Genomic DNA, 115,343 nt, shown 5'->3' with positions numbered 1-115,343 from the left:
TGTCCGATCGCCGGGGCAGCGCTCTCGCTCGTTATGCCGACCTCGGTGCAAACATCCCGCGCGTTAATGCGCGTGGTCAATGAGTTCTTACCGCTCCCTCGCGATCGGCCGTTCGCATTAAGGATGCCCCGACGAAGTTCGGCAAGGTAAGGTTTTGCGGCGTATACTTCGTTCGACCTTCTGATCCAAAATCCATTTCGGGCAACTGGGGCGCCACCGCAATGTCTCGTACTCTCGCCGTTGTTTTCTCCACAGCCGTCGCCGCGATTTCCATGACGGGCGCAGCCTCCGCCGGCTGCTATAATTGCTATACGCCGCCGCCGTGCACGACCTGCTATCAGCAGCAATACGTGCCGCCGCAATACCGCACCGTCGACGAGACCGTGATGGTGTCGCCGGGCGCCGTGGTCGCGCACCGCACGCCGGCGCAGTATCGCACCGTGATGGTGCCGCAGACCGTGATGGTGGCGCCCCCGGGCGTCCAGTACGAGCGCATCCCGCCGCAATACGCCACACGCCAACGCGTCGAGATGGTCTCGCCCGGCTATTCCTATTACGCCCCGGTGCAGATGGGCTGCGCGTCCTGCGGCTACTGAGCTGACGCAAGAGACCAGCTTAGAGCGGCGCTCCTCGCGGGGCGCCGTTTTCGTTTGCGGGCAGCAAAACGAGGCCCGGGCATGGAGACCAATCCAACCGGGCCTCGCAACCAGCGACACCCTGGGAGATGTCGCCGGCATCAGGATTGCCAAGGGGCTAGACTAGAGGAACAGGCTGACGCCGGCCTGACAAGAGGCTAGGGCGCCCAACTTCGCGTTGCCTTGCGCTGGCGACTGGGTTAAGCGACAGCGCTCCGGGACTGGAAGGGTGGCCGAGTGGTTTAAGGCACCGGTCTTGAAAACCGGCGTGCCCGCAAGGGTACCGTGGGTTCGAATCCCACCCCTTCCGCCAGTCTGATGCCAAGTCGTTGATCTTCCCAAAATTCAGCAGTTCCAACGGCTTCCAGTCGACGGGTGCTACGGAGAGCTGCTGCAGCGAGCCCATGGAAGACGTGGACTTATGAGAGCGACGGTGCCTTTCGTCGCGCAGCCAGCACGAGCTGCGAGGGGGACAGCAGCTACCGGGAAGCGTCTTGGGCTGATAGGCTCAGGGGACTGAGGATCGTCATCATGACTGAATGCTGTAAACAGAACAGCTCGTGCTGCAGCCCACCACCGTTGAACCTCGAACCTATCAGGCGAACCGAGCGCGGGTCCCTAGGGGCGGCATGCGGTTGTTCCGGCGGTGTCCCTGTCTTCGACGGAATGGACCCTGCGTACAAGCGCGTTCTCTGGACCGTGATCGCCGTCAACGGCACGATGTTCTTGATCGAGATGCTTGCTGGGCAGTTGGCTGGTTCGCAGGCGTTGAAGGCGGACGCATTGGACTTCCTCGGCGACACTGTGACGTATGGTCTCAGCTTGGCCGTGATCGGTGCGAGCCTGCGGCGCCGAGCGACCGCCGCCCTTTTCAAAGGTCTCTCTCTCAGCGTGATGGCGCTCTGGGTTGTCGGGTCAACTGTCTACCAGACGCTCATTCTCGGTTTGCCAAAGGCAGAGGTCATGGGCGCGATCGGCTTTCTTGCTCTCGCGGCCAATCTCGGTTCGGTCTTGTTGCTCAGGCCGTACACGGATGGGGACGCGAACGTCCGGTCTGTTTGGCTCTGCTCGCGAAACGACGCAATCGGCAACGTGATCGTGGTGGTCGCCGCCTTGGGCGTCTGGGGTACCGGCACGGCTTGGCCCGATCTCCTCGTCGCCGCCGTAATGGGAGGCATCTTCCTGACATCCTCAATCCAGATACTCCGACAGGCTTGGAGCGAGTTCAATGCAGAGAACTCCGCAAGCCAACAAACCGCTGCCGCTCGTTGACACTCGTGCTCCGAGTGGCGAGGAGAGGCCACTGTCCTGGTCCAGAGCAGTGATCGTGGTGTTGGCCCGTAGGAGGGGGCGTGAGCTACGCTTGGCTCGCGGCCGTCGTCACACTCCACACCCCGTCTCTTTGGGCATGCGACCGAAACCAGCCTTCAGCTCTTCGTATCAGTGCCCTTCAGCGCGTCCCACGCGGCTTTGTTGGCTTGATCGAACGCCTTGCGGGATTCGGCGAGGGCGGCGCTCATCACCGACCAGGACTCGCTGCCCGCTTGCTTCAGCTTCTGCAGCCGCGCTTCTGCTTCGGAGGCATCGGACTTCATCTGTTTGAGCGCGGCATCGAGGTCCGCGGTGCGGGCTGCGGCCACCTTGCCTGCGGCCTCGCGGAATTTATCCGCGGCTTCCCGCCAGGCCTTGGCCTGTGCCGCCGCAAGTTCCTTGAAGGTGGCCTGCTGCTGCTCGAGCTGTTTGCCGGCGCCTTCGAAGTAGGTCTTCACCTGGGCTTCAAAGCCGTTCCATTGCCCTTCCATGTCGGCCTTGGCATCCGCCCAAGCGGCTTCACCCGCTTGCGTCTTGGCCTTGAGCAGTTCCTGAAACTCATCGCGGCGCGTGGTCAGATCGGACAGGAGCTGATCAGTCTTCACCTTGGACTCAGCCTTGGCCTGGCCGGCCTTGACCTCGAACGAGGCCAACGCGGCGTCCATCTCGTCGATCCGCTCCTTGGCCCAGTTGAGATAGAAATGCATGCTGCTCTGCTGTGACATGGCCGCCTCCGTTGATTTGTCGAGGTCAGAATTCCAGAGCTCGGGCTTGCCCGTATTGACCTGTCTCAATGACCTTGTATGAAGCGCTGGCGTGCTTGACCACAAGGACGAACGAAAGCGCGTGAGGAACGCTATCGAACTCGAGAGATTACCCCGACAGGGAGCTTCACAGCGGGGCGTTCATGTTCTTCTTTTTCTCGAACCGGCTGGGCTGTCTCGGCTCGCTGCTGATCTCCGGCCTCATCACCGTGGCGCTGCTCTTCCTGTTCGGGATCATTCGGTTCTGATCTTCACGGGTGCCGATCCATCATCTCCGCCTTTGATGTCGTTCGCTCCACGCCAGGAACTTGGCCCCAGCTCGCCCGTTGTTCGCACTCTCGACCACACGGAGAGCATCCTTGGAAAGCACGATCATCGGAGAATTCGACACGCGCCGCGGCGCCGAGCTTGCGGTTGAGCATGTCGTGCAGGAATGCGGCGTGCCGCGAGGCGACGTCTTCGTCCAGCCCGCCGGCGATGCGAACACGGTGGGAACACGGCCGGCAGGTAGCGACGTCAAGGCTGCGCCCGCGCCGCAGGGGCGGCAGAAGCTGGAAGGCGCGATCGAGGTCTCCGTGGATTTTCACGGCGATGCTCCGGAGAAGATTGCAGACGCGTTGAGAGGCGCCGGCGCAAAGACTGTTCGAACCAAATAGCTGCGATGTGCGATTGTGCCGACTAAGCCCAGTGGCTCCAGCATTCGCACGCGCAGAACATCGTCCCTGTCTCGGGCAGGGCTGTCGCATTTGAGAGCTTTTCGCTGCGGCCATCCTTCGAGACGCCCGCTTTAGGCGGGCTCCTCAGGATGAGGGCGGAGTGTGCGGCAGCAGTTTCAACGGGCACTGACGCTTATTAGCCTCATCCTGAGGAGGCGCGTAAGCGCCGTCTCGAAGGACGAGGCGTGCGCGCAGGCTGTCGCCACGAGTCATATGCGATAGCCCTACTGTCTCGGGGTACGTGGAACCCCTTGAGCATCCAGCGCGTTTAGATGCAAACGCGAATTGCGAGGTCCACCTGCTTCAGAGTTCATCGCCCCTGATGCCCGGCGACACCGTCTGGCGGCGGTGTGAAGCGCAGCGCGTGGCGGTTCTGAACGATGCTGCCGCTTATTTCGCGGCCCTACGGCAAGCGCTGCTGGAGGCGCAGGATCTCGTCTACATCATCGGATGGGATATCCATAGTGAAACCAGGCTGGTCGGCGCTTCCGGACGAGCGGATGACGGCTTGCCGGAACAACTCGGCGCATTCCTGCGCGCGCTCGTTCATCGCCGTCCCGCCTTGCGGATCGACATCCTCGTCTGGGACTTCGTATCGTTTTACGCCTCCGAGAGGGAATGGAACTCCGCGGCGAAATTGACCGCCGAAACTTGTGGCCGCGTCCGATTTCATCTGGACGCCACGCTTCCGTTTGGGTCGGCCCAACACCAGAAGATCGTCTGTATCGATGGTTCGCTGGCGTTCGTCGGCGGGCTCGATCTGACGATCAGGCGCTGGGACACGAGTGAACATCGCGCCGTTCACGAATTGCGCTGCGACCCCGAAGGCAAGCCATACCCGCCCTTTCACGATGTTCAATGCATGGTCGACGGGGAGGCTGCGGCGTCGCTATTCGACATTGCGGAGCAGCGCTGGCGTGCTGCAGGTCAAAAGGCCCATGACCGGCGCGCGCCGAAGAGCGGTCGGTGGCCGGCCAACGTACCGGTCGAGGCTGCGCATATGCCGGTGGGGATCGCCAGGACCGAGGTCGTCTGTCCTGCAGGCTCGAGCATCAATGAGGTCGAACGCTCGTTGATTGCAGCGATCCGGTCCGCAACGAGCTTCGTTTACATCGAGAACCAGTTTACCAGCGCCATCAAGATCGCGCGTGAACTGGCGGAACAGATGCTTCGCGTGCCTTCGCTTCGGGTTCTGGTCGTCGCTCCCAAGCTGCATTCCTCGTGGCTGGAATCCCAGGCCATGCAAAACGGCCGCGGGGCCTTCATCGACTGCTTCAGTGCGGCAGGAGTCACCGATCGCGTCCGCTTCGTCTACCCGGTCTCGCGCAGCGGGGACACGGAAGCTGCCGTGATGGTGCACAGCAAGCTCATGATCGTCGATAACAGGATCTTGAGGATCGGATCGGCCAACCTGAACAATCGGTCGATGGGTGCCGACTGCGAATGTGACCTGATTTTTGAAGCCGCAACCGAGGAGCATCGGGATTTCATCGCGTCGGTCCGCCACCGCCTGATCGCCCATTTCTGCGGTCTCGACGAACAGACCATAGGGCAAAACGCGGATCGTCTTTTTGCTTTGCTGGACGACGTGGCGAGGGCCGATGGGACGAAGACGCTGCGGGACGTGGAGTCCTCGGTCCTGACCAGTACCCTGGCCACAATGGTCCAGCCTGTGGCGGATCCTGAGCGGCCCCTTCATCTGGAACGGGCGGCATCGCGCATGTGGAGCACGAAGACGATCATCGGCATCGCGTCGATAACAGTGGGGCTTTTCGGACTGGCAATGGCTTGGTCGTACACGTCCCTGAGCGATCTTGCCGACGCCGCGCGCATCTCGACGCTACTGTCTGCCTATTCGCAGTCCATCTGGGGTCCACTGTTCGCGATCACAGCTTTTGTCGTCGGCGGGCTGGTCGTGTTTCCGGTTCTCGTGCTCATTGCAGCAACCGCTGCCGCGCTTGGGCCATGGTTGGGCTTCGTCACCGCAATGGCCGGCGTCTTGCTCAGCGCCTTCGTCGTTTTTGTGATCGGACGGTCACTTGGCCGAGAACGCCTCCAGAAGTTGCTCGGCCGACGTGCAGGGCGCATCCAGGAACGTGTCGTAGGCAAGGGCATTCTGGCTGTCGTCGTCATCCGGATGATTCCCGTAGCACCATTCTCGTTGGTGAATGTCGTGGCCGGGGCGAGCACGCTGCCGCTTCGCGACTTCCTGGTCGGGACTCTGCTGGGCATGATGCCCGGGATTCTCGCCATGGCCGTCCTGGGAGCTCAGATCGCGGATCTGGCCAGGAATGCCTCCTGGAGCAACATATCGCTGTTGGCCCTGGCGTTTATGGGCTGGCTCGGGATCTGCACCGGCGCACAATTCGTCGCGACGTGGCTCGCCGGGAGGCGCTGATGGCGCCGATGCGTTTCATGACGTGGAATGTGCACGGCACGTTCAATCTCAATCCGAAGTTCGATCTGGAGGGTGTTTGCTCCATCATTCGCAAGTGGTCGCCGGATGTCGTCGCGCTTCAGGAGGTGGATTCGCGCTCGCGATCGGACGATCCGTTCGCGAAGCTGGCGAGTGTCGTCGGCGATCACGGCGTTCACGCCAAGTCGATCGTCACTGAGGATGGCGACTACGGTCAGATGCTCCTGAGCCGCTTTCCGTTCGCCGGCGTGCCCGAGATCGTCGACGTGTCGTATCGTGAGCGGGAACCACGCAGAGCGATTGCCACGGGACTGCTGACACCGGCCGGCGATGTGCGCGTGGTGGCCACTCATCTCGGCCTGAGCATCCACGAGCGCTACGCACAAGCTCAGGCCCTGGCGAGCCTGGTGAAGCCCGGAAGGACCGTCGTCCTCGGCGATTTCAACGACTGGTTCTGGGTGAAGTCGGTGCGGCGCGTGCTCGCGCAGGTCTGCCCAAACCGCACGCGGCTGCGAACCTTCCCGGCGCGGTTGCCGGTTCTGCGACTTGATCGAATCTATGCGACGGCCGACAGCCGGTTCGGGAGAGTTTGGACCGACGCAGAGGCGAGGGCCTATTCGGACCATTTGCCGGTGCTCGCGGACATCGAGATCTAGCCGCCGCGATTTTCGTGGAGGCCCCTCCGCTTGCTTGACGATTTTCCGAAGATCGCAGAATGCCAATGTTTTGCCCGACGGAGCAAGGGGCTTTTGGCCAATCGAAAAAAACTTTGTGGCAGAGTGGCTTAGCTACTGTGCATGGGGTTGTTTTCACAAAACTTGATGTCATGGCCGATGCCTTTGAACGGGACCATGCGGAACTTTCTCCTCGCCGCCCGGTTGTTTCGCCATGACTGAAGACCTTTCCTTCCGACGCAAACCCTTGACCCCCGAACAGCGCCAGGCGCGCGACGCGGCACGCCGGGTCGAGGCGGAGAAGGCCATGCGCGATCATGAAGCGGCGCAGAAGGCGTTTTACGCCAACAAGGAACGGCTGAAGGCCGAGCGCCTGGCGCGTGAAGCGGCGGCGGCCAAGGGCTGAGCGAACGCGCGCGCCGCCCAATCCCCGAACCGGCCGCTAGTGCCGCTTGGACGTGCCCTTTGGCCTCAAGGCCAGCTTGAGCGCCTGGACGGCTTCCGCAAACGCCCCGCGGGGCGATTGCGCCTCGATCGCTTCAGCCGCAATGCGACAATCGTCGGCGACCTTCAGCAGCCCGCTTCGCGCGAGGTCCAGGGTGGAGAGGGCGGCCTGCTCCAGGCAGACCCGTTCAAGCCGTCGAAACTCCCGCAGCTCTCTGTTCATGCGTCAGCTCTCGATGTCTCTGCCCCATGCGGCGCTGAGTCTGCTTAACGAACGGTAAACATCCCAAGCTTAGCCGAATTGACTGGCGCGGGGCTGGTGCGTCCCGTGCTGCTCGCCTGGGGCGCATCGGCAGGCTTGACGGCATTCGGCTTCCGGGAGGAAGCTTCAAATGATCCTAAACTGACGTGAAGCACGGAGACGTTCGCTCCCAGCAGGTCCGATCCTCATCAGCGAATCAGAATGGAGCTGACCATGACCACGTTCGACAAGCGCGAGCAGGGCTTTGAGGCCAAATTCGCCCACGACGAGGAATTCATGTTCAAGGCCACCGCGCGGTCCAACAAGCTGCTCGGGCTGTGGGCCGCAAGCCAGCTCGGGCTCAGCGGCGATGCCGCGGCAAGCTACGCAACCGCGCTGGTGACAGATCATCTGGAGAGCCGGACGATCGACGATGTCCTCCGCAAGGTGTCAGGCGATCTCGCAGACAAGGGTATCGCGCGTGAGCAGGTCGCTCAGAAGCTTCAGGAATGTCTGCACCAGGCGCTGGCGCAGCTCGAAGCGGACAAGCAATGAGGCCGTCGGACGACGGCGACGAGCGGGAGGTGGGGCGTGTCTCGGAGCGGCTTGGGCAAGTGGTCCGGCGCAATCGCATGCGCGGGCGCCATCCTGGTTGGTGCAGGCGGCGCCGAGGTCTCGGCGACGCCGCTGACGCCGTTTCGCTACGAAGCGCAGGCGCAGCGTCATTGCCCGCAGGACAGGGTGGTCTGGCTCGATTTCAGGAAAGGCGTCTACTACCGCAAGGGTCAGAAGCGCTACGGCCAGGGCTTCGACGGCAGCTTCGTCTGCCTGAACGAGGCCCGCGACAGCTTCTATCGCCGTTCGCTGTTGGGTCTGCGCTGAGCGGCGCGTATCCCCGGCTTTCGGACGCGCCGGCTATTTTTGCGCCGGCAGCCTGACCGGCACGTGCGGGAAGGTGCTGATGACCCGGGGGCTTCCATCCGGATAGGTGCGGTCGCCGCGGTGGAGCTGTGTTGGAGAAGGGGAGGTGGGGCTCAGGCAAACGCAAGAGCGACGAGGCTCGAGCAGAGCAGCACCAAGCCGCCCGCGGTCAATGCCAGGAAGCCATCGGATACGAGGTCATGATTACGCATGGGACACCTGCCGCTCTCGTCTTCGATGCTCGATCGGATCGATCAAAATTGTCCGAACGCGCTGCCTTGAAAGAGGTGATGCTTGCCGCCCGCGCGAATGCCATCAGGCCCTCGTGCGATAACCTTCAAACGCATGGGCCAGGAAGATCCCCGCGCTTACCAGACCCATCAGTGCCGAAACCGTCTCGATCATCGTTAAATTCCAAATCCCGCCCTTGCATCCGAGAGAACGCGTGCGGCCTTGCACAGTCAAAAGAATTTCGGTGAGCGGGGTGACAATGGGGGTGGAGTGAGGATTTGGCGCAACAGAATGTCCAGCCTTGGCACAGAGCAGGGCACCCAGGTTCCGTAGATCAACGGGGAGAAGCGAACCTCGCGTTTACCATCCCGGCGTGATCGCTGCGGGCTCCCCATTTCCGCCGTGTTCGGGTTGCGTTATCCTTACCACTTCCGACGCGGTGGTGGGCCGTCTCGGAATCAGAAGGACCGGACAGCGCTTCCCCGTAGCCAAGGCGGGGTGGGTACGCCTCCGGCGAAGTGGTATTTGGGGCACATGGGGATCCGACAGTCAGATTCGGTTTTGCGGGCCGCGCGCGGTGTTGCGGCGGTCGCGACGTGCGTTGTCCTCGCCAATTGCGCCTCCTCCAACAAGTTCGCCAGCCGCGTCGATCCGAAATACGGCGTGTCCTCGAGCCCCCGGGTCGTCGCCTGGGGCGATCCGGTCCCGAAGGGCGGCGGCACCTATCGCGTCGGCAAGCCCTATGTCGTGGCCGGTAAGACCTACGTGCCGGAGGAGGACGTCAACTACCGCGCCGAGGGCATGGCGTCCTGGTACGGTGATGATTTCCACGGCCGCCTGACCGCCAACGGCGAAGTGTTCGACATGACCTCGCTGACCGCGGCGCATCCGACCCTGCCGATGCCGTCCTACGCGCGGGTGACCAACACCTCGAACGGCAAGTCGCTGATCGTCCGTGTCAATGATCGCGGGCCCTATCACGGCAACCGCCTCATTGATGTCTCGAACAAGGCCGCCGAACTGCTTGAATTCAAAGGCAATGGCGTCGCCAGGGTCCGGGTCGAATATGTCGGCCGGGCGCCGCTTGAGGGTTCCGACGACCGCCAGCTTCTGGCGACCTTGCGCACCGGCGTTCCGGCGCCATCGCCCTCGATGGTCCGGGTCGCCTCGGCCAAGCCGTTCGTGCCGGAGCTGCCGTCCTCGACCCGTGGCGCCATTCGCGGCGAGGTGCCGATGCCGGAAGGGCGGCCCTATAATCTCGGCAACAGCTCGGCCGATATGGCCTCGCTCAACGCGACCTCGGAAATGTCGGCCTCGAGCCGCAGTCGGGGCCGGGCGCTGCAGAACGCCCGCGCGGTGTCCTATGACGAGGACGGCCGCTATGCGAGCGAGAGCGCTCCCTCGTCGGGCGATGGCGCCGCCGAGGCCCGCAGCATCCTGAGCGGCCGTGGGCTCTACTGAGCCGCGCTCGCCTTCAAGAACGTTATCAGCGCCGCGTTCACCTCGTCGTGCCGCTCCTGCTGCACCCAATGGCCGGCGCCGTCGAGGATCAGCTTACCCTTGAGATTGGGCAGCACCCGCTCGAGCTCGTTGACGCGCTTGGCCCCGATCAGGCCGGTGATCACTGCGTCTTTTGAGCCTGCGATGAACAGGGAAGGCTGGTGAATCTGCGCGTCCTGCCAGGGCGCGGTCAGCTCCCAATTGCGGTCGATGTTGCGGTACCAGTTCAGCCCGCCGCGGAAGCCGGACTTGCGGAAGCTTTCGGTGAAATAGGCCAGATCAGCCTCGCTCAGCCAGCCGGGCAGCGGCTCCTCGGCGCCCGCATGGCTGAGAAAGCCCTTGCCCTCCTGCACGAACATGGCCGCGGTGGGATCGGCGAGGCCCCGTCCGCCAAGGATGACGCGCATGGTGCGGGCGACGTCACGCTCGAGCTCGGCCTCGGCGACGCCGGGTATCTGAAAATACTGCCAGTAGAAATTGGTGACGCCGCCCTGGCGCAACAGGTCGAGCGGCCTGCCGCGGCCGCGGAACGGCGGCGGCACGCTCAAGCCCGCGACTGCGGTGAAGATGTCGGGCCGGAACAGCGCCGCGTGCCAGGCGACCGGCGCGCCCCAGTCGTGGCCGACCACCATTGCCTTGGTTTCGCCCAGCGCCTGGACGAGGCCGACGACGTCGCCGACCGTGTCGAAGATCGAGTAAGCGTTCACATCGGGTGGCGCCGCGCTCTGGCCGTAGCCGCGCATGTCGGGGGCGACGACGTGAAACCCGGCCCCGGCGAGCGCGGGGATCTGGTGACGCCAGGAGTAGGACAGTTCCGGCCAGCCATGGCACAGCACCACCAGCGGACCCTGGCCGGCTTCGCGGACGAACAGCTCGACCCCGTTGGTCTTGATCATGCGGGTTGAGGACATTCGCTTTTCCGCCTTGTTTCAGGGGTTTGGTCGGGAAACATGAGGCGCTACGATAGGGGCGCGGCGAGAATCGTGCAATCTCAGGGGCAGGCGTCGAACCGCGTGTTGTTCGCATCTGTTCCAACTGTTAGAAGGCCTCTCTCAGGGCTTCGCCATGGCATTTCGTCTTCCTTTGCTTCGTCGCAACTGGCTCCGCGCCGGCGCGCTGGCGCGCGGGCTGATCGCAACGGTTTTGGTGGCTGGCATCGGCTGGGGCGGGGCGCTCTATGCTGCCAACCAGAGCGTCCAGGGCGCCAAGAAGGCGGAAGATGTCGGCTTCGATGGCGATGCCCCGACCGCGATCCTGATCGAAGCCTCCTCAGGCAGCGTGCTGTTCGAGAAGAACGCCGACGAGCTGCGCGCGCCCTCCAGCATGATGAAGCTGATGACGGCAGAGGTCGTCTTCAACGCCATCAAGAAGGGCGACATCAAGCTGACCGATGAGTACCGGATCAGCGAGAACGCCTGGCGCCGGGGCGGGGCGCCCTCGGGCGGCTCCACCATGTTCGCCGCCATCAACAGCAAGGTCTCGGTCGACGACCTCCTCCACGGCGCGATCATCCAGAGCGGTAACGACGCCTGCATTGCACTGGCCGAAGCCATGGCGGGCAATGAGCGGATCTTTGCCGCCGATTTCATGACCAAGCGTGCGCGCGAGCTCGGCCTCACCAGATCGACCTTCGCCAATTCCAATGGCTTGCCCGACCCCGGCAACAAGATGACGGTGCGCGAGCTCGGCATCCTCGCCCGGCATATCATTCTCGACTTCCCCGAATACTACAAACTGTTCGGCGAGAAGGAGTTCACCTGGAACAAGATCCGCCAGCCCAACCGCAATCCGCTGCTCAATTCGATGGAAGGCGCTGACGGTCTCAAGACCGGCTACACCAAGGAAGGCGGCTATGGCATGGTGGGCTCGGCCGTGCAGAACGGCACGCGGCTGATCGTCGTCGTCAACGGTCTCGATGACCCCGAGGATCGCGCCACGGAAGCCAAGAAGATGCTGGAATGGGGCTTCCGCAATTTCGAGACCCGCACCTTGATCGCGGCCGAGCAGCCGGTCGGCTACGCCAAGGTGTTCGGCGGCGAGAGCCGCTCGGTCAAGCTCGTCGCCAAGACGCCGGTGAAGGTGATGGTGCACAAGAATGGCAGCGACAAGCTGATTGCGCGCATCGTATATAGCGGCCCGGTGCGCGCGCCGGTCGAGGCCGGCCAGCGGGTCGGCGTGGTCAAGGTCTGGCGCAGCGGCAACATCGCGGTCGAAACGCCGGTCTATGCCGCCGAAGCGATCGGTACCGGCTCGACCATGCGCCGCGCGATCGACGGCGCCAGCGAGCTCGTGATCGGCATGTTCCGAGCGGGCGCCGAGAAGCTCTGATCATGAGTGAGAGCGCGGCACAGCGGCCGTCCGGACGCGGACGCTTCATCACCTTTGAAGGCGGCGAGGGCACGGGCAAGTCGACCCAGATCAAGAAGCTCGCTGACCGCCTCAAGGCGGCAAAGCTGCGCATCCGGGTCACCCGTGAGCCGGGCGGCTCGCCGGGCGCCGAGATCATGCGTCATCTGGTGCTGTCGGGCATGGGCAAGCTGCTCGGCCCCGAGGCCGAGACGCTGCTGTTTGCCGCCGCGCGCGATGACCATGTCCGCACCGTGATCCAGCCGGCGCTGAGCCAGGGCGTCTGGGTGCTGTGCGACCGCTTCGCCGACTCGACGCGGGCCTATCAGGGCAGCCTTGGCCGCGTGCCCGAGGGCCTGATCAACGCCATGCAAAGGGTCACCATCGGCGATCTCAAGCCCGATCTCACCATCATCCTCGATTTGCCGGTCGAGATCGGCCTGCAGCGCGCCGCCGCGCGCCGCGGCAGCGGAGCGCCCGACAGGTTCGAGGCCGAGAAGCTCAGCTTCCACCAGGGCCTGCGCGAGGCCTATCGCAAGATCGCGGCGGAGGATCCCGCGCGCTGCGTGCTGATCGACGCCAATTCCGACCCGGACACGGTCGCCGGGCGCGTCTGGACCGCGCTGCGCGAGCGTCTGCTCCCCACGCCTGCGTCGGTGATTTCCGCATGAGGGCGCGTCAGGCCGACCGCGAAACCGCCATTCCGCATCCGCGCGAGACGTCGCGGCTGTTCGGCCATCGTGAGGCCGAGGCCGCGCTGCTTGCGGCCTATCGCAGCGGGCGCATTCCGCATGCCTGGCTGATCGGCGGACCGCAAGGGATCGGCAAGGCGACGCTGGCTTATCGCATGGCGCGCTTCGTGCTCGCCCATCCTCAGCCGCTTTCGCCGGCCGTGCAGCGCGCCGGAGACCTCGCGATCGATCCAGACGACGCCGTGGCGCGGCAGGTGGCGGCCGGCTCGCATGGCGGCCTGCTGACGCTGGAGCGTACCGCCAACGATCGCGGCGTGATGCGCACCGTGATCACCGTGGACGAGACGCGCGAGACGATCGCGTTCTTCGGCTCGACCGCGGCGGCCGAAGGCTGGCGCGTCTGCATCGTCGACACGGTCGACGAGCTCAATCCAAACGCGGCCAACGCACTTCTGAAAATTCTCGAAGAGCCGCCGCAGCAATCGCTGTTCCTGCTGGTGAGCCACGCGCCCGCGCGGGTGCTCGCCACGATCCAGTCGCGCTGCCGCAAGCTGCGCCTGCGGCCGCTCGCCACGGATGATGTGATCGGGGCTGCCGCTTCGGCGGCCGAGCTCGATCCGAACGATCCCGCGCTGGGCGAGGCGGCCGAGGCCTCCGAGGGGAGCGTTGCACGGGCCCTGACGCTGCTCGGTGGCGACGCCTTGAAGCTTCAGCAGCGCACGGCGGCGCTGCTCGCGCGCCTGCCGCAGGTCGATCCGCGCGAATTGCACACGCTCGGCGATTCGCTCGGCGGCAGCGATCGCGTCGCGCTTGCCGCCTTCATCGACGGCATCGACCGCTGGATCGCGGAGCGCCTGCATGCGGATGAGGCCAATGCCAACCAGAACCTGCCGCGCCTTGCGCGCCTAGCTGAGGTATGGGAAAAGATCGTCCGCGCCGCGCGCGACACCGAAACCTACAATCTGGAGCGAAAGCCCTTGGTTTTCTCGGTGTTCGGCTGGCTGGCGGACGCAACGCGCTAGAGCATGATCCGGAAAAGTGCGGAGCGGTTTTCCGAAGGGATCATGCTCAAGACAATAACCTAACGCAGGTTCGTTTCCAGATTTCGAGAAAGCCGGTAAAGGAATTCGTGGTGGCAACGCGAGCTAAGAAGACCGTCAAACGCAAGAGCGGCAAGCAGGCTGCCAAGAACGCTGCCAGGAAGGCTGCGAAGAAGGCCGTGAAGACGCGCGCGAGCAAAGCCGCCAAGAAGGTCAAGAAGACCAAGAAGGCTGCCGCCAAGAAGAGCGTGAAGAAGGGCGCCGCAAAGAAGGCCGGCAAGAGGGCTGCGAAGAAGCAGGTCGTCGCCAAGAAGGCTTCGACGAAATCGGCTGCTAAGAAGCCGGCCAAGGCTCCGGCGAAGAAGGTCGCGAAAAAGCCGGCTGCGCCTGCCGTGACCGCCGCACCGGCTCCTGTCGTAACGCCGCCGAAGGCTGTGAAGCCCAAGGTATCGAAACCCAAGACCCCGCGTGCGCAAAAGCCCGTCACGGCTCCGCAAGCCGCCGCGCCCGTTGTCGCTCCCGCGCGCGACAACGTCTTCTACATCACGACCGCGATCGCCTATCCCAACGGTAGCCCGCATATCGGTCACGCCTATGAGGCGATCGCGACCGACGTGCTGGCGCGCTTTGCGCGGCTCGACGGCAAGGACGTGTTCTTCCTGACCGGCACCGACGAGCACGGTCAGAAGATGGTTCAGACGGCGGCCAGTGAAGGCATGTCCGCCTCCGCGCTCGCCGCTCGCAATGCCGGCCGCTTCAAGGAGATGGACGAGCGTCTGAACGTGTCGTTCGACCGCTTCATCCGCACCACAGAGGAGCAGCATCACCGCTCCAGCCAGGAGATCTGGCGGCGCATGGAAGCGAACGGCGACATCTATGCCGACATCTATGCCGGCTGGTACTCCGTGCGCGACGAAGCGTATTACGCCGAGGACGAGACGCGCCTGAACGAGGACGGCGTGCGGCTCGGACCGCAGGGCACGCCGGTTGAGTGGGTCGAGGAGAAGAGCTATTTCTTCCGTCTCTCGGCGTACCAGGACAAGCTGCTCAAGCTCTATGCGGATCACCCTGATTTCATCGGGCCGGACTCCCGCAAGAACGAGGTGGTGAGCTTCGTCAGAGGCGGCCTGCGCGATCTCTCGATCTCGCGCACCACCTTCGATTGGGGCGTGAAGGTGCCTGGCGATGAAGAGCACGTCATGTATGTCTGGGTCGACGCGCTGACCAACTACATCACCGGCGTCGGCTTCCCCGATGAGAGCGACGAGAACTGGCGCTATTGGCCTGCCGACGTGCACATCATCGGCAAGGACATCATCCGCTTCCATGCGGTGTATTGGCCGGCCTTCCTTCTGTCGGCCGGGATTCCGTTGCCGAAGCGGGTCTATGCCCACGGCTTCCTGTTCAACAGGGGCGAGAAGATGTCGAAGTCGGTCGGCAACGTCGTCGATCCCTTCAACCTCGCCGACCAGTATGGCGTCGACCAGATGCGCTATTTCTTCCTGCGCGAGGTGCCGTTCGGCCAGGACGGCAATTACAATCACGAGGCGATCGTCGCGCGCATCAACGCCGATCTCGCCAACGATCTCGGCAACCTCGCGCAGCGCTCGCTGTCGATGATCGCAAAGCAGCTCGGCGGCGTGCTGCCGGAGCCCGGCGACTTCAGCGACAACGACAAGGCGATCCTGGCGATGGCCGACGGCATGATCGCAGCGTCCCGTGAGGCCATGGCGACGCAGCAGATCCATCAATGGCTGAACGCCGTCTGGGCCGTGGTCGCGGAGGCCAACCGCTATTTTGCGGGCGAGGCGCCGTGGGCGCTCGCCAAGACGGATCCTGCGAGGCAGAAGACGGTGCTCTACGTCACCGCCGAAGTCGTGCGCCAGATCGCGATCCTGGCTCAGCCCGCGATGCCGACAGCCTCGGGATTGCTGCTCGACAGCCTCGGCATTCCTGCGGACGAGCGCAGCTTTGCGGCGCTCGGCGGCGCCAAGCGCATCGCGCCCGGTTCGACGCTGCCGGCGCCGACGCCGGCGTTCCCGCGCTACGTCGAGCCGGCGGCCTGAAGGCGCTCGCGCGATGCTGGTCGACAGCCACTGCCACCTGGATTTTCCAGACTTCGCGGACGATCTCGATGGGATCGTGTCGCGGGCGCGAGCGGCCGGCATCGCACGCATGGTCACGATCTCGACGCGGGTGCGGCGGCTGAAGGACCTGCTCGCGATCGCCGAACGCTACGACGACGTCTATTGCTCGGTCGGCACCCATCCGCACAATGCGGACGAGGAGGACGGCATCGCGCCGGACGAGTTGATCGCGCTGACGCAGCACCCCAAGGTCGTCGCGCTCGGCGAAGCCGGGCTCGATTATTTCTACGACAACGGCTCGCCGGAAGCGCAGGCGAGGGGCTTTCGCGCTCATATCGCCGCCGCCCGCGCCACCGGCCTGCCGCTGGTGATCCATACCCGCGAGGCCGACGAGGACTGCGCGCGCATTCTGGAAGACGAGGTGGCAAAGGGATCGTTTCGTGCCGTGCTGCATTGTTACACGGGCGGGCGTGAGCTTGCGCTGAAGGCCGTGTCGCTCGGGCTCTATATCGGTTTCACGGGAATCCTGACCTTCAAGAAATCGGACGCCCTGCGTGCGCTTGCGGCCGAACTGCCATCCGATCGTATCCTGGTTGAAACGGACTCGCCCTATCTTGCGCCGGGCAAGTTCCGGGGCAAGCGCAACGAACCCGCTTATGTGATCGAGGTCGCAAAGGTGCTCGCCGAGACTCGCGGCGTGTCGCTTGACGAAATCTCGCGCCAAACAAGCGAAAACTTCTTCCGCCTGTTCTCGAAGGTGAGAGCTTGAGACTGGGGACCACATGACGTTGACGCTGACGATCCTGGGCTGCGGCTCCTCCGCCGGCGTGCCGCGCCCGGCGCTCGGCTGGGGCGCCTGCGATCCCAACAATCCCAAGAACCGCCGTCGCCGCTGCTCGCTGCTGGTCGAACGGACCTCCGAGCACGGCACGACACGCATCGTGATCGACACCTCGCCGGACCTGCGCGAGCAATTGCTCTCGACCAATGTCGACCACATCGACGCGGTGTTCCTGACGCATGAGCACGCCGATCAGACCCACGGCATGGACGATCTACGCTCGGTCGTCATGCACATGCGCCGGCGCATCCCGACCTATTTCAACCAGTCGACCGCCAAGGACATCATGGCGCGGTTCTCCTATTGCTTCATCTCGCCGGAGGGCAGCGACTATCCGCCGATCCTGACGCGGCATTCGATCGAGGCGGGGGAGAGCCAGACCATCCTGGGGAAGGGCGGCGCGGTGACGATGACGGCCTTCCTGGTGCAGCACGGCGCCATTCCCGCGCTCGGCTACCGCATTGGGGATGCCGCCTACACGCCAGATCTCAACGACATCCCGCGCGAGAGCTGGGGCGCGCTGGAAAATCTCGAGCTCTGGATCGTCGACGGGTTGCGCTACACCGGTCATGTCAGCCATTTCAGCATCAACGACGCGCTGTCGTGGATCGAACGTTTCAAGCCGAAGCGCGCGGTCATCACGAACATGACCGCCGACGTCGACTACGAGGTCATCAGGCAGTCGCTGCCCGCTGGCGTGGTGCCGGCCTATGATGGGCTGCGGCTGGAGACGCGCTGAACCTGCGGTGGAAATTCCGGCGCCAGCCGGCATACTCCTTGCTTGCACGGGCCCCATCGTGTTGATCTAACGTCTGAAAGACAGGCGCTGGGCAGGACGATATTCAAGCTGGACCGGCACCTGATGCGCAATCGCGGGGTCGGTTGAAACGCCTCGTGTGAGGATGGGGATCGCGTTGGCAGCGGATGATGTAGCGGCTCGGGGACTGGTGCGACGCGCTCTGGATCTCCTTTATCTCGGCGCGGGCTACGCCGCCGGCATCTTCCTGGTTGCGATCTTTGCAATCATGATGGTCATGTCGGTTGGGCGTCAGTTTGCGATCAACATTCCCGCCGGCGATGATTTCGCGTCCTGGTGCATGGCTGCGATGGCTTTCCTCGGTCTCGCTCACACCTTCAAGCGCGGAGAGATGATCCGCGTCGGTCTGCTGCTGGAACGCCTGCACGGGCGGACCAAGCAGATCGCGGAGATCGTGGCGCTCGGTATTGCCACCGCCTTCATCCTCTATTTCACCCGCTATGCCGTGCAGATGACCTACGACTCCTGGCGCTTCAACGATGTGGCGCAGGGCGTCGTCGCGCTTCCGCTCTGGATTCCGCAGCTCGGCTTTGCCGGCGGCCTTGCGATCCTGTCGATTGGGCTCATCGACGAAATGGTCAATGTCGTCGGCGGCAACCGGCCGAGCTACGAGAAGGGCTCGCCGGACGAGACGCCGGAAGAATTCGTCGAGCGCATCTCGCAAGGCGGCGGAGGTTGACCATGGCCAATCTCGGCATGATCGAGCTGTCGTTCGTCCTGCTCGGCGTCATGATCCTGCTGCTGGGAAGTGGCGTCTGGATCGCGGTTTCGCTCGGCCTCGTCGGCTTCGTGGCGATGGCGCTGACGACGAGCCTGCCACTCGGCGCCGTGCTCGCCACCACCACCTGGAGCGCCAGCTCCTCGTGGACGCTGGCCGCGCTGCCGCTGTTCATCTGGATGGGCGAGATCCTGTTCCGCACCAAATTGTCGGAAGAGATGTTCCGCGGGCTGTCGCCCTGGGTTCAGTGGCTGCCCGGGCGCCTCACCCATGTCAATGTGATCGGCTGCGGCATCTTCGCGGCGGTCTCGGGCTCTTCGGCGGCGACCTGTGCGACGATCGGCAAGATCGCGCTGCCCGAGCTCGACAAGCGCGGCTACGACAAGGGCCTGAGCCTCGGCTCGCTCGCGGGCTCCGGCACGCTCGGCCTGCTGATTCCACCCTCGATCCCGATGGTGGTCTATGCTGTCACGGCGAACGTCTCCGTGCTTCAAGTATTTCTCGGCGGCTTCCTGCCGGGCGTGCTCGTGATCGTGCTCTATTCCGGCTACATCATCATCTGGTCGCTGCTCAACCCGAAGAAGATTCCGCCGCGCGATCCGCCGATGCCGTTCCGGCAGAAGCTCCGCGAGTCCGCCAAGCTCGCGCCCTGCCTGCTGCTGATCCTGGCCGTGTTTCTGTCACTGGTGTTGGGCTTCGCGACCGCCACGGAATGCGCTGCATGGGGCGTTACGGGCGCGCTGCTGCTGGCGTGGTGGAGCGGCACGCTCACGCGCAAGAATTTCCTCGAGAGCATCATGAGCGCGACGCGCCTGACCTGCATGATCATGCTGATCCTGGCAGGCGCGGCCTACACCACGGCCGCGATGGCCTATACGGGCATTCCGGCCGCGCTCGCCACCTGGGTCCAGGGGCAGCAGCTCACGCCGAGCATGCTCGCGCTGTATCTGAGCATCATGTACATCATCCTCGGCTGCCTGATCGACGGCATCTCGATGATCGTCCTGACCGCCGTCATCGTGCTGCCGATGGTCAAGCAGGCCGGGCTCGACCTGGTCTGGTTCGGCGTCTATCTCATCATTCACGTCGAGATGGCCCAGATCACGCCGCCGGTCGGATTCAATCTGTTCGTGCTCCAGAACATGAGCGGCCGCGATACGTTCACTGTTGCACGGGCGGCGTTCCCGTTCTTCGTGCTGTTGCTCGCTGCGGTCTTCATCATCACGGAGTATCCGCAGATCGTGATGTTCCTGCCAAAGCTCGCCTTCCCAGACTGAGCGTAACGAATTTCAAATTGACTGTGAGGAGAAGCCCGATGATCTCTCGTCTATTCTGCGCATCCTTGATCGCAGGCCTCGCGATGGCCGCGACACCCGCTTTGGCCCAGACCAAATGGAATCTGCCGGCGGCCTATCCTGCCGACAATCCGCACTCCGAGAATCTCGTCGCCTTCGCCAAGGACGTCGAAGCCGCCACGTCCGGCAAGCTCCAGATCACGGTTCATCCCGGTGCCTCGCTGTTCAAGGCACCCGACATCAAGCGCGCGGTGGTGACCGGGCAGGCGCAGATGGGCGAGGTGCTGCTGTCGATCCACGAGAACGAGGACCCGCTCTTCGGCGTCGACGTCGTGCCGTTCCTCGCCACCAGCTTCCCCGACGCGATGAAGCTGTATCAGGCCTCCAAGCCCGCGATCACCAAGAAGCTCGATGCGCAGGGTCTCAAGCTGCTGTTCGTCGTGCCTTGGGCGCCCCAAGGCGTCTATGTCAATAAGCCGCTGGCGACGATCGAGGACATGAAGGGCCTGAAATGGCGCGCCTACAATGTCGGGACCGCGCGCATCGGCGAGCTGGTCGGCGCCCAGTCGGTCACGATCCAGGCGGCCGAATTGCCGCAGGCGTTGGCGACCGGCGTGGTGAACTCCTTCATGTCGTCCGGCGGCACCGGCTACGATGCGAAGGCCTGGGAGTCGCTCAAGTATTTCTACGACGTGCAGGCCTGGATTCCGAAGGACTACACCTTCGTCAACAAGGCCGCGTTCGAGGCGCTCGACAAGCCGACCCAGGAGGCCATCCTCAAAGCCGCGGCGACGGCGGAAACCCGTGGCTGGAAGGCCTGGCAGGACAAGAGCACCTGGTACATCGATCAGCTCAAGGCGAAAGGCATGACCGTCGAGCCGCCGAGCCCGGCACTCAAGGCCGGCTTCCAGAAGATCGGCGAGCAGCTCACGGCCGACTGGCTCAAGAAGGCGGGGGCCGACGGCCAGGCGGTCGTCGACGCCTACAAGAAGATGTGACGACGGAGAGAGGCTTCCGCTCGCTGCATTCGGCGTGCGGGCGGAAGACTCTCCAGACTGCTCTCAGGCCGAGATCGCCTTCGCCGAGCCCACCTCGTTGCGCAGCAGGAATTTCTGGATCTTGCCGGTGGACGTCTTCGGGATCGGCCCGAACACCACCGCCTTCGGCGTCTTGAAGCCGCTCATGTGCGAACGACAGAAGGCGATGATGTCGGCCTCGCTTGCGCTTGCGCCGTCTTTCAGTTCGACGAAGGCGCAGGGCACTTCACCCCATTTCGGATCGGGTTTTGCGACCACGGCTGCGAACAGCACGGCCGGGTGCTTGTAGAGGATGTCCTCGACCTCGACGGAGGAGATGTTCTCGCCGCCGGAAATGATGATGTCCTTGGAGCGGTCCTTGATGATGACGTAGCCGTGCTCGTCGAGCACCCCGAGATCGCCGGTGTGAAACCAGCCGCCTTCGAAGGCTTCCTTGGTCGCCTTCTCGTTCTTGAGATAACCCTTCATCACGATGTTGCCGCGGAACATGACCTCGCCGATGGTCTCGCCGTCGCGCGGCACCTCCTGCATCGTTTGCGGGTTGATGACGGTGACGCTTTCCTCGAGCGGGTAGGGCACGCCCTGCCGGCGCTTCATGCGCGCGCGCTCGGCAGGCGGAAGGTCGTCCCAGCCCGGCTGCTCGGCGCAGACGGAGGCGGGGCCGTAGACCTCGGTCAGGCCGTACACATGCGTCAGCTTGATGCCGATGCTTTCGGCGCCTTCGAGCACGGCGACCGGCGGCGCGGCGCCGGCGATCAGGCCGACGACGCGGCGGGCGGCATTGCCTTTGGGCGCATCCGGCGCGTTGATCAGCGTGTTGTAGACGATCGGCGCGCCGCACATGTGGGTGACGCCGTGCTGTTTGATCAGCTCGAAGATCTTGGTCGGCTCCACCTTGCGCAGGCAGACATTGATGCCGGCAGCGGCCGCGATGGTCCACGGGAAGCACCAGCCGTTGCAGTGGAACATCGGCAGCGTCCAGAGATAGACCGGATGCTGGCCGAGATTGCCGGCGAGGATGTTGCTGACCGCGTTCAGATACGCGCCGCGATGATGGGTGACGACGCCCTTGGGATTTCCCGTCGTGCCCGAGGTGTAGCTCAGCGCGATCGCGTCCCATTCGTCCTGCGGCGTGACCGCGGCGAAGCCGGGATCGCCTTGGGCAACGGCAGCCTCATACTCGATCTCGCCGATCCGCTTGCCGCCCTTGAAGGCGGCGTCGTCGACATCGATCACGAATGGCTTTGGCCCGCTCATCTGCGCCAGTGCGTCGGTGATCACGCTGGAAAATTCGGGATCGACAAGAATGATTTTCGCCCCGCCGTGATCGAGCTGGAACGCGATCGAGGGCGCATCGAGGCGGATGTTGAGGGCGTTGAGCACGGCGCCGATCATCGGCACGGCAAAATGCGCCTCGTTCATCGCCGGGATGTTCGGCAGCATCGCCGCCACGGTGTCGCCGACGCCGATGCCCTTGCCCGCCAGATAAGAGGCAAAGCGTCGGCAGCGCTCGTGGGTCTGCGCCCAGGTGAAGCTGCGCCCCTCGTAGACCGTGCTGACGTGATCGGGATACACCGCGGCGCTGCGGGCAAGGAAGCTCAGCGGGCTCAGGGGCACGTAGTTGGCGGGAGTCTTGCCGAGGCCGATATTGTATGGGTTCTGCCGCTCACTCATCGACACCCTCCTCAAATGCGTCTCAAAGGAATCCGATCGATATCCAGGGGAAGATCGCGACGATGATCAATCCCACCAGCAGCGCCAGCAGATAGCCCCAGATCGGCCTGATGCCTTCGGCCGGATCGACGCGTCCGATGGCGCATGCGGCATAATAGCCGACGCCGAAGGGCGGGGCGAATAGCCCGATACCCATGGCCAGAATGATCACCATGGCGTAGTGCACCTCGTGCACGCCGACGGCGCGGGCGATCGGGAACAGCAGCGGTCCGAACAGCACAATGGCCGGAATGCCCTCCAGCACGCTGCCGAGGATGGTGAAGGCCAGGATCGACACGGCGATGAAGCTCGCCGCGCCGCCCGGCAATCCGGTCATGGCCGCAGCCAGCGAGCGCGAGAAGCCGGATTGGGTCAGGCCCCAGGCCATACCGGTCGCCGTGCCGATGATCAGGAGGATCGCACCCGACAGCGCCGCCGTCTCGACCAGCATCGGAAACAGCCGCTGCCAGTCGAAGCGGCGGTAGACCAGCAGGCCGACGAGAGCGCCATAGACGATGCCGATGGTGGAGACCTCGGTCGCGGTCGCGATGCCCTCGACCACGGCGTAGCGGATCACGAAGGGCAGCGCGAGCGCGGGCAGGGCGACGATGAAGGTCTTGCCGATCTCGGATGAAGTGGCGCGGCGGACATGGCTCATGTCCTCGTGGCGGTAGCGCCACCACACCAGCATGCACAGCGTGATCGCGAGCACGACGCCGGGCAGCAGGCCGCCGGTGAACAGCGCCGCGATGGAGACGCCGGTGACCGAGCCGATCGTGATCAGCACGAGGCTGGGCGGAATGGTCTCGGTTTGGGCGCCCGTCGCCGCGAGAAGCGCGACGAGATCGCCGGGCTTGGCGCCGCGCTCTTTCATCTCGGGAAAGAGCACGGGCGCAACTGCGGCCATGTCGGCGGCCTTGGCGCCGGAAATGCCGGAGACCAGGTACATGGCGCCGACCAGCACGTAATGCAGGCCACCCCTGACATGGCCGAGCAGGCTCGCCAGGAACGCCACCATGGCCCGCGCCATGCCAGTCATCTCGATCAGGAGCCCCAGGAACACGAACAGCGGCACCGAGAGCAGGATAAGGTGGCTCATGCCCTCGTCCATCCGCCCGACCAGCACCATGACGGGCGTCCGCGTGGTCAGCGCGAGATAACCGAAGATGGCGAGGCCAAAGCCGAACGCAATGGGAACACCGGCAAAGACGCAGAAGCCGGCGACGCCGACGAAGAAGATGACGAGGTTGAGATTGCCAAGCGGCCGCAGCAACGGCTGCGCCAGCCAGAACAGGCCGATCACGACCGCAACCGACAGCACGGCGGCTGCAACCATTCGGTAGTCGGCTGCGCGCAGCAGCCGGAGCAACGCAAAGGCCGCCATCAGGCCGATGCCGGCCGGCAGTGCGGCGGCGCGCCACATGTTGGAGATCTGCAGCGCCGGCGTCGTGATGTAGCTCTCTTCGTACGCATAGTCGCAGGACGGCCAGACGATCAGCGCCAGGAACGCCAGCGCCGCTGAGGTCGCGACCAGATCGAGATAGGCCCGCATCGCAGGCCTGGCGCTGGCCACGACGGCGGTCATGCGCATGTGCTCGGAGCGGCGGAATGCGACCGCCGCGCCCAGCATCGCGAGCCACAGGAACAGGATCGAGGCGAGCTCGTCCGACCAGATCAGCGGCCGGTGCAGGCCGTAGCGTGCGACCACGCCGGCAAACAGGATCACGATCTCGGCGACGACCAGGATCGCCGCCGGGATCTCGACGATGAGACCAAGCACGCGCTCGGCCGAAGCCAGCAACGAAGGTCGGCGAGGGGACTGAAACGCCGCCTCACCCACCACTTCGGTCACCTCGACATGAGCCATCCTGATACTGACCTCGGCGGCCCCAACGCGTTACGACAGCTTGCCGACGGCCTTTTCCAGGAGATCCCAGGCCTGATCGCCATACTTGCCCTTCCACTCGGCATAGAAGCCGGCGGTGCGCAGCTTGTCGCGGAATGGCGCAACAGCCGGCTGGTTGAAGGTCAGGCCCTTGCCCGCGAGCTCCTGCTGCAGGTTGGCGTTGAGCTTGGCGGTGTCCTCTCGCTCCTTGACGGCGGCGGCGTTGATGTTCTTGGCGACGACGGTGCGCACGTCCTGCGGCAGCTTCTCCCAGGCTCTGCGGTTGGCCAGGAACCAGAAGCCGTCCCACATGTGGTTGGTCAGCGAGCAGTATTTCTGCACCTCGTAGAGTTTTGCCGTCGAGATGATCGCCAGCGGGTTCTCCTGGCCCTCGACGATCTTGGTCTGCAGCGCCGAATAGACCTCGCTGAAATTAATCGAGGCGGGCGCCGCATCGAACGCCTTGAACATCGAGGTCCACAGCGGCGACACCGGCACGCGGATCTTGAAGCCCTTGAGGTCGTCAGGGCCGGTGATGGGCTTGGTCGACGACGTGGTCTGGCGGAAGCCGTTGTCCCAGATCTTGTCCATGACCTCGAGCCCGGCCTTCTTGATCTCGCCGCGGACATGGGCGCCGAGATCGCCGTCCATGGCCTTCCAGACCGTGTCGTAGTCCGGGAAGGCAAAGCCGATGCCGTTGATGGACGCCGCCGGCACCAGCGTCGACAGGATCAGGCCGGACAGCGTGAAGAACTCGACGCCGCCGGAGCGGATCTGGCTCAGCATGTCGGTGTCGGAGCCGAGCTGGTTGTTCGGGAAGATCTGGAGGTCGAACTTGCCGTTCGTCTCGCTCTTGATCGCCGCCGCCATCTCCTTGGCGCGCACGTTCAGCGGATGGGTGTCGGGCAGGTTGTTGGCGTATTTGTAGGTGAACTCGGCGCTCTGGGCGCGGGCCACATGGGGCGCACCGAGGCCGCCCAGGACCGCGGTCGCGGCGGAGGCCTTGAGAAGCGTGCGTCGGGAAAAGCGCGTTGAAAAGACCATGGGTCTGCTTCCTCGGAAGGTTTGTTGTTGTTCTGAGATGCAAACCTATACGGACGGTCGGCCTTAAGGTCATCTGCGATCTCGCGAGGCCTCGCTTATTGCAGCCGGACAAGGTCACGGCAATATCGGCTTTTGGAGAGATGGGCTGGATGCGGAATCTGCAAAACAACCCCATGCACAGTAGCCGTCAAGAGCTGAGACGACGAACCGAAAGCGGCACTCAAGTGGAGGTGCAGCAGCAGGAGTTTCGTCTAAACAATTGATCGAATTGAAGATAAAGATATTCCATAATATACCTTATGCGAATTACGGGTATGGACCTGGCGGGCAGTTCGCCAAGCTGTTTCGAACCCTACTTCAGGCCTAACATCGGGAGCCAACCGACCATCCGACTGTTAGTCGGATGGCCGCTGACAGGAATTGCAGGAGATCAAACCGCCGCAGCCATTGGAGGTTCGCCATGCAGGAGACCGTTGCCCGCGCCGCTGCCTCGCGTGCCATTCCGTTTGATGCCGCCAAGCTCGACCGTCTCATGGAGGCGGCCGGATTTGATATCCTGATCGCGACCTCCAAGCACAACGTGCAGTACCTCCTGGGCGCCGAGCGTGCGATCTTCTTCGATTATATGGATGCCTTGGGAGTCAGCCGCTATCTGCCGGTGCTGGTGTATCCCAAGGGTGCGCCCGAGAAATCCGTCTATGTCGGCCACCGGCTCGAAGCCCATCAGCGCGCCCTTGCGCCGCCCTGGGTGCCGCAGGTCCGGACCGAATCCAACGGTTCGGTGGACGCCGTCACGCGGGCTGCAGACCTGATTCGGCAATCCGGCGTGCCAATGAAGCAGATCGGGATCGAGTTTCCGTTCATGCCGATGGATGCAGGGAAGGCGCTGGCCGACGCCCTGCCCGGCGCAGAGCTCAAGGACGCCGTGCTGGTGCTGGAGCGGCTGCGGGCGGTCAAGTCGGCGGAGGAGTTGGCGAAGTTGAAGACGGCGTCTGAGCTCGTCATCGCATCCATGCTGGCGGTGATCGCCGGGCACGGTCGGGGCACGACCAAGCGGCAATTGTCTGACGCATTGCGCCTTGCGGAAGCCAATCGCGGCCTGACCTTCGAATACTGCCTGCTCGCCTGCGGCAGCAGCCACAACCGGGCGCCATCAGCGCAGCGCTGGGAGCAAGGCGAGGTGCTGTCGCTGGATTCCGGAGGCAATTATCAGGGCTATATCGGCGACCTCGCGCGCATGGCCGTGCTGGGCGAGCCCGACGGCGAACTGAAGGATTGTCTGGCCGAGATCGAGGCGGTGCAGCGCGCCGCCTTCGCCGCGGTCCGGCCAGGTGTGCTGGGCGGCGACATCTACGTCGCGGCCGAGCGGCAGCTTGCCCAGATCGGCCAGCGCGACTGCACTGAGTTCCTGGCTCACGGCATGGGTCTCGTCAGCCACGAGGCCCCGCGCCTGACCGCCAAGGGTCCCGTCCCCTACGATGACACCGACGCGCACCAGCCGCTCGAACCCGGCATGGTGGTCTCGATAGAGACCACGATGAAGCATCCGAAGCGCGGCTTCATCAAGCTCGAGGACACCGTCGCAGTCACGGCGACAGGATACGAGATCTTTGGCGAACGTGGCCGCGGGTGGAATTTGGGCGGGAGCGCCAGCGCCGTCAGCGTCGATGCAAGCACTCGTGCGGAAAGTCGTTGAATCATTGTGTCTTGGCCGGGAGCAGCTAGCGCGTCTCGGTAGGCGATCAGAAGCCGCCGTGCACTCGGCGCCGCAAGAATCTAGTCCGCCAAGAGCGAGCGCAGCCAGGCCAACCTCGAGATCGCCTGCTCGGCAAGTCGCTGCAGACTTTCGACAAGGGCCGCGTCGCCGGCACGCTCGGCGCCGTCGAGGTAACCGTCCACGAGCGCTTCGGCGATCTCCAGGGGATCCTTTTGTTCCATGGAAGCCGGAAAGCTGCCCAGACCGGCTGCGGCGTCAGCCATCTCGCTTGCCTGCTGGCGAATGTCCCGGGTCCGGACGGCAGCAGGCCCGCTCAGACGTTGTTCGAGCTCGACAAGTTGCGCAGCCAGACGAAGCTCGAGCTTTCGCGCATCGATGGGCGCCTGAGGCGCAGCGGCGGCCCCGGCGCTGCTGTGGTCGTGTTGATGATGATAGGCGCGGCGCCTCTCCTTCCGCAGAGTGGCGACATGGGCGAGTTCTTCCTGGGCCATGGCCTCGGACGCCTTCTTGACCTCGGGATCGTGCGAGTAGGCTGCGAGATAGGACCAGAAGGCGAAGGCGCGTTCCTCGTTGCGGACTGCCATGGCGAGCGCGCGATACGGCGTCATCAAGCGGGATGTCTTGACTTCAGCGGCCGATTCCGGATCGAGGGGTTCGGGCGCTTCCCAGCGCACCAGAGCGGGATCCGGGCGCTTGCCGCGGCGCGATTGAGACCACTGCGTGACGCTATCCACGTGCTCGCGCTCGGCGGCAGCTAGTCGCGTGAACACGTCCGCAAGATCAATCTTGCCCTGCCCGCGCATGTCTTCGGCAAGAGCATCATACCTATTTGCGGCCTCCTGCTCCATTGCATGCGCTAGCGCAAAGAGCTCGTCGAGAGACTCCAATACACCCGCAGGCTCAGCACTGAGCAATGAAGTGCGTAGAAATGGCATGGCAAGGTCTCCAAATGCAGACGTCTGGCTTGGTTCTGCGCGAACACAATCCTTGCGCGGGGCTTGACAGATGCGGTTGCGCGCGATGAGTTTGGCACGTCAGCGGCGACAAATCATCGACGAAGAATTTCAAGGCACGCGCGTCCCGGTTGGTCGTGCAAATCGCATTTGAAGCGACATGTCGAAGCGGTCGAACGATACCGTCGCCGGGAGGCGTGCAGCGCTAGCACGAGCGTTTGCAGGCTTGCTGCTGATGTGTCTGACTTATATTTCGCCCGCATGCGCCGCCGGTGATTTGTCGACATACCTGCCGAAGGTCGCGCCCGCCGAGTTTTTCCCGGGTGCGGATCGTTTTGGTCCACCTCAAGGCGATCCGCCGATCATTCCAGCCTACCGTGGCGACCAGCGCCAGGGATTTATCTTTCTCAACTCCGATTTCGCGAATTCAGTCGGCTACTCCGGTAAGCCGATTCACATTCTGGCCGGCATCGACCCGAATGGCGTCATCACCGGCCTCAAGCTCGTCGATCACAAGGAGCCGATCGTGCTGGTCGGTATTCCGGAAGCTCGCATCGTCGCTGCCGTGAATTCCCTGATCGGCAAGGACATGAAGCCGGTTGCAAGTGGCAGCGAGAAGCCGCCGCAGGTGGACATCGTGAGTGGCGCAACCGTCACCGTGCTGGTGATGGGCGACAGTATCGTCCGCGCGGCGTCCAAGCTCATCCGGAGCGGTCGCGTCGGTGGCGGCGACAGCGCTGCGGCTTCGGCAGCCCTGCCCCCGGTCGTCAAGACGCTCGATCTCGAGCACAGCGACGTCCGCGACTGGGAGAGCCTCGTCGGCGACGGTTCGATACGTCGGCTTCATCTCGGTATCGGCGACATCAACGACGCCTTTGCGAAGTCCGGCAGCGCGGCGGCGAGCCAATATCCCGAACCAGGTGACGCGAGCGACAGCTTCATCGATCTCTATGTGGCGCTCGTGACCGCTCCCACGATCGGCCGCAGCCTGCTCGGTGAGGACGGCTATCAACGGCTGAAGCACAGCCTGAAGCCCGGGCAGCAGGCGATCGTCGTCGCCGGCAACGGCCCCTACTCGTTCAAGGGTTCGGCCTATGTGCGCGGCGGCATCTTCGATCGCATCGAGATCCTGCAGGAAGGCAACAGCACCCGCTTCCGCGATCGCAACCACACCCGGCTTGGTGCGCTGGAGGCGGTCGGCGCGCCGGAGTTCAAGGAAATCGGGCTGTTCGTCACGCCGCCCGAATTCACCCTGGATCCGACGCAGCCGTGGCAGCTTCAGCTGCTGGTGCAACGGAGCCTCGGCGGCCGCGACAAGGCGTTCCTGACCTTCGACCTCAACTACGCCCTGCCCGACGGCTACATACGCCGCGAGCAGCGCACGGTGACGGTGCCGGAGAGCGCGGCGCCCCCGCCCTCGCAGACAAAAGCTGCGGCTGCGCCGCCAGCGGAGACAGATGAGCCGCTTTGGATACGGATCTGGCGGTCGAGCACGGTCTCGATCGGCATCACCGCTTTCATGCTGGCCGCCCTCACCGGCATCTTCTTCTTTCAGAACCTGCTGGTGCGCCGGCCCGTCTTATACACCTGGGTGCGACGAGGCTATCTCGCCTTCGTTCTGGTCTGGCTCGGCTGGTACGCCAACGCGCAACTCTCCGTCGTCAATGTCGTCACCTTCACCAATGCGCTGGTGACGGGCTTCCGCTGGGAGTTCTTCCTGGCCGCTCCCCTGATCTTCATCCTGTGGGCCGCGACGGCCGGCGGGCTTTTGTTCTGGGGCCGGGGCCCGTTCTGCGGCTGGCTGTGTCCCTTTGGCGCATTGCAGGAGCTCACCAACACGGCCGCGAAATGGCTGAAGGTGCCACAAATAACAGTGCCATGGGGACTGCATGAGCGGCTGTGGCCGATCAAGTACATCATCTTTCTCGGACTGTTCGGCCTGTCGCTCTACTCGGTCGACATGGCCGAGCGATATGCCGAGGTCGAACCGTTCAAGACGGCGATCATCCTGAAGTTTTCGCGGGGCTGGCCATTCGTGGCCTACGCAGTCGCCCTGCTCGTCATCGGCCTCTTCATCGAGCGCTTCTTCTGCCGCTACCTCTGTCCGCTCGGCGCGGCGCTTGCAATTCCCGGCCGCATGAGGACGTTCGAATGGCTCCGCCGCTGGGAAGAATGCGGGTCACCCTGCCAGCGCTGCGCCAAGGAATGCCCGGTGCAGTCGATCCACCCCGAGGGGCACATCAACGTCAATGAGTGCATCTACTGCATGCACTGCCAGGAACTCTATTACGACGATCACCGCTGCCCGCACATGATTCAGGTGCGGCTCAAACGCGAGAAGTTCGCGGCCATGTCCTCGCCCTCGATGCGCTCGGGCGGCAAGGCTGGCGGCAAGGGTCCTGCGACCGTCATCACCGCCGGCGGCAAGCCTGTCGGGGCCGCAGCCGCCATCTCTCCACCACCAAACTGAACCGCAAGCCGAGGAGGTAATCATGAGCGAGAACGAAAAGACCAAGGGCGTCAGCCGACGAACAGTGCTGGGAACGACAGCGGCCGCGGCGGGCGTGGGCCTTGCCGGCGGAGCCGTGATGAAGGACGGCTTCGTCTCGTCCGCAGACGCGCAGACCAAGACCGCTGCTCCGAAAGCGCCGGCGGCCCGGCCGGCGGTGCAGAAGACCGAAGTGGCGCCCGGTGAGCTCGACGAATATTACGTGTTCTTCTCGAGCGGCCAATCCGGTGAGATGCGAGTCGTCGGCCTGCCCTCGATGCGCGAGCTGATGCGCGTGCCGGTGTTCAACCGCTGCAGTGCGACCGGCTGGGGGCAGACCAATGAAAGCATCAAGGTTCTGACAGAAGGGATGCAGCCCGCCACCCGCGAATTCCTCAAGAACCGCGGTGGCACCTACCTGAACGGCGACCTCCACCACCCGCACATTTCGTTCACGGAGGGCACCTATGACGGTCGCTATGCCTTCATGAACGACAAGGCCAACAGCCGCGTCGCGCGGGTGCGGCTCGACATCATGAAGTGCGACAAGATCGTCGAACTGCCGAACCAGCATACCGTCCACGGTTTGCGCCTGCAGAAGTATCCACGCACCGGTTATGTGTTCGCGAACGGCGAGGATGGGGTGCCCCTGCCCAACGACGGCAAGGTCCTCAACGATCCCAAACAGTATCGCTCCATCTTCAGTGCGATCGACGGCGACACGATGAAGGTGGCCTGGCAGGTGATCGTCAGCGGCAACCTCGACAATGTCGACGCCGACTACCAGGGCAAGTATTGCTTTGCGACCTGCTACAACGGTGAGGAAGGCGTCACTCTCGCGGAAATGACCGCCAGCGAGCAGGACTGGGTCGTCATCTTCAACCTTAAGCGGATCGAGGAGGCCGTGAAGAAGGGCGACTTCAAGGAGATGAACGGCGTGCCCGTGCTCGACGGCCGCAAGGGATCGCCCTACACCCGCTACGTTCCGGTCTCGAACAACCCGCACGGCATGAACACGGCCCCGGACGGCATCCACGTCGTGGCGGCCGGAAAGCTTTCGCCCACCGTGACCGTGATGGACGTGCGCCTGTTCGACCAATTGTTCGATGACAAGATCAAACCGCGCGACGTCGTCGTCGCAGAACCGGAGCTCGGCCTCGGCCCGCTGCATACCGCTTACGACGGCAAGGGCAACGCCTATACGACCCTGTTCCTCGACAGCCAAGTCTGCAAGTGGAACATCGATCTCGCCAAGCGGGCCTTCAAGGGTGAGAAGGTCAATCCCATCCTTCAGAAGCTCGACGTGCACTATCAGCCGGGCCACAACCATACTTCGATGGGACAGACCAAGGAGGCCGATGGAAAATGGCTCATCTCGCTGAACAAGTTCTCGAAGGACCGTTTCCTCAACGTCGGCCCGCTCAAGCCCGAGAACGATCAGCTGATCGACATTTCGGGCGATCAGATGAAGCTGGTGCATGACGGTCCGAGCTTCGCCGAGCCGCATGACGCCACCATCGTCCACCGCTCCAAGATCAATCCGATCTCGATCTGGGACCGCGCGGATCCGATGTTTGCGGATGCGGTCAAGCAGGCCAAGGCCGACGGCATCAACCTCGAGGCGGATTCGAAGGTCATTCGCGACGGCAACAAGGTGCGGGTCTACATGACGTCGACCGCGCCGGCCTATGGCCTCGACCAGTTCCAGGTCAAGCAAGGTGACGAAGTGACCGTCTTCATCACCAATATCGATGCGGTGGAAGACCTGACGCACGGCTTCTGTATCGTCAATTACGGCATCAACATGGAGATCGGACCGATGGCCACCTCGTCGGTGACCTTCACGGCCGACAAGCCGGGCGTCTACTGGTACTACTGCTCCTGGTTCTGCCACGCCATGCATATGGAGATGAAGGGCCGGATGTTCGTCGAACCGAAGTTGGTGTGATCGGAGCGACTCGTGGGTCTCCTGTCACGCATGTTTCCGGCGGCGCTGGTCGCCGCCGGAATGTCCGGCTTCGCCGAAGCGGAGACCTTGACGGCTGCGCCTGGGCAGCCGTTGCAGGCGTTGCTGGATGGCGCGCGCGCTGGCGATGTCGTCAAGCTTGCACCGGGTGACTATCACGGCTCGATCCGGATCGACCGCCCCCTGCAGCTGGTCGGGACCGAGGGCGCGGTGCTCGACGGCGACGGCGCCGACAACGTCATCACCGTCAGCGCGCCCGACGTCACCATCCGCGGCGTGACCATTCGCGGGTCCGGCCGTGATCTGCAGGCGATGAATTCCGGGATCTTCCTGCAGAAGACCGCCGAGCGCGCGACGATCGAGGACAACCGGCTGGTGGGAAACCTGTTCGGAATCTACGTGCACGGCGCTCGGGGCTCCCGGGTCGCCCGCAACGAGGTCGAGGGACTACGCGGTGGCCGTCTCAGCGAGGCGGGCAACGGCGTCTCGCTGTGGAATGCGCCCGACGTCACCATCGCGAACAACACGTTCCGCTACGGTCGCGACGGCATCTTCTCGATCTCCAGCAGCAAGGATCGCTTCGTCGACAACCGCTTCGAGCAGGTTCGCTTCGCGGTCCACTACATGTACACCAACGACAGCGAAGTCAGCGGCAACGTTTCGATCGGCAACCATGTCGGTTACGCGATCATGTATTCGAACCGCCTGGTGATCCGCGGCAACAGCTCCGATCGCGATCGCGACTATGGACTTCTCTTCAATTACGCGAACTACGCCCAGATCGAAGGCAACCGGGTCACGGGCGGCCCGCTGACCCCGATAATGCAGAAGACGGAGGATGGTCCGGACGACGAGCGAGGCATGCTGCCGCAGCCGAAGCGGGAGAGCACGCTCGGGACCGGCCCGGAGAAATGCGTATTCATCTACAACACCAATCACAACAAGTTCCGCAACAACTGGTTCGAACGCTGCGCCATCGGCGTCCACTTCACGGCCGGCTCCGAAGGCAACGAAATCACGGGCAATGCCTTCGTCGGCAACGCCAACCAGGTGAAATATGTCGGCACCCGGCATCTGGACTGGTCGATCGGGGGGCGCGGCAATTACTGGAGCGACAACCCCGCGTTCGACCTGAACGGGGATGGAGTAGCCGACACGGCGTACCGGCCGAACGACCTGATCGATCGTGTGCTGTGGACGGCGCCCGCTGCGAAGGTCCTGATCAACAGCCCTGCCGTCCAGGTGATCCGCTGGGCGCAAGCACAGTTTCCGGCACTGCTGCCGGGCGGCGTGGTCGACAGCCATCCGCTGGTGGCGCCACCGAAGAGCCGCGCCTCGAAGGAAACGCGATGACCGGCACGGTACGCGTCAGCGACGTCAGCAAGGCATATGGCCAGGTCAAGGCCGTGTGCGATGCCTCGTTCACACTTGGCCAAGGCGAGCTGGTCGCCTTGATCGGCCACAACGGCGCCGGCAAGACCACGCTGATGAAGCTCATGCTCGGCTTGATCCGGCCGACCAGCGGCTCCATCGAGGTTCTTGGAGACAATCCCGCCGCCGGCGAGTTCGCGGGCCGACGACAGCTCGGCTACCTGCCCGAGAACGTCTCCTTCGACCCTGCCCTGACCGGCCGCGAGACGCAGGCCTTCTACGCCAGGCTGAAGCGGGAGCCGGTCGCCAAGGCCCTGGAGCTGCTCGACGCCGTCGGCCTGGGCGCCGCCAGCCGCCGCCGGGTCAGCACATATTCGAAAGGCATGCGCCAGCGGCTCGGGCTCGCGCAGGCGCTGCTGGGTCAGCCGCGCGTGCTGCTGCTGGATGAGCCGACCACCGGTCTCGATCCGGAGCTGCGGCAGACCTTTTACGACATCATCGCGCGGCTCGCCGCCGGGGGCGCGACCGTGCTGCTGTCGTCGCACGCGCTGACCGAGCTCGAGGAACGCGCCGGCCGGGTGATCATCATGAACCGCGGCATCAAGGTCGCGGATGGATCGATCGACGAGCTGCGTCGCCTTGCCCGGCTACCCACCAGGATCCGCCTCAGGGTCGCGGGGCTCGCTCCGAGCGAGATGCCGGGCTGGGCGCCCAAGGACGCGACCTGCCGCCGTTTGAACGGCCACATCGTCGAGATCGACGCCGCGCCGGAGCGCAAGCTCGAGCTTCTGCATCGCGCCACCGCCGCCGGCAATTCTGTCGAGGACGTCGACGTGGTCCCTCCGACCCTCGACGAGCTCTACGCTCACTTCCTTCGGCAATCGGAGCAGGCGCCATGAACGTCCTGATCATTGTCGCCAAGGAAATCCACCAGGCCATCCGCAATCGCTGGGTGCTGGCGGCAACGCTCCTGCTCGCAGGGCTCGCTTTGTCACTGACCTTTCTCGGCAGCGCGCCAACCGGGAACGTCGGCGTCCGCGCGCTGGACGTGGTCATCGTCAGCCTGTCGAGCCTGACGATCTTTCTCGTCCCGCTCATTGCGCTTCTGATCTCCCACGACGCCATCGTCGGCGAGATGGAGCGAGGGACGATGCTGTTGCTGCTGAGCTATCCGGTCGCGCGCTGGCAGGTGCTGCTCGGCAAGTTCCTGGGGCACCTCGCCGTCCTCGGCTTTGCGACCTGCCTCGGCTATGGCGCGGCCGTCGGAGCGCTGGCAGCGACGGGCAGCGACATCGACAGCGATAGTCTCCTGGCCTTTGCAGCGATGGTCGGCTCCTCGGTGCTGTTCGGAGCTGCGTTCGTCGCCATTGGCTATCTGGTCAGCGCGCTCGTGCGCGACCGCGGAACGGCAGCAGGCATCTGCATCGGGCTATGGCTGCTGCTGGTGCTGATCTATGACATGGCGCTGCTGGGCGTGCTTGCGCTCGACCAGGGACGCAGCATCTCGGCGACCGTGCTCAACGCCCTGCTGCTGTCGAACCCGACCGACGCTTACCGGCTGATCAACCTGACGGGGTTCGCCAATGTCAGCACCTTTGCCGGCATGGCCGGCCTTGCTCAAAGCACGTCGCTGACCGTGCCGGTCCTTCTGACCGCCCTGCTCTGCTGGACGCTGCTGCCGCTGGGGCTGGCCGCGCTCGCCTTCTCGCGGAGGGAGCTATGAGGCGGCTGGCTATCGCCTGCGCCTTGCTGCTGCCGCTGGCGCTCGCGGGCTGCAACGAGAAGCAGGTTGCGAAGATCCCGCCGCCGCATCGGATGACGGCGGAGGACATCGGCCATTACTGCGGCATGAACGTGCTCGAGCACCCGGGGCCGAAGGGCCAGATCTTCGCCGTGAGCCTCATTCAGCCGGTCTGGTTCTCGTCCGTACGCGACACGATCGCCTTCACCATGCTGCCGGACGAGCCCAAAGACATTCAGGCGATCTACGTGTCCGACATGGGCAACACACCGAACTGGGACAAGCCCGGGGCCGACAACTGGGTCGAGGCGCGCAAGGCGTTGTTCGTGATCGAGAGCCGGGTCAAGAGCGGCATGGGCGGGGACGAGGCCGTTCCGTTCTCGGACCGGGCGGCGGCGGAGAAGTTCGCCGGTGAAAACGGGGGCAGGATCGTCGGCTTCGACGAGGTGCCCCGCGATTATGTCCTGACATCGGCGAATGTCGCCGGCGGCGCTGCGTCCGACGAAGCGACTGAAGGCCCGCCGGGCGACCGGTCGAGGAGAACGCCATGACACAGGCGCTGACGCGACGACGCTTCATCCGGATCAGCGCCGCGGCGGCGGGGCTCGGCTCCCTGTCCCTCGGACGTCCCGTTCGTGCCGAGGTCGCGCCGGTCACCTGGCGGGGCACGATGCTGGGTGCGGTCGCGACGATGGAGATCCACCACGACGACCGCCGCCGGGCCGAGCTGCTGATATCGCTGGCATGCGCCGAGGCGCGCCGGCTCGAGCGGCTGTTCAGCCTTTACCTCGACGACTCCGCCCTGGTCGAGCTGAACCGGAAGGGCATCCTGATCGATCCCGCCGCCGAAATGGTCGATCTGCTCTCGACCTCGCAGCATTATTCCACGCTGACGGGCGGTGTGTTCGATGTCACGGTGCAGCCGCTGTGGGAGCTCTATGCCGGCCACTTCGCGCAGGACGATGCCAATCCGGCCGGTCCTGCGGCAGCCGAGATCCAGGCGGCGCTCGCGCGCATCGACAGCGGCCGGCTGTCGATCAGCCGCGATCGGATCGTGATGCCCAAGGGCATGGCCGTCACCTTGAACGGGATCGCGCAAGGTTACGTCACGGACAAGGTGGTCGACCTGTTGCGGGCGCACGGCATCTCTCGCAGCCTGGTCGACATGGGCGAGACCCGCGCGATCGGCCCGCGTCCGGACGGACGCCCCTGGGAGATCGGCATCGCCGATCCGGACATCGTGGACCATACGAAAACGGTGCTGCCGATCGTCGACCGCGCTGTGTCCACCTCGGGCGGCTATGGCTTCCGGTTCGATTCCAAGGCGCGCTTCAACCACCTGTTCGATCCGCGAACAGGCGGCTGCGCGCTGCGCTATCGCAGCGTGACGACGGTGTCCCGCAGCGCGACGGCCGCGGACGCCTTGTCGACGGCGTTCAGCCTGATGCAGGAAGACGAGATTCGATCGTTGCTGCCGCGCGTCGACATCGACCGCGTGCATCTGATCGATGAGGCCGGAAAGTCGGTCGAGTTGGTCGCTTAGTCTGTCCGGATGGGCCGCGTTGTCTGGATCGACTTGCCGACGTTTCCGCAAGTCTCAGTCCCCATCCCCTTCCGCGCCTTTGCCGCGCTGCAGGCGAACGACGTTGACCTCCGACGTTCCTGGTACGGCGCGAACGGTCACAGCGATGCTCGGGATGTCTTGGCCGACGCCGGCGACAATCTCAAACGTGTAGGTCGTGCCGCCATCGGCTGTGTGCCGCAAGGACACGGAATTGACCCGTTCGGCAACGCGTCTCAGGGCGGTTTCATACTGTGCGAATGCATCTTCGGCGCCCGTCGCCCTGACGCGCAGCGAGGGCGCGCGCGGTGTGCCGAACTTTATGCGCTCCAAAACGATCAGGAGGATCAGCACGAATACGCATCCGCCGGCGGTCAGAACGAACTGGCCGCCTCCGATGCCAACGCCTGTCACGATCGATATGAAGACGAAGGTGAACTCTCGCGTGTCGCGGACGATCGTTCGGAATCGGATGAGGCCCAGAAGACCGATCAACGCGAAGGCAAACCCCTCGCCCATGGCCCGGTTGGCGTTGTCGAACGCCGTGGCCGAGCGGATCGTGTGCATCACCAACGCTGTCAGCGGCACAATGACGACGCAGGCGTGAACGAACGAGGCCGAGAGCAACATCCCGCGGTAACCGCGCGCGTAGGCAAAGCCGATCAGCAGACCAAGCGCGATCGACAGGACCGTGGCGCCGAGAACGTACTCGATCTGTGGTGTCATCGCCGCTTATGCTCCCAAATCGACGGCCATCGATTGCAACACGGGGGATGATTGCTCCCTGGAAAAACTAGCGATAAAGTTGCAAGGCGAAAGATCCTTTATAGGGCGTGCAGGAGCCCTGCGTCGATGCCGCGCTGGCTGATCTGGCGGCACCGTGCTTTCGTAATTGTTCGAGCGTGATTTCGTCGTGAAATTGGTCTTCACTTGGCTGACGCCACCCGGCCCGGTACAGACCCTAGCGCGAAATGGCTTTAGGTTGAATCGATTGTCGCGGCTCGTTCACCTCTCCTGCTTGCGGAAGAGGCGTAGGCCGCCTCCGGCGGCCGTCATCTTAAGAAACGCCGAGGCAAAGCCTCGGCTATGGCGAAGCGCCGGGTGAGGGCTTTCTCCTCTTGGGGATTGTCCCATTGCGGAAGCACCCTCTCCCCACCCCTCTCCCGCAAGCGGGAGAGGGAGCGCACCTCCGTCGTTGCGCGATCAAAGCCTCATTTCATCGCGCTTTAGCGCAGCGGCAGCAGATCCAGCTGGCTCTGTGCCTTCTTGACGGCAGCCGCGAACCAGCTCTGGCTCGGCGCTTCCCTGGCAAAGCACTTGGTGTAGGCGTCCATCGCCTGGTCTTCGCGGGCCATGGCGTCCTGCGGGGTCTTCCTGGCCATCATCTGCTTCCAGACCTTCTCGCAGGCCGGGATTTCGGCCGTCTTCACGGCGTCGGTTGCGGCAAGATAGAAGACCTTGTCGCCCTGGATCGCAACCACGCCAATCTCGCTCGGCGGCCCCTTGAGGCCGCCATTGCCACGCACGCCGAGCACCGCGGCCGAGGCGCTCGCGCCGGCGGGCTTGGTGACCGGCAGGTCCGCATATTTCGCGAAGGCGGCGTCCTGAATGGCGTAGTAGTAGAAGCGGTCCGACCTGAGCGCCGCGCCGATCTCCTGTGGCATGCCGTCCTCGCGGTGCTCGGCAAGCCAGTGCTTGAGCAACCCGGTCGTGGTCACCACCGCTTGCAGCTTGTCACCTTCGGTGGCGAAACCGAGGCCGTCGAGATGACCAAAGCCGACGTCGTCCTTGAACAGCGTATCGACGTTCGACTTGCCGTCGGCCGGAAGCCCCTTGATCGTGACCGGGCCCACCAGCGTGCGCAGCGCGGCGGCGAGCTCCCTGAGTGCCGCGTCATGCTGCTTCGAGGTATCCTCGCTCTCCTTGGCCTTCGAGAATTTGACGATGTAGCGGTCGCGCAGGTCGAGATAGTGCTGCTCGGGCGCGGCCGCATGTGCGCAGGACCCGAAGACGAGCAGGCAGAGCAAGGCGAGCGATCTCATTGCAATTCCGGAAGACTGGGAGCGATCTCCAGTCTTTGTGCCGGCGCCGGGGGCGAAGGTTCATCCCTTGAATGCGGGTGCCCTACTCTGCCGGCGTGAGTTGCTGCCGGGTCAGGCGCATCGCGGCGGTCTCGCGCACGCGGACGCGGGCGCGGCGCTTGCGCCACCAGATCACGACGCCGGTGACCGAGAGCGCGGCCACCACGAGCCCCATGACCGAGATCAGGATCCGTCCGAACAATCCGACGATGCGGCCCGAATGCAGCGGAAACTGCGCCTGCACGAAGATGTCCGCGGCGGTGCCGACCCAGGGCAGCCGCTCGCCAATGGGGCGGCCGTCCTCGCTGTCGTAATAGAGCTGAGCCGGGCCGACGCCGCCGGCGCCGTGGTCGTCGCCGGGGTGGAAGAAGGCGGCGGCATAGACGCCATGGGCCGGGCCGTAATTGATCGAACCGACCGGGGTGGACCACCCGCGCGCCTTGCCGTCCGCGGCAGCGCGCGCGGCAATGTCGGCGAAGGTGACCTTGGGCTCGATGGGATCGTCGAGATCGCGATACGGCCGCTGCTCATAAGGCGTCGGCGTGTAATTCGACACCATCTTCATCAGCGGTGAGAACACCTCGAAATAGAGGTTCAGCGAGAACGCCGTGAAGGCGATGATGAACAGCACGCTCCAGGTCCAGAGGCTGAAGGCGCGATGGATGTCGAAATTGATCCGGTAAGCGCTGCCCGAGGTCTTGATGGTCCAGGCCGGCGCCCAGCGCGCCCAGAAGCCACGCTCGAGCTGGCGCGTGACGGCGGGCGCCCGCGCCGCTTTGGCGCGCCGGCGCGAGGGCAGCGTCAGGTAGAAGCCGACGAAGCAATCGATGGTCCAGATGATGGCGATGATGCCGAGCACGCGCATGCCCCAGCGGTCGCTACCCCAGAATTCGGGGATGTGCATCGTGTAGTGCAGCTTGTAAAGGAACGAGACGAAGTTCTCGCGCGTGACGGGCCACACTGCGCCCCAATAGCGCCGGCCTAACTCCGCACCGGTGTTGGGATCGAGGAAGACCTGATTGTAGTCGAGCGGGTAACGCTTGCCGGTTGCGGGATCGATCCGCGGCATGACGAAGAACCACAGCGAGTGGCCCTGCTCCGGCGTCATGAAGAGATAAACGACGCGCGCACGGGGATCGCGCTGCTCGATCATCTTGGCGAGCTCGATCGAGGGAATCGCCGGCCCCTTGCTGCTGACGTCGAACAGATGGCTGTTCAGGACGTCGTCGATCTCGTGATCCCAGGAGATGATCGCGCCGGTGATGCCGGAGAAGAACAGGAATCCGGCCGTGAGCAGTCCCGCCCAGCGATGCAGCCTGCCGAATATCGCTCTCATCGTCTTCCACTCTCATCCAGCGGATCCGGCCCCCCAGTGCCGGACCGTCTTCCGTTCGAACTCACCAGCGATAGGTCAGCTTGCCGATCGCCTTGCGCCCCTCGGCATAGAAACAGCCCGCCAGGCTGTAGCAGGCAGCGACATAGCGCGTGTCGGCAAGGTTGGTCACGTTCAGCGACAGCCGCCAATTGTCATGGGTGTAGGCCAAGAGCGCATCCAGCACGGTCGAGGCGCCCACCTTGAAGGTGTTGGCGTCGTCGCCCCAGGTCGCGCCGACATAGCGGATGCCGCCGCCGAACTGCAGGCCGGCGAGCGGCCCGTTCTGCAGCGTATAGTCGCTCCACAGCGAGGCGCGGTTGAGCGGCACGGTGACCGGCGCCTTGCCGACATTCACCGGATCCTGCGTGACCATGGCGTCGACATAGGCATAGGCCGCGCGCAGGTTCCAGCCGTCGGCGAGCGACATTGTGCCTTCGAGCTCGATGCCGCGCGACTTCACCTGCCCGGTCTGTTCGGCAAAGGTGGCCGCAGGCACGTAGGTGACGACGTTGTCGCGCGTCAGGTCGAACGCGGCGAAGGTGAACAGCGCGTTCCAGCCGAGCGGCTGGTACTTGACGCCGACCTCGTACTGGACGCCGGTCTCGGGATTGAGCATCTGTCCGCCAAAACCGGTCGCGAGCACCGGCAGGAACGATTCCGAGTAGCTGAAATAGGGCGCGACGCCATTGTCGAAATTGTACATCACGGCGGCGCGGCCGGTGAAAGCCGAGGCGTCCTTCGCGACCGTGGTGTTGGCGATGCCGTTGTCGACCTGCGTCGTCACGAAATCCTGGCGGCCGCCGAGCTGGAATGAGAGCCGGCCGAGCTTGATCTGATCCTGCGCATAGAGACCCACCTGCGACTGCTTGACGCCGGTGTTGTCGTTCATGCCGCCGATGGTCCAGTCGTAGCTGTAGACCGGATTGAAGACGTTGATCTCGGGCGCCGACGTCGTGACGCCGAAGGCGGTGTCGCGAAACCTGGTGTTGCGGTAGTCGATGCCAACCAGCGTGGTGTGGCTGAGAATGCCGGTGTTGAACTTGCCCTGGAGCTGGTTATCCACCGCGAAGGAGTTGATGTAGGAGTTGCTGTAGCTGCCATAGCGCGCGAGCTGTCCCGCGGCTTCGTCGGTATAACCGCCGCCGTAAAACACCTTTTCCTCGTTGTGCTGGTAGGCATAGCGCAGGTTCTGGCGGAACGTGAGGTAGTCGGTGAAATCGTGCGAGAGCTGGTAGCCGGCGGTCGCGATCTCGGTATTGAACGCGTCGAAGCTCGGCACGCCCGCGAAGAACGAGACCGGGATGGTGCGGCCGTTGTTCGGCCACACCGTACCCGAGGCCGGCAGGAACTGGAGGCCCCACCCTGCCCGGTCCTTCTGGTAGTTGGCGAGCAAGGTGATTGTGGTGTCCTCGTTCGGCTTGAAGGTGACGGCGGGCGCGATGAAGACGCGATTGTCCTTGCTGAAGTCGACCTGGGTCTCGCCGTCGCGCACGACGCCGGTCAGGCGCCACAGCACGGTGCCTTCCTTGTTGGCAGGGCCGCCCATGTCGAACTGGCCCTGATAGCGGTTGAAGCTGCCACCGGAGATCGACACCTCGCCGAACTGCTGCGCGGTCGGCAGCTTGGTCACGTAGTTGAGGATGCCGCCGGTGCCGCTGCCGCCATACATGGCAGAGGACGGGCCCTTGAGTACCTCGATGCGCTCGGCACCATAGGGATCGAGGCCATTGAAGTGCACGTAGTTGCTGGAGGGAATCCGCAAGCCGTCGACGTAAAGGCCCGGCATGGTCATGTCGAAGCCGCGGATCTGGAGGCCGCCGAAGCGGGTGTCCGAGCCGCCATTGACGTCGCCGCTGACCCCGGCGGTGTAGCGCAGGGCCTCGCCGATCGAGACCGCGCCCTGGTTCCTGATCTGATCGGTGGTGATGACGGATACCGACTGCGGCGTTTCGATCAGCGGCGTATCGGTCTTGGTGGCGGTGCCGCTCCGCGTCGCGACGAAACCGCGCACCGGACCATTGGCGCGTTCGCCCGTGGTGCCATTCGATGATGCCGACTGATTCGGCGTGGCCTGCTGCGCCGGGGCGCGACGATTGGCGCGGGCGGTGCGTGTCGCTGCCGCCCTTCGCGACGAAGCAATCGCCGCCGGACGGGCGCGCTGCGCCGGCGCTTCCACGGTGACTTCAGGAATTTGCGTCTGCGCCTCCACGGAACCGAAGGGAACGACGAGGGAGAATGTGCTGACCGCCCCGAGGAAAAACACCTGAATCTGTCGACGACGCGTGTCGCCACGCGAAGAAAATTGGAAGTCGGTCACGTCTTTCGAGGCCCCACGCACTGCCGGCTTCGCCGGTATCGTTTTTGATGCCCCGCCCTAACTCAGGCGGTTTCCGAGTGCGATAGGAACGACGTTAGAATCTCTCCAGACGTGTGCGCAGCGCGTGCGGCGAATGCGCTCAGGCGTGCTTCGGAGTTTGGAATGTTTCCAGACAGGCAAAAACACAACTGCCTGTCGGCAACATCTGGAAACGGGTCAGCGATGCCGCAGCCGGCGATTGACCCGGCGCGCCAGATAATCGCCGGCGCTCTGGACGAGCTGGACCAGCGCGATCAGCACGACCACGACGGCCAGCATCATCTCCGGCATGAAGCGCTGGTAGCCGTAGCGGATGCCGAGATCGCCTAAGCCCCCGCCGCCGACCGCGCCGACCATCGCGGAGTAGCCGAGCAGACTGACGACAGCGAGCGTCAGCGCCAGCAGCAGACCCGGCAGCGCCTCGGGGATCAGCACCTTCAGCACGATCTGCATCGGCGAGGCCCCGAACGACGACGCTGTCTCGATCAGACCGCCATCCACCTCGCGGATCGCAGCTTCGACCAAGCGCGCGATGAACGGCGTCGAGGCGATGGTCAGCGGCACGATCGCAGCGGTCGATCCGATCGAGGTGCCGGCAATGAGGCGCGTGAACGGGATGATGGCGACGACCAGGATGATGAAGGGCGTCGACCGCGTCGCATTGACGATGATGCCGAGCACGCGATTGACGAGCGGCGCCGCGAACAGCTCCCCCTTCCGGCTGGTGGCAAGGAAGACGCCGAGCGGCAGGCCGAAGGCGGTGCCGAGCAGCGCCGCGATGCCGACCATGTACAGGCTCTCAAAGGTGGCCTGGATGATCAGGTTGATGAGTTCAGGCGACATAGCCGATGCGCTCCGCCGAGAATTGATATTGAGAGAGCCAGGCGAGAACCCGCGCCTGCATGTCCTCGCTGCCGGGTACACCGAGAACGAGCGAACCCACATGCCGGCCGCCGATCTCGTCGATGCGGGCCGACAGCAACGCGACGTCGAGGCCAAGCTCGCGGGCGAGCCGGGCCACCACCGTGTCGCCGGCCCCTGCCCCACGCACCTGGACGCGGATCACGGCCTGTCCGCCCGCGGACGGCTCTGAAACGATCCGGCTCGCAAGCGAGACCGGCAAGCTGTCGCCGATCACCTCGGCCAGGAAGGACTGCGTGATCGGATGCTTCGGGTGGGTGAAGATGTCGGCGACATGACCGCTCTCCACGACATGGCCGGCATCCAACACCACGACTTCCTTGGCGAGCTGGCGCACCACGGACATTTCGTGGGTGATCAGCACGATGGTCACCCCGAGCTCGCGGTTGATGTTGGCGAGCAGATCGAGGATCGCGCGCGTGGTTTGCGGATCGAGCGCCGAGGTCGCCTCGTCCGACAGCAGCACGCTCGGCCGCGTCGCCAGCGCCCGCGCGATGCCGACCCGCTGCTTCTGGCCGCCGGAGAGCTCTGACGGATAGCGATCGTGCTTGTCGGCGATACCGACCAGCGCCAGCAGCTCGGCGACACGCGCCTTGATGTCCGCCTTGGTCCAGCCGGCGATCTCGAGCGGCAGCGCGATGTTGTCGGCCGCGGTGCGCGACGACAGCAGGTTGAAGTGCTGGAAGATCATGCCGATCGAGCGCTGCGCCAGCCGAAGCTCGCGGCCAGTCAGTGCCGAGATGTCTTTGTTGTCGACCATCACGCGGCCCGTGGTCGGCTTCTCCAGCCCATTGATCAGTCGCACCAGGCTCGACTTGCCGGCGCCGGAGCGGCCGATCACACCGGTGATGGAACCGCGCGGAATCGCGAAGTCGATGCTTTGCAGCGCGTTGACGCCGGGCTTGCCGCGATAGGCCGGATAGGTCTTTGAGAGGCGCTCGAAACGCACCATGGCATCCGCCTCAGCCGCGGCGGGTGAAATCGCTTCCAGCTTGGCGATCGGCTGTCCGATGGCGAGCGATTGATGGGCATTCATGGAGGCGGCCTTCATGCACAATAGTTCGCGTTCCCGCGCCCCGGGGGGCACATGGGAACCAGGTCGCATCGAGCGACGGGGAGAGAGACAGCGGTGAGGATCCGGAACGAACGCGCTGCACCGCAGCACGCACCATCGCCTTTTCCCGTCTTTCTTGCAATTTCAGATATTTGGCAGGAGTTGGACGAAGATTTCCCGATCCGTTCCCGGAGAAGAATATTCCTTCGTCGGGTATCAGCCTCCAGCCTGGCTCAGGAGACCTTCAACCAGGGCAGCACGATCAGCAGGAGCCCCGCGAAATAGAGCAGCCCGAAGATCAGCCCAAAGGCCCAGAACTGCCCCTTCCCGATATAGCCGCTGCCGAAATACATCGGCGCAGGTCCGGTGGCGTAGGGCGAGATCACGCCCATTAGGCCGAGCGAATACATGCAGAGCATGGCAAGCGTCGTGACCGGCAGGTCGGCAATGCCCGAGCCGACCGCGAGCACCACCGGCAGCACCGCGGCGGCATGCGAGGTGATGCTCGAGAAGAAATAGTGGATCCAGAAGAACAGCGCGACCAGCAGCAGCATCGCGGTCGACGGCGACAGCCCCGCGAGCGGCTTGGCGTACTCGGTCGCGAACCATTTGATGAAGCCGATCTCGTTGAGGCCCGAGGCCAGCGTCAAGAGCGAGGTGAAATAGAAGAACACCTCCCAGGCGCTCTTCTCGCTGACGATGTCGGCGAATTCGATCACGCCGGTGACCAGCATCAAGGAGATCACGATGAAGACGACCGTGGTGGCGTTGACGAAGTTCGAGCCGAGCACGGGCACGTGGATGTCGGGGCTGGACCCCGCGATCCACAGGAACATTGCGAGCACGATCAGGCCGAGCATGATCCACTCGTTGCGCGACATCGGCCCCATGGCCGTCAGCTCCTTCGCCGCCCATTCGGAGATCTCCGGGCTGCGCTTCACCTCGGGACGGCAAACCAGGTAACTGAGCAGCGGAACGAGAACCATCAGGAGGATGCCGAGCGGCGCAAAGCCTAGGAACCACTGGCCCCAGCTGACCTCGACCCCGACGGTCTTCTTGGCGATCGCCAGCGCCGCCGCATTGGGCGCGAGCGCGGTGAAGAACAGTGAGCTCGTGACCGCAGTCGCGGCGAACGCGGTCCACATCACGTAGGTGCCGATCCTGCCGGCGGTCGGCCCCGGCTCGGAGCCATAGATGCGCGGGATGTTGCTGATGATGGGATAGACGATGCCGCCGCTGCGTGCGGTGTTCGAGGGCGTCGCTGGCGCGAGCAGGAAATCCGACATCGCCACCGCATAGCCGAGGCCGAGCGTGTTGCGGCCGAGCCGCTGCACCAGCACCAGTGCGATGCGCCGGCCGAGTTGGCTCTTGCGATAGCCGATCGAGAACACGAAGGCGCCGACGATCAGCCACACCGTGCTCTCGGCAAAGCCCGCCAGCATCCAGCGCAGCGACTTTCCGGGATCCGCGTCGATATAGCCGGCGACGCCGGCGACCGTCAGGCCGATAAAGCCGACCGCGCCGACCGGCATCGATTCCAGGATGAGCCCGGTGATGACGGCCGCGAATACGGCGAAATAGTGCCACTGATTGACGTTGAGCCCTGATGGCACCGGCCACAGATAGATGGCCAGCCACACCACAAGCGGCGCGACCAGCTTCCAGCGAAACCCTCTTGCTTCAGGCGCCTGCGAACCAGCGGCCATGGGCCCTCCCCCTCGAATTGTCGTCGCATGTGCGGCCCGTGGGCACAGCCAGTTTTGTCCCTGATCGGCGTATACGGATTGTCCGTGAGGCGATCAATGGCCAGTTCATTGCCGTCTTGAAGACGATTTCGTCAGGCCACCGGTACAGATGCTAGCGTACAAACGCCGTCACGAACACGTGGCCGGATTGCACTGCAACGAACGCTCGACAGAAACCGACCGTTGCGCCTATGTTTGCCGCCATGAGCCACGATCACGACCATCACCACGATCACGACCATTCCGAGCTGTCCGAGACCGAGCTGCGCGTGCGCGCGCTCGAGACGATCCTGACCGAAAAAGGCTATGTCGAGCCGGCCGCGCTCGACGCCATCATCCAGGCCTACGAGACCAAGATCGGCCCGCACAACGGCGCGCGCGTCGTCGCCAAGGCCTGGACCGATCCGGCGTTCAAGAAGGCGCTGCTGGAGGACGGCAGCAAGGCGATCAGTAAGCTCGGCCATGTTAGCCGCGTCGGCGATCATCTCGTCGTGGTCGAGAACACGCCGCAGCGACACAACATGGTCGTGTGCACGCTGTGCTCCTGCTACCCCTGGGAAATGCTGGGGCTGCCGCCGGTCTGGTACAAGGCCGCGCCTTATCGCTCGCGCGCGGTGAAGGATCCGCGCGGCGTGCTCGCCGATTTCGACGTCAGCCTGCCGAAGGACATGGAGATCCGTGTCTGGGACTCCACCGCCGAGACGCGCTTCCTGGTGCTGCCGATGCGTCCCGCGGGCACCGAGGGCTGGAGCGAGGAGCAGCTCGCCGAGCTCGTCACCCGCGATTCCATGATCGGGACCGGATTCCCCAAGACGCCGGGAGCGCCGTCATGAACGGCGTGCACGACATGGGCGGCATGGACGGGTTCGGCAAGGTCGAGCCCGAGCCGAACGAGCCGATGTTTCACGCCGATTGGGAAGCGCGTGTCCTCGCCATGGTGCGCGCGATGGGCGCGGCCGGCGCTTTCAACATCGACACCTCGCGCTTCTATCGCGAGACCTTGCCGCCGCACGTGTATCTGGCGAGCTCCTATTACAAGAAATGGTTTCTCGGCCTGGAGGAGATGCTGATCGACAAGGGCTACCTCACTCGGGAGGAAGTCGCCGCCGGCCATGCGATGCAGCCGGCAAAGGCGCTCAAGCGCGGCAAGTTCGACCTCGCCAATGTCGAGCGTGTGATGGTGCGCGGCAAGTTTGACCGCCCTGCCCCGGCTCCGGCGAAGTTCAACATCGGCGATCGGGTGCGCGCCAAGAACATGCATCCGGCGACGCACACAAGGCTGCCACGTTACGTGCGCGGCCATGTCGGCGTGGTCGAGCTGAACCATGGCTGCCACGTGTTTCCGGATTCGGCGGCGATGGAGCGCGGCGAGAATCCGCAATGGCTCTACACCGTGGTGTTCGAAGGCCGCGATCTCTGGGGCGAGGATGGTGATCCCACGCTGAAGGTGTCGATCGACGCGTTCGAGCCCTACCTGGAGCCGGCGTGATGAGCAGCGCGCTTGCCGCCGCGGCGACGGCGGCGATCCCGAGCATTCCGCGCGATGACGACGGCCCGGTGTTCCGCGCACCCTGGGAGGCGCATGCCTTCGCGATGGCCTTGACCCTGCACGAGCACGGCGTGTTCACCTGGCCCGAATGGGCCGCAGCGCTCGCCGACGAGATCAAGCGCGCGCAGGCCGCCGGCGACCCAGACACCGGCGAGACCTATTACCTGCACTGGCTCGCCACGCTGGAAGGCCTCGTCGCGCGGAAAGGCGTCGCCTCGATGGAGACCCTGCACCGCTACCGCGACGCCTGGGACCACGCGGCGGACAGGACGCCGCACGGCAAGCCGATCGAGCTGCGGGAAGAGGATTTTGGCTAGCTCGGTAATTGGCGCGCTAGTGCCAAGCCCACCGCTGTCATTCCCCGCGAAGGCGGGGAATCCAGTCCGCCGCGGCCTCTCGGCTCAAGCACGGTCTCTGGGATACTGGATCGCCCGCCTGCGCGGGCGATGACATCGAACTTGTAGCACTACCTTCCCGCCACATACTCCCGCCACCCCTTCGCCCGCAGGCTGCACGCCGGGCACTCGCCGCAGCCATAACCCCAATCATGCTGCGCGCCGCGTTCGCCGAGATAGCAGGTGTGCGACTGCTCGCGGATGAGATCGACCAGCCCCTCGCCGCCGAGATCATGCGCCAGTCGCCAGGTCGCGGCCTTGTCGATCCACATCAGCGGCGTATGCAGCTCGAAGGGCCTCGCCATGCCGAGCGAAAGCGCCGTCTGCATGGCGCGGATGGTCTCATCGCGGCAATCGGGATAGCCGGAATAGTCGGTCTCGCACATGCCGCCGACGATGTGGGTGATGCCGCGCCGATAGGCCAGCGCCGCGGCGAAGGTCAGGAACACGAGGTTGCGGCCGGGCACGAAGGTGTTGGGCAGCCCATCCGCGCCCATCGCGATCGCGACATCGCGCGTCAGCGCGGTCTCGGACACGGCCGCGAGCGTCGGGATCGACAGCGTGTGGCTCTCGCCGAGTTTCGCGGCCCAATCCGCGCGCAGCCCCTTGATGCCGTCGAGCAGGCGGTCGCGGCAGGCGAGCTCGATGGCATGGCGCTGGCCGTAGTCGAACCCCAGCGTCTCCACCCGCGCGAAGCGGCTCAGCGCCCAGGCGAGGCAGGTGGTGGAATCCTGGCCGCCGGAGAACAGCACCAGCGCGGTTTCGGGGGAAAATGCGTCACTCATGGCCCGCGCTTTAGCACTGCGCGACCTGCCCGCCAATTGGTGGAAATCGGTCTGTTCCGCAGCGCCCCGCTGGGAACGGCGGCCAGCTTTTGGCATAAGGCTTTTGACCCTAGGAGACTGCCCCGCAATGACCCCTTCCCGCGACATTTCCCGCCTGATCGAGATCATGGCGGCGCTGCGCACGCCGGTGACCGGCTGCCCCTGGGACCTCGAGCAGAATTTTGCGACCATCGCGCCCTACACGATCGAGGAAGCCTACGAGGTGGTCGATGCCATCACCCGTGGCGATCTCGATGATCTGCGCGAGGAACTCGGCGACCTGCTGCTCCAGGTCGTGTTCCACGCCCAGATGGCGTCGGAGCAGAACGCGTTTGACTTTGGTGGCGTGGTCGAGGCCATCACGCGAAAAATGATCCGCCGCCATCCCCACGTCTTCGCCGACAAGGACGGCAACCTCGCCTCCTCCCACGTCAAGGAGGTCTGGGATCGTATCAAGGCCGAGGAGAAGGCCGAGCGCGCCGCGCGCCGGCCGCCGGAAGATTTGCCGGCGCACAAATCGCTGCTGTCGGGCGTGAAGGCCGGCCAGCCCGCTTTGACGCGCGCCATGGAGCTGCAGCGCAAGGCCTCCACCGTCGGCTTCGACTGGAACGACCCACGCGCGGTGCTGCAAAAGATCCGCGAGGAGGCCGACGAGATCGAGGCGGCACTCGATCGCAACGACAAGCAGGAGATTGCGGAAGAGACCGGCGACCTGATGTTCGCCCTCGTCAACCTCGCCCGCCATGTCGATGCCGATCCGGAAGCCGCCCTGCGTGCGACTAACGCAAAATTCGAGCGGCGCTTTGCGTTCATCGAGCGCGCGCTGGAGGCGCAGGGGCGGACGCTTGGGCAGGCGTCACTTGCGGAGATGGACGCGCTGTGGAATGCGGCGAAGGGTGATGAGACGCCGGTGTCAGAAGGACGCAAGGAAGCCCGCCGCTAATTCCGCCGTCATCCCGGACAAGCGCGCCTCAAGCGCGCGCAGATCCGGGACCCATAGCCCCAGGGAGAAGTGTGGCGCGAGCTGGCAACCACAGGTCTTCGCCAAACGGTGTCCTGTGGCTATGCGCTTCGCTGCGCTGGTCCGGGACGACAGCGGTTTATGTGGAAAGTGCGATGCGGGCTACGATGCTTTCTAAGAGATACATTCAGTGACGAGGGCACGAAGTGGAAATCAGACAGGACGATCCCAAGGCGCCGCACGTCGCCGATCTGCTTGCACATCATCTGGAGGAGCTCCGCAGCGTCATGGGTGAGCACGCGCAGGCGCTGGATGCGAGCGGTCTTTCCGCTCCGTCTGTGACGTTCTGGACGGTTTGGCACGGCGACGTGCTGGCTGGCTTCGGTGCCCTGAAGCAGCTGGATGAGGCACTGGGCGAAGTAAAGTCGATGCGCGCCGCGCCGGCCGCGCGTGGGACCGGGGTCGGTCGCGTTATCCTGCTCCACATCATTGCCGAAGCCCGCAAGCGAGGCTATTCGCGTCTCAGCCTCGAGACCGGCACGGCGCCGCTGCACGTTCCCGCCGTTGCGCTTTACCGCAGCGTCGGCTTCGTATCCTGCGAGCCGTTCGCGGACTACCAGGCGAGCCCGCACAACCAGTTCATGAGCCTCGACCTGGCCGAGTGAACCCCTGATCTGCTACCCGCTCTCCTACTCCGCCGCAATTAGCTGGCGGAGCCAGTCTGCGAATGAGCCGGCGATGAATTTCGGGGTTTGATCCGGACCTGCCTCGTGGTTCCAGAAAACGATGCGCTGCTCGCCATCAACAACGTAGCGGGTATCGAGACAGTGCTGGTTGCCAAAACCGTCATTGTAAAAGGCAACGAGGTATGACGGCAGCGGAGGGTACATCTCCGTTCGCTCGCTCAGCGTCATTTCTTTGAGCCGGCGCCACAACCCAATCTCTGCGCCGAGGCCGTAAATCTCGTTCGTACCAACGCTTAGCCAGCCATACGATTGCAGGTAATCGGCAAAGCTTCCGGCAAAACGAACGCCGAGCTGGCGCTCGCAATCGGCAATCTCTTCCGTTGTTGCCCCCGATCCGTGCTCAATCTGACCATGGAAGTCCTGCAAGATGGTGCGGATCACGCCTGCGGACATCATCACTCCGTTTTGCCGGATCTCTGCTGCCTAAGCCGACAGACGCGGCACCGCATCGAACCTGGACATCACGATATCCCGCTTGGTCTCGTCCACCCGCACCGTCATGTCGAAGCGGCCGTCGTGCAGCTCCTTGGCCAGCACCTCGGCATTGCGGTGCAGCCAGGAGATGCCGGCGCCGTCGGCGGCGTCGATGGAGAGATCGAGCGTGGTGCGCTTGGCGGCCAGGCGCTGCTCGATCGCGGCGAGCAGAGCATCGATTCCCTCGCCTGATGCGGCGGACACCAGCATCGCCGGATGATCCTCCGGCCTGCGCGCGGCGATATTGAGCAGCTCTTCGCGTTGCTCGGGGTCGAAACGGTCGATCTTGTTCCAGACTTCGATGATGCGGCCGGAATCGTCGGGGTTGATGCCGAGCTGGCGCAGCACCGCGTCGACGTCGCTCTGCTGCGCCTCGGCGTCTTCGTGCGAGATATCGCGCACATGCAGGATGACGTCGGCCTCCAGCACCTCCTCCAGCGTAGCGCGGAACGCGGCGACGAGTTGCGTCGGCAGATTGGAGATGAAGCCGACGGTGTCGGACAGCATCGCCTTGCCGCCATGCGGCAGGTTGAGTGCGCGCAAAGTGGGATCGAGCGTCGCGAACAGCATGTCGGCCGCCTGCACGTCGGCGCGGGTCAGGCGATTGAACAGCGTCGACTTGCCGGCATTGGTGTAGCCGACCAGCGCGACGACGCGATACGGCACGCGCTGGCGGCCGGCGCGATGTAGACGCCGCGTCGCCTGCACCTTCTTCAATTCGCTCTCGAGCTTGGAGATGCGCTCCTGAATCAGGCGGCGGTCCGCTTCGATCTGCGTCTCGCCGGGACCGCCCATGAAGCCGAAACCGCCGCGCTGGCGTTCGAGATGGGTCCAGGAGCGCACCAGGCGCGAGCGCTGGTAGTTGAGATGCGCAAGCTCGACCTGGAGCGCACCCTCCCTGGTCTTGGCGCGCCGGCCGAAGATTTCCAGAATGAGCCCGGTGCGGTCGAGCACCTTGGCTTGCCATTCCTTCTCGAGATTGCGCTGCTGGATCGGCGCCAGCGCGCAATCCATCACCACGAGCTCAACCTCCAGGCTCTTGATCAGCCCGGCGATCTCCTCGACCTTGCCCTTGCCGATATAGGTCGCGGGCCGGATCTGGCTGACCGGAGCGACGATGGCGTCGGCAATCACGAGATCGATCGCACGCGCGAGGCCCGCGGCCTCGTCGAGCCGGGCCTCAACGTCACGCAGGACATAGCCTTCCGATTGCGCGTCGGCACTGCCCGTGCGCAATCGCAAATAGGGGCCGATGACAAGCCCCCGCCCCGTCTGCGTAGCCCCTGCCGACCGCGGACGGTCGGCATCCCCGTCGAAATTCCGGGGTTCCAATCAGATCACTCTCAAGCCGGCTGGTCCTCGCCGCCTTCGAACAGCTGAATCGGAGCGCCCGGCATGATGGTCGAGATCGCATGCTTGTAGACAAGCTGCGAGTGACCGTCGCGCCGAAGCAGCAAACAGAAATTGTCGAACCAGGTCACGATGCCCTGGAGCTTCACTCCGTTGACCAGAAAGATCGTCAGTGGCGTCTTGGTTTTGCGAACGTGATTAAGGAAGGTGTCCTGTAGGTTTTGTGCGCGGTCTGCCGCCATTGTTTTTTTCTCGCTTTGAGTTTCTTTTTATTGCGCCGGATGCGGCCCTCTTTGTCGAGTTCGGGGCCTCCTCCGGTTGCCGTTCCTCATGAGATCCCCCTCGGAAGGAACAGCGGTTCGATTAGAGGACAGGTCGGGATATTAGGCAAGCCGCTTCACGCGGCAGCCGACGCCCTATTGCCCCGAAAAACTACGGAAATCGATGATTTTCCTCGCCTATTGCCGAGGGCGACTGCGACGTCGGCCTTAGCCGACGCCGAGCGCCTTTAGCTTCCGATGCAGAGCCGAACGTTCCATGCCAACGAACTCGGCCGTTCGAGAAATATTTCCTGAGAAACGGCTGATCTGTGCAATCAAATAGTCGCGCTCGAACACCTCGCGCGCTTCGCGCAGCGGCAGGCCCATGATGTGCTCGCCATTGTTGCTGGTCGGCATCGCCGGCACCATCGAGCCGACGTCCTGCGGCAACATGTCGGCGGTGATGATCACCTCTGGCCCGCCGGCCGCCAGAATCATGACTCTTTCAACGTTATTGCGGAGCTGGCGCACGTTGCCGGGCCAGACATGCGATTGCAGCACCGCCATCGCGTCCTGCCCGATCTGGCGCTTGGGCAGGCCGCTGCCGGCCGAGATCTGCTCCATGAAATAGTCGATCAATTCCGGAATGTCCTCGCGCCGCTCCGACAGCGCGGGCACGCGGATCGGCACCACCGAGAGCCGGTGGTAGAGGTCCTCGCGGAAATGGCCGGCCGCGATCTCCTCTTCGAGATTGCGCGCGGTGGATGAGATGATGCGTACATCGACCTGCACCTTGGCCGTGCCGCCGACGCGCTGGAACGACTGCTCCACCAGCACGCGCAGGATCTTGTTCTGGGTCTCGCGTGGCATGTCCGCGATCTCGTCGATGAACAGCGTGCCGCCATGGGCTTCCTCGAGCGCGCCGGCCTTGCGCGGCTGCTCGCCATTGGACTGCTCGACGCCGAACAGCTCGTGCTCCATGCGCTCGGGCGTGATCGCGGCGGCATTGATCACCACGAAGGGACCGTCGGCCCGGCCCGAGGCGGCATGCAGCGTGCGCGCGGTCAGCTCCTTGCCGGCGCCGGCGGGGCCGACGATCAGAATGCGGCTGTTGGCCTTGGCCGCGCGCTCGATGGTCTGGCGCAGCTGGTTCATGCTGGGCGAGCGGCCGACGAGCTGGCTGGCGCTCGGCGCGAGCTGCTTCAGCTCCTTGACCTCGCGCTTGAGCCGCGAGTTCTCCAGCGCTCGGGTCGCGACCAGGATGAGGCGGTCGGCCTTGAACGGCTTCTCGATGAAGTCGTAGGCGCCGCGCTTGATCGCGGCGACCGCGGTCTCGATGTTGCCGTGGCCGGAGATCATCACGACGGGCAGATCGGCATTGTCCTTCTTGACCTGCTCCAGGAGCTGCAAGCCGTCGAGCTTGGAGCCCTGCAGCCAGATGTCGAGGAACACCAGATGCGGCCGACGATTGGCAATCTCGGCGAGTGCCGTATCGCTGTCGCGTGCGGTCCGCGTCACGAAGCCCTCGTCCTCGAGAATGCCCGCAACGAGATCCCGAATATCGGCCTCATCATCGACAATCAGAATTTCACTTGCCATGGATCGCGCCTGTCTTGTCAGCTGCCTGTTGAGGCTTCGATTTTGGTTGAATCATTGGTCTTTTCAGCCGGCTCTTTGGTTCCGGCGGCCGGCTCTTTTGTTTCCTGGTTCTTGACGGATTCCGTAAGCGTTTGCTCGGCTGTCGCGGACTTCGCGGGCTGCCCTGAGACGGCAAAGCGCATCCGCATCCAGGCGCCGCGCTGGCCTTCACGGAAGTCGGAGGCGTCCTTCAGCTCGATCCGCCCGCCATGGTCTTCCAGCACGCGGCCGACGATGGCCAGGCCCAGCCCGGTGCCCTTGGCGCGCGTGGTGACGTACGGCTCGAGCAGGCGCGAGCGCGCGACCTTGGGCAGGCCGATGCCGTTGTCGATGACGTCGATCAGCACGTCGTCGCCCTCGCGCGACACCACGACGTCGATGCGGCCTTTGCCGAGCTCCTCGGGCGGGACCTGCTCGATCGCCTCGGTGGCGTTCTTGACGATGTTGGTGACCGCCTGCGAGATCAGCCGGCGGTCGAACTGGGCGCGCAGCGGATCCTGCTTGAACTCGGCCTCGATGTCGATCTCGGGATGGGCGACCTTCATCAGGAATACGGCCTGCCGCACCGTGTCGGCGACGTCCTCGCCTTCCATCACGGGCTTGGGCATCCGCGCAAAGCGCGAGAACTCGTCGACCATGCGCCTGATATCGTCGACCTGGCGCACGATGGTGTCGGTGCACTGGTCGAAGATCTGCTTGTCCTTGGCCTCGGTGATGTCCTTGCCGAACTTGCGGCGGATGCGCTCGGCGGAGAGCTGGATCGGCGTCAGCGGGTTCTTGATCTCGTGGGCGATGCGGCGCGCGACGTCGCCCCAGGCCGAGGTGCGCTGGGCCGAGACCAGCTCGGTGATATCGTCGAGCGTGATGATGTAGCTGTCGTGCGGCTGGTTCTTCTCGGCACTGACGCGGACGGACAGATTGCGCTCGGCGCCGTCGCGGGTGATCGTGATCTGGCCCTGCACCAGGCGCTGGGTGCCTTCCCGCGCCGCCTTCATCATCTCGTCGAGCTCGGGCAGCACGTCGGAGAGCGGATGGCCGAGCGTCTCCGCTTCGGAGTGCCCGATCAGCTTCTCGGCGGAGCGGTTCAGGATGCCGACGCTGCCGGACGCATCGACGCCGATGATGCCGGCGCTCGCCGAGGACAGCACGGCTTCGATGAAGCGGCGGCGGCTGTCGATGAGATCGCTGGCGTTGACGAGCTCGTCGCGCTGGCTGCGCAATTCCTGCGTCATCTTGTTGAAGGTCTCGCCAAGCTGCGCGAGGTCGCCTTCCGACTGGTGCACCGGCACCTTCACGTGAAGGTCGCCGGTCGAGACCGTGTGTGCCGCGTTCATCAGCCGCCGGATCGGCGAGACCAGCGAATTGGCGAAGTTGAGGCCGATCAGCACCGAGGCCATCAAGATGGTCAGCGCGATCACCGCGAACATCAGCGCGAAGGCGACCTGGATGCCGAGCCGGCGTGACTCGATCTGGGCGTATTCGGCGACGCTGACTTCGGTCTGCTTGAGCTGGTTGACGACGTTCGGGTCGAGCGGACGGGCGACATAGAGGAAGGTGTCGTTGAAGGCGCGCAGGCGGATCACCGCAGCGACGAAGCTCGCATCGGGGAGCACCGCGATCTCGGGCTCGTTCTCGTTGACATTGCTGAGAAAGTCCGGCGCCGGCGGCGAATAGGCGAGCCGCATGCCGGTGTCGGCCGACTCCAGGATGTTGGTGTTCTTGTCGATGATCATCGCGCCCGGCAGATTGCGGGAGCTGGCACTGGCGGTGAGCATCTCGCGGAACGAGCGGCGGTCCTGGTCGTAGAGCGGCCGGGCATGGGCGATGTCGTTGGCCATGCCGATAATGTCGCCACGGATCAGCTGCGCGTGGTCCTGCATATAGGCTCGCGCGATCGTCAGCGAGTTCTGGATCACCTCCTTGGTCGGGCCGGAGAAGAGCCGGTCGAGGCCGCGCTCGATGGTGACGTTGGCGACGACGGCGACCAGAACCGCCGGCAGCACCGCCACGATCGAGAACAGGCTGACGATCTGGACATGGAGACGCGCCGCCGCCCTGCCCCGCCGCCGCGCCAGGATCAGCTGCCAGAGTTCGCGGATGATGATCCCGACCAGCAGCAGGATCGTGGCCGCATTGATCAGGTAGAATGTACGGACGACTTCGGGCGTCGGCTCGATCCTGGTGAGACCGGTCAGGACCAGGAAGGTCAGGAAGGCCGACAGCAGTGCCAGCGCCACGGCAAAGGGTGCCAGCCAGCGCCGCACCGACCAACGCCGGGGCTCTTCCGCTGGGGCCGTGTCAAAGTGTGCGGCCGAGGTCTCTGCGCTGGTCATTCCGGCAATGGTGGTGCTGAAAACGGGTCCGCGACGGGCGGATACTGATGTATTCGTACCACATTGTTGCCGAATTGCGACAATTCCGCGGCGTGCTCCCCGCGGTGGGGCGGCGCAATCCACAAGCACATGCCGGTTAGACGGAACGGATTCCCGCCATTCCGCTTGATCTGGATGGATAGGATCTTTCTCGCGACGATGGTTTCGGCCGTTCTCCTGCTAATCGTCGCCGCCGACCTCCTGGTCAACGGCGTCGCCCTTCAGCAGGCCCCGGTGAATCTCGCCAGCGTGATGCCGGCATCCGGCCGACTGGTCAGGTAGATGTGATGCCGCGCGTTGCGGCCGAACGAACCCATTTGAGTGCGCCAGCGGAACATTTGGGTCCTATCAGGAATTCTGCCCACCGCGTCAGCCACAACGGCCAGCGCGATCCGGACAGGCTCAGCTCCGCCTTGGTAGGGGGAGCTGAGCCACCGTCCGCTTCGAGAGATCAGCCCCCGCTCCGATACACCTGGATGTCGAGGTCCCGGATCTTCTTCCGCAGCGTGTTGCGGTTGAGACCGAGCAGGTCCGCGGCGCGGATCTGGTTGCCGCGGGTGGCGGCGAGCGCGGCCGTGAGCAGCGGCACCTCGATCTCCTTGAGGATGCGGTGATAGAGGCCGGGCGGCGGCACGCCGTTCGGAAAGCCCTGGAAGTGCGAGGACAGATACGCCTCCACGGCGCCGCCGAGATTGTCGACGCCCTGCTGGACCGCGGCGCCCGGACTGACCGAGGGGGGCGCGAGCTCGCCGTCGATGACGGAGGCCGTGATCACGTCCTGCGGATAGAGCGCGGCGAGGCGCCGGGCGAGATTTTCCAGCTCGCGCACGTTGCCGGGCCAGCGGTGCTGCTTCAGCCGCTCCAGCGCCAGCGCATCCAGCTTCTTCGGCGGCAGGCCGTCCTTCTCGGCCAGCGTGAAGAAGTGACGCACCAGATCCGGCAGGTCCTCGATGCGCTCGCGCAAGGGCGGCAGCCGCAGCGGGACGACATTGAGGCGGAAGAACAGATCTTCGCGGAACAGGCCCTGCTGGATCAGGACGCGCAGGTCCTTGTTCGAGGCTGCGACGATGCGCACGTCGGTCTTGATCGGGGTGCGGCCGCCGACCGTGGTGTATTCGCCCTGCTGCAGGACGCGCAGCAGGCGGGTCTGCGCCTCCATCGGCATGTCGCCGATCTCATCCAGGAACAGCGTTCCGCCTTCGGCCTGCTCGAACCGGCCGGAGGCGCGGGTGTTGGCGCCGGTGAAGGCACCGCGCTCGTGGCCGAACAGTTCGGACTCGATGAGATCGCGCGGGATCGCCGCCATGTTGACGGCGACGAACGGGCCGTTGCGGCGCTTGCCGTAATCGTGCAGCGCGCGCGCCACGAGCTCCTTGCCGGTGCCGGACTCGCCCGTGATCATCACGGTGAGGTCGGTCTGCATCAGGCGCGCCAGCACGCGGTAGATTTCCTGCATCGCCGGCGAACGGCCGACCAGCGGGATCGCCTCCATCTCGGCGTCTTCGTCCGGCGTCGAGGACCGCTCCTTCGGCTCGGCGAGCGCGCGGCCGACGATGGCGATCAGCTCCTTGAGGTCGAAGGGCTTTGGCAGATATTCGTAAGCCCCGCGCTCGGAGGCTCGGATCGCCGTCATGAACGTGTTCTGCGCGCTCATGACGATGACGGGCAGATTCGGCCGCATCTTCTTGATCCGCGGCAACAGGTCGAAGGCGTTTTCGTCCGGCATCACCACGTCGGTGATGACGAGATCGCCCTCGCCCTGGCTGACCCAGCGCCACAGCGTTGCGGCATTGCCGGTCAGCCGCACCTCGTAACCGGCGCGGGATAGTGCCTGATTGAGAACGGTGCGGATGGCGGTGTCGTCATCGGCTACGAGAATGCTACCTGCGGGCATCGTTGATCCTCATTTTGCCCCCTGTGACGCAGGCGACGACTTCCCGGCAGAGCCGTCGCGACTGCTTTGATCGGCATGTTTCACCGACGTGGAATACATCGGCATCAGCACGCGAAAGGTGGTCTTGCGCGGCTGAGATTCGCATTCGATGATGCCCCCGTGATCGCCGACGATCTTGGCGACCAGCGCAAGGCCCAGACCCGAGCCGGTCTGCTTGGTGGTCACGAAGGGGTCGAACAGGTTGGGCAGGAGATCGTCGGGCACGCCAGGTCCGTTGTCCCTCACGCAGAATTCGAGCGGCAGGGATACCCGGGATTTTTGACCGGGGACTGACAGGCGCACGCCGGGGCGGAACGCGGTGGTGAGCTGGATCTCGGCGTCGGGCACGTCGATCAGGGCTTCTGCGGCATTCTTCACGAGATTGAGGAACACCTGGATCAGCTGGTCCTGGTTCGCCAGCACCGGCGGCAACGAGGGATCGTAGTCCTCGATGAAGCGGATGTTGCGGGCAAAGCCCGACTGCGCTAGCCGCTTCACGTGGTCGAGCACCGAATGGATGTTGACGGGGCCGCGCACCACGGGACGTTCGTCGCCGAACACCTCCATGCGGTCGACCAGCGTCACGATGCGGTCGGCCTCGTCGCAGATCAGGCGCGTCAGCATGCGGTCCTCGGACGAGGCCTGCTGCTCCAGGAGCTGCGCCGCGCCGCGAATGCCGGAGAGCGGGTTCTTGATCTCGTGCGCGAGCATTGCTGCTAGCGCTATCACCGAGCGCGCGGCGCTGCGATGGGTGAGCTGGCGATCCATCTTGTCGGCGATGGTGCGCTCCTGCAGCATCACCACGATGTGGCCGGGCCGCTCGGTGAGCGGCGCCACGTGCAGATCGACCTGGCGGTCGCCGCCCATGCGCGGCGTGCCGAGATCGACCTTGTATTCGTTGACGGGCGAGTTCGACGAGCGCACCTGGTCGATCAGCGCCAGCAAGGGACTGCCGAACGGCACCAGCTCCTTCAACGACTGCCGCTTCAGGAACTGCGTCGAGATCTCGAAGAAGGCTTCGGTCGCGATATTGGCGGCAACGATCTTGCCGTCCGGCCCGATCATGAGCACGGGATTGGGTAAGGCATCCAGGATTGCGTCGCTGTCGGACTGAAGCGGCCGACGATGTTCAGCGGCTGAGCTCATGCAGCAGCGCTCCATGCGAAGTCGTCGAAGGCGTCTTGCAGTGAACTGTGAACGAGGCGCGGATCCTCCGAGACCAGGATCTTTTGGCGCCAGGATTTCAGCTTCTCGGCCGGCGCACGGCTCGCCTGCGCCGCGACATCAAGCGCCCAGCCCAGATGCTTGCGAGCATGCCTCAGTCCGATGCGCAGACCATAGAGCGAACAAACGCCATCATAGAGCGTGCGGACATAATGCAGCTGCGTCTCGAGCGAGGGCACAGCTTCCTCAGCTCCGCCCTGCAGGCGGCGGCCGATCTGACCGGGCAGCCAGGGCTGGCCCTGCGCAGCGCGGCCGATCATCACGGCATCGGCGCCTGAGGCTTGCAATGCCGCGAGCGCCTTTTCGTAGGACGTGATGTCGCCGTTGACGACGAGCGGGACGGAGATGGCCTCGCGCACGGCGCGGATCGCATCCCAATCGGCCTCGCCCTTGTAGAACTGGCAACGGGTGCGGCCATGAACGGTGACGAGCTTGACCCCGGCGGCCTCCGCGCGCCGCGCCAGCTCCGGCGCGTTGCGGGTGCGGTCGTCCCAGCCGAGCCGCATCTTCAGCGTCACCGGCACTTTCACCGCCGCGATCGTCGCATCGATCAGGCTGACCGCATGGTCGAGGTCGCGCATCAAGGCCGAGCCGGACTGGCCGCCGGTGACGTGGCGGGCGGGCCAGCCCATGTTGATGTCGATGATATCGGCGCCTTCGGCTTCGGCGATCCGGGCGCCTTCGGCCATCCAGCGCGTCTCGCAGCCCGCGAGCTGGACCACATGGGGGCCGATGCCGGTGGCTTCGCAGCGCAACCGGGACATCCGGTGGCCATTGGCGAGCTCATCGCTCGCGGTCATTTCGGACACGACGAGACCGGCCCCAAGCTCGGCGGCCAGCCGGCGAACGGGCGAGTCAGTCACACCCGACATCGGTGCCAGGAAGACCGGGGTGGCGACATCAATATCGCCAATTTTCAACGGCTTAGAGCCGGATACTGCCGAGCCGGTCACAGGGGTCTCGTTGACTGGGCAGGGCCTCATCGCGCCTGCCATGACCTATCTTGCGCACAATTCTTGTGCAGTCAAGCGTCATGCCTACAGTTTAGACAATTCTGCAAATCTTTCAAGTGCAGTGCAGCAAAATGCTCTTTCCCACAATCCGGGGAAACCCCCTTTTTTTGCGGGCTTGCCGTGCTAGAGGCATGCCGGCAAATCACCCCCTGCTCTTTCATTAGCAACTGAGTATTTGAGTCCTATGGCGAAATCACAACGCACCGCTGTCGTCCTCGTGGCGGCCGGACGCGGCCTGCGCGCCGGCGCCGGCGGGCCGAAGCAATATCGCGAGATCGGCGGTGTGCCCGTGATCTATCGCGCCATGGAAGCCTTCAGCCGCCACGCCGACATCTTCGCGGTGCAGCCGGTGGTGAACCCCGACGACAGCGCCATGTTCACCGCAGCGGTCGCAGGGCTGAAGCACGAGCCGCCGACCAATGGCGGCGCGACGCGGCAGGCTTCGGTGCTCGCCGGCCTCGAAGCGTTGGCGAAGCACGAGCCCGACATCGTCCTGATCCACGACGCCGCGCGTCCCTTCGTCTCGGAAGGCGTGATCTCGCGCGCGATCGAGGCGGCGAGCCGCACTGGTGCTGCGATCCCCACTGTTCCCGTCACCGACACCATCAAGGTCACCGGCGAAAGCGGCAACGTCGCGGACACGCCGGACCGCGCGTCCTTGCGAATCGCACAGACGCCGCAATCGTTTCGTTTCGACGTCATCCTCGAGGCGCATCGTCGCGCGGCAAAGGACGGACGCTCGGATTTCACCGACGATGCCGCGATTGCCGAATGGGCGGGATTGACGGTCGCAACCTTTGAAGGCGATGTTGCCAATATGAAGCTCACCACTCCCGAGGATTTCGTGCGCGAGGAAGCGCGCCTGGCCGCTCAGCTCGGCGACATCAGGACCGGAACCGGCTACGACGTGCATGCCTTCGGCGAAGGCGACCATGTCATGATCTGCGGCGTGCGCGTGCCGCACACCAAGGGTTTCCTGGCCCATTCCGACGGCGATGTCGGCCTGCATGCGCTGGTCGACGCCATTCTCGGCGCCCTCGCCGACGGCGACATCGGCTCGCACTTCCCGCCGAGCGATGCCAAGTGGAAGGGGGCTTCCTCCGACCAGTTCCTGAGATACGCCATCGAGCGCGTCACGGCGCGCGGCGGCCGCGTCGCCAATCTCGAGGTCACGCTGATCTGCGAGCGGCCGAAGATCGGTCCCTTGCGCGACACCATGCGCGCGCGCATCGCCGAGATTTCCGGCGTCGACATCTCGCGCGTGGCGGTGAAGGCGACCACCAGCGAGCGGCTCGGCTTCACCGGCCGCGAGGAAGGCATCGCGGCCACCGCGAGCGCCACCATCCGCCTTCCCTGGGGCGTGTAGGTCATGGGCGGCAGCGACGCACGCGCCCTCTCCCGCTCGCTGCTGGATTTGTGCCGGATGCGCAAGCTGACGATCGCGACCGCGGAGTCCTGCACCGGCGGCCTCGTTGCCGGCGCGCTGACCGATATCCCCGGCTCCTCTGACGTCATTGACCGTGGCTTCGTCACCTACTCCAACGACGCTAAGCGCGCGATGCTCGGAGTCGAGGCGAGCACGCTGGCGAATTTCGGCGCCGTCAGCAAGGAGACCGCAACCGCGATGGCGATCGGCGCGCTGGAGCGCGCCGATGTCGATCTCGCCGTCGCCATCACCGGCATCGCCGGCCCCGGCGGGGCCACGCCCGGCAAGCCGGTCGGCCTCGTGCACTTCGCCGCCGCCGCGCGCGACGGCCGCATCATCCATCGCGAGCACCGCTTCGGCGCAATCGGCCGCAGCGCGGTGCGCGCCCGCTCGGTGGTCGAGGCGCTGCGCATGCTGATGGACCTAGCCCGCGGGCCGCAAGTCGCCGCCAAGCCGCAGCGTACCGCCGCCAGCCGCTTGCGCCCGCGCGTGACCCGCTCGCCGCGCCGGCACGCGGTCAAGCGCAGGCCGCCGCGATCGCCGCGGGGCTGAAGCGCCTCAGGCCGCCGCCAGCAGCGCGCTCGCATGATCGAGCACGCGCTGCTTGACCGCATCGGCATCGGACGGCTTTGCCTTTGCACTGACCGTCAATTCCAGGATCGGTGCAGCAGGATTGGCGACATCAAGGACCTTGGTGACGGAGACGGCAGGCGCAGCCTGATCATCGATGCGGAAGTCGTTGCGCAATTCCGAAATGATCCCGGAGGATATTGATGGGGAACACAGGTCCCGTAGCCTGGATGGAGCGTAGCGCAATCCAGGAGTCGCTCTCGCAGACTCGAAGGCCCTGGATTTCGCTTGCGCTGCATCCAGGCTACAAGACCTTGTGTTGCCCGTCGGGCAAAACATCCAGCCGGCAGGTCAATGGCCGCGCGCGAAATATTCCGCTTTACCGAATTTCGGCTTTGGCGTATTGGTGCATTACCTCATCCCGGTCAGAGGGGCGTATCGCGATCGTCACGACATGCGGGGTGAGCGGCGGTGGACGCTAGTCACATCGGCGCGAGGGGCATTGCAGGGCGGGTAACCGTGAGCGATGAGCCATCGCGCACACGACCGGTGTGATCTAGCGTACGGCAAAACCGTGTCGTCCTGACGCCCGGGGTCTGTGCGTCAAGTCTTGTGGTGATGTGTGTCGCCCGACCGGGTGCGCACGTCAATCATCTGCAAGGCGACGGGGGCAATAGTGCATCGCTCCCCGGGGAGAGCTCGGCATAAGCCGTCAAACCACTGCGCAGGGAAGGCCGGATGTTTGGCTTCACCTGTATGCCGCTGTGCAGCTTCTCGTAGCGCAATCTTCGCACAGTGGACCGTGGGTGCCCGGCCGGCACCCGGTCTTCCCTGCGCCCTCTGACCCAAGAGGGCGACACGACCACGCAAACCTCGGGCACGAACTGCCGCGAGGCCACAGCGTCATGTCTCGTTTTCAAAAAGCACGCAAGTTTTGTCGAATTCGATCGCGATCGCACATGCGAAAGCCGCGACCAAACGTCATCCCGCGTACCCGATCTTGCGCGAGAGCATATTGGCGCAATAATGCTCCGCTACGTTGTGATCCGGAATCAACCGGTCCTGTCTATTGGAGGGTGACGAGATTGTTCGCTCGCACCGTTGCTCTGGCCACCGCCATTGCCACCTTGGCCGCGTTTGATGGTGCGGTCGCACAAACGGCCAACCAGCCGCCGGACACGATGGCGGCGCGGGTCGAGGCCTGTACGCCCTGTCACGGCAATCAGGGCGAAGGCACCAACGACGTCTATTTCCCGCGGCTTGCCGGCAAGCCGGCCGGCTATCTTTACAACCAGCTTCTTGCCTTCAAGAACGGCCGGCGAAAATATCCGCCGATGAACTATTTGCTGGAATTCCTTCCCGACCCCTACCTGCAGCAGATGGCGGACTATTTTGCGGATCAGCATCCGCCGTTACCCCCTGTGGCAACAAGCGATGCCAGCAAGGAGGTGCTGCAGCACGGCCAGTCACTGGTGTCGCGGGGCGATCCGCAGCGCCAGATTCCGGCATGCGGAAGCTGCCATGGTCCCGCCTTGACCGGCATGGAGCCGGGAATTCCGGGCCTGCTCGGACTGCGCCCCAACTACATCAGCGCGCAGTTGGGCGCGTGGCGTTACGGCACGCGCACCGCGAAGGCGCCGGACTGCATGCAGCAGGTCGCTGCCCGGCTCACCGAGGAAGACGTGACGGCGGTCGCGGCATGGCTCGCGAGCCGCCCAGCGCCCGTGAACATCGCGCCGGCGCCGAAGGGCACGTACGTGCTGCCGTTCGCCTGCGGCAGTGAACCGGATTGAGGAGACGGAATTGCGGTCGTGCTCACGAATCCTTGCCGTCTGGCTGCTGCTCTTCGCCGGTTCGTCCGCCGAGGCGCAGCCAAAGCCTGGCTCCGACGCTGGCAGCCTCGTCGCGCGCGGCGAATATCTGGCGCGCGCCGGCGACTGCATCGCCTGCCACACGGCGCCGGAGGGGCGCACCTTCGCCGGCGGACGTGCCATGCCGACGCCTTTCGGCACCCTGTACTCCTCCAACATAACGCCGGATCGCGACACCGGAATCGGCAAATGGACTGCCGAAGACTTCTACAAGGCGATGCACTATGGCCGCTTTCCGGACGGCGGGTTGATGTATCCGGCGATGCCTTTTGCTTCCTACACCAAGGTCACGCGGGCCGATACCGAGGCGATTTTCGCCTATCTGAAGTCAATTCCGCCCGTGAACCAGCGGAATCGTGAGCACGATCTCCGCTTCCCCTATTCGAATCGCCAGCTGATCCTCGGCTGGCGCACGCTGTACTTTTCAGAGGGCGAGTTCAAACCTGACCCGACTAAATCCGCGGAATGGAATCGCGGCGCCTACCTGGTCGAGGGCCTCGGCCATTGCGGCATGTGCCATTCGCCGATCAACGCGCTCGGCGGCACCTCGCAATCGGATGCCTTCAAGGGCGGCCTGATCCCGATGCAGAACTGGTACGCGCCATCGCTCACGTCAAATCGCGAGGCGGGGCTCGGCGACTGGAGCATCAAGGACATCACCGACCTGCTCCAGACCGGCGTTTCCATGCGCGGCGTCGTCTACGGCCCGATGGCCGAGGTCGTGCACAACAGCCTGCAATATCTGAACGACGAGGACACCAGGGCGATGGCGGTGTACCTCAAGAGCATTGCGGAGCCCTCGCCTCCGACGCCGCCAAGCTCGACGTTGCCGACCTCAGAGAGCAGCCTGCTGATCAGCCTCGGCAAGACCGTTTACGACAAGCACTGCGCGAGCTGTCACGGCACGCAGGGCGAAGGCAAGCCGCCGCACTGGCCGCCGCTCGCCAACAACCAGTCGATCGAGATGCAGTCGGCGGTCAATCCGATCCGCATGGTGCTCAATGGCGGCTATCCGCCGGGCACCAAGGGCAATCCGATGCCCTACGGCATGCCGCCTTTCGCAGGATTGCTGTCCGACAACGAGATCGCCGCGGTCGTGTCCTACATCCGTACCGCCTGGGGCAATCGCGGCACGCCGGTCTCGGCGCGCGAGGCCAACGAGCTGCGCTCCGCGCCGCTGAACTGAGAGATGCCAGAGATCCGCCATGATCAATTCCGACCCGCCGACCAGCCCAGCCGCCGCTGACCAGGCGGTCGACGAGGTCGTCGCGCAAGGCCCGTCCGGTGCGCTCGTGCTTGCCGGCATCGCCACGGCCTGCGTGGTCGCGATGTGGCTTGCCTTCTACCTGTTCGTCTTCCTGCCGCGCGGGCCGCTGCAATGAGCGCAGAGGAAACCCATGGCAGCGCCGAGGTCGCGGCCCGCATCGAGCGGCGCTGGGCGACCATTGCCGTGATCATCATCGTGATGATGGCGCTGCTCGCGGCATTCGCCGGAATCCACCGCGCAACCATGCCGCAGCCGCGCGTCGAGACCACCGATCCCTCGCGTTTGCATCTCTCCGGCGAGTTCGTCGAGAGCAATCTCGGCAGCGTGCTGGAAGCCAACGGCAATGTGACCGTGCGCGCGATCGGCCAGCAATATTCCTTCACGCCGGCCTGCATCCTGGTGCCCGCGGACACGCCGATCACGCTGCGCGCCACCAGCGCCGACGTCGTGCACGGCATCCTGATCCAGGGCACCAACGTCAACACCATGCTGGTGCCGGGTTACATTTCCGAGCAGCTCATGCGCTTTGCGAAGACAGGCGACTATCTGATGCCCTGCCAGGAATTTTGCAGTTTTGGCCACGAGGGCATGTGGGGCAAGGTCAAGGTGATCGACAAGACCGAATTCGCGGGTCGTGCGAAGGGTGGCGGGAGGCTGAGCTGTGTTGGCCAATAAGAAGCTCATCCTTGCCCATTTCTGGCTGGCCTTCGCCGTATTCGGCGTCGCGCTCACGCTCGGCGCCTGGCAGATGTTCATCCGCAGCCCGATCGGCACCTGGCTGTCCAATCCCGAGCTCTATTACCGCTCGCTGACCGCGCATGGCACGGTGATGGGCTATGTGTTCCCGACCCTGGTCGCGATGGCTTTTGGCTATGCCATCAGCGAGTCCGCGCTGGAGCAGCGGCTGGTTGGCGTGCGCTGGGCCTGGGCGGGATTCTGGCTGATCGTCGCCGGCAGCATCATGGCGGTGATCCCGATCGCGCTCGGCCGCGCCTCGGTGCTCTACACCTTCTATCCGCCGCTGATCGGCAACGTCTTCTACTATCTCGGCGTCGTGCTGGTCGTGGTCGGCTCCTGGATCTGGGTCGCGCTGATGTCGATCAACCTGCGCGTCTGGCGCAAGGCCCATCCCGGCGCTCCGGTGCCGCTCGCGATGTTCGCCAATGTCGCGGGCTCGTATTTGTGGGCCTGGACCGCGGTCGGTGCCGCGCTCGAGCTGCTCTTGCAGATCATTCCGGTCGCAGCGGGGCTGAAGGCCACGATCGATGCTGGCCTCGCCCGTGTGTTCTTCTCCTGGACGCTGCACGCCATCGTCTATTTCTGGCTGATGCCGACCTACATCGCCTATTACACCATCGTGCCGCGCGCGATCGGCGGCCGCGTCTACTCCGACACCATGGCACGGATCTCCTTCATCCTGTTCCTGGTGGTGGCGATGCCGATCGGCATGCACCACACCTTCGCCGACCCGCAGGTCGGCGCCGGCTTCAAATTCATCCATTCCGCCTTCACCGCGTTGGTGGCGCTGCCGACGCTGCTGACCGTCTTCACGATCTGCGCCTCGGTCGAGATCGCCGCACGCCTGCGCGGCGGGCGCGGCCTGTTCGGCTGGATCAGGGCCCTGCCCTGGGACAATCCGATGATGCTGGCGCTGGCGTTCTCCTTCGTCATGCTCGGCTTCGGCGGCGCCGGCGGCCTCATCAACATGAGCTATCAGCTCGATGCGTCCATCCACAACACGCAGTGGATCACGGGTCATTTCCACCTGATCTTTGGCGGCGCCATCGTGATCATGTATTTTGCGATCGCCTATGATCTGTGGCCGCATCTGACCGGCCGTGAGCTGATCGATCTCCGCCTGATCCGCACCCAGCTCTGGCTGTGGTTCGTCGGCATGATCGTCACCACCTTCCCCTGGCACTGGGTCGGGATCCTCGGCATGCCGCGCCGCATGGCCTATTTTGACTTCAGCGATCCCGCCATCGCGCCGCAGGCGCTCTCCGTCACCCTTTCCGCGGTCGGCGGCTTCATGCTGTTGACCTCGGGCGTTCTGTTCCTGGTCATTCTCGCGCGCGGCATGCGCGCACCCCAGGCCGACGCCGGCCCCTACCGGTTTGCGCTGGCCGTGCACCAGCCGGCGACCGTGCCGGTCGCGCTCAACACCTACGCGTTGTGGGTGGGGCTGATGATCGCGCTCACCCTCACCAATTACGGCTACCCGATCCTGACGCTGGCGCTGAACGAAGGCACCTCGGTGCCGGCCGTCTATGTGGGAGCGCAGTGATGAGCGCGCGCGACCTCTTCACCTTCCGTAACCGGCATTTCACGACGGGTGTCGGCGTCACCGCCGCGATTCTGATCGTGACCGCGATCGGCGGCTTCATCGTGCTGCCCTTCGCGCAACCCTGGGTCCAGTTCGCCAATGTCTGGGATGCGATCTGCAGTGCCGCCGGCCTGCCACAGCGCACGGCGACCGTGGCGGCGCCGGAGCAGACCAGGCGCCTGTCCGGGGTCGTGCTCACGTCGAGCACGCTGTCGCGATCGAGCCAGGAAGCGATCGGCCGCGGCGCGACGCTGGCACAGCGTTGCGCGATCTGCCACGGCCCCACCGGCATCAGCCGCGCGGACTCGCCCAATCTCGCCGGCCAGTATGCGGCCGTGATCTACAAGGAGCTGCATGATTTCCGCTCGGGCGCGCGCACCAATGCCGTGATGTCGCCGTTTGCGGTTGGCCTGACCGACCAGGAGATCGCCGATCTCTCTAATTATTACGCCTATCTGCCGCGGCTACCGGCCTATCACCCGACACCGCAGCTACCGAAACCTAACATCGTCATTTATGGCGCGCCGATGCGCGGAATCGCGCCCTGCGGTTCCTGCCATGGCAGCCTCGACAACAAGACCGGTAGCCCGTGGCTGGAGGGTCAGTCCGATGCCTACATGAAAGCGCAGCTCGAGGCCTTCGCGACCGGTGAACGGCGCAACGACATCAGCCAGCAGATGCGCAACATCGCGCGTGCAATGACGCCGCAGGAGATCGAGCAGGCCGCGGCGTACTACGCCTCGCAGCCGCCGGATGTGGTGAAGGCGGTGGATTGAAGCGAGGATCTCGTGCCCCGGACGCAGCGCAGCGCTCTCAAGGCGATGCGAAGCATCGTCCGGGAGCGGTGCGCTGCAGGGCCGGGGCCCATGCTTCCGAGGGCAGTTCATGCAGCGTGGGTCCCGGCTCTGCGCAGTAACGCTAAGGGCGTTGCGGCGCGTCCGGGACACGAGAGCGTGCCTGATCGTAAAGTCTACGTCGACGCCAGCTTCGGCCGGCCGTAGATCGCGTCGGCCCGCTTCTCGAATGCTGTGGAGAATCGCGCGAATGCAGCGTCGAACATCGAGCCCATCAGCATCGCCAGCATGCGGCTCTTGAATTCGTAGGCGAGGAAGAATCCGACGTCGCAGACGCCCTCGCCCTTGGGCTCGAACGTCCACCGGTTTTCCAGATTCCTGAACGGACCTTGCAGATATTCGACCAGGATTTTCAGATTGGCGCGGTCGAGCGTCACGCGGCTGGTGAAGGATTCCTTGACCAGCTTGAACGACACCGTCATGTCGGCGACCAGCACCTCGGTGCCGTCGGGCTTCGCCATGCGCTGGCGCACCTTCAGCGCGCTGCACAGCGGCACGAACTCCGGGTAGCGCTCGACATCGGCGACCAGATCAAACATCTCGGACGCGCTGTGGTTGACACGGTGCTTGCTCGAAACTCGATGCATGGTACGTCAGCGGGCGTGAGCTGCCCGCGCAGCCTTCAGTCTCGCGAAATCCTCGCCGGCATGATGCGACGAGCGGGTGAGCGGGCTCGCCGACACCATCAGGAAGCCCTTGGTGTAGGCGATCTTTTCATAGGACGAGAATTCGTCCGGCGGCACATAGCGCATCACCGCGTGATGCTTGCGGGTCGGCTGCAGATATTGCCCAATGGTGAGGAAATCGACCTCGGCCGAGCGCAGATCGTCCATCACCTGCTGCACCTCGTGGCGCTCCTCGCCGAGGCCGACCATGATGCCGGACTTGGTGAAGATGGTGGGATCGAGCTCCTTGACCCGCTGCAACAGCCGGATCGAGTGGAAATAGCGCGCGCCCGGCCGCACCGTGAGATAGCGCGACGGCACGGTCTCGAGATTGTGGTTGAACACGTCCGGCTTCGCCGCGACGACGATTTCGAGCGCCCCCTCCTTGCGCAGGAAATCGGGCGTCAGGATCTCGATCGTGGTCGACGGGCACGCGGCCCGGATCGCGCGGATGGTCTGGGCAAAGTGCTCAGCACCGCCATCGGCAAGATCGTCGCGGTCGACCGAGGTGATGACGACGTGGGCAAGACCCAGCTTGGCGGTCGCCTCGGCGACGTGCTGTGGCTCGGCCGCATCCAGTGCATTCGGCAGGCCGGTCTTGACGTTGCAGAAGGCGCAGGCCCGGGTGCAGGTGTCACCCATGATCATGAAGGTCGCGTGCTTCTTGTCCCAGCACTCGCCGATGTTCGGGCAGCCCGCCTCCTCGCACACCGTGTGCAGGCCGTTGGACCGTACGATGTTGCGGGTGTCGGCGTAGCCGCGGGTGTTGGGTGCGCGCACACGGATCCAGTCCGGCTTCGGCGGCGAAGCGGAATCGGGCCGGTTCACCTTTTCGGGGTGGCGCGGGCGCAGCGGGTTCGAGATGGTATCGACAATAACGACCATGGGGTGTCCGGTCTGTTCAGGTCCTACCTAGTCGGTCTGGGCAAGCATCGCAACCCAACTCGCACCGCTTCAGGGAACATGGCAGATATGGGCAATATCCTGCTCTGTTCTCAGGCGATTCTCTCCTCGAATGGCTCCAATCTCGAAGACCTCATCCCCACGGCTTGGCAAGCTGCTGAAGCGGTCGTTTTTCGGCCGCAGCGTCCACGAGGTGGCGCCCGACCTGATCGGTGCCACCATGCTGGTCGACGGCGTCGGCGGGATCATCGTCGAGGTCGAGGCCTATCATCATACCGACCCGGCCGCACACTCCTACCGCGGGCCGACGCCGCGGAACCAGGTGATGTTCGGCCCGCCCGGTTTTGCTTATGTCTATCGCTCCTACGGCATCCACTGGTGCGTGAACTTCGTCTGCGAGGAGCAAGGCTCGGCCAGCGCCGTGCTGATCCGCGCGCTGGAGCCGACGCATGGCTTGGCTGCGATGCGCCGACGCCGGCATCTGCAGGACGTGCATACGCTGTGCTCGGGCCCAGGCAAGCTGACCGAAGCGCTCGGCGTCACTATCGTGCACAATGCGCTGCCACTCGACCGACCGCCGATCGCGCTGCATGCGCGGACGGAGGATGTGGAGGTCGCGGCCGGCGTCCGCATCGGCATCACCAAGGCGGTCGAGCTGCCCTGGCGCTATGGCATCACGGGCTCGAAATTCCTCAGCAAGCCGTTTCCGAAGTAGGCCTACGACGCCTGCTTCAGCCGCTCCAGCGCCTCCAGCAGCTTGGCTTTGCGCGCCAGCGCGGCCTCGCGCTTTTCACGCTCCTCCTCGACGATCTCCTCGGCCGCGTTGGCGACGAACTTCTCGTTGGCCAGCTTGGATTCGGCGCGCTTGATGTCGGCGTCGGCCTTGCCGATCTCCTTGTCGAGGCGCGTGCGCTCGGCGGCGACGTCGATCACGCCCTTCAGCGGCAGCGCGACGACCTCACCGCGCACCAGGAGCTGAACCGCACCGTCAGGCGCGCGATCGGCGAAGGAAATATCCGACAGCCGCGCCATGCGCTTGATGACATCGGTCCAGCGCGGCGCGCGCTCCCTGGTCTCGGCCGAGGCGCTGGCGAGCACCAGCGCCGTCAGCGTCGCCGGGGGGATGTTCATCTCGGCACGCACCGAGCGGATCTGGGTGATGAGGTCGATCACCCAGCCGATCTCGGCTTCCGCCTTGGGATCGGTGAAATCGGCATGGTCGAAGATCGGCATGACCAGCGCCGGCGAGATCAGCGGATCGATCGGCCCGGCGGCTGCGGCGAGCATCGCGAGTTGCTCCGGCGAAGGCTGAGCCGGCTTCAGCGGCCACGGCGCCAATGCGAGCAGGCCGTCGCGCTTGGCCGTCACCTCCCACAGCTCTTCGGTGATGAAGGGCATGAAGGGGTGCAGCAGCTTGAGGATCTCGTCGCGCGCCCAGGCGACCATGGCGCGGGTCTCGTCCTTGGCGGGGCTGTCCGGGCCGAGCAGCACGGGCTTTGCGAGCTCGACATACCAGTCGCAATAGACGTTCCAGACGAAGCGGTAGATGCTGCCTGCGGCATCGTTGAAGCGATAGGCTTCGATTGCCTCGGTCACCTCACGCGTGGTGTGCGCGCTTTCATGCGCGATCCAGCGGTTCAGCGTCTCCTTCGCCTTCGCCGGCTCGAAGCCTTCAGGCACGGCGCAGTGGTTCATCTCAGCGAACCGACAGGCATTCCAGAGCTTGGTCGCGAAATTGCGGTAGCCCTCGACGCGGCTGGTGGCGAGCTTGATGTCGCGGCCCTGCGCCGCCATCGCGGCCAGCGTGAAGCGCAGCGCGTCCGCGCCGTATTCGTCGATCAGGTTGAGGGGATCGATGACATTGCCCTTCGACTTCGACATCTTGGCGCCCTTCTCGTCGCGGACGAGGGCGTGGATGTAGACGGTCGAGAACGGCACCTCCTTCATGAAGTGCAGGCCCATCATCATCATGCGGGCAACCCAGAAGAAGATGATGTCGAAGCCGGTGACCAGCGCATTGGTCGGATAGTAGCGCTGCACCTCGGGCGTATCGTCGGGCCAGCCGAGCGTCGAGAACGGCCACAGCGCCGAGGAGAACCAGGTGTCGAGCACGTCCTCGTCACGGGTGATGAAGCCTTCGCGCTTGTTGCGGTCGAGCGCCATCTCGCGCCCCTGCTCGACCGTGATGACCTCCTGCTCGACATAGTAGCCGAGCGCGTGGCTGATCGCCTCTTCCTCGGTCTCGGCGACGAACACCTTGCCATCCGGACCGTACCAGGCCGGGATCTGGTGACCCCACCAGAGCTGGCGCGAGATGCACCAGGGCTGGATGTTCTCCATCCAGTCGAAATAGGTTTTCTCCCAGTTCTTCGGCACGAATGTGGTTTCGCCCGAACGCACCGCTGCGATCGCCGGCTTGGCCAGCGTCTTGGCGTCGACATACCACTGGTCGGTCAAATACGGCTCGATCACCGTGCCGGAACGGTCGCCATGCGGCACCATGTGCGTGTGCGGCTCGATCCGCTCGACGAAGCCGAACGATTCCAGCCGCTCGACGATGCGCTTGCGCGCGACGAAGCGGTCGACCTTGTGGAACTCCTCGGCGAATTGCCCGGCGCCTTCGGGGAGGTCGCGCAGATAATCCTCGTTGTCGAGGAGATCGAGGCAGCCTTCCCTGTCGATCACGCTGATCCGGCGGAGGCCGTGGCGATTGCCGACCTCGAAGTCGTTGAAGTCGTGCGCCGGCGTCACTTTCACCGCACCCGAGCCCTTCTCCGGATCGGAATAGTCGTCGGCGACGATCTGGATCTTGCGGCCGACCAGCGGCAGGATGACGTTCTTGCCGATCAGCTTCCGATAGCGCTCATCCTCGGGATGCACGGCCACGCCGGTATCGCCGAGCATGGTCTCGGGGCGCGTGGTGGCGACGACGATGAAGCTCGCGGGATCCTCGGGGCTGAACGTCTTGCCCTCGATCGGATAGCGCAGATACCAGAGGTGGCCCTTGACCTCGGTCTGCTGCACTTCGAGATCCGAGATCGCGGTCAAGAGCTTGGTGTCCCAGTTCACCAGCCGCTTGTCCTTGTAGATCAGGCCCTCGCGGTGCAGCTCGACGAACACCTTGACGACGGCCTTCGACAGGCCCTCGTCCATGGTAAAGCGCTCGCGCGACCAGTCGCAGGACGCGCCGAGCCGCTTGAGCTGGTTGATGATGGTGTCGCCGCTCTCGGCCTTCCACTGCCAGACCCGCTCCAGAAACTTCTCGCGGCCCATCTCGCGGCGGCCCGGCTGCTGGCGCTCCATCAGCTGCCGCTCCACCACCATCTGGGTGGCGATGCCGGCATGGTCCGTGCCGGGCTGCCACAGCACGTCGCGGCCGCGCATGCGCTCGAACCGGCAGAGAATGTCCTGCAGTGTGTTGTTGAGGGCGTGGCCCATGTGCAGCGAGCCCGTCACGTTCGGCGGCGGGATCACGATGGTAAAGGGCACAGCATCACGGCGGTCGGGTCGGCCGGCCTTGAAGGCAAGGCTGTCCTCCCACACGACGGACATGCGGGTTTCGATATCGGCGGGCTGGTAATTTTTCTCGATCATGGGGGTGCTAGAAAGCCGCGCGCGCGGTTCAAGTCAACGGGAAGCTCAACGGCAGGCACTCCGGCCTGGGTCGCAGGCCGAATATGACGCAGGAGCAGGGCTTTATCGGGGCCGTACGGCCCGTCTTAACGGCCGCCGCGCGAGACCCGCTCGATTTCGGCCTTCACGATGCGTTCAACGAGGCCCGGCAGGTTGTCGTCGAGCCAGGACTTCAGCATCGGCCGCAGCATCTCCTTGACCAGGTCCTCCAGCGTCCGTGCATTGCTGCTGAGCACCGTATGGGCCAGCGAGTTGAAGGCGGATTCGACCGCGGAGACCGTCGATTGCGCGAGAATCGGCTGCTGCGGTGGCAGCGGCGGGGCGTCAAAATCGACCGGCGCGTAGGACGGCGGCGGAGCGGGGCGCGGCTGCGGCGATTCGGCGAATTCCAGATCGTCGCGCGGCTCGACCTTGCGGAAGCTTGGTGGCGGTGGAGGCGGTGTCGGATCCACCGCCATCTCGTCCGTCAGTTCGAGCACGTCGGGCTCAGGCTCTGGCTCTGGCTCGGGAGTGCGGGCCTCGGGCGCAGGCGTGGCCGCGTCGAGCCCCGCCAGCAGCGCGTCGATGTCGTCCTGGCTGTTGGATGCGTCCGCCGCAGGCGCGGGTGGCGGCGGCGCCGGAGCCGGCTTCGCAGCCGGCGGTGGCGCGGGCTTCTCGGCGGCAGGTTTGGACGGTGCGACCTTGGATGGCGGAATGTCGTTCATCGGCTTCGGCGAGGCGGTTGGCGCCGCAGCCTTTTCGGGCTTGGCGGCCTCAGCCGGCGGGGGCTTGGCCTCGTCGTCGGCAATGATGCGCCGGATCGAGGCCAGAATCTCCTCCATGGAGGGTTCTGTGACCTTTGCAGGCTGCGTCATCTCCGACTCCACATCATCAACGCCCTCGCATGCGTTGTTTTACACCAAGCACGACAGGATTGGCCGGTTCCGGACGGGAGGCCCGTCATTTTCGTCGCGGCAGCCCGACTTGTCCCCAGATCACGGCTCAACGTGCAGCGGTGCGCCCCTGCCCCCGGCACTCAAGCGATACGCACACGACAACGCGGGGCGAATCGACCCGCATCATCTTGGCAAGGCTATGTCAGGGATTTTGATGATTGCAAGCAAAGCACCGGTCGGCCGCAATTGTTCGCGAGGCCGACCGGATACTTAAGGGAATCAGCGCCCGTCGGGCGTGCGCACGCCGGCCCAGCTGTCGCGGACCTGATGGTAGTGAACGCTGGCGTCGTAGGTTGTGGTCGGCAAGCCAAGGACCTGGGGCGATAGACGGCCCACGGCACTCAGCACCGAATAGGATGCAACCACGCGATCGTGTTGTGCGGTGACGAGTGCGACACGCGCATTCACCAGCGCCTGCTGCGCGTTGAGCACGTCGAGCGTGGTGCGCTGGCCGGCCTTGGCCTCTTCACGGACACCGTTCAGCGCGATCTCGGACGCCGTCACCTGCGCCTGAGCCGACTGCACCTGCGCCTTGCTGGCCTGCAACTGGCCCCACGTCTGCACGACCGTGGCACGAGCCTGATCGCGGGTCGTCTCCAGATTGAGGCGCTGCTGCGCAAGGTTCTCCTTGGACTGACGAATCAGCGCGTATTCGGCACCACCCTGATAGATCGGAGCCGAGAGCTGCGCGACCGCAGAGGCGCCGAACGAACGGTATTGGATCAGGGACTGCTCGAAGGCTTGGGTGACGGATGCTTGCAGGGTGACCGTCGGCAGCAACGCGCCTTCGTTGATCTTCACCTGAAGATGATTGACGTCGATGCCGTACATGCCCGCCGTGACGTTGGGGTTCTCGACGAGGGCGAGCTCGACTGCAGCTGCAAGGGTCGGAGGCAGGAACCGATCGACAGGGGAGCCCGGCGCGAGGTTTGACGGCTCGTTACCGATGATGCGCCGGAAGTTCGCCCGCGTCGTGGTCAGATTTGCTTCGGCGGTCAGCGCCTGCGTCTTGCCGGCAGCCAGTTGCGCCTCCGATTGCGCGACGTCGGTGCGGGTCACCTCGCCGACGTTGAAGCGGTCACGGGTCTGCTTCAGCGTCTGCTCGAGCACGCGTACGTTGCTGCGCTGGACTTCCAGCGTGGCGGCGTCGCGCAGATAATCCATGTATGTCGTCGCGGCCTGGAGCAGCACGCTCTGGTCAAGCACGCGCAACCCCTCGCGGGCACCGGAGACCTGGCTCTCGGCGGCGCGCGTCCGGTTGGCAGTCTGATTGCCGTTGTACAATGTCTGGGAGGCGGTCAGTCCCACACTGCGGGGGATGCCCGTGCCGTTCACGGGGTCGCTGGTCGTGCTGCTCTTGAAGTCCGAGTACTGGTAACCAGCGCTCGCCGTCAGCGAGACCCTGGGGCGATAGCCCGACAAGGCCTGAGGAACGTTTTCGTCAGTCGAGCGCACCTGGGCACGCTGCGCGTTGAGCTGCGGATTGTTCTGATAGGCGCGCACCAGCGCGGCCTCGATCGTATCGGCCAAGGCAGGCGTCGGCCCGGCCAGCGCCAGCAGCAGGACCGAAACCGCAGCTCCGGTGAAGAGCTTCACCCCATGCATCCCAAAATTTCCGTTCATTCTAACGCCCGGCTCGTGCCCGCGAGCTGGGTTACCGTCTACGAGTGGAGTCGTTGCCCCGCCGCAACATAGGACGCGGTCAAGCGCGACGGAACTACCCCAGGGTAGTTCTCAGTGGAAACTCTTCACGTGCAGCATCCCGGCCACACTTCTGATTCAGAACGGGATTTGGGCGGGTTTTGGGCCGTCAGAAGACAAAGGCGGCCGCCCGTTCCAGCCCGGGAAGGACCGGGGCTGCGGCATCGAACAGCGCCCGATGGCCGAACTCGCCGTGGGTACGGGTCACGATCGTGGCGCGTGGCGGCCTGGATTCGGCCGACACCCCCACCAGACGCCCGCCCTCCTTCAGCTGCCCGAGCAGAGCTTCCGGCATCACCTCGGCTGCGCCGTTGAGGACGATCACATCATAGGGGGCGGCGGAAGGTTCCCCGTCGGTGCAGGCCGCGGCCTTACAGGTGACATTGGCAAGCCCCAGGGCGGTGAAGGCGTCCCTGGCCTTTGTAGCCAAAGCCGAATCGCATTCGATCGCGGTGACCTGGCGCGCGAGCTTGGCGGTCAGCGCGGCGAGGTAGCCCGTGGCGCAGCCGACGACCAGCACGTTGTCGCCCTCGCCGATTTCGGCGGCCTGAAGCAACTTGCCAGTCAGCGCCGGCTTGATCAGGAACCGCTTGGCGGCGCCTTCGCTCACATCGAGGTCCAGGTCGAGGTAGGCCAGTGCCTGGCGGCCGGCCGGCACAAAAGCCTCGCGCGGAACCGTGAGCATGGCGTCGAGAATACGGCGGTCGGTGACGTCATTGGTGCGCACCTGGCCATCGACCATTCTTTGGCGCGCGGTCGAAAAACCGGACATTTGCGGATCCTGCAATGCGGACGATGCCGCGGAAGGAAATTCGCAGCATCTTTGAAGCATGCACAGTCAAAACGCAACACGGCCGTGGGCCTTGAGCGACCACGGCGTCCGCAACTCCCCGATCGAGGCGCCGATCAGCCTTATTCGATCGCTACCGCCAGGCGGCCGATCAGAGCAGCGACCTCGTCCAGCCGTGCCGAATCCGGCGTCTCGACCGCGCGCGCGAGACAAGCGAGGCATTCATCGTCGCTGAGCTCGGGAATGCCGGCCGGCAGAATCGAGGGGGCCATCAGAGAACGGTCGACCTGGATGTCTGGCATGGGAATCAGCTCCGTAAATGTCCGGCGCTTCGATCGTCGATGTGAATTGAGTCGATTTGGCGCCGCCTGCATGGCGCGACCGCGCCCGCACACACAACTGTTTGAGGGCGATTCCGCGCCGGATCGCGAGTGCAGCGCTCAAAGATCACGACAAGAAGATCGCGCACCGCATGAGAATGCGATGACAAATCATTGAATTGTCAGCAAGATTTGGCTCCCCGGGCTGGATTCGAACCAGCGACCATCCGATTAACAGTCGGATGCTCTACCGCTGAGCTACCGAGGAAAAGGCGAACCGTTCGTTCGCGCGCGGCTGCGTATAACAAAGCCGCTTGCGCTTGCAAAGGACGAATTCGTCATCATCCGCAACGCACTGCCGCGGAAGGGCCTGGAATGGCCCCTCCTCCGGCCAGGTCGGCCAAACATTATTCTGCGAGAAATGAGGTGGTCTTGGTGCCGGAATCGTAGCGCAGGCGGAGCGCGGTGAACTTGCAGAGGTTGACGTTCTTCCACAGCACCGCCTCGTCATAGTTCTGCCAGTCGACGCGGATGTTCCAGACGCAGCCTTCGTCGTCATCGTCGAACTCGACATAGGTGCTGGCCTGGTTCTGCAGCACCTTGTCGAGCTCGTTCTCCCATTCGTCGAGGCCATCATCCGGCGCGTTGAAGCCCAGGAATTTGATGGCATAGCCGGTCTCGTTGACGACAGTGACGTTGCGGGCATCGGCCGCGAACGACGGCGCGGCAGCGATCGAAAGGCCGATGGCGATCAGCCCAGACAGAAAATGCTTCATATGAAAGTCTCCGATCGAAACAGGCCTCAGCGCCCGACATCGATCGACGCAGGCGCCGCGGCAATCAACGCGTTGCCTCAAGACTCGTCCGGAGCGAGATCGAACGATTCAAGACACGATCGATCTGCACTCCGGAACGTTGCGCGACGCGAGACGCGCCCAGCCTGTGTATCGTTTCGAATTCTCCGCAGCAATGAACGGGCATTCATAGATCGGCGGCGTTTGTCTTCTCCGGCACTGGCGCCGGCACGGCCGCGCCGTTGCTCTTGCCCGTCACGGCACCGACCAGCGCCTTGACGGGATCGTCGCCCGGCGCAAAGCCGCTCTGGCGCAGGATCTCGTCGATCATCGGACGCAGCGCGTGTACCTTGAGCAGCTCGCCGGCCAGACCTTCACCGAAGCCGACATTGCCTGCGCTCGCGCCGTTGCCGCCGAATGCGCCGCCGGTGTGCAGGATGCGGACGTCCTTGAGGTTCGCGATCGGCTTCACCATCTCGGCCAGCGCCGACGGCATGGTCTCGATCCGCTTCTTGGCGATCTCGAAATCGATCACGTTGCTGCCGAGCTTGTTCTGCGCCTCGTTCTTCATGGTGATGACGGCAGCTTCCGCCTCGCCGATGTTACGCACGCCGACCGCCTTGATCTTGTTCGATTCGGCTTCCGCCGTTGCGAGCGTCTTGACGGCCTCGGCACGGTCGAGCGAGGCCTTCTTCTCGGCTTCGGCCGCGACGATCAGCTCGGTCGATTTGCGTTCGGCCTCGGTGCGCGCGGCCAGCACCTGGGTGAGACGGGCACGATCGGCAACCTCGACCGCGCGTGCGGTCACCACCTTTTCCTCCGCCGAGACGGCCAGCGCTTCGGCCGTCTTGGCCTCCGCAACGGCTTCCGAGGTCTGCTTGCTCTTCGCCGCGATCTGGATCTCGTTTTCCTGCGTCGCGATCTGGATCTCGCGCTGGGCGTCGGTCTTGCGCTTGTTGATTGCGAGGTCCGACTCGATCACCGCGGTTTCCTTGACCTGCTTGGCGCCGGCCTCCTTCTCGGCGACCGCCCTGTCTGTGTCGATGCGGGCATTCTCCTCGGTCAGGCGCGCGGTCTGCGTCGCGGTTGCGACCTCGGCGCGGGTGCTGGCGGTCTTGTTGGCGATGTCGCGCTCCTGGGAAAGCTCGGCTTCCTTCTTGGTGCGTTCAATCCCGAGAGTCTGCTGCCGCGCCTCGAGGTCCTTCTGTGCGATCGCCACCTCATTGTCGCGCACAATCGCATTGCGGTCGCGCCGACGGGTCTCGGTGACCGTCTTCAATTGGGTCAGACCTTCTGCGTCGAAGAAATTCTCCGGGTTGAAGAACTTGACGTCGGTCTGGTCCAGCTTGGTCAGCGATACCGACTCCAGCTCGAGCCCGTTCGACTTCACGTCCGACTCGACGGTGGACTGCACGTGCTTGACGAAGTCCGAGCGCTTCTCCTGGAGCTCCAGGATGCTCATGGTCGCAGCCACCGAGCGCAGGCCGTCGACGAATTTGGCCTCGACCTGGTTGCGCAGGGCCTCGGCATCGTTGGTCAGCGCGCCCAAGGTCTGGCTTGCGAGTGCGATGCTCTCCTCGTCCGGGCGGACGCGCACGTAGAACTCGGCGACGATGTCGACGCGCAGGCGGTCCTTGGTGATGAGGGATTCCCGCTCCTTGCGCTCGACGGTGAGCCGCAGCGTCTTCAGGTTGACGCTGGCATAGGAGTGGAAGATCGGCAGGATCATGGCGCCGCCGTCGAGCACGACCTTCTTGCCGCCAAGCCCGGTGCGCACGAAGGCCTCGTCGCGGGTGGCGCGCTTGTAGAGAATGGTGAAGACGATCCCCAGAACGACGATCAGCGCGACGCCGATCATGGCCGGGACTGCGATGTCGAACATGACTTTCTCCAATGAATGATTTAGCTGCTGCTTAGACTAGGCTTGGACGGCTTGAGTTCATCGTCGGCCTTCACCGCCACGAAGCGCGTGCCGTCGCGGTCGACCAGGAGGACCATGGTTCCCTGCGGCAGAGGTCCCGATGACGGCGCCGCGACCGCCGAGACGAAATGGCGGTTGCCGTGGACATCGGCGACGCTGACGCGGCCGGGCGGCCCCTGGTCGAGCGGGCCGATGACGACCTCACCGATGCGGCCGACGAGATCCCCTAGGCCGACGACGTAGCTTTCGTCCTTGGGAATGATCCGCGCGATGGCCCTGCTTGCGGTGCGGACCAGCGGAACCGACACCACGACGGCCCCGACCGAGGCGACCGTCGCCGGCAAGGGACCGGCCACCATTCGTGCAATGTCCTGGATCAGGAAACCGGTGATCGAGAACGCGCCGAGCAGCAGCAGCAGGAAGATCAAGAGCGGCACGCCGCCGACATTGATCCACGAGATGGCGTTGATCACGCCGTTGTCGCTCGGATGAGCAAAATCGATGTTGGTGCCGAGCATCTCGCTCAAGGAGGCCCCGACCAGTATCGAGATCACCTCGACCGAGCCGACGATGACGATCATGGCCGCCGCGATCGCGAACGGCCTGACCTCGGGCGACATGACGTGTTCGAGCAGTGCGCTCATGACACGGCACTCAGGAGCGCGACTTCAACCGCGCGAGCCTCGCCGCAATTTCCTTGTCGCGATGGAGCGCGCTCAGTTCGTCGATGTCGCTCGAATACGGGATGCCCTGTGGCACGCCGGTGGCGCGTGCCACCGCCCTGCCCGCCCGTAGCGCCTTCGCCGCCGCGGACGCGCCGCCCTGCTTCCGCGGTGACGTCGCGGCTTGATGGCTCGCCGCGCTCTCGCTCTTTTCCAGATCGGCTCGGCGCTGCTCGGCATCCTGGAGCGCCGACAGCACCGCGCGCAGCGAGGTGACGCATTGCTCGATCTTCTCGTTGTTCTCGTCGATGGCACGGGAGAGCACCTCGAACTGCGCCTCCAGATCCATTTGCCGCGCAATGCCGGCGCGGGCGAGATCGTCGCGGCTATCAGCGATCGCGCCCTCGATCTTGGGTGCGAGATCGGTCATCTCGCGCTCGATCTCGGTGCGGCGCGCGTTGAGGCGGTATTCCTCGGCGCGCGCGGCCGCGAGCGCGTCGCGGGCCTCGCTTTCCGCCCGCTCGATCTCGCGGATGGCCTGTCCGACCACCTTCAGCTTGTTCTTGCCTTCCGCCTGCTCGATCGCGTCATAAGCGATCCCGGCGATCAGGCGTCCGACCCGGGACAGGAAATTCTCGGGAGCGGCAGCGATGGTATCCATAGCGTTCTCCTCCTCTGGCAGGCTGTTCGGCGTCACGCCGTAGTGAACTTCAAAACCGTCGTCGGTGCGGATGAGGCGCGCGGGCACACTCTGCCCCCAGCCCTCGGCATACCCGGCGTAGTCGAAGGGCACGCTGAAGCGCCCTTGCACGGTCGCGATCGAGATGGTGGCCGGCCCCTTGATCTTGGCGAGCTTGTCGTCGAGCGGCAGGCGGCGGCCTTGCGCGGCGCGATACTCGGCGCGGTCGCGCAGGCCCAGCGTCACCAGCCGCGAAGGCAGCGCAGTCTGCTTACGGATCGGCTCATAAGCATGGGCGTGGAGCAGGACGACGTTGGAACCCACATTGTGGGTCCGCGCCACCTCGTCGAGGATCTCCATCATGCGGTCATAAGCCCTAAACGTCGCCTCGATGGCAGCCTTGGCGGCCGGGTCAGGGGCAAGCCTGTAACGAAGCGCGGACGGAGCGTTTTTGGGCGACGGGCTCATGAAAAGCACTAAAGCACCATTTTGGTACTTTATAAAGAGGGAGCTCGATCACGTTCCACTGATCCCTTTGCACTCTGTCGGTTAGTCGCCGTGGTCCGGGTCCGCGTTCAAGCCGGGCGATCACCTCTAGATCACAGCCGATCAAGACTTCCTGCACGCGCGGGTTGCAATTTTATGCAAAGGTCGGTGCTGCCCGGAACAGGAGGCGGACCTTGCGATGCAAGCTCCTCGGCGCTGTCATCGCGAGGAGCTCTTGCGACGAAGCAATTCACCCGGCCAGAGCGCAGCTCACAGACGCCGGCACACCAGTTCGATCTCGATCAGCGCGTCATAGGCAAGGCCGGTGACGCCGACGCAGGTGCGGGCCGGCAGGCGATCCGGTGCGAAGAACGTGCGGTAGGTCTCGTTCATGGCCGCGTAGTCTTCCTTGAAGCGCGTCAGATAGACGCGCGCCATCACGACGTGCTCGAGGCCGAGATCGAGGCCTGCCAGGACCACCTTCAAATTCTCCATCACCGCGCGGGTCTGCGCGACGATGCCGTCGGGCAGCACACCCGGCGTTTGCGGCGTGTCCGGCATCTGGCCGGTCACGAAGACGAAGCCGTCGGTCTCGACGGCGTGGCTGAAGGGGGCGACCGGCCTGGGCCCGCCGCTGATCATGTGGAATTTCACTGGAGCTGTCCTTTGCGTCTCTTAAGGCGAGTCCTGAAACAGGCGCTTGCTGAGGATGGCGTGCACGCCCCAATTGCCGTCGACCACCTGCGTCACGCCGAAATCGACGGCGGCCGACATCAGCGCGATCGCCTCGTCCTCGCTGAGGCCCTTCACGTTCATCAGAAAGCGCCGCATCTTGCGGAATGCATCCTTCATGGCGAGATCGAGCGAGGATTTGCTGTAGACCTCGCTCTGCCCCTGCGCGCCAAACTCTGCGAGGTAGTTGGGATGGCTGAAGCCGGTCAGCACCCAGTCGGTCTCGGTCTCGATCAGGGGATAAGAGAGATCGGCAAAGGGACGGCCGGCGAGATCGGCCTTCTTGTGCAGGATCACCTCGAAGGTGCCGGTCATCGAGCATTCGATCGCGGTGCCGCTGAGCTCGCCGTCGCCTTGCGCAGCATGAGGATCGCCGACCGACAGCAACGCGCCGGGCACCGAGACCGGAAGATAGACGGTCGCCCCCTTCCCCAGCCGCCAATTGTCGAGATTGCCGCCGAAATAGGATGGCGGCACGGAGTCGACGAACTCGACCTCGCGCGGCGCCAGCGCGATCACGCCGAAATGCGGCCGCAGGGGAATCTTGATCCCGTCGAGTACGGCGTGCCGGCGCTTGATCGTGGCCGGTGCGACGGGAACGCCGGGATAATCGTACGTGGTGTGCACGACGCCGAAGGGATCGGTCTGCGGCTCCCATCGGTAGGAATAGAGGGCGCGGGCGTGCGGCACCTCGGCGGCGTCGAAGATCTCATAGATGGTAACGGCTTCGCGCGGCTTGGGACCGCCGAGAAACTCGTTGTAGTGATAGCCCCACCACGCTGCGACCGAGGAGCCGAACACACGGCCCGCATGGTTCGGATTGCGGCTCGCGCGCGGCGCGATGTCGAGGATGCGCACCTCCAGCACATCGCCGGGCTGGGCGTGCTTCACTGCGACCGGCCCGGTGCAGATGTGCACGCCAAACCCCTCGCCGGCCCCGCGGCCGAACACGCTGGCATCCATGGGCCCTGCGCCGCGGCGGTCGACGTTCTTCTTGTTCCGCGTCCAGCCGAACACGCTTTCGGCAGCGGCATCGCCGGCAATCATCAACTCGGGATCGTCAGAGGCGTGCTGCGTCAGTGTTTCGATGGTGATGGTGTCGCCCGACGCGATCTCGATCTGCGGCGGCAGCGAGCGGCTGAAATAGCCCCAATGAACGCGGCTGGCCTCGACCGGGAGATGGTGATGACGGCGCTCGGCCGTCGTCCGCTCCCCAGCGCCGGCGCAGGTGACGCTGCTGCGGGCCTCTACGCTCTGATGCGCGCGCAATTGCGTCAGCGCCTCCGGCGGCCAGCCGCGCTGGCCGGCGACGCCGTGCTGTGAGGTCGCCCGCTCCGCCTCCTGCTGGCGAAATTCGCGCGGCGGCAGGCCGAAGCGATGGCGGAAGGCGCGGCTGAAATGCGCGGAGTCGCCAAAGCCATAGGCGTAGGCGATCTCCGAGATCGAGCGATGCGCCTCGGTCGGGTTGGAGAGGTCGGCCCAGGCACGCTGAAGACGTCGCTCGCGAACGTAGTGGGTGAAATTGTCGCCGACCGTTTCGAACAGCTTTTGCAGGTAACGCTCGGAAATTCCTTCGGCCTGGGCGACGCGCGCCGGCACCAGGTCGGGATCGTCGAGGCGACGCTCGATGGTCTGGCAGATCCGGTGCAGCAGCGCGGCCTGCGTCGCACTCGATCCAGCATCGGAGCTTGAGGCCGCCAGCTGATGCGCGAGCGTCAGGAGAAGATCGACGAGCGACTGCGCGAGCGAATTCCACTCGGCATCGCTCAAACTATCGAGCGTGCGCGCGGTCGCGTCCAGCAGGCGCGAGAACACCTCGGCGAAGCCGCTCGGTGGAACGACGCGGGGCCCGCCGAGCCGTGGCTTCCCCGAGAGGCGTCCGTGCAGCGCCTCCGAGGTCACCGACAGTACAATGGCCCGCATATCGCGCTGGAACACGATGCTCCAATCGCCGCCGCGCGGCAGCAGCACGAGGTGACCAACGGGAACGATGCGGTGTCCGCCGGCGCTTCTGAGCACCATGCCGTCCTCCACCGGCATCAGCGCGATGGGAAGGCCTTCGTTCGCTCGCGAGAGCGGACCGACGCTCTGCGCGCCCGCAGCCATGCGCGTCAATGCGACGCCTGCGGCGTGCCGATGCGATGCCGTCGCGTGTCCGTCGAAGATACTGTGACCACCCGCCGGCTGCAGGCCAACCGCAGCCAGCACGTCCCGCCAGGCTTCGGGACGGTCGTCTTGCGCGTAGGACTCGCTCGTGAACGGCCGGAAGCTCATCGGATCGACCCAGATTGCGGTCGATCGAAGCAACCTCTGTGCCAGACGCACGCGGTCGTCCGTCGCTGCGACGGGCCGCAAATGGTCTCCGCTTGTCACGTATTCATCCCGAAAACAGACCGTATCTCAATGCATTAGTCGCACCGGAAGATGTTCTTGCGGATCGTGCCGTGGACGCCCCAATTGGCATCGACCACCTGGGTGACGCCGAAATCGGCGCCGACCGACATCAGCGAGATCGCCTCGTCCTCGCTGAGGCGATGCACGGTCATCAGGAAGCGGCGGAGTTTTCTGAACGCATCGCGCATCGCACGGTCGAGGCTGGAGTGATTGGCAATCTCGGTTTGCGCGTCAGTGCCGAGGGCTGCGAGATAGTTCGGATAGGTGAAGCCGTAGAACGACCAGGCATGGTCGGTCTCGAGCATGGGATGGTCGAGGCCTTCCAGATGGGTGCCGGCCAGATCAGCCTTCTTGTGCAGGATGAATTCGAAATCACCGGTCAGCGAGGTCTCGATCGCGGTGCCGCCGAGCTCGCTGTCGCCCTGCGCGGCATGGGGATCGCCGACCGAGAAATAGGCGCCGGGGACGGCAACCGGATAGAACATCCGCGCGCCCTTGCCGATGCGCCAGTCGTCGATATTGCCGCCGGTATAGCTCGGGGGGATCGAGCTGACGAAATCGGCTTCCGACGGCGCGAGGCCCATGGTGCCGAAATGCAGCCGCGCCGGCACCTTCACGCTGGAGAGGATGTTCTCGCGCTTCTTGACGGTGGCGTGGTCGACGCGCACGCCGGGATAGTCGATGGTCGGATGCACGATGCCATCGGGATCGGTCTGCGGCGTCCAAACGTAATTGTAGACCGCCTTCGCGTAGGGCTCGCCGGAGGTGTCGAGCTCGAAGATGGTGATGACCTCGCGTGGCTTCGGCTCCTCGATCAGGTCGTGATAGTGAAAGCCCCAGTTGGCGGCGACATTGGAGCCGAAGCAGCGGCCGGCATGGCAGGCGCTGCAGCTCGGCCGCGGCCTGATATCGAGGATGCGCACCTCCAGAATGTCGCCGGGCTCGGCGCCCTCGATCGCGACGGGGCCGGTGAGCAGATGCACGCCGATCCCCTCGCCTGCGCCGCGGATGAAGGGGCCTTCTGTCGGGCCCGAGCCGCGGCGCGCGACCGCCTTGTGCTCGCGCGTCCACTGGAACACGCTCTCGGCGCCGGGATCGCCCTGGATCATGCGCTCATAGTCGTCGTTGGCATGATGGGTCAGCGTCTCGATGGTGGCGCGATCCCCCGAGCGCAGCGTCAGGGCTGGCGTGACTGTCTTGGAGAAATAGCCCCAGTGGACGGTTTTCGGCGAGACCGGCAGCGTGACATGCTTCATGAGGTGGCCTCTTCGGGAGTCTTGAACCTTGTGGAGGCGCCGCTCATCGCACCGTCTCCAGAGTCTTGTCGGCTTCCATCACACTGAGGAATCGCGCCGTCAGCGGATTACGGGGACTGGAGAGCACCTCGTGCGCAGGCCCCTCCTCGATGATCGCACCACCGCTCAAGAAGGCGACGCGGTCGGCGACCTCGTCGGCGAAGCGGATCTGGTGTGTCGAGATGATCATGGTGAGACCGTCGTCGATGGCGAGGCGGCGGATCACCTCCAGCACCTCGTTGACGAGCTCGGGATCGAGCGCGGAGGTCGGCTCGTCCAGCAGCAACACACTTGGATTGGGCGCGAGCGCGCGGGCGATGGCAACGCGCTGCTGCTGGCCGCCGGAGAGATGCCGCGGCAGCGCATCGGCGCGATGCGAGAGGCCAACGCGGTCGAGCAGCTCGGCGGCGCGGCGATCGGCATCGATCCGGGTCATGCCGTGGACCCAGCGCAAGGGCCCGGCAATGTTCTCCTTCGCCGACAGATGAGCGAACAAATTGAACTGCTGGAACACCATGCCGACGCCGACACTGGCGCGCTCGTTGGCGATGGCGCGCGGCGACAGTGGCTTGCCGTCTTCGCCAAAGCCGAGGCGCCGGCCGCCGACGCGCACGGTGCCGGCGTCCCAGTTTTCGAGATGGTTGATGCAGCGGAGCAGTGTGCTCTTGCCGGAGCCGCTCGGACCGAGCAGTGCGACAACCTCGCCGACCCGCACCGTGAGGTCGAGGCCGTCGAGTACCTTCTGCCGACCGTAGCTCTTGGTCAGGTCTTTTACGTCGACCGCGATGTTGTTGCGCGCGATGGTCGCGGCACGGCGGGCGCGCTCCTCGCGGGTCAAGGCCAGCGGCGGCGTGTCGGTGAACTCTGCTGGTGCGGGCTCGGGATCGGCGACGGTCGCATCGGCGAGTTCGAGCTTGGTGACGAGATCGACGCGACGCCACGGCAGATAGTCGACGAGCTTGCGCTCGCGGCGCGTGGTGCGGTCGAGATCGAGCAACCATTCGATGAAGAGCTGGATGATGCTGATGGTCGCAGTCAGCACCAGATAGAGCAGACCCGAAGCGAAGAAGATCGAGAAGAAGTCGAAGGTCGAGGACGCCAGCTGGGTCGAGCGCAAAGTCAGCTCCTGCACCGCGACGACGGAGGCGAGCGAGGAATTCTTCAGCGCGCTCACCGCCTCGTTGCCGAAGGCGGGGATCATGGTGCGGATGGCCTGTGGCGCGATGACCCTGCGCATCAGCACTGATGGCGTCATGCCGAGCGCTTGCCCCGCCGTCAGCTGCCCGCGGTCGACGCCGAGCACGCCGGCGCGCAGCATTTCCGCGATGAACGGCGCCTCGTTGCAGGCGAGCGCGAGGCCGGCGGCCAGCACCGCCGGCAACTTGATGCCGATATGCGGCAGCGCGTCGTAGGCGAACACCATCTGCAGGATCAGCGGCGTGCCGCGAAAGATCACGGTATAGGCCCTGGCGATCGCCGCCAGGGGCCAGAAGCGCGAGAGCTGCATGCCGGCGAGGATCAATCCGAGGATCAATCCGCCGCCCAGCCCGAGGGCGGTCACCTCGAGGGTGAGCTCGATGCCCTCGAGCAGATACGGCATGCTCAGATAGTGGAGGAACAGCGACATCAGTCAGCCGTCTGAGAGCGTGATCAGGTTTGGTTGAAGGCGGGCGCCTCGAGCACGGGCCACCTCTCCCGTAGGGAGAGGTCGGATCGCATCGTTCGATGCGATCCGGGTGAGGGGATCAGGTCTCACTGGATGCCGCGACCCCTCACCCGGCGCTTCGCGCCGACCTCTCCCCGTCGGGGAGAGGTAAGCCGCACTCAGTCAGCCGTCAGAATGTCGGGCTCCTTGAAGTTGTTCACATCGAGCCCATGCTTCTTCAGAAGCTCCATATGCGTGCCGGCCTTCTGCACCTCGATCAGCGCGGCGAGCACGGCGTCGCGAAACTTCGGCTTGTCCTTGGGAACGGCAATGCCGACCGAATATGGGATCGTCACCGCGATCGCCTTCTCCAGCTTGTCCGGATAGGCCTTCACCGCGCTGTCGACGGTGTTGACGTCGTTGACGTACGTGTCGGCGCGGCCGGCGAGGATCGCCTGGATGCAGTTGGCGTTGTTGTCGTAGAGCTGGATGGTCGGCTCCGCCTTGCCGGCCTTCTTGCATTCCGGGATCAAGGCCTGGATCAGGGGCACCTCGACATAGCCGGTGTTTTCGGCGGCAGCCGCGCCGCACATCGACATGTTGATGCCGTTGATGCCCTTCGGATTGCCCTTGGCGACCAGCACGCCGTCGAACACTTTCGAATAGGTGATGAAGTCGGCCGCCTTGGCGCGCTCCTTGGTGGCGTAGATGTCGGAGATCACGATGTCGGCCTGTCCCGCGGCAAGCGTGGTGAGGAGTGCCGCAAACACCACGGGCTTGTAGGTCAGCTTGAAGCCGAGGCATTCGCCGATGGCTTCGCCGAGATCGATGTCGAAGCCGATGTACTTGCTGGGGTCCTTGGGATCGATCGTCTCGTAGCCCGGCGTGTGCGGGTTGATGGCGTTGACGAGCGTCTTGCCCTTCCAGTCCGGATATTTCTCCTGGAGCGCGGCGCAGGCGGCGGGCGCCGCGGCCTGCGCGCTCAGCGGCGCGGCGACGACGAGGCCGAAAGCGATGGCAGCACCGAGCATGAGCTTGCGCCGTGGCAATGCCGCGCGTGCCATTCCCCGCCGCGCCTGGGGCCAAACCGATTTCTCCATCTCGCCAGTTCCTCCGAAATGTCATGGCGCCTGCCATGGTCCAGTGATCGGGGAGGAAGCGTGCGGGAGCGCGGCGCGAAAAGCTTGTCCGCGGGCGTACAAAAAACTGGATGGAGCGCGCCCGGCATTTGGGCAAACGGCTGCACAAAAACTGTTCGCAGGCCACGAACCGTGGGACGCCGGAGAGAAGCAGCCACGGCCGCCATCCGCAGCAGATCAACCGGCCTTCCACAGCCTTGTCCGCAGCATATCCACAGGCTGACCATGGCGGATTCGCGAGCCCGTGCGAGGCACTTGCTGCGCACAAACCCACAAGGAAGGCAGCTCAGCCACCAGCTTGGTCGAACACGGATCGACAGGCCTCACTGAGGCTGGCGCGGTTACGGCGCAGGCAGGCGGTGATGGCGCGGACGTTGGGGATTTCGCCGGCGCAGAGCCGATAGACGTCGGGCGTGCAGGCCCGCCGCTGCTCCGCTGTACCCTGGGCATGAGCGGCGGAGGCAAACAGCGTCAGGAACAGCCCGACCGTCGAAGAGCCGCGAGCCCGGCTCTTCACGCCCACAAACCGCAAGAACCTCGCCTTCATGACCAGTCTCCCGCTCTGCCGCCCCGGCCTGCATTGGCCGGCATGGAGTGAAGAGGTAGGAGAAATAAACCGCTGGGAATGTGATCTCTTTCACACCGGCTGCGCCGTGGCGGCACGTAGGGTTCGCCGGGGATTTTTTCAGGAATCGCTAACCAATCGGATCCCGATCGCCGCATCGTTAAAATGCGAACGATCCGGTCAATCCGGAAACAAACCGGCTTTGCGACATTGCGCCATCCGCGTTCTGCGAGGGTGTGATGAGCGAAGCCGAATTCAACTTGCTGCTGGATGCTGTCCGGGACGCCATGGTCTTTGAAGATTTCGCGCCCGCGCCGGAGGAGGAATTCGTGCCCCGCTCGTGGAGTTTCGACGCGACGCCCAAAGCAGCCAATGACAACGAGGGCGCCTGGCCCCTCCTGCCCTTTCCCGACGGCTGGTACGCGGCCTGCTGAGGTCGGCTTCACCGTGAACGGATGCGCCCGCGCCTTACGGTGGCTCGGCAGCACCGAGCCCGGGCGCGGCGCCACCACGATCAATTCTTGACGCGTTCCTCGCCGTCCTGAGGTGCCCGCTCGGGAGCAGCCGGCGGAAAGATGCTGTCATAAATCGCGCGCGCCTCGGCAATGAGGCGGGCCCGCTCCAGCTCGGATTTTGGAACAAATCGGACGATTTCGCCCACGTGCTCTCCAGCTCCAGGGTTTTGGCTGCGTCACTTCGCAGATGCGAAGTCTATGCCAGAGGGCCTGAATCGCACCTTTCCGCCAAGCCCGGGCAAACCCGGTGGCCCAGGCTCGGCGAGCCGCATCCGCGCCTTTGGCGGAACCCGCGACGATAGCGATTTACGTTGGAAAATCAGAAGGTTGCGATGGAGGCCACGACCAGAATTGAACTGGTGTACACGGTTTTGCAGACCGTTGCGTAACCACTCCGCCACGTGGCCCCGTAAGGGCGGACCAATATAGGGGATCAATGGCTTAGGCAACCCCACGGTCCGCCGGTAGCACAGCGAAATGTCCGACCGAAATCAGGCGCGCTTGCCGCGCCGGAAGTCGCGCCGGCGGCCCTTGGCCGCGGGCTTGGGTGCCAGTTCCGGCGTCTCGGCCTGGACCTCGCGGTAGCGCGCCAGCATCCGTTCGAAGCTGGCATGCAGTGTCTCGGCGATGTCGGGGCGCCGCTCGAGGCCGGCCAGAATCGTCGCCGCCGCTTCGATGGTCGAGAGGCCGTCGCGGCGCGGTTCCTTGCGCAAGCGCCCGTAGTGCGAGGGCCTCTGCGGATTGAGGATCACACGCTGGCATTTCAGCATCCAGGGATTGCGCCACCACAAGGCCTTGGCCTGGCTCCAGGAGCCGTCGAGCAGCACGACGCCTTCGAGCTTGCCTAGGATCGCGCGCTGATTCTCCGCGACCTCGCCCTTGCGGGTCAGCGCCACGATCTCACCTTCGGCGTCGAGATCGGCCGCGCGGGCCGAGCCGAGATAGAGCACGGCCCAGTGCGAGGCATTCTCGACCGGCCGCCCCAGCGCCTTGGACAGGCTCGGCCAGGACAGGCCGACCCGCACCGTGGCATCGGCGAAATGCCTGGCAAGCAACCGCGCGGTGCCGAGCGCCCTGTCCTGCTCCTGCGGATGCTGCAGGATCAGCAGCGAGAGCCGGTTCTCAATCGGCGTGACACTGCCGCAGATGCACAGCGGCATCGGCTTCTGGCAGTGCGGGCATTCGGGGATCGCCTCGGGCGCGGCGGCCGTCGTCTCGGTTGGGTTCGACATGGCCGCCGCTATACGCTTCGCGCGGGGCTGCAACAACCTATTCCGCCGGTGCAGCCAGCGAACGCGGCTCGGAGCGGCGCCGCAGGCGGTCGATCAGGAGGTAGATCACGGGCGTGGTGTAGAGCGTCAGGATCTGCGAGACGAACAGGCCGCCGATGATGGTGATGCCGAGCGGGCGGCGCAGCTCCGTGCCGGGGCCGGTCGCGACCACAAGCGGAATGCCGGCGAACAGCGCCGCCATGGTCGTCATCAGGATGGGGCGGAAGCGTGCCTGGCAGGCCTCGAAGATCGCCTCCGCCGAGGACAGCCCGCGCCGGCGCTCGGCGTCGAGCGCGAAGTCGACCATCATGATGCCGTTCTTCTTGACGATGCCGATCAAGAGGATGATGCCGACGAAGGCGATCACCGTCAGCGGCGTGTTGGTCAACTGCAAGGCGAGCAGCGCGCCGAGGCCGGCCGAGGGCAGCGTCGAGATGATCGTGAGCGGATGGGCAAGGCTCTCGTAGAGCACCCCCAGCACGATATACATCGCGACCAGCGCGCCGAGGATCAGAAGCGGCTGGCGGCCGCTGGTCCTGGCGAAATCGCCGGCATTGCCGTCGAAGCTGCCGCGAATGCCTTCGGGCATGTGCAACTCCTCGACGGCGCGCTGGATGTTCTGCGTCGCGGTCTGCAGCGGCACGTCCGGCAGCAAGTTGAACGACACTGTGGTCGAGGGGAACGACTGCGAGTGATAGACCGCGAGCGCGGCGAGCCCGCGCGTCGCATGCACCACCGCGGAGAGCGGCACCTGGGCGTCGCCCGCGCCGGCGACATAGATGCGATCGAGGTTGGAGGGATCGACCTGGAACTTCGGGTCGATCTCCAGCACGATCATGTACTGGTTGCGCTGGGTATAGATGATCGAGATCTGCCGCTGCGCGAATGCATTGTTGAGCGCATTGTCGATGTCCTGAACCCTGACGCCGAGCGCCGAGGCCTTCTGGCGGTCGATGGAAAGCGTGAGCTGAAGCCCGCCAGGGTCGCGATCGCTGGAGATGTCGGTGATGCCCTCGACGCTCTCCATGCGCTTGGCCACGATCGGAGCCCACTTCTGCAACAGGCCGAGATCGGTGCTGGAGAGCGTGTACTGGTAGTCGGAATCGCTCTGCCGCCCGCCGGCACGGACGTCCTGGGCGGCGAACATGAAGAGGCGGATGCCGGCCACGGGATACAGCGCGCGTCTCAGACGGTCGATCACGACCTCGGTCGAAACGTGGTCGCGCTCCTCGGGTGGCTTCAGGCTGATATACATGATGCCGCGGTTCGAGGTCGCTCCCCCCGGCCCGCCTCCGGCGCCAACGGTCGAGCCGATGCCGGCCACGGCCGGATCCTTCATCACGATGTCGGCGAGCCGCTGCTGCAGGCCGAGCATCGACTGAAACGAGATATCGGCCGAGGCGCGCGTCGCCCCGATCACGAAGCCGGAATCGTCGGTCGGGAAATAGCCCTTGGGGACCTTGATGTAGAGTGTCACCGTGAGCGCGATGGTCGCGAAGAACACCAGCAGCGTCAGCAGCGGAAATTCCAGCACCGTGCGCAAAGTACGGGCGTAGAAGGCGACGATGCGCGATAGCGAGCCCTCGATGAGGCGATCGAACAAGGTCGCGGTGCCGGAGGTAGTCTGCCGGATGTAATGGGCGCAGATCATCGGCGTGACCGTGAGCGACACCAGCGTCGAGACCAGGATCGCGAAGGTCAGCGTCAGCGAGAATTCGCGCAAGAGACGGCCGACGATGCCGTCCATGAAGATCAGTGGCGTGAACGCGGCTATCAGCGACAGGCTGATCGAGACGACCGTGAAGCCGATCTGCTTGGCGCCCTCCTGCGCCGCCCGGAACGGCCGCATGCCATGCTCGAGGTTGCGAAACATGTTCTCGATCATGACGATGGCGTCGTCGACCACGAAGCCGACGGAGATCGCCAGCGCCATCAGCGACAGATTGTCGATTGAGAAGCCCGCGACCCACATGCCCGCGCAAGTGCCCGCGAGCGCCAGCGGCACCGAGATGCCGGCCGCGATCGTCGGGGTCAGGCGGCGCAGGAATACGAACACCACGACCATCACCAGGAATGCAGTCGCCAGCAGGGTCCACTGCATGTCCAGCACGCTGGCGCGGATCGTGCCGGTGCGATCGACCAGGGTCGAGATCTCGACGCCGGCCGGAATCCACTGCTTCAGCTCGGGGATCAGCGCCTTCACCCGGTCGACGGTGTCGATGACGTTGGCATCGCCCTGCTTGATGATCTGGATCAGCACCGCCGGCTGCTTGTTGAACCAGGCGATCGAACGGGCGTTGCGGACGGAATCCTCGATGTCGGCGACGTCGGAGAGCCGCACGAAATTGCCGTTCGCGCTCTTGATCACGATGTCGCGGAACTCTTTCGCGGTGCGCATCTGCTTGTTCAGCGCCAGCGTTTCGCTCTGCCGCTCGCCATTGAAGATGCCGACCGGACCGAGCGGATTGGCATTGATGATCGCAGTCCGCACGTCGTCGGTGGCGATGCCGGCGTTCGACAGCGCGACGGGATTGAGCTGGACCCGCACGGCCGGCTGGTCGGCGCCGGAGATCATCACATTGCCAACCCCCGGCACTTGCGAGATGCGCTGCGCCAGCACGCTATCGGCGACGTCGTAGATTGCGGCTGGAGAGATCGTCTTCGAGGTCAGCGCCAGCACGAAGACGGGCGCGCCCGCGGTGTTCGCTTTGCGGAAGCGCGGCAGCGTCGGCAGGTCGCTCGGCAGATCGATCATCGCAGCGTTGATCGCCGCCTGCACGTCGCGTGCGGCCTTGTCGATGTTGCGGCCGATGTCGAACTGGAGCTGAATGCTGGTCGTGCCGAGGGTCGAGGTCGAGGTGATCTGGTTGATGCCGGCGATCTCGCCGAGCCGCCGTTCCAGTGGCGAGGCCACCGTGGCCGCCATCACCGACGGATCGGCGCCGGGTCGGCTGGCCGAGACGAAGATGGCGGGAAAATCGACGTTCGGGACCGAGGCGACGGGCAGGAACTCGTAGGCGACGACACCCAGCAGGAACAACCCGATCGACAGCAGCGTGGTCGCGACCGGCCGGCGGATGAAGGGCTCCGAGATCGATGCCATCACTGCATCCCCTCGGTCGCGCCGGCGACCGGCGGGCCGCCGGATTCGGCCGGCGGCAGCGCCTGCTCGAGCCGGCGGTTGATGCGGTCGAGCGCGAGGTAGATCACCGGCGTAGTGTAGAGCGTGAGCAGCTGGCTCAGCAGCAATCCGCCGATGATGGAGATGCCAAGCGGAAAGCGCAGCTCGGCGCCGGTGCCGCTCTCGATCGCCAGCGGCAGCGCGCCGAACAGCGCCGCCAGCGTCGTCATCATGATCGGGCGGAAGCGCAACAAGCAGGCCTGCACGATCGCCTCGTTCGGCGACATCCCCTGCCCGCGCTCGGCCTCGAGCGCAAAGTCGATCATCATGATCGCGTTCTTCTTGACGATGCCCATCAAGAGGATGATGCCGATCAGGCCGATCACCGAGAGATCCTGACCGCACAAGATCAGCGCCAGAATCGCCCCGACGCCGGCCGAGGGCAGTGTCGACAGGATCGTGATCGGATGGATGTAGCTCTCATAGAGGACGCCCAGCACGATATAGATCGTGATGACGGCGGCGAGCAGCAGCCAGGGCTGACCGGCCAGCGCCTTGGCGAATTCGGCGGCATCGCCGGCATAGACGCCGACGATGCTGCCCGGCATGCCGATGCGGGTCTCGATCGTCTTCACGGCCTGGACGGCATCGCCGAGCGCCGCGCCGGGCGCCAGGTTGAAGCTGAGCGAGACGGACGGGAATTGCGCCTGGTGCGAGATCGCGAGCGGCGCCGTGGTCCGCTTCAGCGTCGCCACCGCTGACAGCGGCACCTGGGCGTTCGGCGCTCCCACGACCGTGCTGCTCGCTGCGCCGGGCAGATAGAGCTTCGACAGGATCGACGGGTCGCGCTGGTACATCGGCAGCGCCTCCAGCACCACGCGGTACTGGTTGGCCTGGCCGTAGATGGTCGAGATCTGACGCTGGGCGAAGGCGTCGTTCAGCGTGTCGGTGATGCCTTGCAGGCTCACGCCGAGCTGGCCGGCGCGGGTGCGGTCGACATCGAGCTGTGCGCGCAAGCCGCCCTCCTGCGCCTCGGAGGAGACGTCCCGGAACAAGGGATCGCGCCGCATCTCCGCAACCAGCTTGCGCGCCCATTCCGACACCAGCGTCGCATTGGTACCGGTCAGCGTGTACTGGTATTGCGAGCGGCTCGACTGGGTCGAGATCTGCACGTCCTGCACCGGCTGGAAATAGACGGTCATGCCGGGGATGCCTGACACCCGCTCCTTCAACCGGGCGACGACGCCCGCGACGTCGTCACGCCGCTCGCCGCGCGGCCTCAAGCCCATGACGAGCCGGCCGACATTGGTGGTCGGGTTGACCGAGCCGGCACCGATCACTGACACCACGCCGACCACATCAGGGTCGGCCCTGATGGCGTCGGCCGCCTCGGCCTGCCGCTTCTGCATCTCCGCGAACGACACGTCGGGCCCGGCTTCCGTCACCGCCGTGATCGAGGCGGTGTCCTGCAACGGTAAAAAGCCCTTCGGCGCGACGACATAGAGGACGAGGGTCGCAGCCAGCGTGGCGAAGGTCACGACCAGCGTGGCGCGCTGACGCTCGAGCACCCAGAGCAGCGTGCGGTGATAGAATGCGACGGTGCGGTCGATGAAGCGGCTGATGGCGGCAAGGCCCGGCACCGCCAGCTCCTCATGGGCGTGCTTGAGCAGGCGCGAGCACATCATCGGCGTCAGCGTCAGCGAGACCACGGCCGAGGTGACGACCGCGATGGTCAAGGTCAGCGCGAACTCACGGAACATGCGCCCGACGAGGCCCGACATGAACAGCAGCGGAATGAACACCGCGATCAGCGACACCGTCAGCGAGATCACGGTGAAGCCGATCTCGCTGGCGCCTTTCAGCGAGGCCTCCATCGCGCTCTCGCCGTTCTCCATGTGGCGGACGATGTTCTCGATCATGACGATGGCGTCGTCGACGACGAATCCGGTGCCGATCGTGAGCGCCATCAGCGACAGATTGTCGAGGCTGAAGCCGGCAAAATACATGATGCCGAAGCTCGTGATCAGCGACAGCGGCAGCGCCACGCCGGCAATCAGCGTGGCACGCAGCGAGCGCAGGAACAGCAGCACCACCAGCGTCACCAGCACCACGGCAAGGACCAGCGTGAACTGCACGTCGCGCACCGAGGCGCGGATGGTGACGGTGCGGTCAGAGACGATCGTGAGGTTCACACCGGCCGGAATCGCGCGCTGCAGCTTCGGGATCTCTGCGCGGATCTGGCTGACGACGTCGATGACGTTGGCGCCGGGCTGGCGCTGAATGTCGATGATGACGGCCGGCGTGCCCTGGTACCAGCCGCCGGTGCGGTCGTTCTCGAGCCCGTCGACGATCTGGGCGACATCGCCGATGGTGACGGGCGAGCCGTTGCGATAGGCGATGATGACAGGCTTGTAGGCGTCAGCGGCGGCGATCTGATCGTTGGCGGCGATGATGTAGGATTGCTGCGCGCCGTCGAGCGAGCCCTTCGGCCCCGATACGTTGGCATTGGCGATCGCGGTGCGCAGATCCTCCATGGCGATGCCGTAGGCGGCAAGGCGCGCGAGGTCCGCCTGAATGCGCACGGCCGGCTTCAGTCCGCCGAGCACGGAGACGCGCCCCACCCCCGAAATCTGGCTCAGGCGTTGCGCCAGAATGGTGTCGGCGATGTCGCTCATCACCCGCAGCGAGATCGTGTCCGAGCGCAGCGCCAGCGTCATCACCGGCGCATCCGCGGGGTTCACCTTGGCGTAGGTCGGCGGGCAAGGCAGCGGCTTGGGCAGCACGCCGGCAGCCGCATTGATCGCGGCCTGCACGTCCTGCGTGGCGCCGTCGATGTCGCGGTTGAGGTCGAACTGCAGCGAGATCTGGCTGACGCCGAACGAGCTCGTCGAATTCATCGCCGACAGCGACGGGATCTGGCCGAGCTGCCGCTCCAGCGGCGCGGTGATCAGCGAGGCGATGACGTCGGGGCTGGCGCCCGGAAGCTGCGTCGTCACCTGCACGGTCGGAAAGTCGACCTGCGGCAACGCCGAGACCGGCAGCGCGAAATAGCCGAGCGCGCCGCCAATCAGCAGCGCAATGCCGAGCAGCGAGGTCGCGATCGGCCGGCGGATGAAGGGTTCGGAGACACCCATGGGTTATGCCTGCCGCTTCAAGCGGCTGTTGTCGGGATCATGGCTGCTTGGCTCCACTGCCCGATGCCCCCGGTCCCGGTGCCGGCCCGGTCTGTCCCTTCTGATCGCCTTCGCTGCTCTTGCGCTTGGCACGGAACTCACCGTCCTTGCCCTGTCCGTCCTTGCCCTGCCCGTCCTTCTGGCCTTCCTTGGCACCATCCTTCTTCTGGCCGTCCGGCGCGCGCGAGCGCTTGCGCGGGGCGAGATCGGCCGACGGGGTCTGGTCGTCGCGGCCTACGATCACCTTGGAGCCGTCGGACAGATTGGCAAAGCCCGTGGTGACGACCTTGTCACTCGCCGAGAGGCCGCTGGCGATCACCGCGTCATGCTCGTTCTGCTGGGTCACCGTCACGGGCTTGGCCGAGACCACATTATCCTCGCCGATGACGTAGCTGAAGGTCCCGATCGGACCGCGCTGCACCGCGGAGGTCGGCACCACCAGCGCCTGCCTCAAGGTCTCGACCTTGAGGCGGACATTGACGAACTGGCCCGGCCAGAGCTGGTAATTGGCGTTGGGAAATTCGGCCTTGAGCTTGAGCGTGCCGGTGGTCTGGTCGACCTGGTTGTCGATGCCGGTGAGCTTGCCGGTGTCGATCACCGTAATGCCGTCATTGCCGAACACATCGACGGCGAGCGTACCCTTTGCGGCGGCCGCGTTGACGCGCATGATCTGCTGCTGCGGCAGGCTGAACCACACCGCGATCGGCTGCAATTGCGTGATGACGACGAGGCCGGTGGTGTCGGAGGCGTGGATGATATTGCCCTGGTCGACCTGGCGCAGGCCGGCGCGGCCGGAGATCGGCGCCACGATCTTGGTGTAGCTCAGCGTCGCGGCCGCGTTGTCGATCGCGGCCTGATCGGCCTTCACCAGCGCCTCGGTTTGCGCCACCAGCGCGCGCTGGGTGTCGGCCTGCTGCTTGGAGCCGGCATTGGAGGCGGCAAGCTGCTCGTAGCGCGCAAGATCGATGCGCTGGTTGGCGAGCTGGGCCTGATCCTGCGCCTTCTTGGCGACCGCCTGGTCGTACTGCGCCTGGTAGATGGCGGGATCGATCTCGGCAAGCACGTCGCCCTTCTTGACGTCCTGGCCTTCCGTGAAGTTGACCGCGATCAGCTTGCCGTCGACCTGCGAGCGCACGGTCACGGTATTGAGCGCGCGGATCGCGCCGACGCCGTCGAGATAAACCGGCACGTCCTGGATGCGCGGGCTCGCCGCCAGCACGGGCACCGGCAGATCGGGGCGCTGGTTGCGATTGTTGGTCTGCTGCTGATGCGTGACGGTCCAGCCGAGATAACCAAGGCCGCCGAGGATCGCGAGCGTGATCAGGGTCATGATCAAGCCGCGGCCGCGCGATCGTTTCGCCGTCCCCTCCTTCGCGTCTTGCTTCGTCTCCGGCTTAAAGAGCATTGACCGGTTTCTCCATCCTCGGCTCCCAACCGCCGCCGAGCGCCTGGTACAGGCTGACGATGGCGAGGAGCCGTGCGAGTTGGGCCTGCGACAGCGCGTCCTCCGCCTGGAACAGGGTCAGTTGGGTGTTGAGCACGGTCACGATGTCGGCAGTGCCGGCGCGCAATTGCTGCTCGGAGAGATCGAAGGCGCGGCGCGAGGCGGCGACGACATCGCGCTGCAATTGCAGCTTGATCGTGGTCTGCTTGATCGAGAACAGCGCATTGTCGACGTCGGCAAAGGCCTGAATGATGGTCTTGCGGTAGGTCTGAAGCAGCTCGTCCTGCCGCGCCTTGGCGAATTCGAAATTGCCGAGGATCTTGCCGCCGTCGAAGATCGGCTGCGTCGCGCTGCCGACGAGCTGGAAGAAGGCCGCATGAGGCTGGAACAGCGAGACCAGCGCCGAGCTCTGATAGCCGCCATTGCCGGTGAGCTGGATGGTCGGAAAGAACTGCGCGCGGGCATTGCCGATGTTCGCGGTCGCCGAGGCGAGCTGGGCTTCCTGACGGCGGATGTCCGGCCGCTGCGTCAGCAGCTCCGACGGCAGGCCGGGCGTCACGCGTGGGATCGCGATCCGGTCCAGCGAGCCGCCGAGCACGCGCACACTCTCCGGCGGGCGTGATACCAAGACAGCCAGCGCGTTGACGTTCTGGTCGAGCGTCTGGCGCAGCGGCGGCACCAGGGCCTTCTGGTTGGCAAGCACGCTCTCCTGCTGGGCGACGTCGAGATCGGTGCCGGTGCCGGCCCTGCGCCGCTCCTTGACCGCATCAAGGATGCGCTGCGCGCTCGCGATATTGCGCTGTGAGGTCCTGATGCGGTCCTGCGAGGCCAGCACCTGGAAATAGGCGTTGGCAACGGCGGCCAGCGTTGTCAGCGCGACCGTGTCGCGATCGAAACGGTTGGCGTTGGCCGTTTCCTCCGCCGTTTGCAGCGCGTCGCGGTTCTGGCCCCAGAAGTCGAGCTGGTAGCTCGCGCTCAGCGAGGCCGAATAGTTGACGACCTCGCGCCCGCCGATGGACAGACCCGAGGCGCTCGAGCCCGAGGTGCGCGAGTAGGTTTCCGATCCGCCCGTCGATACGCTCGGCAGCAGCGCCGCGCCGGCCTGCCGCGCCTGGGCATCGGCCTGGACGATGCGCGCGACCGCGGCGGCGATGTCGAGATTGACGGTCTGCGCCTCCTCCATCAGCTGGGTCAGCTCCGCAGAGCGAAAGCCGCGCCACCAATCCAGCGACGGCGGCGCATCGCCCTTGCCGGCATATTTGTATTGCGTGGGTACGTCGAGCGCGGGATCGGGAAGGTCCTGGGTCAGCACGCAAGCACCCGAACCCGCGGCGAGGCACACCACCGCAATCCATCGCGCCGCGCGCAGCATCCGGAATGCAGAACCGAGAGACCGCCGCGAGACGATCGCTGGAACTTGCTGTGTCACATCCACCCCCCGCCGGGCAGATCGAACCGCCGCCGTGCAGCCGGATTAACCGATTCGCGGCGGGACAATCGGGAGGCTTTGGACAACGCGTTCACAGCGGTGATGCTTTCTGCGGAACCTAAGATCCATACTAGCCGGGCGCGGAACGGCGGGACAGTGCCGCAGTTGCGAGATGCCCGTGCCAACGAGTCGGGAGCGAACAGACCAAAATGTAAAATGTGCCTGTCTCGCAGCGACTTCTCTGATTACGAAACATCGGGAAACGTGAGCAAGCTTACCAAGATTTCATGTGATATTGCAGCCACACCGGCCACTGAGCCCCTTCAATCCGACCGCACCAGGCGGCTTCGGCTCAGTCGCACCATCTGGGCAACCCGGGAAGCCCCTTGAATTTGCCAAAAACGAAGTCGTCCATCGCTCGACCTTCCATACGCCATGGCAGAAAATGGTCGCATGACCGCTCATCACGAGCGTTATCGTGTCGTGCCCCGACGGAGTTCGGCCATTTCCTCCTACCGATATCCCGCCCCGCGGCCGAGCGCATCATCGCCGGCTCGCCTCTCAACCATATCACTGTTTGGGCGGGCGTTTCGGCCCGGTTCGCCGCAACGCAAAAGCCTTCCCCTTTGGCCTCCCACGCACTAGGTTCTGGGCAAACCTGATCAACCCCTTGGCAGTGATTTCCCCCGACATGACCATTCGCAACGACGTTGTCGAAGCCATCGGCAACACCCCGCTGATCAAGCTGAAGCGCGCCTCGGAACTGACCGGATGCACCATCCTGGGCAAGGCCGAGTTCATGAATCCGGGCCAGTCGGTCAAGGACCGCGCCGGCAAATGGATGATCCTGGAGGCGGAGAAGCGTGGCGAGCTCAAGCGCGGCGGTCTCGTGGTGGAAGCGACTGCCGGCAATACCGGCATCGGGCTTGCGGTCGTGGCGAGCGCGCGCGGCTATCGCACCTTGATCGTGATCCCGGAGACGCAGAGCCAGGAGAAGAAGGACTTTCTCACGCTGTGCGGTGCCGAGCTGATCGAGGTGCCAGCTCTCCCTTACGCCAACCCCAACAACTACCAGCATGTCGGCCGGCGGCTCGCCGACGAGCTGCGCAAGACCGAACCCAATGGCGTGCTGTTCGCCGATCAGTGGAACAACCTCGACAACGCCAAGGCGCACTACGAATCGACAGGGCCCGAGATCTGGGAGCAGACCGACGGCAAGGTCGACGGCTTCGTCTGCTCGGTCGGTAGCGGCGGCACGCTGGCCGGCGTCAGCCGCTATCTGAAAGAGAAGAACAACAACATCCGCATCGCCTGCGCCGATCCGCACGGCGCCGGCATGTACGAATATTTCAGGACCGGCGATCCCAAGGCGACGCCCGGCGGCTCCATCACCGAGGGTATCGGCCTCAACCGCGCCACCGCGATCGTCGAGACCGCCAAAGTCGACGACGCCTATCTCATTCCCGATGCCGAAGCCGTCACCGCGATCTACGAGCTGCTCCAGCACGAAGGCCTGTGCCTCGGCGGCTCGACGGGCATCAATGTCGTCGGCGCGATACGCCTTGCGAAGCAGCTCGGGCCCGGCAAGACGATCGTCACCGTGCTCTGCGATTCCGGCAGCCGCTATCAGTCGAAGCTGTTCAATGCGGACTTCATGCGCGCCAAGAACCTGCCGGTGCCGGAGTGGCTGGAGAAGCGCAGCAACATCAAGCCGCCCTTCGTGTAATCATCGCGGGAAGGCTCACGGCCGGGACGCTTGCCCACGAGGCGCCCGCGGTTCGGCCCAATCATGCGACTTCGCCGCGTTCCGAGGCTGCGGCACAATAGTCGCGCCAGAATTGACGATAACCCGCCTCGACCTCGCGCGTGTAGATCTCGACGTTGCCGGCACGCGAGGCTGCGATCCGGGCCGGCAGCTCCGCCCGCAGCTTCGCCAGATGAGCCGGCTGCGCCGCATATTTGCACGCGATCGCGGCATAACCCTCGTCATCCTCGGCGACCCAATCCTTGAGGCCGACGGCAGCCACGATCGAGCCACCGGCGCGCGACGAGGCGCCGTTGCCGAGCTTGGCCACGACCGGAACGCCGGCATAGAGCGATTCCCAGGTGCTGACGCCGCCATTTTGCGGGAACGTGTCGAGCGAAATGTCGACGTTCGCGAAGGCCCGCAGATGCTCGGCGCGCGGGGTCGAGCCCATGCAGATCACGTTCTCCTCTGCAATCCCCTGCGCCACGAACCGCGCGACCAGGCTGTCGCGCAACAAGGGATCATCAAGCAGCGTATGCTTGATGATGATCTTCGATCCGGTCTGCTCGCGCATCACGTTCGCCCACACCCGGATGGCCTCGTCCGAGATCTTGTAGATGCGGTTGAACACGCCGAAGGTCACATAGCCGTTGCGGAGCATGGGAAGCTCCGAAGGCGGCACGTCCAGGATAGGATCGATCGTGATCAGGCACGGTAGATCGTGAACCTTCTCGGCGAGCAAATGCCGCGCCGATTGTGGAATGAAAACCGGATCGGCGAGCACATAGTCCATGGTCTGAAGGCCGGTACCCGTCGCATGCCCGAAGCCCGTGACCTGGACGGGCGCCGGCTTGCGGGCGAACACAGGGAGCCTGTTGCCGGTCGAATGTCCTGATACGTCGATCAGGATATCGACCTTGTCGGCCTGAATGCGATCGGCCAGCTCGTCGTCCGAGAGCTGCCAGGCGTCGACCCAGACGTCCGCCAACGACTTGAATTCGGCGGTCATCTCGTCCCGCAAAGGCGAGCACGAATAGCAGACGATTTCGAATTGGGCATGATCGTGATGGCGCAGCACCGGTAGCAGGCCGAACGCCGCCGAGTGGTACCAGAACTCCGCAGCGACGTAACCGATCACGATCCGCCTGTCAGGATCGCGCTGCCGGGCTGAGAGCTTCCTTTGCGGCAATCTGGCGCCGATCGCCTCCCACCAATATTTCCGCGCGGCCTGCTGGACCGCGAAATCGGCCTCGGGGAGAAAGTCCAGAAAGTGGATCTTCCGCGCGATCAAGTCCGCATTGTCAGGTGCGATTGCCAGCGCGGCGTCGAGATGTTCGATCGCGGATGCAATCTCGCCCTGGTTTGCAAAACAGGCGCTCAGCAGCGTCATCGCGATCGCGGAGCGTGGATTTTCCTCGAGCAAGGTCTTGACGGCCGCAATCGCCTGCGCAGTGTTCCCCATCGCAAGCGCGAGCTGCGCCTTTCCCTGCAGGGCCACTTCGAGCCTGGGCGCAAGCGCAAGCGCTGCATCAAAATCCGCCGCCGCTTGCTCCGGTCGCGACAGATCGAGATGGAGGCGTCCGCGGTGCGCCAGGGCCTTCGCCGAATTGGGCCTGATCGTCAGCGCCACTCCGAGCGCGGCTTCCGCCTCATCGTAGTGCTTGAGCTCGATACTGACCACGCCCTTGCCGACGAGCGCTTCCACGTGACGCGACTGAAACACCAAGGCGCGCTCGAAACTTTGCTTGGCGCGGTCAAATTGGCGCAGCGTCAGCTCCGCCAGGCCACGGTTGCAAAGCGCATCGGCATGGTCCGGCTTCAGCCGAATGGCGCGGTCATAGGCTTCGATCGCCTGTTCGGGCAGGTTCATTTGGAGCAAGCTATTGCCGAGGCCGGTCAGGGCTTGCGGGAAATTCGGCTTCAGCGCGATCGCCTTCTCCTGACATGCGCGGGCGGCCTCGAATTGCCCGAGACTGGAGTGCACGGCCGCGAGGTTGTTATGGGCCTCGTGTGAGCGCGGATCGATCGCGATTGCGCGCTCGAGCAGTTGTTGCGCCTCCCCCATGCGGCCGCCTTGATGCGCGCAGAGGCCGAGCAGGTGCGTGGCGTCGAAATGATCGGGAACGGCTTGCAGGACCTGGCGGCAGAGCGCCTCGGTCTCCGCATATCGGCCCTGGCCATGAGCCGTTGCCGCGGCGGAGATGATCGCATCCGCCTGCTTCTTCAATTTCTTCTGCAATCGCGCGTTCTGGAACGCGCGCGCGCCGGCGCCGCTGCTCTGCAAGGTGTCTCTCCGGAGGATGGCCTGGAGAGAGTCTAGCTGATTCGTAGCCGGCGCCGCCCTGTCAGCTGGACCGGTAACGCTCCGGGGCGCAACCGACCTGCCTACGCCGCGTCACCGTCTTCCGAGGCCGCGGCACAATAGTCGCGCCAGAACTGGCGGTAACCCGCCTCGAGCTCACGCGTGTAGATCTCGACATTGCCGGCGGGCGAGGCAGCAATCCGAGCCGGCAGCTCCGCGCGCAACTTCGCCAGATAATCGGGCTGCGTCGCAAACCTGCGGGCGATCTCGACATAGCCATCGTCGTCATCGGCGACCCAGTCGCCGAGGCCGACGGCGGCCACGATGGAGCCGCCAGCACGCGAAGATGCGCCGTTGCCGAGCTTGGCCACGACCGGAACGCCCTTGTAGAGCGATTCCCAGGTGCTGATGCCGCCATTTTGCGGGAACGTATCGAGGGAAATGTCGACATTGGCAAAGGCCAACAGGTGGTCGTTGCGCGAGGTGGAGCCCAGGCAGGTGATATCCTCCTCGGCAATGCCCTGCGCCACGAAACGCGCGATCAGGCCATCACGCAGCAGGGGATCATCGAGCAGACCATGCTTGAGGATGATCTTGGATCCCGGCACCTCTCGCATCAGGCGCGACCACACACGGATCGCGTCGTCCGAGATCTTGTAGATGCGGTTGAACACGCCGAAGGTGACGTGGCCGTTGCGGAGCATCGGAAGCTCGGAAGGCTGCTGATCCGAGACGGGCTCCATCGTGATCAGGCACGGCAGATCGTGGATCTTTTCGGGAAACAGATGCCGGACCGGTGGCGGGATGAAAATGGGATCCGCGAGCACGTAGTCCATGGTCTGCATGCCCGTGCCCGTCGCGTGTCCGAAGCCCGTGGCCTGGATCGGGGCCGGCTTGCGCGCGAAGACATTGAGCCTGTTTCCGGTCGTGTGGCCTGAAACGTCGATCAGGATGTCGACATTGTCAGCCTGAATGCGATCCGCCAGTTCGTCGTCCGACAGCTGCCAGGCGTCGACCCAGACGTCCGCCAGTGGTTTGAACTTGGCGGTGTACTCATCCTGGACCGGCCAGCAATAATAGCAGATGATCTCAAATCTGGCGTGATCATGATGGCGCAACACCGGCAGCAAGGTGAGACCTGCCGAGTGTTGCCGGAATTCGGCAGCAACGTAGCCGACAACGATCCGCTTCTCCGGATCGAGCGGCCGCTTCGGCAGCGCCCGTCGTGGCTGCTTGGCCCCGATCAAGTCCCACCAATCTCGTCGCACCGCCTGCTGGACCGCGAAATCAGCCTCGGCGCGGTAGTCCTGCAAGAAGATCTTGCCCCTGATCGCATCCCCATAGTCCGGTCGGATCGCCAGCGCGCGATCGAGATATTCGATCGCGGTGTCGATCTCTCCTTGGTTTGAGTAGGCGAAGCCCATCAGTGCCACCCCCATCTCGGATCGCGGATTTTGCTCCATCAAGGTCGTGGCGGCGGCGATGGCCTGCGCGGTTTTACCCTGGATCAGGCAGGTCTGTGCCTTTCCCCGGAGCGCCAGTTCGAGCTTGGGCGAAATCGCAAGCGCCGCATCGAAATCCGCAAGCGCCTGGTCCAGCCGCGACAGCTCGAAATAGAGCCGTCCACGCTGGGCAAGGATCCTCGGCGAGCCGGGCTTGATCGAGAGCGCCAAAGCGAACTTGGCTTCTGCCTCGTCGTGGTGCCGGAGCTCCATGCTGACCATGCCCTTGCCGACGATTGCCTCCGCGTGCCGCGGCTGGAACAGCAGGGCGCGATCGAAACTGTCCGCGGCGCGCGCGAACTGCCCGATCATCATCTCGACCATGCCGCGATTGCAGAACGCGTCGGCACAGTCCGGCTTGACCTTGATGGCGCGCTCGTGCAGCTCCAGCGCCTGTCCGAACAGCCCCAAATGCATCAGCGTGTTGCCGAGATTGGTCAGGGCGACCGCGAAATTCGGCTTGAGCGCGATGGCCTTCTCCTGACACCGCCGCGCCTCTTCGTAGTTACCAAGGTCGAAATGCACGGTCGCGAGGTTGTTATGGGCATCGTGCAAGCGCGAATCGAGCTCGATCACACGCTCAAGCAGCTGTTGCGCCTCCTCGAGGCGACGGCCGTCATGGGCGCACATGCCGAGCAGGTGCATGGCGTCGACATGATCCGGAATCGCTTTCAGGATCTCACGGCAAAGCGCCTCGGCCTCTGCATATCGGCCCTGGCCATAGGCGCTCGCCGCGGCGGAGATGACGGCGTCCGCCTGCTTCATCAATTTCTTCTGCAATCGCGCGTTCTGGAATGCGCGCGCGCCGGCGCCGCTGCTCTGCAAGGTTGCTCTCCGAAGGATGGCCGCACGGAGAGTCTAGCTGATTCGTCGTCCAGGCCGCCGGTTGGCTGGAGCGGCAAGGCTCCCCGGGGTTTTCCGGTGATCAGGGCAAGATCCGGGCTCAGGAACAGGGTCGGGTGCGCGCCCGTCCAGAAGCAATGCCCGATCACGCCAGATCGTGGACGTTCCCAGTACGCGGCCTACGCCAGATCTCCGCCTTGCGGGGCCGCGGCACAATACTCGCGCCAGAACTGGCGATACCCCGCCTCGACCTTGCGCGTGTAGATCTCGACATTGCCGGCCGGCGAGGCCGCGATCCGGGCCGGCAGCTCCGCGCGCAGCTTGGCCAGATGAGCCGGCTGCGCCGCAAACTTGCACGCGATCGCGGCATAGCCTTCATCGGTCTCGGCGACCCAGTCGCCAAGCCCGCCGGCCGCCACGATGGACCCGCCGGCACGCGACGAGGCGCCGTTGCCGAGCTTGGCGACAACCGGAACGCCTGCATAGAGCGATTCCCAGCTGCTGATGCCGCCGTTTTGCGGGAACGTATCGAGCGAAATATCGACCTGCGCAAAGGCCCGCAGATGCTCCTGGCGCGGGGTCGAGCCCATGCAGATGACGTTCTCCTCTGCAATCCCCTGCGCCACGAACCGCGCGACCAAACGGTCGCGCAGCAAGGGATCGTCGAGCAGCCCGTTCTTGATGATGATCTTCGAACCGATCACCGCGCGCATCACTTTCGACCACACCCGGATGGCCTCGTCCGAGACCTTGAAGATGCGGTTGAACACGCCGAAGGTCACATAGCCGTTGCGGAGCATGGGAAGCTCCGAAGGCGGCACGTCCAGCACGGGATCGATCGTGATCAGGCACGGCAGATCATAGACCTTTTCGGCCAGCAGATGCCGCGCCGATTGCGGAATAAAGATCGGGTCGGCGAGCACATGGTCCATGGTCTGAAGGCCGGTCCCCGTGGCGTGCCCGAAACCCGTGACCTGGATGGGGGCCGGCTTGCGGGCGAAGACATGAAGCCTGCTGCCGGTGGTATGCCCGGACACATCGACCAGAATATCGATCCCATCGGCCTGAATACGATCGGCCAGCTCGTCGTCCGAAAGCTGCGCGGCATCGACCCAGACGTCCGCGAGCGGCTTGAATCTCTCCGTCATCTCATCCTGCAGCGGCCAGCAGGAATAGCAGACGATCTTGAACCTGGCGTGATCATGATGGCGCAGCACCGGCAACAGAGAGTACGCAGCCGAGTGGTTCCTGAATTCTGACGCGACGTATCCGATCACGATGCGCTTGTCCGGATCGAGCTTGCGCGGCAACAGCGTCCTTTGCGGAAGCTTGGCGCCGATCGCATCCCACCAATATCTTCGCGCCGCCTGTTGGGCTGCGAAATCCGCCTCCGGTAGATAATCCAGCACGAAAATCTTGTATCCGATAGCCTCCGGAAAGTCCGGCGCGATCTTGAGCGCCGCGTCGAGATGCTCGAGCGCCGTCGCGATGTCTCCCTGGTTCACATAACAAGCCGCCAGGAGCGCCAATCCCATCTCGGATCGCGGATTGACCTCGAGCAGCGTTTTGACGCCCGCCAGCGCCCGCGCCGTGTTTCCCGCGAGAATGTCGATCTGCGCCCTCCAGCACAGCGCGAGCTCGAGCCGTGGCGATTGCGCCAGCGCCGCATCGAGATCCGCGGCCGCCTGCTCCAGCCGGGACAGGCTCAAATTCAGCCGTCCGCGCTGCAGCAGAATCCGCGGTGAACCTGGCTTGATTGCGAGCGCTGTGTCGAAAGCGGCAGCCGCCTCCTCGAAGTGCCGGAGCTCGAGGCTCACCATGCCCTTGCCGGCGATCGCTTCCGCGTGAGATGGCTGAAATGACAGCGTGCGGTCGAAGCTCGCTTTGGCGCGCTCGAACTGGCCCGTCATCAATTCCGCCATGCCGCGGTTGCAAAACGCATCGGCATAGTCCGGCTTCAGCCTGATCGCGCGTTCGTGCAGCCCGATCGCCTCGTTGCCGAGGCCGATGTGCAGCAGCGTATTGCCGAGATTGGTCAGGGTGATCGGACAATTCGGCTTCAGCGCAATGGCCTTCTCCTGGCATGCGCGGGCGTCCTTGAATCTCTCGAGCGCGAAATAGACGGCCCCGAGATTGCCATGCGCATCGGGCGAACGCGGATCGAGCGCGGTCGCACGCTCGAGCAGGAATTCCGCCTCGTCGAGCCGCCCGCCGTCAAACGCGCGCAGCCCGAGCAGGTGCGTGGCGTGGAAATGATCCGGGACTTCTTTCAAGATCTCGCGGCAGAGTGTCTCGGCCTCGGCAAGTCTGCCCTGCCCGAGTGCCTCGATCGCGAAGGCCATGACGGCGTCCGCCTGCTTCTTCAGCTTCTTTTCCAGTCGCGCATTCTGGTATGCGCGCGCGCCGGCACTGCTCTGCAAGGTCTCTCTCCGGAGGATGGCCCGAAAAGAGACGAGCTGATTCGGATGGTGCCAAGCTTGCGGTCAGTCAGACCGCGAGGCCACCGGGCTGCAGGGGCTCACCGCAGAATCTGGCTCAGGAACAGCTTCGTGCGGGCGTGCTGCGGGGCGGCGAAGAACTCGTTCGGCGTGTTGGCCTCGATGATCTGGCCGGCGTCCATGAACACGACGCGGTTGGCGACCTCGCGGGCAAAGCCCATCTCGTGGGTGACGACCAGCATGGTCATCCCCTCCTCGGCGAGGTCGACCATGGTGTCGAGCACCTCCTTGACCATCTCGGGGTCGAGCGCCGAGGTCGGCTCGTCGAACAGCATGACCTTCGGGTTCATGGTCAAGGCCCGGGCAATCGCGACGCGCTGCTGCTGGCCGCCGGACATCTGCCCCGGAAACTTGTTGGCCTGGTGCGGGATCTTGACCCGCTCCAGGAACTTCATCGCGGTCGCCTCGGCATCCCTCTTGGGGATGTTGCGGACCCAGATCGGCGCCAGCGTGCAATTGTCGAGCACGGTCAGATGCGGGAACAGATTGAAGCTCTGGAACACCATGCCGACCTCGCGGCGCACGGCATCGACGTGCTTGAGGTTGGGACCGAGCTCGATGCCGTCGACGACGATCTCGCCCTCCTGGAATTCCTCCAGCGCATTGATGCAGCGGATCAGCGTCGACTTGCCGGAGCCCGACGGCCCGCAGATCACGATGCGCTCGCCCTTCTTAACCTCGAGGTCGATGTCGCGCAGGACGTGGAATTCGCCATACCATTTGTTCAGGCCGGAAATCTTGACGATGGGGTCGGACATGGTGGCCTCGATCAGTTGCGGCGGTGGGCGTTGAGACGGTGCTCGACGAACAGCGAGTAGCGCGACATTCCAAAGCAGAACATGAAGTAGATGATCCCGGCGAAGGCGAAACCGGTGAACGCGGTCGACGGCGTCGACCATTTCGGATCCGAGAACGAGGCGCGAAGCGAGCCCAGGAGGTCGAACAGCGCCACGATCGAGACCAGCGAGGTGTCCTTGAACAGCGAGATGAAGCTGTTGACGAGGTTCGGAATGACGTGACGCAGTGCCTGCGGCAGCACGATCAGCGACGTCGTCTTCCACCAGGACAGTCCGAGGGCGGCCGCCGCCTCGCTTTGCCCGCGCGGGATCGCAGCGAGCCCACCACGGACATTCTCGGCCTGATAGGCGCCGGTGAACAGCGCGATGCCGATCAGCGCGCGCACCAGACCATCGACGGTGAAATTGCCGGGCAGGAACAGGGGCAGCATATAGGTCGCGAAGAACAGCACGGTGATCAGCGGCACGCCGCGCCAGAACTCGATGAAGGCGATCGAGAAGATCCGGATCAAGGGAATGGTGGAGCGGCGGCCGAGCGCCAGCGCGATGCCAATCGGCAGCGAGGTGACGATGCCGGTGACGGAGACCACCAGTGTCACCAAGAGGCCGCCCCACAGATTCGTCGCCACGATCGATAATCCGCCGTGATCGAGGTCCATCAGCTTGATGACGATGGCGGTGGCAATGAAGGTGCCGATGCTGGATGCCAGAGCCCGCCCGCCGGTGCGAACGCCGCCGCCAAGAACGAAGGCGATCAGGCAGACAATCGCGGCCGTGATAGCGAAATCGGCCCAGACCGGCTGCCCCGTGCCCTGAATATAATCGCGCAGCCAGGTGAGCGGAAAGATCAGCCATTGGATCGCTGTGCCGAGCAGCACGACGAGGCTTCCGACGACCCACAGCAGCGGAGCGATGGCGGACGTCTTGCTCAGGCTGAGCAGCGCCTGCCCGGCACCGAGGATGCTTTCGTCGAACAGCTGCAGCAGGCCGGCCGTCCAGCTCAGGCCGAAGCCCTTGATGCCACCGCCGTGCAGCAGGAAGAATGCGACCACCGGAAAGGCGGCGAAGAACAGGCCGGCATTCAGGCTCTTCGCCGGCAGCCGCGGAACGAGCAGCGGCAACAGCAGGACGGCTGCGAGCAACAGCGTCAGATTCACCCGCCAGCGTTCGGCCTCGGGATAGAAGCCGTAGATCAGTTGCGGGAGCTTCGCCTGGATGTAGGGCCAGCAGGCGCCGACCGCAAAGCCGGCGTTCTCGACGAGGCACGCGCTGCGGTCCCTACCGCTCCAGATCGCATCGACCATCAGGAACTTGACGGAGGGAACGATGGTGAACCAGAGCAGCAAGGCGCCCAGGATCGTCAGCAGGATGTTGGTCGGCGAGTTGAACAGCCGTGTGCGCATCAGGCCGATGAAGCCCGTGGTCTTCACCGGCGCGGGACGCTCGGCGAGCAGGTCCCGGCGGACGAAGCTGGACGAGATGACATCGCTCATGCGCCCAGACTCCGGCTGACGCGCCAACCGTAAACGCTCATGACGGCGCTGGTGAGGAGCGAGATCAGGAGATAGATGCCCATCGTCATGGCGATGATCTCGATCGCCTGCCCGGTCTGGCTCAGCGACGTACCGGCGAACACCGACACCAGGTCAGGATAGCCGATCGCGACTGCAAGCGAGGAGTTCTTGGTGAGATTGAGGTACTGGTTGGTCAGCGGCGGTACGATGACGCGCATGGCCTGCGGCACGACGATCAGGCGGAGCGTGGCGCCGCGGCTGAGACCGAGCGAGGACCCAGCCTCCATCTGCCCCTTGTGAACGGACAGGATGCCGGCGCGCACGATCTCGGCAATGAAGGCGGCGGTATAGGTCGACAGCGCCACCGTCAACGCCACGAATTCCGGAATGATCCGCGAGCCGCCGGCGAAGTTGAATCCCCTCAGCTGCGGCAGCTCGAAGGTGAAGGGCAGACCGAATACCAGCATCGTGGCCAGCGGAAGCCCCAACAGCAGGGCCACCACGTAAGGCCAGATGCGGATCATCCGCCCTTCCTGAAACAGCGCGCGCCGCGCATGGAAGCGCAGCGCCAGGGAGGCGACGACGCCGAGCGCCAGCATCGCCAGGAATGGCCCGAGGCCGCTCTGGCCGATCGGACTGGGAACGACGAGGCCGCGATTGCTGAGAAAGGCAATGCCGAGCAGCGAAATGCTCTGCCGCGGATTGGGCAAGGCCGCGAGCACCGCCAGGTACCAGAACAGGATCTGGAACAGCAGCGGCAGGTTGCGGATGACCTCGACATAGATCTCGCCGACGCGCGACAGCAGCCAATTGGGCGATAGCCGACACAGCGCGACGATGAAACCGATCACGGTGGCGAAGACGATGCCCACCACCGAGACCACGAGCGTATTCAAGAGCCCGACCACGAACACGCGCAGGAACGTGTCCGAGCCGGTATAGGGGATCAGGGTCTGGTTGACGTCGAAACCGGCATTGTTCCTGAGGAAGCCGAAGCCGGCGGCGATGTGCTGGTTTTCGAGGTTGGCGCGAGCGTTGGAGACGATCTCGTAGCCGATCCAGCCCAGGATCGCCGCGAAGGCAAACTGGACGGCAACGCCGTTCCAGCCTGCCTTGCCGCCCAGCATGCGCCGGATCTTCAGCGCGATCTGGGGCGGCGGTTTTCGGGCCTCGGTGCTCATGCCGCTGCCGGCCGATCAGGGGTGATCAGCGGATCGGCGGCGCGTACTGAAGACCGCCCTTGTTCCAGAGATTGTTGAGACCGCGATTGATGGCGAGCGGCGAGCCTGCGCCGACGTTGCGATCGAACACCTCGCCGTAATTGCCGACGGTCTTCACGATCCGCACCACCCAATCCTTGGTCAGCCCGAGCTGTTCGCCGAAATTGCCGTCGCTGCCGAGCACGCGCTTCAGCTCTGGATTTTCCAGTTTCGCCTTCTCGTCGACGTTCTTCGAGGTCACGCCGAGCTCTTCAGCGGTGATCATCGCAAACAGCGTCCATTTCACGATGTCGAACCACTGGTCGTCGCCGTGGCGCACCATCGGGCCGAGCGGCTCCTTCGAGATGATTTCCGGGAGCACCATGTGGTCGTTGGGATTGGCGAGCTTCAGGCGATTGGCGTACAGGCCCGATTGGTCGGTGGTGAAGACGTCGCAGCGCCCGGCTTCGTAGGCCTTCACGGTCTCGTCGTTGGTGGCGAACGCGATCACCTCATACTTCATGTTGTTGGCCTTGAAGTAGTCGGCGAGATTCTGCTCGGTGGTGGTGCCGGTCTGCACGCAGACCGATGCGCTGTTGAGCTCGAGCGCCGAATTCACCTTGAGCGACTTCTTCACCATGAAACCCTGCCCGTCATAATAGGTCACGCCGGTGAAGTTGGCGCCGAGCGAGGTGTCGCGCGAGATGGTCCAGGTGGTGTTGCGCGAGAGCACGTCGATCTCGCCGGATTGCAGCGCCGTGAAGCGGTCCTTGGCGGACAGCGGCACATACTTGACCTTGGTCGGATCGTTGAAGATCGCGCCGGCAATGGCGCGGCAGACGTCGACGTCGATGCCGGTCCAATTGCCCTTGTCGTCGGGTGATGAGAAGCCCGGCAGGCCCTGGCTGACGCCGCAGGACAGCATGCCCCTGTCCTTGACGGTCTTGAGCGTTTGCGCATCGGCGGCTTGGGCGGAGAGGCC

General features: G+C 64.7%; 97 protein-coding genes and 3 tRNA genes (1 of these 100 only partly in view). 44 read left to right on the top strand and 56 right to left on the bottom strand.

From position 1 onward, the window contains the following. Window positions 1-272 precede the first annotated feature (272 nt). The 3 genes from CVM73_RS03085 (at window position 273) to CVM73_RS03075 (ending at window position 1,907) form a co-directional block, all read left to right on the top strand. Entirely contained in the window at window positions 273-596 is a 324-nt protein-coding gene (locus tag CVM73_RS03085) for a hypothetical protein (protein ID WP_036017268.1), read from the top strand. Window positions 597-858: 262 nt separating this feature from the next. Continuing rightward, window positions 859-948, top strand: a tRNA-Ser gene (locus CVM73_RS03080). Between the two features lie 218 nt (window positions 949-1,166). Then, window positions 1,167-1,907, top strand: a complete 741-nt coding sequence (locus tag CVM73_RS03075) for a cation efflux transmembrane domain-containing protein (protein WP_100230540.1) — start codon at window positions 1,167-1,169, stop codon at window positions 1,905-1,907. A gap of 155 nt (window positions 1,908-2,062) precedes the next feature. On the opposite strand, the gene CVM73_RS03070 is transcribed toward CVM73_RS03075, so the two are convergent. Next, window positions 2,063-2,671: a sll1863 family stress response protein gene (locus CVM73_RS03070; RefSeq protein WP_100230791.1), complete on the bottom strand. Its 609-nt coding sequence runs from the start codon at window positions 2,669-2,671 to the stop codon at window positions 2,063-2,065. A gap of 398 nt (window positions 2,672-3,069) precedes the next feature. Here CVM73_RS03070 and CVM73_RS03065 point away from each other — a divergent pair, with 398 nt between their 5' ends. The 4 genes from CVM73_RS03065 to CVM73_RS03050 all read left to right on the top strand — a co-directional run bounded on the left by CVM73_RS03065 (window position 3,070) and on the right by CVM73_RS03050 (window position 6,922). After that, complete coding sequence (locus CVM73_RS03065; RefSeq protein WP_100230539.1) at window positions 3,070-3,366, top strand: hypothetical protein; 297 nt, start codon at window positions 3,070-3,072, stop codon at window positions 3,364-3,366. A gap of 382 nt (window positions 3,367-3,748) precedes the next feature. Continuing rightward, on the top strand, window positions 3,749-5,824 hold the full coding sequence (locus CVM73_RS03060) for a VTT domain-containing protein (RefSeq protein ID WP_245452202.1): 2,076 nt from the start codon (window positions 3,749-3,751) through the stop codon (window positions 5,822-5,824). Continuing rightward, window positions 5,824-6,498 carry an endonuclease/exonuclease/phosphatase family protein gene (locus CVM73_RS03055; RefSeq protein WP_100230538.1) on the top strand — a complete coding sequence of 225 codons (675 nt, stop codon included), beginning with the start codon at window positions 5,824-5,826 and terminating at the stop codon, window positions 6,496-6,498. Before CVM73_RS03060 ends, CVM73_RS03055 begins: the two co-directional genes overlap by 1 nt. A 232-nt stretch (window positions 6,499-6,730) precedes the next feature. Further along, window positions 6,731-6,922 carry a hypothetical protein gene (locus CVM73_RS03050; RefSeq protein ID WP_100230537.1) on the top strand — a complete coding sequence of 64 codons (192 nt, stop codon included), beginning with the start codon at window positions 6,731-6,733 and terminating at the stop codon, window positions 6,920-6,922. 36 nt (window positions 6,923-6,958) lie between these two features. On the opposite strand, the gene CVM73_RS03045 is transcribed toward CVM73_RS03050, so the two are convergent. After that, on the bottom strand, window positions 6,959-7,183 hold the full coding sequence (locus CVM73_RS03045) for a hypothetical protein (protein WP_100230536.1): 225 nt from the start codon (window positions 7,181-7,183) through the stop codon (window positions 6,959-6,961). Window positions 7,184-7,435: 252 nt separating this feature from the next. Here CVM73_RS03045 and CVM73_RS03040 point away from each other — a divergent pair, with 252 nt between their 5' ends. From CVM73_RS03040 to CVM73_RS03025, 3 genes are all read left to right on the top strand, one after another. Continuing rightward, a complete protein-coding gene (locus tag CVM73_RS03040) occupies window positions 7,436-7,756 on the top strand; it encodes a DUF1476 domain-containing protein (protein WP_167406592.1) in 321 nt (106 codons plus the stop codon). Window positions 7,757-7,792: 36 nt separating this feature from the next. Continuing rightward, a complete protein-coding gene (locus CVM73_RS03035; RefSeq protein ID WP_100230534.1) occupies window positions 7,793-8,083 on the top strand; it encodes a hypothetical protein in 291 nt (96 codons plus the stop codon). An 804-nt stretch (window positions 8,084-8,887) separates the two neighbouring features. Continuing rightward, window positions 8,888-9,814 (top strand): septal ring lytic transglycosylase RlpA family protein, encoded by a 927-nt coding sequence (locus tag CVM73_RS03025; RefSeq protein ID WP_100230533.1) that lies wholly within the window; start codon window positions 8,888-8,890, stop codon window positions 9,812-9,814. Here the strand turns inward: CVM73_RS03025 and CVM73_RS03020 are convergent. Beyond that, a complete protein-coding gene (locus CVM73_RS03020; protein WP_100230532.1) occupies window positions 9,808-10,764 on the bottom strand; it encodes an alpha/beta fold hydrolase in 957 nt (318 codons plus the stop codon). The two genes, CVM73_RS03025 and CVM73_RS03020, sit on opposite strands and share 7 nt — an antisense overlap. A 154-nt stretch (window positions 10,765-10,918) precedes the next feature. Between CVM73_RS03020 and CVM73_RS03015 the strand changes: the two genes are divergently transcribed. From CVM73_RS03015 to CVM73_RS02975, 9 genes are all read left to right on the top strand, one after another. Then, window positions 10,919-12,181 carry a D-alanyl-D-alanine carboxypeptidase family protein gene (locus CVM73_RS03015; protein ID WP_100230531.1) on the top strand — a complete coding sequence of 421 codons (1,263 nt, stop codon included), beginning with the start codon at window positions 10,919-10,921 and terminating at the stop codon, window positions 12,179-12,181. A 2-nt stretch (window positions 12,182-12,183) separates the two neighbouring features. Beyond that, entirely contained in the window at window positions 12,184-12,870 is a 687-nt protein-coding gene (gene tmk / locus CVM73_RS03010; RefSeq protein WP_100230530.1) for a dTMP kinase, read from the top strand. Continuing rightward, window positions 12,867-13,913, top strand: a complete 1,047-nt coding sequence (locus tag CVM73_RS03005) for a DNA polymerase III subunit delta' (RefSeq protein WP_100230529.1) — start codon at window positions 12,867-12,869, stop codon at window positions 13,911-13,913. Before tmk ends, CVM73_RS03005 begins: the two co-directional genes overlap by 4 nt. A 110-nt stretch (window positions 13,914-14,023) precedes the next feature. Further along, window positions 14,024-15,997 (top strand): methionine--tRNA ligase, encoded by a 1,974-nt coding sequence (metG, locus tag CVM73_RS03000; protein ID WP_100230789.1) that lies wholly within the window; start codon window positions 14,024-14,026, stop codon window positions 15,995-15,997. A gap of 13 nt (window positions 15,998-16,010) precedes the next feature. Next, complete coding sequence (locus CVM73_RS02995) at window positions 16,011-16,787, top strand: TatD family hydrolase (protein WP_100230528.1); 777 nt, start codon at window positions 16,011-16,013, stop codon at window positions 16,785-16,787. A 13-nt stretch (window positions 16,788-16,800) separates the two neighbouring features. Continuing rightward, a complete protein-coding gene (locus CVM73_RS02990) occupies window positions 16,801-17,598 on the top strand; it encodes an MBL fold metallo-hydrolase (RefSeq protein WP_100230527.1) in 798 nt (265 codons plus the stop codon). A gap of 163 nt (window positions 17,599-17,761) precedes the next feature. Then, window positions 17,762-18,355, top strand: coding sequence for a TRAP transporter small permease (locus tag CVM73_RS02985; protein ID WP_100230526.1), 594 nt, complete (start codon window positions 17,762-17,764; stop codon window positions 18,353-18,355). Window positions 18,356-18,357: 2 nt separating this feature from the next. Beyond that, window positions 18,358-19,671 (top strand): TRAP transporter large permease, encoded by a 1,314-nt coding sequence (locus CVM73_RS02980; RefSeq protein WP_100230525.1) that lies wholly within the window; start codon window positions 18,358-18,360, stop codon window positions 19,669-19,671. Between the two features lie 38 nt (window positions 19,672-19,709). After that, window positions 19,710-20,687: a TRAP transporter substrate-binding protein gene (locus CVM73_RS02975; protein ID WP_100230524.1), complete on the top strand. Its 978-nt coding sequence runs from the start codon at window positions 19,710-19,712 to the stop codon at window positions 20,685-20,687. A gap of 63 nt (window positions 20,688-20,750) precedes the next feature. Here the strand turns inward: CVM73_RS02975 and CVM73_RS02970 are convergent, their stop codons facing one another. The 3 genes from CVM73_RS02970 to CVM73_RS02960 are packed head-to-tail and all read right to left on the bottom strand — an operon-like array spanning window position 20,751 to window position 25,368. Next, window positions 20,751-22,400: an acyl-CoA synthetase gene (locus CVM73_RS02970; RefSeq protein WP_167406591.1), complete on the bottom strand. Its 1,650-nt coding sequence runs from the start codon at window positions 22,398-22,400 to the stop codon at window positions 20,751-20,753. Window positions 22,401-22,422: 22 nt separating this feature from the next. Continuing rightward, the gene (locus tag CVM73_RS02965) at window positions 22,423-24,306 is read right to left on the bottom strand and encodes a TRAP transporter large permease (RefSeq protein WP_100230522.1); all 1,884 of its coding nucleotides are present in this window, start codon (window positions 24,304-24,306) and stop codon (window positions 22,423-22,425) included. 30 nt (window positions 24,307-24,336) lie between these two features. Then, window positions 24,337-25,368, bottom strand: coding sequence for a TRAP transporter substrate-binding protein (locus CVM73_RS02960; RefSeq protein ID WP_100230521.1), 1,032 nt, complete (start codon window positions 25,366-25,368; stop codon window positions 24,337-24,339). 460 nt (window positions 25,369-25,828) lie between these two features. On the opposite strand from CVM73_RS02960, the gene CVM73_RS02955 reads away from it, so the two are divergent. Then, on the top strand, window positions 25,829-27,064 hold the full coding sequence (locus tag CVM73_RS02955; protein WP_100230520.1) for a M24 family metallopeptidase: 1,236 nt from the start codon (window positions 25,829-25,831) through the stop codon (window positions 27,062-27,064). Between the two features lie 80 nt (window positions 27,065-27,144). Here CVM73_RS02955 and CVM73_RS02950 read toward each other — a convergent pair whose 3' ends face one another. Beyond that, window positions 27,145-28,020, bottom strand: coding sequence for a ferritin-like domain-containing protein (locus tag CVM73_RS02950; protein ID WP_100230519.1), 876 nt, complete (start codon window positions 28,018-28,020; stop codon window positions 27,145-27,147). A 253-nt stretch (window positions 28,021-28,273) separates the two neighbouring features. Between CVM73_RS02950 and CVM73_RS02945 the strand changes: the two genes are divergently transcribed. The 7 genes from CVM73_RS02945 to CVM73_RS02915 are packed head-to-tail and all read left to right on the top strand — an operon-like array spanning window position 28,274 to window position 37,147. Beyond that, complete coding sequence (locus tag CVM73_RS02945) at window positions 28,274-30,508, top strand: NosR/NirI family protein (RefSeq protein ID WP_100230788.1); 2,235 nt, start codon at window positions 28,274-28,276, stop codon at window positions 30,506-30,508. Between the two features lie 22 nt (window positions 30,509-30,530). Next, window positions 30,531-32,474 carry a TAT-dependent nitrous-oxide reductase gene (gene nosZ / locus CVM73_RS02940; RefSeq protein ID WP_100230518.1) on the top strand — a complete coding sequence of 648 codons (1,944 nt, stop codon included), beginning with the start codon at window positions 30,531-30,533 and terminating at the stop codon, window positions 32,472-32,474. Between the two features lie 30 nt (window positions 32,475-32,504). After that, on the top strand, window positions 32,505-33,845 hold the full coding sequence (locus CVM73_RS02935) for a nitrous oxide reductase family maturation protein NosD (protein WP_167406620.1): 1,341 nt from the start codon (window positions 32,505-32,507) through the stop codon (window positions 33,843-33,845). Next, on the top strand, window positions 33,842-34,762 hold the full coding sequence (locus tag CVM73_RS02930; protein ID WP_100230516.1) for an ABC transporter ATP-binding protein: 921 nt from the start codon (window positions 33,842-33,844) through the stop codon (window positions 34,760-34,762). The genes CVM73_RS02935 and CVM73_RS02930 overlap by 4 nt, the downstream gene beginning before the upstream one ends. Beyond that, the gene (locus CVM73_RS02925) at window positions 34,759-35,586 is read left to right on the top strand and encodes an ABC transporter permease subunit (RefSeq protein ID WP_100230515.1); all 828 of its coding nucleotides are present in this window, start codon (window positions 34,759-34,761) and stop codon (window positions 35,584-35,586) included. The genes CVM73_RS02930 and CVM73_RS02925 overlap by 4 nt, the downstream gene beginning before the upstream one ends. Further along, entirely contained in the window at window positions 35,583-36,155 is a 573-nt protein-coding gene (locus CVM73_RS02920; protein ID WP_100230514.1) for a nitrous oxide reductase accessory protein NosL, read from the top strand. The genes CVM73_RS02925 and CVM73_RS02920 overlap by 4 nt, the downstream gene beginning before the upstream one ends. Then, the gene (locus tag CVM73_RS02915; protein ID WP_100230513.1) at window positions 36,152-37,147 is read left to right on the top strand and encodes an FAD:protein FMN transferase; all 996 of its coding nucleotides are present in this window, start codon (window positions 36,152-36,154) and stop codon (window positions 37,145-37,147) included. The genes CVM73_RS02920 and CVM73_RS02915 overlap by 4 nt, the downstream gene beginning before the upstream one ends. Window positions 37,148-37,201: 54 nt before the next feature. Here the strand turns inward: CVM73_RS02915 and CVM73_RS02910 are convergent, their stop codons facing one another. From CVM73_RS02910 to CVM73_RS02880, 7 genes are all read right to left on the bottom strand, one after another. After that, window positions 37,202-37,891 carry a DUF4956 domain-containing protein gene (locus tag CVM73_RS02910; RefSeq protein WP_100230512.1) on the bottom strand — a complete coding sequence of 230 codons (690 nt, stop codon included), beginning with the start codon at window positions 37,889-37,891 and terminating at the stop codon, window positions 37,202-37,204. Between the two features lie 500 nt (window positions 37,892-38,391). After that, window positions 38,392-39,207, bottom strand: coding sequence for a hypothetical protein (locus CVM73_RS02905; RefSeq protein ID WP_100230511.1), 816 nt, complete (start codon window positions 39,205-39,207; stop codon window positions 38,392-38,394). Between the two features lie 82 nt (window positions 39,208-39,289). Further along, window positions 39,290-40,582: a siderophore utilization protein FsrB gene (gene fsrB, locus CVM73_RS02900; RefSeq protein WP_100230510.1), complete on the bottom strand. Its 1,293-nt coding sequence runs from the start codon at window positions 40,580-40,582 to the stop codon at window positions 39,290-39,292. 61 nt (window positions 40,583-40,643) lie between these two features. Continuing rightward, entirely contained in the window at window positions 40,644-42,632 is a 1,989-nt protein-coding gene (locus tag CVM73_RS02895; protein ID WP_167406619.1) for a TonB-dependent siderophore receptor, read from the bottom strand. Window positions 42,633-43,154: 522 nt separating this feature from the next. After that, a complete protein-coding gene (locus CVM73_RS02890; protein ID WP_100230508.1) occupies window positions 43,155-43,820 on the bottom strand; it encodes a methionine ABC transporter permease in 666 nt (221 codons plus the stop codon). Beyond that, on the bottom strand, window positions 43,810-44,949 hold the full coding sequence (locus CVM73_RS02885) for a methionine ABC transporter ATP-binding protein (protein WP_208639160.1): 1,140 nt from the start codon (window positions 44,947-44,949) through the stop codon (window positions 43,810-43,812). The genes CVM73_RS02890 and CVM73_RS02885 overlap by 11 nt, the downstream gene beginning before the upstream one ends. A 236-nt stretch (window positions 44,950-45,185) precedes the next feature. Then, window positions 45,186-46,658, bottom strand: a complete 1,473-nt coding sequence (locus CVM73_RS02880; protein ID WP_100230507.1) for a DASS family sodium-coupled anion symporter — start codon at window positions 46,656-46,658, stop codon at window positions 45,186-45,188. A 242-nt stretch (window positions 46,659-46,900) separates the two neighbouring features. Here CVM73_RS02880 and nthA point away from each other — a divergent pair, with 242 nt between their 5' ends. The 3 genes from nthA to CVM73_RS02865 are packed head-to-tail and all read left to right on the top strand — an operon-like array spanning window position 46,901 to window position 48,563. After that, window positions 46,901-47,530: a nitrile hydratase subunit alpha gene (gene nthA, locus CVM73_RS02875; protein ID WP_100230786.1), complete on the top strand. Its 630-nt coding sequence runs from the start codon at window positions 46,901-46,903 to the stop codon at window positions 47,528-47,530. Next, entirely contained in the window at window positions 47,527-48,186 is a 660-nt protein-coding gene (gene nthB / locus CVM73_RS02870; protein WP_100230506.1) for a nitrile hydratase subunit beta, read from the top strand. The genes nthA and nthB overlap by 4 nt, the downstream gene beginning before the upstream one ends. Beyond that, entirely contained in the window at window positions 48,186-48,563 is a 378-nt protein-coding gene (locus tag CVM73_RS02865; RefSeq protein ID WP_167406590.1) for a nitrile hydratase accessory protein, read from the top strand. The genes nthB and CVM73_RS02865 overlap by 1 nt, the downstream gene beginning before the upstream one ends. A 149-nt stretch (window positions 48,564-48,712) precedes the next feature. On the opposite strand, the gene queC is transcribed toward CVM73_RS02865, so the two are convergent. Continuing rightward, the gene (gene queC / locus CVM73_RS02860) at window positions 48,713-49,426 is read right to left on the bottom strand and encodes a 7-cyano-7-deazaguanine synthase QueC (protein WP_100230504.1); all 714 of its coding nucleotides are present in this window, start codon (window positions 49,424-49,426) and stop codon (window positions 48,713-48,715) included. Between the two features lie 127 nt (window positions 49,427-49,553). Here queC and mazG point away from each other — a divergent pair, with 127 nt between their 5' ends. Both mazG and CVM73_RS02850 read left to right on the top strand, forming a co-directional pair. Continuing rightward, on the top strand, window positions 49,554-50,408 hold the full coding sequence (mazG, locus tag CVM73_RS02855; RefSeq protein WP_100230503.1) for a nucleoside triphosphate pyrophosphohydrolase: 855 nt from the start codon (window positions 49,554-49,556) through the stop codon (window positions 50,406-50,408). Window positions 50,409-50,632: 224 nt separating this feature from the next. After that, window positions 50,633-51,091 carry a GNAT family N-acetyltransferase gene (locus tag CVM73_RS02850; protein ID WP_100230502.1) on the top strand — a complete coding sequence of 153 codons (459 nt, stop codon included), beginning with the start codon at window positions 50,633-50,635 and terminating at the stop codon, window positions 51,089-51,091. Window positions 51,092-51,115: 24 nt separating this feature from the next. On the opposite strand, the gene CVM73_RS02845 is transcribed toward CVM73_RS02850, so the two are convergent. The 5 genes from CVM73_RS02845 to CVM73_RS02825 all read right to left on the bottom strand — a co-directional run bounded on the left by CVM73_RS02845 (window position 51,116) and on the right by CVM73_RS02825 (window position 57,227). Continuing rightward, on the bottom strand, window positions 51,116-51,565 hold the full coding sequence (locus tag CVM73_RS02845) for an SMI1/KNR4 family protein (RefSeq protein ID WP_158237533.1): 450 nt from the start codon (window positions 51,563-51,565) through the stop codon (window positions 51,116-51,118). A gap of 30 nt (window positions 51,566-51,595) precedes the next feature. Continuing rightward, window positions 51,596-52,978: a GTPase HflX gene (gene hflX / locus CVM73_RS02840; RefSeq protein ID WP_167406589.1), complete on the bottom strand. Its 1,383-nt coding sequence runs from the start codon at window positions 52,976-52,978 to the stop codon at window positions 51,596-51,598. A gap of 11 nt (window positions 52,979-52,989) precedes the next feature. Then, complete coding sequence (gene hfq, locus CVM73_RS02835; protein ID WP_007591126.1) at window positions 52,990-53,238, bottom strand: RNA chaperone Hfq; 249 nt, start codon at window positions 53,236-53,238, stop codon at window positions 52,990-52,992. Between the two features lie 246 nt (window positions 53,239-53,484). Beyond that, complete coding sequence (ntrX, locus tag CVM73_RS02830; RefSeq protein ID WP_100230500.1) at window positions 53,485-54,855, bottom strand: nitrogen assimilation response regulator NtrX; 1,371 nt, start codon at window positions 54,853-54,855, stop codon at window positions 53,485-53,487. A 17-nt stretch (window positions 54,856-54,872) separates the two neighbouring features. Next, entirely contained in the window at window positions 54,873-57,227 is a 2,355-nt protein-coding gene (locus CVM73_RS02825) for a sensor histidine kinase (RefSeq protein ID WP_100230499.1), read from the bottom strand. Window positions 57,228-57,401: 174 nt separating this feature from the next. Here CVM73_RS02825 and CVM73_RS39975 point away from each other — a divergent pair, with 174 nt between their 5' ends. After that, window positions 57,402-57,548, top strand: coding sequence for a hypothetical protein (locus tag CVM73_RS39975; protein ID WP_167406588.1), 147 nt, complete (start codon window positions 57,402-57,404; stop codon window positions 57,546-57,548). Window positions 57,549-57,717: 169 nt separating this feature from the next. On the opposite strand, the gene ntrC is transcribed toward CVM73_RS39975, so the two are convergent. Genes ntrC through dusB form a run of 3 tightly spaced genes read right to left on the bottom strand, consistent with a single transcriptional unit; the run spans window position 57,718 to window position 61,343 of the window. Then, window positions 57,718-59,160 carry a nitrogen regulation protein NR(I) gene (gene ntrC, locus CVM73_RS02820; RefSeq protein ID WP_100230498.1) on the bottom strand — a complete coding sequence of 481 codons (1,443 nt, stop codon included), beginning with the start codon at window positions 59,158-59,160 and terminating at the stop codon, window positions 57,718-57,720. Window positions 59,161-59,169: 9 nt separating this feature from the next. Then, window positions 59,170-60,345 carry a two-component system sensor histidine kinase NtrB gene (locus CVM73_RS02815; protein WP_027573361.1) on the bottom strand — a complete coding sequence of 392 codons (1,176 nt, stop codon included), beginning with the start codon at window positions 60,343-60,345 and terminating at the stop codon, window positions 59,170-59,172. Then, window positions 60,342-61,343, bottom strand: coding sequence for a tRNA dihydrouridine synthase DusB (gene dusB, locus CVM73_RS02810; protein ID WP_208639165.1), 1,002 nt, complete (start codon window positions 61,341-61,343; stop codon window positions 60,342-60,344). The genes CVM73_RS02815 and dusB overlap by 4 nt, the downstream gene beginning before the upstream one ends. A gap of 277 nt (window positions 61,344-61,620) precedes the next feature. Here dusB and CVM73_RS02805 point away from each other — a divergent pair, with 277 nt between their 5' ends. Continuing rightward, a complete protein-coding gene (locus tag CVM73_RS02805) occupies window positions 61,621-62,802 on the top strand; it encodes a bifunctional 2-C-methyl-D-erythritol 4-phosphate cytidylyltransferase/2-C-methyl-D-erythritol 2,4-cyclodiphosphate synthase (protein ID WP_100230497.1) in 1,182 nt (393 codons plus the stop codon). 3 nt (window positions 62,803-62,805) lie between these two features. Next, window positions 62,806-63,414, top strand: coding sequence for a CinA family protein (locus CVM73_RS02800; protein ID WP_100230496.1), 609 nt, complete (start codon window positions 62,806-62,808; stop codon window positions 63,412-63,414). Window positions 63,415-63,420: 6 nt separating this feature from the next. On the opposite strand, the gene CVM73_RS02795 is transcribed toward CVM73_RS02800, so the two are convergent. Next, complete coding sequence (locus CVM73_RS02795; protein WP_100230495.1) at window positions 63,421-63,609, bottom strand: hypothetical protein; 189 nt, start codon at window positions 63,607-63,609, stop codon at window positions 63,421-63,423. Window positions 63,610-64,517: 908 nt separating this feature from the next. On the opposite strand from CVM73_RS02795, the gene CVM73_RS02785 reads away from it, so the two are divergent. The 6 genes from CVM73_RS02785 to CVM73_RS02765 are packed head-to-tail and all read left to right on the top strand — an operon-like array spanning window position 64,518 to window position 69,669. After that, on the top strand, window positions 64,518-65,225 hold the full coding sequence (locus CVM73_RS02785; RefSeq protein WP_100230494.1) for a c-type cytochrome: 708 nt from the start codon (window positions 64,518-64,520) through the stop codon (window positions 65,223-65,225). A gap of 10 nt (window positions 65,226-65,235) precedes the next feature. Continuing rightward, window positions 65,236-66,489 (top strand): cytochrome c, encoded by a 1,254-nt coding sequence (locus CVM73_RS02780; protein ID WP_100230493.1) that lies wholly within the window; start codon window positions 65,236-65,238, stop codon window positions 66,487-66,489. A gap of 19 nt (window positions 66,490-66,508) precedes the next feature. After that, on the top strand, window positions 66,509-66,685 hold the full coding sequence (locus tag CVM73_RS39970) for a hypothetical protein (protein WP_167406587.1): 177 nt from the start codon (window positions 66,509-66,511) through the stop codon (window positions 66,683-66,685). Continuing rightward, on the top strand, window positions 66,682-67,245 hold the full coding sequence (locus tag CVM73_RS02775; protein WP_100230492.1) for a cupredoxin domain-containing protein: 564 nt from the start codon (window positions 66,682-66,684) through the stop codon (window positions 67,243-67,245). Before CVM73_RS39970 ends, CVM73_RS02775 begins: the two co-directional genes overlap by 4 nt. Next, entirely contained in the window at window positions 67,232-68,854 is a 1,623-nt protein-coding gene (locus CVM73_RS02770; RefSeq protein ID WP_100230491.1) for a b(o/a)3-type cytochrome-c oxidase subunit 1, read from the top strand. Before CVM73_RS02775 ends, CVM73_RS02770 begins: the two co-directional genes overlap by 14 nt. After that, window positions 68,854-69,669, top strand: a complete 816-nt coding sequence (locus CVM73_RS02765; protein ID WP_167406586.1) for a c-type cytochrome — start codon at window positions 68,854-68,856, stop codon at window positions 69,667-69,669. The genes CVM73_RS02770 and CVM73_RS02765 overlap by 1 nt, the downstream gene beginning before the upstream one ends. 194 nt (window positions 69,670-69,863) lie before the next feature. Here CVM73_RS02765 and CVM73_RS02760 read toward each other — a convergent pair whose 3' ends face one another. After that, the gene (locus tag CVM73_RS02760) at window positions 69,864-70,334 is read right to left on the bottom strand and encodes a type II toxin-antitoxin system RatA family toxin (protein ID WP_027542754.1); all 471 of its coding nucleotides are present in this window, start codon (window positions 70,332-70,334) and stop codon (window positions 69,864-69,866) included. 6 nt (window positions 70,335-70,340) lie between these two features. After that, window positions 70,341-71,297 carry a lipoyl synthase gene (gene lipA / locus CVM73_RS02755; protein WP_100230489.1) on the bottom strand — a complete coding sequence of 319 codons (957 nt, stop codon included), beginning with the start codon at window positions 71,295-71,297 and terminating at the stop codon, window positions 70,341-70,343. Window positions 71,298-71,427: 130 nt separating this feature from the next. On the opposite strand from lipA, the gene CVM73_RS02750 reads away from it, so the two are divergent. Continuing rightward, window positions 71,428-72,030 (top strand): DNA-3-methyladenine glycosylase, encoded by a 603-nt coding sequence (locus tag CVM73_RS02750; protein ID WP_100230488.1) that lies wholly within the window; start codon window positions 71,428-71,430, stop codon window positions 72,028-72,030. 2 nt (window positions 72,031-72,032) lie between these two features. Here CVM73_RS02750 and CVM73_RS02745 read toward each other — a convergent pair whose 3' ends face one another. From CVM73_RS02745 to CVM73_RS02670, 16 genes are all read right to left on the bottom strand, one after another. After that, window positions 72,033-74,909: a valine--tRNA ligase gene (locus CVM73_RS02745; RefSeq protein WP_100230487.1), complete on the bottom strand. Its 2,877-nt coding sequence runs from the start codon at window positions 74,907-74,909 to the stop codon at window positions 72,033-72,035. Window positions 74,910-75,034: 125 nt separating this feature from the next. After that, window positions 75,035-75,802, bottom strand: coding sequence for a PopZ family protein (locus CVM73_RS02740; RefSeq protein WP_167406585.1), 768 nt, complete (start codon window positions 75,800-75,802; stop codon window positions 75,035-75,037). A 300-nt stretch (window positions 75,803-76,102) separates the two neighbouring features. Then, window positions 76,103-77,488 carry a TolC family outer membrane protein gene (locus CVM73_RS02735; RefSeq protein WP_100230485.1) on the bottom strand — a complete coding sequence of 462 codons (1,386 nt, stop codon included), beginning with the start codon at window positions 77,486-77,488 and terminating at the stop codon, window positions 76,103-76,105. A gap of 205 nt (window positions 77,489-77,693) precedes the next feature. Beyond that, window positions 77,694-78,356 carry a protein-L-isoaspartate O-methyltransferase family protein gene (locus CVM73_RS02730; protein ID WP_167406584.1) on the bottom strand — a complete coding sequence of 221 codons (663 nt, stop codon included), beginning with the start codon at window positions 78,354-78,356 and terminating at the stop codon, window positions 77,694-77,696. A gap of 140 nt (window positions 78,357-78,496) precedes the next feature. Continuing rightward, entirely contained in the window at window positions 78,497-78,676 is a 180-nt protein-coding gene (locus tag CVM73_RS02725) for a hypothetical protein (protein ID WP_100230483.1), read from the bottom strand. A 211-nt stretch (window positions 78,677-78,887) separates the two neighbouring features. Then, window positions 78,888-78,962: transfer RNA gene (locus tag CVM73_RS02720), tRNA-Asn, on the bottom strand. A gap of 139 nt (window positions 78,963-79,101) precedes the next feature. Further along, window positions 79,102-79,470, bottom strand: coding sequence for a hypothetical protein (locus CVM73_RS02715; RefSeq protein WP_100230482.1), 369 nt, complete (start codon window positions 79,468-79,470; stop codon window positions 79,102-79,104). Between the two features lie 205 nt (window positions 79,471-79,675). Next, on the bottom strand, window positions 79,676-81,370 hold the full coding sequence (locus CVM73_RS02710) for a flotillin family protein (RefSeq protein WP_100230481.1): 1,695 nt from the start codon (window positions 81,368-81,370) through the stop codon (window positions 79,676-79,678). Between the two features lie 20 nt (window positions 81,371-81,390). Then, on the bottom strand, window positions 81,391-82,053 hold the full coding sequence (locus CVM73_RS02705; protein ID WP_100230480.1) for an OB-fold-containig protein: 663 nt from the start codon (window positions 82,051-82,053) through the stop codon (window positions 81,391-81,393). Between the two features lie 10 nt (window positions 82,054-82,063). Next, a complete protein-coding gene (locus tag CVM73_RS02700; RefSeq protein WP_100230479.1) occupies window positions 82,064-83,227 on the bottom strand; it encodes a PspA/IM30 family protein in 1,164 nt (387 codons plus the stop codon). A gap of 279 nt (window positions 83,228-83,506) precedes the next feature. Then, window positions 83,507-83,890: a RidA family protein gene (locus CVM73_RS02695; protein ID WP_100230478.1), complete on the bottom strand. Its 384-nt coding sequence runs from the start codon at window positions 83,888-83,890 to the stop codon at window positions 83,507-83,509. A 21-nt stretch (window positions 83,891-83,911) separates the two neighbouring features. Next, window positions 83,912-86,242, bottom strand: a complete 2,331-nt coding sequence (locus CVM73_RS02690; protein WP_167406616.1) for an acetamidase/formamidase family protein — start codon at window positions 86,240-86,242, stop codon at window positions 83,912-83,914. A gap of 134 nt (window positions 86,243-86,376) precedes the next feature. Beyond that, the gene (locus CVM73_RS02685; RefSeq protein ID WP_100230476.1) at window positions 86,377-87,618 is read right to left on the bottom strand and encodes an acetamidase/formamidase family protein; all 1,242 of its coding nucleotides are present in this window, start codon (window positions 87,616-87,618) and stop codon (window positions 86,377-86,379) included. A 43-nt stretch (window positions 87,619-87,661) separates the two neighbouring features. Then, entirely contained in the window at window positions 87,662-89,284 is a 1,623-nt protein-coding gene (locus tag CVM73_RS02680; protein ID WP_100230475.1) for an amino acid ABC transporter permease/ATP-binding protein, read from the bottom strand. A 197-nt stretch (window positions 89,285-89,481) separates the two neighbouring features. Then, window positions 89,482-90,366 carry an ABC transporter substrate-binding protein gene (locus CVM73_RS02675; protein ID WP_430641285.1) on the bottom strand — a complete coding sequence of 295 codons (885 nt, stop codon included), beginning with the start codon at window positions 90,364-90,366 and terminating at the stop codon, window positions 89,482-89,484. A gap of 361 nt (window positions 90,367-90,727) precedes the next feature. After that, window positions 90,728-90,988 carry a hypothetical protein gene (locus CVM73_RS02670; RefSeq protein WP_100230473.1) on the bottom strand — a complete coding sequence of 87 codons (261 nt, stop codon included), beginning with the start codon at window positions 90,986-90,988 and terminating at the stop codon, window positions 90,728-90,730. A gap of 257 nt (window positions 90,989-91,245) precedes the next feature. Between CVM73_RS02670 and CVM73_RS02665 the strand changes: the two genes are divergently transcribed. Further along, on the top strand, window positions 91,246-91,440 hold the full coding sequence (locus tag CVM73_RS02665) for a hypothetical protein (protein WP_100230472.1): 195 nt from the start codon (window positions 91,246-91,248) through the stop codon (window positions 91,438-91,440). A gap of 80 nt (window positions 91,441-91,520) precedes the next feature. On the opposite strand, the gene CVM73_RS39965 is transcribed toward CVM73_RS02665, so the two are convergent. The 7 genes from CVM73_RS39965 to CVM73_RS02635 form a co-directional block, all read right to left on the bottom strand. Further along, entirely contained in the window at window positions 91,521-91,667 is a 147-nt protein-coding gene (locus tag CVM73_RS39965) for a hypothetical protein (RefSeq protein ID WP_167406583.1), read from the bottom strand. Between the two features lie 187 nt (window positions 91,668-91,854). Beyond that, window positions 91,855-91,928, bottom strand: a tRNA-Cys gene (locus CVM73_RS02660). An 84-nt stretch (window positions 91,929-92,012) separates the two neighbouring features. Further along, window positions 92,013-92,753, bottom strand: a complete 741-nt coding sequence (locus CVM73_RS02655) for a tRNA-uridine aminocarboxypropyltransferase (protein WP_100230471.1) — start codon at window positions 92,751-92,753, stop codon at window positions 92,013-92,015. A 37-nt stretch (window positions 92,754-92,790) separates the two neighbouring features. Beyond that, window positions 92,791-95,895, bottom strand: a complete 3,105-nt coding sequence (locus tag CVM73_RS02650) for an efflux RND transporter permease subunit (protein ID WP_100230470.1) — start codon at window positions 95,893-95,895, stop codon at window positions 92,791-92,793. After that, window positions 95,895-99,047: an efflux RND transporter permease subunit gene (locus tag CVM73_RS02645; protein WP_100230469.1), complete on the bottom strand. Its 3,153-nt coding sequence runs from the start codon at window positions 99,045-99,047 to the stop codon at window positions 95,895-95,897. The genes CVM73_RS02650 and CVM73_RS02645 overlap by 1 nt, the downstream gene beginning before the upstream one ends. A gap of 37 nt (window positions 99,048-99,084) precedes the next feature. Then, window positions 99,085-100,491: an efflux RND transporter periplasmic adaptor subunit gene (locus CVM73_RS02640; RefSeq protein ID WP_100230468.1), complete on the bottom strand. Its 1,407-nt coding sequence runs from the start codon at window positions 100,489-100,491 to the stop codon at window positions 99,085-99,087. Beyond that, window positions 100,481-101,965 carry an efflux transporter outer membrane subunit gene (locus CVM73_RS02635; protein WP_100230467.1) on the bottom strand — a complete coding sequence of 495 codons (1,485 nt, stop codon included), beginning with the start codon at window positions 101,963-101,965 and terminating at the stop codon, window positions 100,481-100,483. Before CVM73_RS02635 ends, CVM73_RS02640 begins: the two co-directional genes overlap by 11 nt. Window positions 101,966-102,650: 685 nt before the next feature. On the opposite strand from CVM73_RS02635, the gene CVM73_RS02630 reads away from it, so the two are divergent. After that, window positions 102,651-103,685 carry a cysteine synthase A gene (locus CVM73_RS02630; RefSeq protein WP_100230466.1) on the top strand — a complete coding sequence of 345 codons (1,035 nt, stop codon included), beginning with the start codon at window positions 102,651-102,653 and terminating at the stop codon, window positions 103,683-103,685. A 61-nt stretch (window positions 103,686-103,746) separates the two neighbouring features. On the opposite strand, the gene CVM73_RS02625 is transcribed toward CVM73_RS02630, so the two are convergent. From CVM73_RS02625 to CVM73_RS02595, 7 genes are all read right to left on the bottom strand, one after another. Continuing rightward, the gene (locus CVM73_RS02625; protein WP_167406582.1) at window positions 103,747-105,990 is read right to left on the bottom strand and encodes an O-linked N-acetylglucosamine transferase family protein; all 2,244 of its coding nucleotides are present in this window, start codon (window positions 105,988-105,990) and stop codon (window positions 103,747-103,749) included. 101 nt (window positions 105,991-106,091) lie between these two features. Continuing rightward, the gene (locus tag CVM73_RS02620; protein ID WP_167406581.1) at window positions 106,092-108,335 is read right to left on the bottom strand and encodes a tetratricopeptide repeat protein; all 2,244 of its coding nucleotides are present in this window, start codon (window positions 108,333-108,335) and stop codon (window positions 106,092-106,094) included. Window positions 108,336-108,532: 197 nt separating this feature from the next. Beyond that, a complete protein-coding gene (locus tag CVM73_RS02615) occupies window positions 108,533-110,773 on the bottom strand; it encodes a tetratricopeptide repeat protein (RefSeq protein WP_167406580.1) in 2,241 nt (746 codons plus the stop codon). A gap of 98 nt (window positions 110,774-110,871) precedes the next feature. Beyond that, window positions 110,872-111,609 carry an amino acid ABC transporter ATP-binding protein gene (locus tag CVM73_RS02610; RefSeq protein ID WP_027542726.1) on the bottom strand — a complete coding sequence of 246 codons (738 nt, stop codon included), beginning with the start codon at window positions 111,607-111,609 and terminating at the stop codon, window positions 110,872-110,874. Window positions 111,610-111,620: 11 nt separating this feature from the next. After that, on the bottom strand, window positions 111,621-113,141 hold the full coding sequence (locus CVM73_RS02605; RefSeq protein WP_100230465.1) for an amino acid ABC transporter permease: 1,521 nt from the start codon (window positions 113,139-113,141) through the stop codon (window positions 111,621-111,623). Continuing rightward, window positions 113,138-114,343, bottom strand: coding sequence for an amino acid ABC transporter permease (locus CVM73_RS02600; RefSeq protein ID WP_100230464.1), 1,206 nt, complete (start codon window positions 114,341-114,343; stop codon window positions 113,138-113,140). Before CVM73_RS02600 ends, CVM73_RS02605 begins: the two co-directional genes overlap by 4 nt. Window positions 114,344-114,368: 25 nt before the next feature. Further along, window positions 114,369-115,343 carry the 3' portion of an amino acid ABC transporter substrate-binding protein gene (locus tag CVM73_RS02595; RefSeq protein ID WP_027574514.1) on the bottom strand. Its footprint extends 42 nt past the window's final position, so only the last 975 of its 1,017 coding nucleotides appear in the window; its start codon lies beyond the right edge, outside the window — the gene reads right to left on this strand; it ends in the stop codon at window positions 114,369-114,371.

Source organism: Bradyrhizobium forestalis (genome assembly GCF_002795245.1).
GTDB lineage: Bacteria > Pseudomonadota > Alphaproteobacteria > Rhizobiales > Xanthobacteraceae > Bradyrhizobium > Bradyrhizobium forestalis.
The sequence above is the reverse complement of the archived record's forward strand: the minus strand, read 5'-3'. Positions and strand labels throughout refer to the sequence as shown.

Excerpts from the sequence above, each read along its gene's own strand:
- CVM73_RS02800 (WP_100230496.1), top strand. The coding sequence starts at position 62,806 with ATGGGCGGCAGCGACGCACGCGCCCTCTCCCGCTCGCTGCTGGATTTG.
- CVM73_RS02960 (WP_100230521.1), bottom strand. The coding sequence starts at position 25,368 with ATGGTCTTTTCAACGCGCTTTTCCCGACGCACGCTTCTCAAGGCCTCC.
- CVM73_RS02750 (WP_100230488.1), top strand. The coding sequence starts at position 71,428 with ATGGCTCCAATCTCGAAGACCTCATCCCCACGGCTTGGCAAGCTGCTG.
- tmk (WP_100230530.1), top strand. The coding sequence starts at position 12,184 with ATGAGTGAGAGCGCGGCACAGCGGCCGTCCGGACGCGGACGCTTCATC.
- CVM73_RS02735 (WP_100230485.1), bottom strand. The coding sequence starts at position 77,488 with ATGCATGGGGTGAAGCTCTTCACCGGAGCTGCGGTTTCGGTCCTGCTG.
- CVM73_RS02975 (WP_100230524.1), top strand. The coding sequence starts at position 19,710 with ATGATCTCTCGTCTATTCTGCGCATCCTTGATCGCAGGCCTCGCGATG.
- CVM73_RS02740 (WP_167406585.1), bottom strand. The coding sequence starts at position 75,802 with ATGACGCAGCCTGCAAAGGTCACAGAACCCTCCATGGAGGAGATTCTG.
- lipA (WP_100230489.1), bottom strand. The coding sequence starts at position 71,297 with ATGGTCGTTATTGTCGATACCATCTCGAACCCGCTGCGCCCGCGCCAC.
- CVM73_RS02955 (WP_100230520.1), top strand. The coding sequence starts at position 25,829 with ATGCAGGAGACCGTTGCCCGCGCCGCTGCCTCGCGTGCCATTCCGTTT.
- CVM73_RS02690 (WP_167406616.1), bottom strand. The coding sequence starts at position 86,242 with ATGAGCTTCCGGCCGTTCACGAGCGAGTCCTACGCGCAAGACGACCGT.
- CVM73_RS02935 (WP_167406620.1), top strand. The coding sequence starts at position 32,505 with ATGTTTCCGGCGGCGCTGGTCGCCGCCGGAATGTCCGGCTTCGCCGAA.
- fsrB (WP_100230510.1), bottom strand. The coding sequence starts at position 40,582 with ATGAGAGCGATATTCGGCAGGCTGCATCGCTGGGCGGGACTGCTCACG.
- CVM73_RS02970 (WP_167406591.1), bottom strand. The coding sequence starts at position 22,400 with ATGAGTGAGCGGCAGAACCCATACAATATCGGCCTCGGCAAGACTCCC.
- CVM73_RS02905 (WP_100230511.1), bottom strand. The coding sequence starts at position 39,207 with ATGAGATCGCTCGCCTTGCTCTGCCTGCTCGTCTTCGGGTCCTGCGCA.
- CVM73_RS02655 (WP_100230471.1), bottom strand. The coding sequence starts at position 92,753 with ATGTCGAACCCAACCGAGACGACGGCCGCCGCGCCCGAGGCGATCCCC.
- CVM73_RS03015 (WP_100230531.1), top strand. The coding sequence starts at position 10,919 with ATGGCATTTCGTCTTCCTTTGCTTCGTCGCAACTGGCTCCGCGCCGGC.
- CVM73_RS02805 (WP_100230497.1), top strand. The coding sequence starts at position 61,621 with ATGGCGAAATCACAACGCACCGCTGTCGTCCTCGTGGCGGCCGGACGC.
- CVM73_RS02990 (WP_100230527.1), top strand. The coding sequence starts at position 16,801 with ATGACGTTGACGCTGACGATCCTGGGCTGCGGCTCCTCCGCCGGCGTG.
- CVM73_RS02645 (WP_100230469.1), bottom strand. The coding sequence starts at position 99,047 with ATGGGTGTCTCCGAACCCTTCATCCGCCGGCCGATCGCGACCTCGCTG.
- CVM73_RS02605 (WP_100230465.1), bottom strand. The coding sequence starts at position 113,141 with ATGAGCGATGTCATCTCGTCCAGCTTCGTCCGCCGGGACCTGCTCGCC.
- CVM73_RS02665 (WP_100230472.1), top strand. The coding sequence starts at position 91,246 with ATGAGCGAAGCCGAATTCAACTTGCTGCTGGATGCTGTCCGGGACGCC.
- CVM73_RS03085 (WP_036017268.1), top strand. The coding sequence starts at position 273 with ATGACGGGCGCAGCCTCCGCCGGCTGCTATAATTGCTATACGCCGCCG.
- CVM73_RS39975 (WP_167406588.1), top strand. The coding sequence starts at position 57,402 with ATGGATAGGATCTTTCTCGCGACGATGGTTTCGGCCGTTCTCCTGCTA.
- nosZ (WP_100230518.1), top strand. The coding sequence starts at position 30,531 with ATGAGCGAGAACGAAAAGACCAAGGGCGTCAGCCGACGAACAGTGCTG.
- CVM73_RS02775 (WP_100230492.1), top strand. The coding sequence starts at position 66,682 with ATGAGCGCAGAGGAAACCCATGGCAGCGCCGAGGTCGCGGCCCGCATC.
- CVM73_RS02725 (WP_100230483.1), bottom strand. The coding sequence starts at position 78,676 with ATGCCAGACATCCAGGTCGACCGTTCTCTGATGGCCCCCTCGATTCTG.
- CVM73_RS02640 (WP_100230468.1), bottom strand. The coding sequence starts at position 100,491 with ATGCTCTTTAAGCCGGAGACGAAGCAAGACGCGAAGGAGGGGACGGCG.
- CVM73_RS02650 (WP_100230470.1), bottom strand. The coding sequence starts at position 95,895 with ATGGCATCGATCTCGGAGCCCTTCATCCGCCGGCCGGTCGCGACCACG.
- CVM73_RS02745 (WP_100230487.1), bottom strand. The coding sequence starts at position 74,909 with ATGATCGAGAAAAATTACCAGCCCGCCGATATCGAAACCCGCATGTCC.
- nthB (WP_100230506.1), top strand. The coding sequence starts at position 47,527 with ATGAACGGCGTGCACGACATGGGCGGCATGGACGGGTTCGGCAAGGTC.
- CVM73_RS03045 (WP_100230536.1), bottom strand. The coding sequence starts at position 7,183 with ATGAACAGAGAGCTGCGGGAGTTTCGACGGCTTGAACGGGTCTGCCTG.
- CVM73_RS02930 (WP_100230516.1), top strand. The coding sequence starts at position 33,842 with ATGACCGGCACGGTACGCGTCAGCGACGTCAGCAAGGCATATGGCCAG.
- CVM73_RS03025 (WP_100230533.1), top strand. The coding sequence starts at position 8,888 with ATGGGGATCCGACAGTCAGATTCGGTTTTGCGGGCCGCGCGCGGTGTT.
- CVM73_RS02950 (WP_100230519.1), bottom strand. The coding sequence starts at position 28,020 with ATGCCATTTCTACGCACTTCATTGCTCAGTGCTGAGCCTGCGGGTGTA.
- CVM73_RS03005 (WP_100230529.1), top strand. The coding sequence starts at position 12,867 with ATGAGGGCGCGTCAGGCCGACCGCGAAACCGCCATTCCGCATCCGCGC.
- CVM73_RS02845 (WP_158237533.1), bottom strand. The coding sequence starts at position 51,565 with ATGTCCGCAGGCGTGATCCGCACCATCTTGCAGGACTTCCATGGTCAG.
- CVM73_RS02910 (WP_100230512.1), bottom strand. The coding sequence starts at position 37,891 with ATGACACCACAGATCGAGTACGTTCTCGGCGCCACGGTCCTGTCGATC.
- CVM73_RS03055 (WP_100230538.1), top strand. The coding sequence starts at position 5,824 with ATGGCGCCGATGCGTTTCATGACGTGGAATGTGCACGGCACGTTCAAT.
- CVM73_RS39970 (WP_167406587.1), top strand. The coding sequence starts at position 66,509 with ATGATCAATTCCGACCCGCCGACCAGCCCAGCCGCCGCTGACCAGGCG.
- CVM73_RS02880 (WP_100230507.1), bottom strand. The coding sequence starts at position 46,658 with ATGGCCGCTGGTTCGCAGGCGCCTGAAGCAAGAGGGTTTCGCTGGAAG.
- CVM73_RS02675 (WP_430641285.1), bottom strand. The coding sequence starts at position 90,366 with ATGGCACGCGCGGCATTGCCACGGCGCAAGCTCATGCTCGGTGCTGCC.
- CVM73_RS03060 (WP_245452202.1), top strand. The coding sequence starts at position 3,749 with ATGCCCGGCGACACCGTCTGGCGGCGGTGTGAAGCGCAGCGCGTGGCG.
- CVM73_RS02920 (WP_100230514.1), top strand. The coding sequence starts at position 35,583 with ATGAGGCGGCTGGCTATCGCCTGCGCCTTGCTGCTGCCGCTGGCGCTC.
- CVM73_RS02630 (WP_100230466.1), top strand. The coding sequence starts at position 102,651 with ATGACCATTCGCAACGACGTTGTCGAAGCCATCGGCAACACCCCGCTG.
- CVM73_RS02715 (WP_100230482.1), bottom strand. The coding sequence starts at position 79,470 with ATGAAGCATTTTCTGTCTGGGCTGATCGCCATCGGCCTTTCGATCGCT.
- CVM73_RS03040 (WP_167406592.1), top strand. The coding sequence starts at position 7,436 with ATGACCACGTTCGACAAGCGCGAGCAGGGCTTTGAGGCCAAATTCGCC.
- nthA (WP_100230786.1), top strand. The coding sequence starts at position 46,901 with ATGAGCCACGATCACGACCATCACCACGATCACGACCATTCCGAGCTG.
- CVM73_RS02610 (WP_027542726.1), bottom strand. The coding sequence starts at position 111,609 with ATGTCCGACCCCATCGTCAAGATTTCCGGCCTGAACAAATGGTATGGC.
- CVM73_RS02980 (WP_100230525.1), top strand. The coding sequence starts at position 18,358 with ATGGCCAATCTCGGCATGATCGAGCTGTCGTTCGTCCTGCTCGGCGTC.
- CVM73_RS02825 (WP_100230499.1), bottom strand. The coding sequence starts at position 57,227 with ATGACCAGCGCAGAGACCTCGGCCGCACACTTTGACACGGCCCCAGCG.
- CVM73_RS02890 (WP_100230508.1), bottom strand. The coding sequence starts at position 43,820 with ATGTCGCCTGAACTCATCAACCTGATCATCCAGGCCACCTTTGAGAGC.
- CVM73_RS02705 (WP_100230480.1), bottom strand. The coding sequence starts at position 82,053 with ATGAGCGCACTGCTCGAACACGTCATGTCGCCCGAGGTCAGGCCGTTC.
- CVM73_RS02710 (WP_100230481.1), bottom strand. The coding sequence starts at position 81,370 with ATGTTCGACATCGCAGTCCCGGCCATGATCGGCGTCGCGCTGATCGTC.
- CVM73_RS02965 (WP_100230522.1), bottom strand. The coding sequence starts at position 24,306 with ATGGCTCATGTCGAGGTGACCGAAGTGGTGGGTGAGGCGGCGTTTCAG.
- queC (WP_100230504.1), bottom strand. The coding sequence starts at position 49,426 with ATGAGTGACGCATTTTCCCCCGAAACCGCGCTGGTGCTGTTCTCCGGC.
- CVM73_RS02885 (WP_208639160.1), bottom strand. The coding sequence starts at position 44,949 with ATGAAGGCCGCCTCCATGAATGCCCATCAATCGCTCGCCATCGGACAG.
- CVM73_RS03050 (WP_100230537.1), top strand. The coding sequence starts at position 6,731 with ATGACTGAAGACCTTTCCTTCCGACGCAAACCCTTGACCCCCGAACAG.
- ntrX (WP_100230500.1), bottom strand. The coding sequence starts at position 54,855 with ATGGCAAGTGAAATTCTGATTGTCGATGATGAGGCCGATATTCGGGAT.
- ntrC (WP_100230498.1), bottom strand. The coding sequence starts at position 59,160 with ATGCCCGCAGGTAGCATTCTCGTAGCCGATGACGACACCGCCATCCGC.
- CVM73_RS02685 (WP_100230476.1), bottom strand. The coding sequence starts at position 87,618 with ATGAAGCATGTCACGCTGCCGGTCTCGCCGAAAACCGTCCACTGGGGC.
- CVM73_RS02765 (WP_167406586.1), top strand. The coding sequence starts at position 68,854 with ATGAGCGCGCGCGACCTCTTCACCTTCCGTAACCGGCATTTCACGACG.
- CVM73_RS02915 (WP_100230513.1), top strand. The coding sequence starts at position 36,152 with ATGACACAGGCGCTGACGCGACGACGCTTCATCCGGATCAGCGCCGCG.
- CVM73_RS02815 (WP_027573361.1), bottom strand. The coding sequence starts at position 60,345 with ATGAGCTCAGCCGCTGAACATCGTCGGCCGCTTCAGTCCGACAGCGAC.
- CVM73_RS02945 (WP_100230788.1), top strand. The coding sequence starts at position 28,274 with ATGTGTCTGACTTATATTTCGCCCGCATGCGCCGCCGGTGATTTGTCG.
- CVM73_RS03075 (WP_100230540.1), top strand. The coding sequence starts at position 1,167 with ATGACTGAATGCTGTAAACAGAACAGCTCGTGCTGCAGCCCACCACCG.
- CVM73_RS02985 (WP_100230526.1), top strand. The coding sequence starts at position 17,762 with ATGGGGATCGCGTTGGCAGCGGATGATGTAGCGGCTCGGGGACTGGTG.
- mazG (WP_100230503.1), top strand. The coding sequence starts at position 49,554 with ATGACCCCTTCCCGCGACATTTCCCGCCTGATCGAGATCATGGCGGCG.
- CVM73_RS02925 (WP_100230515.1), top strand. The coding sequence starts at position 34,759 with ATGAACGTCCTGATCATTGTCGCCAAGGAAATCCACCAGGCCATCCGC.
- CVM73_RS02670 (WP_100230473.1), bottom strand. The coding sequence starts at position 90,988 with ATGAAGGCGAGGTTCTTGCGGTTTGTGGGCGTGAAGAGCCGGGCTCGC.
- CVM73_RS02680 (WP_100230475.1), bottom strand. The coding sequence starts at position 89,284 with ATGTCGCTGTTCCTCCACTATCTGAGCATGCCGTATCTGCTCGAGGGC.
- CVM73_RS02760 (WP_027542754.1), bottom strand. The coding sequence starts at position 70,334 with ATGCATCGAGTTTCGAGCAAGCACCGTGTCAACCACAGCGCGTCCGAG.
- CVM73_RS02600 (WP_100230464.1), bottom strand. The coding sequence starts at position 114,343 with ATGAGCACCGAGGCCCGAAAACCGCCGCCCCAGATCGCGCTGAAGATC.
- hfq (WP_007591126.1), bottom strand. The coding sequence starts at position 53,238 with ATGGCGGCAGACCGCGCACAAAACCTACAGGACACCTTCCTTAATCAC.
- CVM73_RS03070 (WP_100230791.1), bottom strand. The coding sequence starts at position 2,671 with ATGTCACAGCAGAGCAGCATGCATTTCTATCTCAACTGGGCCAAGGAG.
- CVM73_RS02865 (WP_167406590.1), top strand. The coding sequence starts at position 48,186 with ATGAGCAGCGCGCTTGCCGCCGCGGCGACGGCGGCGATCCCGAGCATT.
- CVM73_RS02730 (WP_167406584.1), bottom strand. The coding sequence starts at position 78,356 with ATGTCCGGTTTTTCGACCGCGCGCCAAAGAATGGTCGATGGCCAGGTG.
- CVM73_RS03020 (WP_100230532.1), bottom strand. The coding sequence starts at position 10,764 with ATGTCCTCAACCCGCATGATCAAGACCAACGGGGTCGAGCTGTTCGTC.
- CVM73_RS02995 (WP_100230528.1), top strand. The coding sequence starts at position 16,011 with ATGCTGGTCGACAGCCACTGCCACCTGGATTTTCCAGACTTCGCGGAC.